This window comes from Streptomyces sp. H39-S7 (genome assembly GCF_027158205.1).
GTDB lineage: Bacteria > Actinomycetota > Actinomycetes > Streptomycetales > Streptomycetaceae > Actinacidiphila.
The window spans coordinates 37,123-119,937 of record NZ_JAPVLU010000028.1; the positions used below are offsets into that span (position 1 = coordinate 37,123).

74 protein-coding genes and 3 pseudogenes are annotated in these 82,815 nt (G+C 69.2%); 33 read left to right on the forward strand and 44 right to left on the reverse strand.

Going from position 1 to position 82,815, the window contains the following annotated elements; genetic code table 11:
- Positions 1-339: 339 nt before the first annotated feature.
- Both O3X23_RS43990 and O3X23_RS25670 read right to left on the reverse strand, forming a co-directional pair.
- Positions 340-1,731, reverse strand: a complete 1,392-nt coding sequence (locus O3X23_RS43990; protein WP_331283949.1) for an eCIS core domain-containing protein — start codon at positions 1,729-1,731, stop codon at positions 340-342.
- A gap of 603 nt (positions 1,732-2,334) precedes the next feature.
- The gene (locus O3X23_RS25670; RefSeq protein ID WP_269273911.1) at positions 2,335-2,619 is read right to left on the reverse strand and encodes a winged helix-turn-helix transcriptional regulator; all 285 of its coding nucleotides are present in this window, start codon (positions 2,617-2,619) and stop codon (positions 2,335-2,337) included.
- 103 nt (positions 2,620-2,722) lie between these two features.
- Between O3X23_RS25670 and O3X23_RS25675 the strand changes: the two genes are divergently transcribed.
- Positions 2,723-3,352 (forward strand): carboxymuconolactone decarboxylase family protein, encoded by a 630-nt coding sequence (locus O3X23_RS25675; RefSeq protein ID WP_269273912.1) that lies wholly within the window; start codon positions 2,723-2,725, stop codon positions 3,350-3,352.
- Positions 3,353-3,795: 443 nt separating this feature from the next.
- On the forward strand, positions 3,796-4,731 hold the full coding sequence (locus O3X23_RS25680) for a hypothetical protein (RefSeq protein ID WP_269273913.1): 936 nt from the start codon (positions 3,796-3,798) through the stop codon (positions 4,729-4,731).
- 652 nt (positions 4,732-5,383) lie between these two features.
- Here O3X23_RS25680 and O3X23_RS25685 read toward each other — a convergent pair.
- From O3X23_RS25685 to O3X23_RS25700, 4 genes are all read right to left on the reverse strand, one after another.
- The gene (locus O3X23_RS25685) at positions 5,384-5,779 is read right to left on the reverse strand and encodes a hypothetical protein (RefSeq protein WP_269273914.1); all 396 of its coding nucleotides are present in this window, start codon (positions 5,777-5,779) and stop codon (positions 5,384-5,386) included.
- 947 nt (positions 5,780-6,726) lie between these two features.
- Positions 6,727-9,354, reverse strand: a complete 2,628-nt coding sequence (gene ppdK, locus O3X23_RS25690; RefSeq protein ID WP_269273915.1) for a pyruvate, phosphate dikinase — start codon at positions 9,352-9,354, stop codon at positions 6,727-6,729.
- 38 nt (positions 9,355-9,392) lie between these two features.
- The gene (locus O3X23_RS25695) at positions 9,393-10,289 is read right to left on the reverse strand and encodes a universal stress protein (RefSeq protein ID WP_269273916.1); all 897 of its coding nucleotides are present in this window, start codon (positions 10,287-10,289) and stop codon (positions 9,393-9,395) included.
- Positions 10,290-10,475: 186 nt separating this feature from the next.
- Positions 10,476-12,044, reverse strand: a complete 1,569-nt coding sequence (locus O3X23_RS25700; protein ID WP_269273917.1) for an oleate hydratase — start codon at positions 12,042-12,044, stop codon at positions 10,476-10,478.
- 387 nt (positions 12,045-12,431) lie between these two features.
- Between O3X23_RS25700 and O3X23_RS25705 the strand changes: the two genes are divergently transcribed.
- Positions 12,432-13,151, forward strand: coding sequence for a CBS domain-containing protein (locus O3X23_RS25705; protein WP_269273918.1), 720 nt, complete (start codon positions 12,432-12,434; stop codon positions 13,149-13,151).
- Between the two features lie 48 nt (positions 13,152-13,199).
- Here the strand turns inward: O3X23_RS25705 and O3X23_RS25710 are convergent, their stop codons facing one another.
- The 8 genes from O3X23_RS25710 to O3X23_RS25740 all read right to left on the reverse strand — a co-directional run bounded on the left by O3X23_RS25710 (position 13,200) and on the right by O3X23_RS25740 (position 19,013).
- Complete coding sequence (locus O3X23_RS25710) at positions 13,200-13,766, reverse strand: Rv1733c family protein (RefSeq protein WP_269273919.1); 567 nt, start codon at positions 13,764-13,766, stop codon at positions 13,200-13,202.
- Between the two features lie 125 nt (positions 13,767-13,891).
- Complete coding sequence (locus tag O3X23_RS25715; protein ID WP_269273920.1) at positions 13,892-14,755, reverse strand: universal stress protein; 864 nt, start codon at positions 14,753-14,755, stop codon at positions 13,892-13,894.
- Positions 14,752-15,162, reverse strand: a complete 411-nt coding sequence (locus tag O3X23_RS25720; protein ID WP_269273921.1) for a universal stress protein — start codon at positions 15,160-15,162, stop codon at positions 14,752-14,754. Before O3X23_RS25720 ends, O3X23_RS25715 begins: the two co-directional genes overlap by 4 nt.
- Positions 15,163-15,822: 660 nt before the next feature.
- Positions 15,823-16,506, reverse strand: coding sequence for a CBS domain-containing protein (locus O3X23_RS25725; RefSeq protein WP_269273922.1), 684 nt, complete (start codon positions 16,504-16,506; stop codon positions 15,823-15,825).
- A gap of 65 nt (positions 16,507-16,571) precedes the next feature.
- Entirely contained in the window at positions 16,572-16,997 is a 426-nt protein-coding gene (locus O3X23_RS25730; RefSeq protein ID WP_269273923.1) for a cyclic nucleotide-binding domain-containing protein, read from the reverse strand.
- Positions 16,998-17,023: 26 nt separating this feature from the next.
- The gene (locus O3X23_RS44295; protein WP_443047971.1) at positions 17,024-17,653 is read right to left on the reverse strand and encodes a universal stress protein; all 630 of its coding nucleotides are present in this window, start codon (positions 17,651-17,653) and stop codon (positions 17,024-17,026) included.
- Positions 17,654-17,677: 24 nt separating this feature from the next.
- A complete protein-coding gene (locus tag O3X23_RS44300; RefSeq protein WP_443047973.1) occupies positions 17,678-18,199 on the reverse strand; it encodes an Rv1733c family protein in 522 nt (173 codons plus the stop codon).
- A gap of 94 nt (positions 18,200-18,293) precedes the next feature.
- Positions 18,294-19,013: a CBS domain-containing protein gene (locus tag O3X23_RS25740; RefSeq protein ID WP_269273925.1), complete on the reverse strand. Its 720-nt coding sequence runs from the start codon at positions 19,011-19,013 to the stop codon at positions 18,294-18,296.
- A 175-nt stretch (positions 19,014-19,188) separates the two neighbouring features.
- On the opposite strand from O3X23_RS25740, the gene O3X23_RS25745 reads away from it, so the two are divergent.
- Complete coding sequence (locus tag O3X23_RS25745; RefSeq protein WP_269273926.1) at positions 19,189-19,506, forward strand: hypothetical protein; 318 nt, start codon at positions 19,189-19,191, stop codon at positions 19,504-19,506.
- Here O3X23_RS25745 and gap read toward each other — a convergent pair.
- From gap to pflB, 6 genes are all read right to left on the reverse strand, one after another.
- The gene (gap, locus tag O3X23_RS25750) at positions 19,501-20,517 is read right to left on the reverse strand and encodes a type I glyceraldehyde-3-phosphate dehydrogenase (protein WP_269273927.1); all 1,017 of its coding nucleotides are present in this window, start codon (positions 20,515-20,517) and stop codon (positions 19,501-19,503) included. The genes O3X23_RS25745 and gap overlap by 6 nt on opposite strands.
- Positions 20,518-20,604: 87 nt before the next feature.
- Positions 20,605-21,216, reverse strand: a complete 612-nt coding sequence (locus tag O3X23_RS25755; protein WP_269273928.1) for a DoxX family membrane protein — start codon at positions 21,214-21,216, stop codon at positions 20,605-20,607.
- Between the two features lie 152 nt (positions 21,217-21,368).
- Complete coding sequence (locus O3X23_RS25760) at positions 21,369-21,560, reverse strand: hypothetical protein (protein ID WP_269273929.1); 192 nt, start codon at positions 21,558-21,560, stop codon at positions 21,369-21,371.
- A 204-nt stretch (positions 21,561-21,764) separates the two neighbouring features.
- On the reverse strand, positions 21,765-22,628 hold the full coding sequence (locus O3X23_RS25765) for a universal stress protein (protein WP_269273930.1): 864 nt from the start codon (positions 22,626-22,628) through the stop codon (positions 21,765-21,767).
- 59 nt (positions 22,629-22,687) lie between these two features.
- The gene (gene pflA, locus O3X23_RS25770; RefSeq protein ID WP_269273931.1) at positions 22,688-23,416 is read right to left on the reverse strand and encodes a pyruvate formate-lyase-activating protein; all 729 of its coding nucleotides are present in this window, start codon (positions 23,414-23,416) and stop codon (positions 22,688-22,690) included.
- A complete protein-coding gene (gene pflB / locus O3X23_RS25775) occupies positions 23,413-25,674 on the reverse strand; it encodes a formate C-acetyltransferase (protein WP_269273932.1) in 2,262 nt (753 codons plus the stop codon). Before pflB ends, pflA begins: the two co-directional genes overlap by 4 nt.
- A gap of 238 nt (positions 25,675-25,912) precedes the next feature.
- Between pflB and O3X23_RS25780 the strand changes: the two genes are divergently transcribed.
- From O3X23_RS25780 to adhE, 4 genes are all read left to right on the forward strand, one after another.
- On the forward strand, positions 25,913-28,609 hold the full coding sequence (locus tag O3X23_RS25780) for a bifunctional acetate--CoA ligase family protein/GNAT family N-acetyltransferase (protein WP_269273933.1): 2,697 nt from the start codon (positions 25,913-25,915) through the stop codon (positions 28,607-28,609).
- Between the two features lie 70 nt (positions 28,610-28,679).
- Positions 28,680-29,201 (forward strand): flavodoxin domain-containing protein, encoded by a 522-nt coding sequence (locus tag O3X23_RS25785; RefSeq protein WP_269273934.1) that lies wholly within the window; start codon positions 28,680-28,682, stop codon positions 29,199-29,201.
- A gap of 167 nt (positions 29,202-29,368) precedes the next feature.
- The gene (locus O3X23_RS25790; RefSeq protein WP_269273983.1) at positions 29,369-31,273 is read left to right on the forward strand and encodes a PAS domain S-box protein; all 1,905 of its coding nucleotides are present in this window, start codon (positions 29,369-29,371) and stop codon (positions 31,271-31,273) included.
- A 329-nt stretch (positions 31,274-31,602) separates the two neighbouring features.
- The gene (gene adhE, locus O3X23_RS25795) at positions 31,603-34,284 is read left to right on the forward strand and encodes a bifunctional acetaldehyde-CoA/alcohol dehydrogenase (RefSeq protein ID WP_269273935.1); all 2,682 of its coding nucleotides are present in this window, start codon (positions 31,603-31,605) and stop codon (positions 34,282-34,284) included.
- 48 nt (positions 34,285-34,332) lie between these two features.
- On the opposite strand, the gene O3X23_RS25800 is transcribed toward adhE, so the two are convergent.
- The 4 genes from O3X23_RS25800 to O3X23_RS25815 all read right to left on the reverse strand — a co-directional run bounded on the left by O3X23_RS25800 (position 34,333) and on the right by O3X23_RS25815 (position 37,448).
- A complete protein-coding gene (locus O3X23_RS25800; protein ID WP_269273936.1) occupies positions 34,333-35,733 on the reverse strand; it encodes a serine/threonine-protein kinase in 1,401 nt (466 codons plus the stop codon).
- A 113-nt stretch (positions 35,734-35,846) separates the two neighbouring features.
- A complete protein-coding gene (locus O3X23_RS25805) occupies positions 35,847-36,413 on the reverse strand; it encodes a hypothetical protein (RefSeq protein ID WP_269273937.1) in 567 nt (188 codons plus the stop codon).
- Positions 36,374-37,117, reverse strand: coding sequence for a helix-turn-helix domain-containing protein (locus O3X23_RS25810; protein WP_269273938.1), 744 nt, complete (start codon positions 37,115-37,117; stop codon positions 36,374-36,376). Before O3X23_RS25810 ends, O3X23_RS25805 begins: the two co-directional genes overlap by 40 nt.
- Positions 37,118-37,127: 10 nt before the next feature.
- Complete coding sequence (locus O3X23_RS25815) at positions 37,128-37,448, reverse strand: hypothetical protein (RefSeq protein WP_269273939.1); 321 nt, start codon at positions 37,446-37,448, stop codon at positions 37,128-37,130.
- Positions 37,449-38,240: 792 nt separating this feature from the next.
- Between O3X23_RS25815 and O3X23_RS25820 the strand changes: the two are divergent.
- Positions 38,241-38,570, forward strand: a pseudogene (locus O3X23_RS25820) (hypothetical protein); the annotation flags it as partial.
- Between the two features lie 258 nt (positions 38,571-38,828).
- Entirely contained in the window at positions 38,829-39,995 is a 1,167-nt protein-coding gene (locus tag O3X23_RS25825; RefSeq protein WP_269273940.1) for a lactate 2-monooxygenase, read from the forward strand.
- Between the two features lie 108 nt (positions 39,996-40,103).
- On the opposite strand, the gene O3X23_RS25830 is transcribed toward O3X23_RS25825, so the two are convergent.
- The gene (locus O3X23_RS25830) at positions 40,104-42,635 is read right to left on the reverse strand and encodes a DUF7617 domain-containing protein (protein WP_269273941.1); all 2,532 of its coding nucleotides are present in this window, start codon (positions 42,633-42,635) and stop codon (positions 40,104-40,106) included.
- Positions 42,636-43,282: 647 nt separating this feature from the next.
- On the opposite strand from O3X23_RS25830, the gene O3X23_RS25835 reads away from it, so the two are divergent.
- Together O3X23_RS25835 and O3X23_RS25840 are read left to right on the forward strand one after the other, a co-directional pair.
- Positions 43,283-45,115, forward strand: coding sequence for an adenylyl cyclase (locus O3X23_RS25835; RefSeq protein ID WP_269273942.1), 1,833 nt, complete (start codon positions 43,283-43,285; stop codon positions 45,113-45,115).
- Between the two features lie 234 nt (positions 45,116-45,349).
- Positions 45,350-46,696 (forward strand): NAD(P)/FAD-dependent oxidoreductase, encoded by a 1,347-nt coding sequence (locus O3X23_RS25840; protein WP_269273943.1) that lies wholly within the window; start codon positions 45,350-45,352, stop codon positions 46,694-46,696.
- 156 nt (positions 46,697-46,852) lie between these two features.
- Here the strand turns inward: O3X23_RS25840 and O3X23_RS25845 are convergent, their stop codons facing one another.
- Both O3X23_RS25845 and O3X23_RS25850 read right to left on the reverse strand, forming a co-directional pair.
- Entirely contained in the window at positions 46,853-47,614 is a 762-nt protein-coding gene (locus O3X23_RS25845; RefSeq protein ID WP_269273944.1) for an isocitrate lyase/PEP mutase family protein, read from the reverse strand.
- Positions 47,615-47,906: 292 nt separating this feature from the next.
- Positions 47,907-48,389, reverse strand: a complete 483-nt coding sequence (locus O3X23_RS25850; RefSeq protein ID WP_269273945.1) for a hypothetical protein — start codon at positions 48,387-48,389, stop codon at positions 47,907-47,909.
- Positions 48,390-48,726: 337 nt separating this feature from the next.
- On the opposite strand from O3X23_RS25850, the gene O3X23_RS25855 reads away from it, so the two are divergent.
- A complete protein-coding gene (locus tag O3X23_RS25855; RefSeq protein ID WP_269273946.1) occupies positions 48,727-49,464 on the forward strand; it encodes a VOC family protein in 738 nt (245 codons plus the stop codon).
- A gap of 224 nt (positions 49,465-49,688) precedes the next feature.
- On the opposite strand, the gene O3X23_RS25865 is transcribed toward O3X23_RS25855, so the two are convergent.
- Both O3X23_RS25865 and O3X23_RS25870 read right to left on the reverse strand, forming a co-directional pair.
- Complete coding sequence (locus O3X23_RS25865; RefSeq protein WP_269273947.1) at positions 49,689-50,225, reverse strand: DUF6193 family natural product biosynthesis protein; 537 nt, start codon at positions 50,223-50,225, stop codon at positions 49,689-49,691.
- Positions 50,226-50,362: 137 nt separating this feature from the next.
- A complete protein-coding gene (locus O3X23_RS25870) occupies positions 50,363-50,836 on the reverse strand; it encodes a MarR family winged helix-turn-helix transcriptional regulator (RefSeq protein ID WP_269273948.1) in 474 nt (157 codons plus the stop codon).
- Positions 50,837-50,921: 85 nt separating this feature from the next.
- Between O3X23_RS25870 and yczE the strand changes: the two genes are divergently transcribed.
- Both yczE and O3X23_RS25880 read left to right on the forward strand, forming a co-directional pair.
- Positions 50,922-51,533: a membrane protein YczE gene (yczE, locus tag O3X23_RS25875; protein ID WP_269273949.1), complete on the forward strand. Its 612-nt coding sequence runs from the start codon at positions 50,922-50,924 to the stop codon at positions 51,531-51,533.
- Between the two features lie 13 nt (positions 51,534-51,546).
- On the forward strand, positions 51,547-52,122 hold the full coding sequence (locus O3X23_RS25880) for an NADPH-dependent FMN reductase (protein WP_269273950.1): 576 nt from the start codon (positions 51,547-51,549) through the stop codon (positions 52,120-52,122).
- 41 nt (positions 52,123-52,163) lie between these two features.
- Here the strand turns inward: O3X23_RS25880 and O3X23_RS25885 are convergent, their stop codons facing one another.
- On the reverse strand, positions 52,164-52,691 hold the full coding sequence (locus O3X23_RS25885) for a hypothetical protein (protein WP_269273951.1): 528 nt from the start codon (positions 52,689-52,691) through the stop codon (positions 52,164-52,166).
- Positions 52,692-52,922: 231 nt separating this feature from the next.
- Between O3X23_RS25885 and O3X23_RS25890 the strand changes: the two genes are divergently transcribed.
- The 3 genes from O3X23_RS25890 to O3X23_RS25900 are packed head-to-tail and all read left to right on the forward strand — an operon-like array spanning position 52,923 to position 56,837.
- Positions 52,923-53,792, forward strand: coding sequence for an ABC transporter ATP-binding protein (locus O3X23_RS25890; RefSeq protein WP_269273952.1), 870 nt, complete (start codon positions 52,923-52,925; stop codon positions 53,790-53,792).
- Complete coding sequence (locus O3X23_RS25895) at positions 53,789-54,766, forward strand: ABC transporter substrate-binding protein (protein WP_269273953.1); 978 nt, start codon at positions 53,789-53,791, stop codon at positions 54,764-54,766. The genes O3X23_RS25890 and O3X23_RS25895 overlap by 4 nt, the downstream gene beginning before the upstream one ends.
- A gap of 4 nt (positions 54,767-54,770) precedes the next feature.
- Positions 54,771-56,837, forward strand: coding sequence for an iron ABC transporter permease (locus O3X23_RS25900; protein ID WP_269273954.1), 2,067 nt, complete (start codon positions 54,771-54,773; stop codon positions 56,835-56,837).
- Between the two features lie 178 nt (positions 56,838-57,015).
- Here O3X23_RS25900 and O3X23_RS25905 read toward each other — a convergent pair whose 3' ends face one another.
- A complete protein-coding gene (locus O3X23_RS25905; RefSeq protein WP_269273955.1) occupies positions 57,016-57,621 on the reverse strand; it encodes a TetR/AcrR family transcriptional regulator in 606 nt (201 codons plus the stop codon).
- An 85-nt stretch (positions 57,622-57,706) separates the two neighbouring features.
- On the opposite strand from O3X23_RS25905, the gene O3X23_RS25910 reads away from it, so the two are divergent.
- Both O3X23_RS25910 and O3X23_RS25915 read left to right on the forward strand, forming a co-directional pair.
- Entirely contained in the window at positions 57,707-58,642 is a 936-nt protein-coding gene (locus tag O3X23_RS25910) for an aldo/keto reductase (protein ID WP_269273956.1), read from the forward strand.
- Between the two features lie 36 nt (positions 58,643-58,678).
- Positions 58,679-58,993, forward strand: coding sequence for a DUF2316 family protein (locus O3X23_RS25915; protein ID WP_269273957.1), 315 nt, complete (start codon positions 58,679-58,681; stop codon positions 58,991-58,993).
- Between the two features lie 266 nt (positions 58,994-59,259).
- On the opposite strand, the gene O3X23_RS25920 is transcribed toward O3X23_RS25915, so the two are convergent.
- From O3X23_RS25920 to O3X23_RS25935, 4 genes are all read right to left on the reverse strand, one after another.
- A complete protein-coding gene (locus O3X23_RS25920; RefSeq protein WP_269273958.1) occupies positions 59,260-60,054 on the reverse strand; it encodes an alpha/beta fold hydrolase in 795 nt (264 codons plus the stop codon).
- 317 nt (positions 60,055-60,371) lie between these two features.
- Positions 60,372-60,860 (reverse strand): hypothetical protein, encoded by a 489-nt coding sequence (locus O3X23_RS25925; protein ID WP_269273959.1) that lies wholly within the window; start codon positions 60,858-60,860, stop codon positions 60,372-60,374.
- Positions 60,861-61,070: 210 nt separating this feature from the next.
- Positions 61,071-62,090: a helix-turn-helix domain-containing protein gene (locus tag O3X23_RS25930; RefSeq protein ID WP_269273960.1), complete on the reverse strand. Its 1,020-nt coding sequence runs from the start codon at positions 62,088-62,090 to the stop codon at positions 61,071-61,073.
- Positions 62,091-62,429: 339 nt separating this feature from the next.
- Complete coding sequence (locus O3X23_RS25935; RefSeq protein ID WP_269273961.1) at positions 62,430-63,038, reverse strand: TetR/AcrR family transcriptional regulator; 609 nt, start codon at positions 63,036-63,038, stop codon at positions 62,430-62,432.
- Between the two features lie 149 nt (positions 63,039-63,187).
- Between O3X23_RS25935 and O3X23_RS25940 the strand changes: the two genes are divergently transcribed.
- From O3X23_RS25940 to O3X23_RS25950, 3 genes are all read left to right on the forward strand, one after another.
- The gene (locus tag O3X23_RS25940; RefSeq protein WP_269273962.1) at positions 63,188-63,430 is read left to right on the forward strand and encodes a hypothetical protein; all 243 of its coding nucleotides are present in this window, start codon (positions 63,188-63,190) and stop codon (positions 63,428-63,430) included.
- Complete coding sequence (locus tag O3X23_RS25945) at positions 63,427-63,774, forward strand: VOC family protein (RefSeq protein ID WP_269273963.1); 348 nt, start codon at positions 63,427-63,429, stop codon at positions 63,772-63,774. Before O3X23_RS25940 ends, O3X23_RS25945 begins: the two co-directional genes overlap by 4 nt.
- Positions 63,775-64,127: 353 nt before the next feature.
- Entirely contained in the window at positions 64,128-64,703 is a 576-nt protein-coding gene (locus O3X23_RS25950; protein ID WP_269273964.1) for a dihydrofolate reductase family protein, read from the forward strand.
- A 466-nt stretch (positions 64,704-65,169) separates the two neighbouring features.
- Here O3X23_RS25950 and mihF read toward each other — a convergent pair whose 3' ends face one another.
- Positions 65,170-65,484, reverse strand: coding sequence for an integration host factor, actinobacterial type (gene mihF, locus O3X23_RS25955; RefSeq protein ID WP_269273984.1), 315 nt, complete (start codon positions 65,482-65,484; stop codon positions 65,170-65,172).
- Positions 65,485-65,520: 36 nt separating this feature from the next.
- Positions 65,521-66,105 (reverse strand): annotated as a pseudogene (locus tag O3X23_RS25960) (TetR/AcrR family transcriptional regulator); the annotation flags it as partial.
- Between the two features lie 162 nt (positions 66,106-66,267).
- On the opposite strand from O3X23_RS25960, the gene O3X23_RS25965 reads away from it, so the two are divergent.
- A complete protein-coding gene (locus O3X23_RS25965; protein ID WP_269273965.1) occupies positions 66,268-67,230 on the forward strand; it encodes a zinc-binding dehydrogenase in 963 nt (320 codons plus the stop codon).
- Positions 67,231-67,873: 643 nt separating this feature from the next.
- Positions 67,874-67,987, forward strand: coding sequence for a hypothetical protein (locus O3X23_RS25970; protein ID WP_269273985.1), 114 nt, complete (start codon positions 67,874-67,876; stop codon positions 67,985-67,987).
- 177 nt (positions 67,988-68,164) lie between these two features.
- Here O3X23_RS25970 and O3X23_RS25975 read toward each other — a convergent pair whose 3' ends face one another.
- Positions 68,165-68,947 carry a TetR/AcrR family transcriptional regulator gene (locus O3X23_RS25975; protein ID WP_269273966.1) on the reverse strand — a complete coding sequence of 261 codons (783 nt, stop codon included), beginning with the start codon at positions 68,945-68,947 and terminating at the stop codon, positions 68,165-68,167.
- A gap of 88 nt (positions 68,948-69,035) precedes the next feature.
- Between O3X23_RS25975 and O3X23_RS25980 the strand changes: the two are divergent.
- From O3X23_RS25980 to O3X23_RS26000, 5 genes and pseudogenes are all read left to right on the forward strand, one after another.
- Positions 69,036-69,993 (forward strand): annotated as a pseudogene (locus O3X23_RS25980) (alpha/beta fold hydrolase).
- Positions 69,994-70,214: 221 nt separating this feature from the next.
- Positions 70,215-70,478 carry a hypothetical protein gene (locus O3X23_RS25985; RefSeq protein ID WP_269273967.1) on the forward strand — a complete coding sequence of 88 codons (264 nt, stop codon included), beginning with the start codon at positions 70,215-70,217 and terminating at the stop codon, positions 70,476-70,478.
- A 2-nt stretch (positions 70,479-70,480) separates the two neighbouring features.
- On the forward strand, positions 70,481-70,855 hold the full coding sequence (locus tag O3X23_RS25990) for a fic family toxin-antitoxin system, toxin component (protein WP_269273986.1): 375 nt from the start codon (positions 70,481-70,483) through the stop codon (positions 70,853-70,855).
- Positions 70,855-71,526 (forward strand): adenylate kinase family protein, encoded by a 672-nt coding sequence (locus tag O3X23_RS25995; RefSeq protein ID WP_269273968.1) that lies wholly within the window; start codon positions 70,855-70,857, stop codon positions 71,524-71,526. The genes O3X23_RS25990 and O3X23_RS25995 overlap by 1 nt, the downstream gene beginning before the upstream one ends.
- Before the next feature lie 335 nt (positions 71,527-71,861).
- On the forward strand, positions 71,862-72,302 hold the full coding sequence (locus O3X23_RS26000; protein WP_269273969.1) for a VOC family protein: 441 nt from the start codon (positions 71,862-71,864) through the stop codon (positions 72,300-72,302).
- 341 nt (positions 72,303-72,643) lie between these two features.
- Here the strand turns inward: O3X23_RS26000 and O3X23_RS26005 are convergent, their stop codons facing one another.
- The 3 genes from O3X23_RS26005 to O3X23_RS26015 all read right to left on the reverse strand — a co-directional run bounded on the left by O3X23_RS26005 (position 72,644) and on the right by O3X23_RS26015 (position 76,084).
- Positions 72,644-73,312 (reverse strand): class I SAM-dependent DNA methyltransferase, encoded by a 669-nt coding sequence (locus O3X23_RS26005; protein WP_269273970.1) that lies wholly within the window; start codon positions 73,310-73,312, stop codon positions 72,644-72,646.
- A 187-nt stretch (positions 73,313-73,499) separates the two neighbouring features.
- On the reverse strand, positions 73,500-74,948 hold the full coding sequence (locus tag O3X23_RS26010) for a WGR domain-containing protein (RefSeq protein WP_269273971.1): 1,449 nt from the start codon (positions 74,946-74,948) through the stop codon (positions 73,500-73,502).
- A 374-nt stretch (positions 74,949-75,322) separates the two neighbouring features.
- Positions 75,323-76,084 carry a hypothetical protein gene (locus O3X23_RS26015; RefSeq protein WP_269273972.1) on the reverse strand — a complete coding sequence of 254 codons (762 nt, stop codon included), beginning with the start codon at positions 76,082-76,084 and terminating at the stop codon, positions 75,323-75,325.
- Between the two features lie 610 nt (positions 76,085-76,694).
- On the opposite strand from O3X23_RS26015, the gene gyrB reads away from it, so the two are divergent.
- Positions 76,695-78,728 (forward strand): DNA topoisomerase (ATP-hydrolyzing) subunit B, encoded by a 2,034-nt coding sequence (gene gyrB, locus O3X23_RS26020; RefSeq protein ID WP_269273973.1) that lies wholly within the window; start codon positions 76,695-76,697, stop codon positions 78,726-78,728.
- Positions 78,729-78,804: 76 nt separating this feature from the next.
- Here gyrB and O3X23_RS26025 read toward each other — a convergent pair whose 3' ends face one another.
- Positions 78,805-79,449, reverse strand: coding sequence for a dihydrofolate reductase family protein (locus tag O3X23_RS26025; RefSeq protein ID WP_269273974.1), 645 nt, complete (start codon positions 79,447-79,449; stop codon positions 78,805-78,807).
- Positions 79,450-79,686: 237 nt separating this feature from the next.
- Between O3X23_RS26025 and O3X23_RS44305 the strand changes: the two genes are divergently transcribed.
- Complete coding sequence (locus O3X23_RS44305) at positions 79,687-79,812, forward strand: hypothetical protein (protein ID WP_443047975.1); 126 nt, start codon at positions 79,687-79,689, stop codon at positions 79,810-79,812.
- Positions 79,809-80,651 carry an alpha/beta fold hydrolase gene (locus tag O3X23_RS26035; RefSeq protein WP_269273975.1) on the forward strand — a complete coding sequence of 281 codons (843 nt, stop codon included), beginning with the start codon at positions 79,809-79,811 and terminating at the stop codon, positions 80,649-80,651. The genes O3X23_RS44305 and O3X23_RS26035 overlap by 4 nt, the downstream gene beginning before the upstream one ends.
- Before the next feature lie 326 nt (positions 80,652-80,977).
- Here O3X23_RS26035 and O3X23_RS26040 read toward each other — a convergent pair whose 3' ends face one another.
- Together O3X23_RS26040 and O3X23_RS26045 are read right to left on the reverse strand one after the other, a co-directional pair.
- Positions 80,978-81,418, reverse strand: coding sequence for a hypothetical protein (locus O3X23_RS26040; RefSeq protein WP_269273976.1), 441 nt, complete (start codon positions 81,416-81,418; stop codon positions 80,978-80,980).
- 528 nt (positions 81,419-81,946) lie between these two features.
- Positions 81,947-82,705 (reverse strand): hypothetical protein, encoded by a 759-nt coding sequence (locus tag O3X23_RS26045; protein ID WP_269273977.1) that lies wholly within the window; start codon positions 82,703-82,705, stop codon positions 81,947-81,949.
- Between the last annotated feature and the right edge of the window lie 110 nt (positions 82,706-82,815).

The following is an 82,815-nucleotide window of genomic DNA, read 5'->3' on the forward strand; positions in this document are numbered from 1 at the left end:
CCGTGGACCACCACCACGAACGTCATCACCAACCAGGCCGGACAGACGCCACCCGGCTTTGCTTGTCATCGGACGGTCGGCTACCCGTGGACGGCGCGGGACTGCCGGACGAGGGCCGGCAGCCGCCCGTCCGTACCGCGCTGTCGTCCCCGGCCCACGATGGTGGGTCTCCTTGCTGGTCTCGCCCCTGCGGACGGGTTGCGAGCCCTGCAGGGTCATGTATCTCAGCGAGAGGGCAGGCGGGGGAAGCGACAGGCCGGAACGTCCCAGATATTCGGCATCTGGCCGTAGCAGTACGTGAACAGGGCCGGAACGGATACCTACGTACAAGCCGCCCTGTCAGGAGGCGTTTGCGCCGCGCCGGTCGGAAGCCTGCCCGCGTGTGCGGTCGACGATGTCCACCACGACAAGCGGCGCCTTGGGGTTGGCGACCCAGCCGTCCTCGCTGCCGCTGCCCTTGGAGAGATACTTCGCCGCGATGTACACCACCACCAGGGCCTTCTGGAAGCTGTAGCCTTCGGCCACCCCCGGGTTCGTGGTGAATTCCGGCAGCTGGCGGCCGTGCCCCACCTGGGCTTGACGGCTCGCACGGTCCGGCGCCGTGACGCTGGCGTCTGCGGTCCTTCCCCCAGCGCTCCCGTTGCTCACCATTCTGGCGGCGTTGGAGGGAGTTGTGCCGCGCCAAAGGTAGACCCCGTGCTCGGATTCCTCCGCCGCCAGGCTTGCCACGGTCGCATGGTCCGTAGGAGGGGTCAGCGCCGTCTTCACCGTGTCGAAGTTGTCGTCGTCCGAGTCGTAGTTGTCGCTGTCCGGGTCACGGTCCGTCTTCGTGGTCGCGTAGCGGGCGCGCTGTACGGATGTATCCGATCCGGTCGACGTGTTCGTCTCTCCTGACCCTGCCCGCTGCACCGCGGGGACGGGCTGGGACATCACGCGAGAGGCGTTGGCCTCGGCCGCCTTCTCGAAGCGGTCGCTCGGGTCGCTGACCTTGAGGCCATCGCTCCCGACGGTTCCGTCGACCGGGCCGGAGCGCTGCTGGATCACATGCGTGAGTTCATGGGCCAGCGTGTGATCATCGCCGCCGTTCCTGCCCACGACGACATGGTTGCCCGAGGTCCAGGCCCTGGCACCGAGCTCGGTGGTCGACCGCTGGGCCACCGCGTCGGTGTGCACTCTGACCTCCGAGAAGTCGGTTCCCAGTCGGGCTTCCATCTCCATACGTTTCGAGGTCTCGAGCGGGCTGCCGGCCGAGCGCAGAACCTCGTCGGCAGCGGAGCGCTGTACCGACTGATGGCCGCAGGCTTCGCCGTGCTGGTGCTCGTCCTCGGCTCGCTGGGCTGTCAGCAACCGCACCACGGCGGCATTGCCCGCACTGCGCTGCAAGGCCGTCAGTGCGGCGGGAGACCGTTCGGCGGACAAGCCGACCGCCGGTGTCGTCCGCGAGGACGCCGGCTTCAGCGGGGCCCGTGCCGCACGCTGATGGGGTTTGGGCGCCGTGTCGTCGTAGTGCATCAGCGAGGACCTCTCCCTGGGTTGCGGAGACTCCATCAGGATTGGCCACCATGTGAAACCGTCTGGCGTGGAATGTGCACCACGGGGCAGCCGGCATGCCCTAACGGGCACGCGGCGAGGGGCAGTGCCGCGCACCCGTTCGAGCAATGGGTCCTCTCGCTCCACGACGCGCCCGGCGCCGTCGACCTGTACGTGCACTTCCTCCGCACCCTGTTCCACCTCCACACCTAATGCTGGTGCGGTACGGAGTTCACACCCGGCTGATGGGGTGATGCCATCTCGGAGTGCTACGACGAGGGCTTTTCGACACTCATGGTGAGGGTTCCCTGTTGCGACGCAAGCGGTCATCACGCCGGCGCCCGCCGCAGCCGTACGAAGCCTTGATCCCCGCAGAACGCGCAGAAGGGTTCGCTGGCCGGCTGCCGCGCGGAGACCAGGTACGCCAGGACGATCACTCTCGACCAGCTCAGCAACGGTTCGCAGATCTGCGTACTGAGCGACGCCGGGCACATCGCGGTGGCGACCTACCGCGGTCGGTCGCGGCAGGTCGATCCGAGCCAGTACATCACCCTCGACCTCACCGTCTGGCGCAACGCCCAAGAACCCCAGAAGACGGGGTGAGCCGTCCGCCTCGGTCCCGAGAGGCCCACCGACTCACCCTCGCCCGCCACGCATCGGAGTGGGCGCGCGGGTGAGGCTACCGTTCGTCGTACTGTCGTCCCTCGGGCCGGGCCTCGGAGATCGCCCGGGAGCACGGCATAGCCGGCCTGCGGGTCTTCGCCGCGTGGAAGGTCCCACCGAGGCCGTCCGTGGATTCCCTGGTCACGGCTGTTGGTCCGCCGCCGTGGGGCGCCAGTCGGCGGCCCACGCGTCGAGCTGGGCGAGGCGATCGAACAGCGTCCTGCCCTGACCGGTCAGCAAGTAGCCCTCGCCGGCGTGCTCGACGAGGCCGGCTTCTCCCAGCTCACGAAGCCGATCCGCCAGGACACTCGAGGAGACACCGCCGCATCGCTGCTGGAGCTGGCGGAACGTCGGCGCCGAGGTGTCTCCCAGCTCCCACAGCACTCGCAGCGCCCAGCGCCGGCCCAGGAGGTCAAGGAGCGCCATGATCGGGCGCCCGGTGTGGGAACCGCGGACCCGTCGGCCCGGAAGAGGTGTTGGTCGCGTCATCTGCTTCCCTTTCCGAAGCGTCAAGGATACCGTGCCGTACATGCCTCTGAAATCGAAGCAACCTCGCATGGAACCGCTCTCGCCGCCGTACGACGAGGAAGCCGGCGCGGCTCTGGACCTTCTGGGACCTTCGCCCATCCAGTTGTTCCGTGTGTGGGCACGCCGGCCCGAGCTCGCCCGCTCCATCGCAAACTGGGGAAGCTTCTACTTCTCCCGGCGCTCCGCTCTCACCTTGCGCCAGCGCGAACTGGTCATCGACCGGACGACCGCGCTCTGCGGCGCCCGCTACGAGTGGGCCGTGCACGTCACGAGCTTCGCCGACAAGGCGGGACTCGACGCCGCGCAGTTGGACTCCCTCGCGACCGGAAAGCCCGCGGACGCCTGCTGGGACGCAACCGACCGCGCTGTGCTGGAAGCGGTCGACGAGCTCCCCGGGACCTTCGACCTCACCGACGAGACCTGGGCAAGCCTGACAGCCGTCGCCAACGAGGACGTAGCGCTCGAGCTGACTTTGCTCTGCGGCTGGTACCACGCGATCTCGTTCGCTGTCAGGGCGCTGCGTCTGCCTCCGGAGCCCGGCACCGAGTCCATCGCCGCATTGATAGGGGCGGCAGCGGACGGCACCGAGCCCGGCAAACAAGCGCCCGCGACGGCAAGCACCGCCCTGTGACAGCGCAAGGCACCTGATGGGCCGCTACTGCACCGCCATCGAAACCCACTCGCCCCTCCCCCGCCGACGATCATGCCGGCACGCTCATGCCGCCAGGACCGCTCCATCCGAGCACCGACGACACCCGCCCTCGACGAACACCTGACGGCACGCGTCCGACCCCACAGCGGCGGTGTGTCTGCAAGATCCACCCAAGGGCGCGTGGGCCCGGATACTGAGGACTATTGACCCTCTTGAGGCCCTGATCGACAGTTTCATTAGATGATGCTGCAATGAAGAGCGATGGGGCCCCTCCGCCTGGACGCCGCCGGATTGAGGTTCGAAGCGGAGGTGGGTCATCGCGAGGCATACCGCGGCCCCACGTTCCGGCTGGGCCGCTGCGGGAGCTCAAGCGTCTCGTCTACGAGGCCTACGTGACTGCTGGCGAACCGACCCTCGATGAGATGACCGAGGCGATCTTGGCGACCGACCCGGAGGACGCCTTGGTGAAAGGAGCGCCCTCCCGGGACACGATTCGGCGCATCATCGGCTCTCCTGACCTTCCCGCTAAACAGGCCGACGTCGTGTCGCTCATTGCAGTCCTGACACGACGTGTTGCCGAGGATGATTCTGCCGCTGCAAAACGTGCGGCGCAATTGTGGACGACCGTGCGGCTTCAGGAACCATTGGGCCTGGACATCGCGGATCTCAATCCACTCGATTTAGAGGTCCATCGTTCCATCGAGATTCCCGGCACCACCCGGCTGCCGCCGCTGCCGGCATATGTCGCACGGAAGCACGATTCATTACTTCTTCGAGTAGTCGAGGAGGCTATGGCAGGGAGTAGCCGTATGGTGATGTTGGTCGGCGGATCCTCCACAGGTAAGACGCGGGCCTGCTGGGAGGCGGTACAGCGACTCCCTGAAAGTTGGCGCTTATGGCATCCCATCGACCCCGGCCGACCGGAGGCTGCGTTGGAGGAGTTGAGAAATGTCGGCCCGCACACCGTGGTCTGGTTGAATGAGTCGCAGTACTACCTGATGCCCGAAAGGGAACCGTTGGGGGAACTGATCGCAGCCGGCCTGAGGACGCTGCTGGGTGACCCCAGCCGCGGCCCGGTCCTGGTGCTGGGAACCATCTGGCCCGAATATTACGAGCGATTGATGGAAGAACCGCGGCCGCATGGCCCAGATCCGCATGCCCAGGCTCGAAAGCTGCTGAGTCGAAATAGCAGTCCCACCCAGCTTCAACGCGGAGGAACTACGGGACATCAATTTGTCCCATGCCGATCCGCGAATAGCCTTCGCATTGAAACATGCCCAGGATGGCATGCTCACCCAATACCTTGCTGGCGCCCCCGAGCTTCTGAGCCGCTTTCTGCGTGCCACGCCTGGTCCTAGAGCTCTCACAATGGCGGCCATGGACGCACGGCGCATGGGGCACGGGATCTCGCTTCCGTTGCCCTTTCTGGCTGCAGCGGCCGAGGCATATTTTACCGACACCGAGTGGGAGATGCTGCCCGAGAACTGGCTGGAGCGGGCCCTCATAACGGTGACGACCCCCGTCCGCGGTGCTCATGGCGCTCTTACTGCGGTCGCGCGCCCCCGCGGACGAACCCTGTCGCCCCAGCCGGCAGTCGGCATGTACCGACTCGCCGATTACCTTGAGCAACACGCGCGTACCGTGCGGAAAGCGGCGCCAGTACCGTCTCTCTTTTGGGAGGCGGCCGTCCAGCACTGCCTTCCAGCATTCAGCGTCACGCTCGGGGCCAGCGCACTCCGGGAGGGCCTGCCAGATATCGCACTGCGACTGTACGAGAAGGCGGACAGTGCGTTTGGGCACCACAGCGCAGCGACGATGCTGAGATTGCGCGGCGAAGACAGAGATGCGTTGGAGCAATACGGTCGCGCCGTAGAAGCCGGAAGTACACGCGCCTTCGACGAAGCTATCCAATGGCTTTCTCGGCACGGACGGACAGACGATGCATTGCAGCTTTGCAGTCACGCAGCCGCCGCCGGAATCGCCTACGCCTATGGATCTGCCGGCCTTCTCCTACTCGAATGCGATCGCGCGGATCAGGCGCTTGGATTTTTTGAGCGAGCTGTTGATTCTGGCGACAGCGCCAGTATGTTCTGGGCAGCCGAATGGCTGGGAAGAAACGGTCGAGTGGACGATGCACTGCCTTGGTATCGTCGAGCGGCTGACGCCGGCAAGCTGCACGCTCTCGGAGGAGCGGCGGAAATGCTGCGGAAGGTCGGGCGCGTGGATGAAGCCCTTGCGTGGTATCGGCGCGCGATAGACGCAGGCAGCCCGTCCCTCCTTCTCCAGGTCATGGGAATGTTGAGCGAACGTAACCGCGTTGACGAGGCGCTCCTCTGGTGTCAGCGTGCGGTCGATACCGGCTATATCGAAGGCTACCGACAGGCCATACAAATCCTTGTCTCGCACGGTCGAATGGAGGAGGCAAGGCTGTGGTCGCAACATGCCGCCGCGTCTGAGGTAGACCGTGGAAGGTAGTAACCGGCGTTTTCCAACTCACTCGTGCAGACCAGGTACTCGACCCCTACCGACGTGCTTGCCAGACCACTTGTTGCGCTCAGCAACTCGGCGCTCGCGCGTTCCTGAGCGGCGGCGTCGCCGGAATTTCCCGGGCCGTCGCCACGTGGCTCCTGGACCAGATGTCTGTGTAACGCCTCAAGGCGGCCGAGTGCGGTGCCCCGAAGAATCCTCTCCGGGGCACGCACTCGTCTTTCCCGAGCGCGGTTCCTCCCATCCAACCCCGTCCCGTAAGGCGCATGATTCGGTCCATCGCAGCCTGTGCGACTCCGGCGGCGATGACGGGGGCTCGCGATGTACCGGATCTTGGCTGAGCGGCGTGCGTCGGAGCGAACAGGGAACTGTTGCTCCGTCAAAGCTCCCGCGGAGCTTTGACGGAGGCACGGCGTTGACATCCGCCGCGCTGTCGCAACTGGACCCGTCGGACGGTTCCTGCGTCGGCCCAGGGCGCCGATCGTGCCGCCGGCGCGGGAGTTGTGGGGTGCTTGGAGGTGCCGCCACCCCTCGTCGCCGGGGGCCGGCAGGGACCCGCCACGGCGCAGTGTCCCACGCGTGGTCCGCCGTACGGAGCAGCCTTCGGCGCCGGCTGATCGAATACCCCGATACCGCCCTGGCTCCGAGCCCGAACCGAGCTGGCCTTTGGGGGCCGAGCACGAGCGAGTGCTCGCCATGCCACCGGAACGTCGGAGAAGCTGCCAGGGGGCCGGGGCGGCGCCCGGCGCCACGCCGGCACGCGCCGCCAGGACCGGGACCGCGTTCGAGTGCCCCATGGCCGGCTCGACCACGAGGTGTATCCGTTGTGCGGGGAGGCTCGGCCTCGGCCGAGCCTCCCCGCGTCGTCAGCCGAGCGCGGCGCGGCCCGCTTCCAGGCGGGCAATCGGGATTCGGAAGGGCGAACACGACACGTAGTCGAGGCCTGCCTCGTGGAAAAAGTGCACCGAGTCCGGGTCTCCACCGTGCTCGCCGCAGACGCCGACTTTCAGGCCGGGCCGGGCAGCGCGGCCCTCGGCGACGGCGATCCGCACCAGGCGGCCCACTCCGTCGCGGTCGAGGGTCTCGAACGGTGAGGTTGGGAAGATACCCCTGTCAAGGTAGGTGGAGAAGAAGGCCGCCTCGACGTCATCGCGGGAGAAGCCCCAGGTGGTCTGGGTCAGGTCGTTGGTGCCGAAGGAGAAGAACTCTGCCGCCTCCGCGATCCGGCCGGCCGTGAGCGCCGCGCGCGGCAGCTCGATCATGGTGCCGATGGGACAGTTCACATCGGCACCGGTCTCCTCGGACACTGCGGCCAGCACCTGTTCCACCTCATCACGGACGATCCGCAGTTCCTCCACCGTGGCCGTGAGCGGGACCATGATCTCCGCCCGCGGATCACCGCCGGCGCTCCTGCGCTCAGCAACCGCCTCGCCGATGGCCCGTACCTGCATGGCGACCAGGCCCGGCACCACCAGGCCCAGACGCACCCCGCGCAGGCCCAACATCGGGTTCTCCTCGTGGGTCCGCTCGACCGCCTCCAGCAGCCGCACGTCCCGGGCGTCCGGAGTGCCGCCGACCGCCTCGATGCGGGCGATGCGCACGGCGAGTTCGGTACGGTCGGGCAGGAACTCGTGCAGCGGCGGGTCGAGCAGCCGGATGGTGACGGGCAGGCCGTCCATGGCCGCAAGAATTCCGGTGAAGTCCGCACGCTGAAGCGGCAACAGCGCCGCCAGGGCGCTTTCACGCTCGGAGTCCGTGCGGGCCAGGATCATCGCCTCGACCAGCGGGCGCCGTTCGCCGAGGAACATGTGCTCGGTGCGGCACAGCCCGATGCCCTGGGCGCCGAACCGGCGGGCGCGGGCGGCGTCTTCGGGGGTGTCGGCGTTGGCCCGCACCTCCAGGCGGCGTACGGAGTCGGCATGCCGTATGACGCGGTCCACCGCCTCCGTCGGGCCGGCCGGGTACTCCCCGGATTCGAAGTACTGCATGACGGCGGAGTCGACGAGCGGCAGCGCGCCCAGATGCACGGTGCCCGCGGTGCCGTCCACCGACAGAACCGTGCCTTCGGCGACCACGGTGCCGTCGCGGGTGGTGAAGTGCCGGGCCTCGGGGTCGACCGTGAGTTCTTCGGCACCGCAGACACACGTCTTGCCCATGCCCCGGGCCACCACGGCCGCGTGGCTGGTCTTGCCGCCCCGGCCGGTCAGCACCGCTTGGGCGGCGACCATGCCGGGCAGGTCGTCGGGCGTGGTCTCACGCCGTACGAGAACGACCGGTTCCCCCGCGGCAGCCCGCCGGACCGCCTCGGCGGAGGTGAAAACCGCAGCCCCGACGGCGGCGCCGGGCGAGGCGGGAATGCCATGGGCGAGCGGGGTTCCGGCCGTGTCGTCGAAGCGCGGGAACATCAGCCGGGCCAGTTGTTGCCCGGTCACCCGGCTCAGCGCCTCGCCCGGGCTGATCGCCCCGTCATCGGTCAGCTGGACGGCGATGCGGAAGGCCGCCTCGGCGGTGCGCTTGCCGACGCGGGTCTGCAGCATCCACAGCCTGCCGCGCTCGATGGTGAATTCGATGTCGCACAGGTCCCGGTAATGCTCCTCCAGGATCCTCATGTAGTCGCGCAGTTGCATGAAGGACTGCGGGTCGAGCTCTTCCAGATGTTCCAGGGGCAGGGCGTTGCGCACACCTGCGACGACATCCTCGCCCTGGGCGTCCGGCAGGTAGTCGCCGTAGGTGCCCGGGCGGCCGGTGGCCGGGTCGCGGGTGAACGCGACGCCGCTTCCGGAGTCGGCGCCGAGGTTGCCGTAGACCATGGCCTGGACGGTGACGGCGGTGCCGGGACCGTCGGGGATGTGCTCGCGGCGGCGGTACAGGCGGGCACGTTCGCCGTTCCAGGACTGGAAGACCGCGTGGATGGCGCGCCGTAGTTGCTCGGTGGGCTCCTGCGGGAACTCCTCGCCGGTGGCGTCGCGGACGATGGCCTTGAAATCATCGGTGAGCAGGCGAACGTCGTCCGGATCGGGGCGGAGGGCGAGCGCGGCTGCGAACAGGTCACCGTCGATGCCCATCACAGTGCTGCCGAACATCTGGATGAGGCGGCGGTAGGAGTCCCACGCGAAGTGCTCACGTCCCGAGTTCTTGGCCAGGCCGTGCACGGAGTCGTCGTTCAGGCCGATGTCCAGGACGGTCTCCATCATGCCCGGCATGGAGAACCGGCCTCCCGAGCGCACCGAGAGCAGCAGCGGGTCGTCCGGGTCGCCCAGCCGGCGGCCCATCCGCGTCTCCAGCGCCGCGAGATGACCGGTGACCTCCGCACCGAGGCCGTCGGGCTCCGCCCCATCGGCCAGGAACGCCCGGCATGCCTCGGTGGTGATGGTAAAGCCGGGTGGCACGGGCAGACCGATGCGGGTCATCTCGGCCAGGTTGGCGCCCTTACCGCCCAGGAGGTCCGCCATCTCCCGGCGGCCCTCGGCGAATCCGTACACGAACTTCGGCATGACGGGCCTTCCCTTCGTCGCAACGGTCGGGTGAGTGCTCAGTCGTGCGGAACGACCGCGACGGGCGCGGCGGCGTGGTGCAGCACGGCATGGGTGATGGGGCCGATGTGGGCGCCGAAGGGCACCCTCCGGTCACGGCGGCCCACGACCACCAGGGACGCATCGGCAGCCGCGTCGACCAGATGGCCGGCGACCGGGCCGACCGCCGCGTGCGCGGTCACGTCGACAGCGGGGAACTTCTCACGCCAGGGCAGCAGGGCCTCGGTCAGCGCGCCTGTCTCCCGCTCGGCCAGTTCCGCGCTGAGCCGGGGGTCGATGGCGGCCCCGTACCCGTAGTACGGCGGCAGGCTCCAGCCGTGGATGACGCGCAGGCCCGTCGCGCGGCGCTGGGCTGCGTCGAAGGCGAACTCGATGACGGCGTCGCTGGGCCGTGCCAGGTCGAGGCCGAGCAGGACGTCCCGGTAGGGGGATTGCGTGGAAGGGCGTCTGGACGCATCCAGGAGATGCTCGTCCTCCTCCCGCTCGCCCATCCGGACGAAGACCACCGGCCGCGTCGCCCGGGCCAGAACGGCAAGGGCCACCGAGCCGACCAGGAAGCCGCCGATCCCGCTCAGCCCGCGCGAGCCCAGTGCCAGCAGTTCTGCCTCCCCTGCGGCGGCCAGCAGGGCCTCGACCGGCGACTTGTCGACCTGGTCCGCTTCGATCGTCAGCTCGGGGTGCCGCCCCAGCAGTTCCTCCCTCGCCGTGCGCGGCAGTCGCTCCGCCCAGTGGCGCCGCGGCTCGCCCCCGACCGGAGCGTAGGCGTACGGCTGCCAGTCCCAGGCGTGCACCAGGCGCAGCGTCACCCCGCGGAGCCCGGCCTCACGGGCCGCCCACTCCGCTGCGGCCAAGCTCTCCGGTGAGCCGTCCAAACCTGCGACAACGTTGCGTGACATGCTGCCTGCCTCCCTCAGTTGATCCTGGTTCCATGCTCCCGGGCCGCCGTGAGCCGGAGGAGGGGCCGCAGGACCCTCAAGGGGGCCGACCGGCCCCTGCACGTGGGTGGTGCGCTCAGATGTCGAGGGTGTGCCCCGGCGCGGCCGGGACAAGGGACCACGACAACCCCCCGACCCCACTCGGCCCTATGCGCGGTGCATTGTCTCCAGCGCGCGCACCAGTACCCTCGGATCGTGCGCGCCCTTGTAGACCGGCGGCGGCGCCTTGTCTAGGTGCAGGAGCTGGGCGACAGCGGTCCACGCGGTCCGTACGGAGTACTCGACGGTGAAGACCACGTCGTCGGGGACCTCCGCGAACTGGCCGATGAAGGCCAGGTTGGTGGAGCCCTTGGGTACCACCTGCGGGCGGTCGCCGTGCTCCCGTACCAGAAACTGGCTGGTGATGTACGGCATCAGACAGGGAATGACGGTAGAGGCCGCAGCGATGCGCTCCGCGTTCTCGTCGAACTTCAGATGGTGCAGCACCTCGCGGAGGATCTCCTGCCCGGTGCAATCGGTCATGGGTTTGCCGATGTGGTTGCCGGCGCGGTCCGGAAAGAGCCCGTAACCCCACCAGACGGTGATGTCCGCCGGCTGGTCGGCATAGACGGGTTGGTGGTTGAGCACGATGGTCAGCAGCCAGTTCGAGGCCGGGAAGGTCATCAGGCCGCCCCGGCCCGCCTCACGTCCGCCAAGGGCCTCCATCAGCTCCGCGAAGAGCGGATCCTTGCAGGTGACGGTGAAGGACTCCCAGGTGGAGTCCTTCACGCTCCGGTCGAAGACGTGCGGATTGCCGAAGTCCTCGCGCCCGCGTGCCAGCCACTGCCACAACCGCCACGCCCCGGATGATCCGGAGGTATCCGGCACAGGTGCCGCCGTGTCGGATCCCAGGCTGGAGTTGGCGGTCATGGATCCGTTGGTGACGAACACCAGGTCCTCCGGACCGACTTCCCTCCGTTCCCTGTGACCATCGCGGGTGTAGAGGATCCGCTCGACGGTGGTCCCCTCTCCCTGCGCGAACGTCAGGTCGGTGACCCGATGGCCGGTATGAACAGTGACGCCCTGGTCCGCCAGCCAGGTCTGCAACGGGCGCACGATGGAGTCGTACTGGTTGTAGCGGGTCCGAAAAATCCCCGACATGGTGTCGAACTCGGGGAACAGGTGAACGAACCGATTGAGGTAGCGACGGAACTCGATCGCGCTGTGCCACGGTTCGAAGGCGAAGGTCGTGCACCACATGAACCAGAAATTGGTGGTGAAGAACCCCTCGCTGAAGCAGTCCGAGATCCGCTTGCGATCCAGGAGACGCTCGGGCGTGGCCAGACACTTGACGAGATCGAGGCGATCGCGCTCACGGAAGCCCATCGACCGCACGTCGACGATCTTCCGGTCCGCGTCGACAAGGCGGGATACGTCGTCCCAAGGAAAGGCGTCATGGCAGTCGAAGGTGTCCTGGGTCACCGACTTCGACGGATCGTCGAGCGAAGGAATCGTTGACAGCAAGTCGTAGGTACAGCGGAACTGCGCTTCGAACATCCGCCCGCCGCGCATCGTGTACCCGGCCTCGGCCGTACCCGCGGCATCCAGGCTGCCACCCGTCTGCTCCTGCTCCTCGAACACATGGATGTCGCGCCCGGCGAAGCCGCCGTCGCGGATGAGGAACGCGGCGGCGGAGAGGGCGGCTATGCCGCTTCCCACGAGATACGCCTTGGCCATCACAAGCTCCTTGTCAGGGGAGATCCGGCCGTGTCATCGGGCCCGACCACCTGGTGCTGGGCGCCATGGGCGCCTCGTCCGATTCCGTGGTCGCCACTCTGATCGGCGGTCGGCACCACGAACAGGGCCCATTGGCCGCCCCAACCCCGTCCGACCGGCCCCAACCGGGCGGGTGCGCCCCGGCCAGCCACTCGCGACGTGCGCCGAACCGCCGTGCGGCCGAACAGCCCCTACCGATCGGGCCGGAAGGTCCCCTTGTCTGCCCCGAACAGCCCCAGCGGGCAATCCGCGGACCGGCGGATCGTGGAAGCAGTATCCGAGGGGAGGAACGGCGATGACCGACACCGAGAACGCCGCCCGCTCCGATAGCAGCCGGAGGAGACCGCGATGAGGCACCGGAAGATCGGCAACGTGATGACGAGCGATGTCGTTCGGGCGGTGTACGCAACACCGTTCAAGGATGTCGCGTTGCTGCTCGCGCACCACGACATCAGTGGTCTGCCGGTGGTGGACGAGGACGACAAGGTCATCGGGGTCGTCACCGAGACCGATTTGATGTTCCGCCAGGCCAAGCGGGACAACGTCGGATGTCAGCGGCTCATCGGGCTGACCCGCGGGGCTCACCGGGCCGCCGCCAAGGCGCGCGCACGTACCGCAGGAGAGCTGATGTCAACCCCGCCGGTCACTGCCCACGCCGAAGATTCCATCGCCTTCGCTGCCCGCACCATGGCCCAGCACCGCGTGGAGCGATTGCCCGTCCTGGACGAGGAGAACCGTCTGGTCGGCATCGTCTCCCGACGCGACGTACTCCAGGTGTTCCTCCGCCCGGACTCGGATATCCGCCGTGAGGTGATCGACGAGATCTTGGTCCGCACTTTGTGGCGCAGCCCGCAAACCATCGGCGTCAAGGTGACCGACGGTGTCGTCACCCTGGAGGGCCGTTTGGAGCGGCAGAGCGAAGTCACCATCGCCGTACAGCTGATCAACAGGATCGACGGCGTTGTCGGTGTCGTGAACCACCTGACCTTCCGCCTCGACGACTCCCACCTCCGTCCGCTCGAATCGGGCGTTCATGGTGTGACCGACGAGTTGCTCCGCAAAGGGTGAGGTGGTCGAGACGCCCGCTCCGGGCGACCTTCCCGGCCGGCGAAGCGGCTACGGCGTACGGCGGCCCCACTGAGGGGCGACCACGACCCACTCGCTCTCCCACTCCGCCGCACGGTGCCGGTCCAGCCGTACCCGGACCGCCCAACGGCCACCCAGCACGAGCAGGCCGGCGCCGGTCGCGGCCAGTGCCCCGAACCCGATGCCCTGGGCCGCGGCCACCCCGGGAGAGGACGGAGGATTCCGGAGTGCACCGTGCTCGTCGAGCCAGACGGTCGTACGGGTGCCGGACCGGGTATCAGGCTCCACCAGAGCCCTGCCCGTGCGCAAGGCGCCGTCGGACGCCGTCCAGCGCACTGTCGCGCGCACCTGACCGTTTTCCTTGTAGGGGGTTGCTGTCGAAGGGGCGTCCTTCGTCAGTACAGCCGTGGTGCGGTGCCAGTCCCGGCTCTCCCGCAACATGGCTGCCTGGACGCCCACCGCGGTGGCCGCGCCTACCGCCGGGGCGCCGGCCACCAGCAGCACGCCCGCCACGAGAACCAGCCACGCCTCTGCCACGTCCGAGCCTCGCCTGAGCGGATTGCGCCGCCAGCGCCAGAGCCTCATCTCGCTCGACATCGGTTGCCCCCTTTCCGAAGGTACAAAGGCCCGAGCACGTTCGACGCCGTGATGTCACCGCTCAGGAGTGTCCGGGCGGTCCTCAACTCGGCCATCGCGAGAGGCAACCCTGTCGGCGTCGCGCCTCACACATGGGGAACCGTGATCACCGGGCAGTGTGCCCGGTGCAGCAGTCCGTGGACGACGGAGCCGAGTCGCATGCCGGTATAGCCGCCGCGGCCACGGCGGCCCACGATCGCGGCCAGGGCGTGTTCGGCGGCCCTGGCGAGCTCCTCCACCGGATGGCCGATCAACACCTCGTGCTTGAGCACGACGTCCGGGTACCGCTGCGAGAAGCCGGCCGTCATCTCGGACAGCATCCGCAGCTGAGCGTGCACCGCATCCTCCTGTCCACGGCGTGTGAAGATCGGCGGCTGCTGCCACACCGAGATGGCGCGCAGAACGGCGCCTCTGAGATCGGCCTCTTCCACGGCGAACGCCAACGCCGACTTCGAGGACTCGCTACCGTCGATGCCCACGACCAGGTACGTCGGCTGCTGTGTGACGTGCTCGGCATCTCCCACGACGACGACCGGACACTCGGCCTGCGCGGATACGGGGACGACCAGGGACCCTGCCGCGAAGAACTCCGCGGTACGGCTCAGATGACGGGAGCCCAGCACGATCATGCGGGCCTGCCGGGACATGCGGCCGATCACCTGCGCCGGCAACCCGTCGACCAGATCCACGGCGGGTTCGGCCTCCGGATAGCGCTCACGACTCCAAGCGGCAGACCCCTCGAGGGCTTCCGCGGCGGCCTGGCGCAGCGCGATGTGGCCGGGAGTGCCGTCGACGTGTTGGGTATCGTGCTGCGGGGGCAGGACGGCGACGAGCCGTAGTCCGAGCCGCCGTCGTCGGGCCTCATCCACCGCCCAGGCCAGAGGAAGGTGCCCATCCCTGGCCGGGTCGATGCCGACGATGATGTCGTGTCGTTCCCCGACGCCGGTCATGACGCGCCCTCTTGCTCACGAGCGCGCCGTGGAATGAGCTGGACCGGACAGGGGCCGCGGCTGCCGACGGCGATCGTCCCGTGCGGCCCGGCGGAGCGGTGCAGCAGGCTCGGGGCGGGTGCGCTGCGGCTGAGCTCCGTGCTGACGTCGAGGCCAGGGTGCTGTTCCAGAACCGCCGCGAACTTCTCGTCCAGCAGCGCGCGGCCCGCCGTGCGGACCTGCTCGATACTTTCCGCCGAGGTGTAGAGCTTTTGGCCGTCCATTTCAGCGGCGTACAGCATGTGCAGTCCGCGCTCGCGGCGCGTGGCCTCGGACGCCGCCCACAGCGCCGCGTCACGCGCTGACTCCGAACCGTCGACGCCGACGATGACGGAGCCGGGTTCCGAGCCGCTCGAGGTGCTTTCCATGGTTCCTCCTCATCGAGAGCCCGCGAAGAGTCCTGCTCCCACGCCGGCACCGAGGACTTTCCACAACGAGGGCCCCTCAGGACCCCGAGCGGGGCCACAGGTCCCGTTTCACGGCCTGCGGTGCCTGGATTTCCGCGACAGGTCCGCCCAGGCCTGATTTTGGTCTTTTGTCATCATTCTCAACGATGTCGCGTAGCTGCTCGCGCAGCAAGGCAGGGGCCATCTGCATGGGCTCCCCCACTCCCACGGAACGCGGGCCGATCGGCCCTGCCGGGGGCCATAGGCCCCTTGCTCCGCTTCCGTAGGCCAGGGTCAGGCTTGGGACAGACGCATCATCGCCACTCCGCCGGCCACCGCGGATGCGTGCTCACAGGAGGTTCCGCCATGACACGCCATGTGACCGTGGGCATCGACGGGTCACCCGAAAGCCGGACAGCGGCCACGTGGGGTGACCGGGAGGCGTTCTTGCCCCCGGAGACCCCGGTGGAATGGGCTGTTCTCGTTCGGCCATAGTCGCTCCCCCGATCCCTTGCAGGGATTGTGGCCCGTGGGGCCGGGGCAGCTGCAGGGGCCCAATGGACCTCGGCCCGCCGGCGCTGTCGCAGCGGGCGCGTGGTGCAGGCGAACTTTGGGCCGGATCGCGCTCCTGGGACGAGCCGCTCAGAACTGCGGTCCCACGGTCGGCGGTTCGCTGTGCTTGGTGTGGCCGGTGAGGCGGATTTCGACGTTCACCACGCCCGCGACCGACCGCACCAAACGAGCAGCGACAGGGATGAGCGACGTGTCAGGGATCGTCCCGGTGAGGGTGACCACGCCCTCGTCCACAGCAACCTCGACCGTCGGCCGCTGATCCCGGAAGAAGTGGCCGACGATCTCCCTGCGCACCTCGCCGGCTATGTCCTCGTCCTCGCGCAGGTACACCTTCAGCAGGTCGGAGCGGCTGACGATGCCCGTCAGTTTGCCCACTTCGTCCACCACCGGCAGCCGTTTGATGTTGCGGCGGACCATCACCCGGGATGCCTCCGCGAGAGTGGCGCGAGAGTGAATGGTCACCGCAGGGGTCGTCATGAGTTCCCCCGCCGTACCGGCCCCGGCCTTCACCAGGTCGTCCAGACGGCGCAGCTGCTCGAGACGGGAGGGGTCGTGGTCCTTGAACTCCTCCTTGGCCAGTAGATCGGCCTCGGAGACGACACCGATGACCCTGGCCTCGCCCTCGAGTACCGGCAGCGCACTGACGTGCCACTGTTCCAGCGTCCTGACGATTTCCTTGAACGGCGTGGTGCGACTCACCGCGACCACCGTCTGGGTCATGACATCGCTGACGATGCGCGGAGTGTCGTTCATGATGGGCTCCTTCTGATCGGTCATGGATGGATCGCGCTGCCGTGCGCTCTCTGTCTGTCCCGTTGTCAAAGCCGCACCGCGCTGTGGGGCCCGTACAGGTCGAGGAGCCTGCTGCGGGAGACCGTGAGCCGGTGGGCGATCACTTCCGCACAAGCCAGGGCCAGTTGCCGGCCGAGCACCGGATCCTCCGTGCACAGGGCCCGCACGCGCTCGGCGTCGAACTCCCTCGCGCGCACCAGACTCAGGGCCTCGGCGCCGAAGTGCCACCGATGGGGAGCGAAGAGCCAGGACCAGCCCAGCAGGTCCCCCGCACCCAGTGTCTCAACGATGGGAGCCCGGCGGCCGGGCACATGCGTGTCCAGATGGACTGCACCGGTGCGGATGATCCAGAAATGATCGGCTCGGCCGCCTTCCTCGAAGATCCGCGTCCCCGCGGGGAACGAGACTTCCCGTGACAGAGCCCACAGCCTGTCGCGGTTTTCGGCGGACATACCGTTGAGGGGTCCTCGAGTGCGGTTCATGACCGGGTCTCCCATTTCTCGCGCTGAGGCGGTGGAGTGTTCGCGGGTGGTATGACTGCCGCCGGGGCGCCTCCACTACCAGCGTCGGACGACGAGGGCCGTGCGGAAAGGGGCCATGCGGCCCTCTCCGCAAGGACGGCCGGGCCATCCCCGGTTTCGGCCCCCGGGCTCGGTCCGGCGTCGATCGGCACCGTGACCACGGGACACGGTGACCGGCGGACGCAGTCGCGGGTGACCGGGCCCAGCGCCGGCAGCAGGCGCGAGGCAGGCACGCGGTGCCCCAGGGTCAGCAGCAGGGCGTGCTGCGCCTGCGCGAGTAGCACGGGGCCCGGCCGACCCTCCACAAGCACGAGTCCCACTTCGACCTCGGGTCTGGGTCCCAGCGCCTTCCGCACCGACGCTCGCAGGACTTCGCGTGCCCGCGCCCGATCCCGCGTCGGATCGTGACCGGCCGGCTGCGGAGCGTACGGAGCGAGATAGGCATCGCTCCGCTCCCAGGCATATACGGCTACGAGCTCCGCCCCTCGGGCTACCGCCTCGGCGGCGGCCCACCGCAGTGCCGCACACGAGGCGTCGCTGCCATCGACACCGACGACGATGCGGTCATGGACCGGTGATCTGGACATACCCCGCCTCCCTCACGCGGCGCGTCATGCCGGGTGTCGTCCCCATACAGGTCCGACCTGCGACCATTCCTGCTCCCATTCCGCCAAGCGGCACCGGTGCGCACTACGGCGGATCAAACCTCGCGCGATGACCAAGAGCGCACCGGCGACCACTCCCCCTGCGGTCGCCGCGATCACGGTCAGCGATGCCACTTGGCCGCCGGTCATGGGAGCGGAGACCTGTTGTCCGGAACGACCCAGCCACACCGTGGTGGTCGAGCTGCGAGGGCGGCCGGCCGACACCTCGGCCGTTCCGGTCGCCACCGCCCCGTCCGGCATGCTCCAGCGGACGTTCACAGGGAACCGGTCACCGCTACCGCCGGCCCCCGGCACGGCCGCGGGCGCGTCCTCCAGTAGCACGGCGGACGTGGTGTGACGCGACCCCTGCTGGTCTCTGACCGCCTCCGTAGCGATCCCGCGGACCACGGCACCGGTAGTGATCACGGCCGTCGGCACTCCGAAGAGCAGGAGCGCGGCCGTCACCAGGTTCACCCATCCTTCGATCATGTCCGAGCGACGGCGCAGCGGACTGGACCGCCAACGCCAGCACCACCGGGCCCTCTTCACGGTCCCGTCGCCTCCCTGCCTCCACCGCGGTTCCTCACAGCTTCCGGATCCAGTCGTCGGCCACTCCGTGCAACGCCGGTTCGGCGACCTTCAGGTGGGAGTCGTCAAGCCGGTACGTGAGCTTGCCGACCACGGCGACCACCCCGTCGATCAGCGGGGTGAGGCGCAGCGCGATGTCGATCTCACTGCGGCGTTCCATCTGCCCCTCCAGCGTCACCACCCCGCCGTATACGGTGACGGCGATGGTCTGCGGGACGACCCACAGGGTGCGGACCAGCACCTCGTCGATCACATCACGGCGGATATCACTGTCCGGCCGCAGGAAGACCTGCAACAGGTCACGGCGGGTGACGATGCCGATCAGGCGGTCCTGGTCGTCGACGACGGGCAACCGCTCCACCTTGTGCTCCATCATCGTGCGGGCGGCCTCAGCAATGGAGTCCTCGGCGTGCACGGTGACCGCCGGCTGGGACATCAGCTGTCCGGCGGTCCGGGCGCGGGCCTTGCTCTGCTCCCGGCGGTGGGTACGGGAGAGCCGGTTCCACCACGAAGCGGTGTCAGCGACACTCGCGACCTGGCGCATCATCAGGTCGGTCTCGCTGATGACGCCGATGACCTTGTCGTCGCTGTCGACGACGGGAAGTCCGCTGATGCCGTGCCGGGACAGCCGCTCCGCCACCACTTTGAACGGCGTACCGTAGACGGCCTTGACGACACTGGCCGACATCACGTCCGTGATCCGGTTGTGCTTCATCACTGATTCCCCATTTCGATGTGAACGCCCTTCTGTGACACCAGCGTCCGCCCGCGCGGGCAGCCCTCCCAGAGGCCGCCCGGCCCTGTGCGATGGGCCATACGGTCCACTCGTCAGCGGGCGCCTTGTTGCAGTTGATCCAGCCTGGCCGGCTCACATCGATGACGAGATCCCGGTGCCAGGCGTGTGGGCCGAACGGTCCCTGGCCACGAGCGGAGACCTCGGCCGGCCAGGACACGCCCGCCTGCTGCCTCCGGAGCCGTTCACCGGCGCCGATGTGGTGCTGCTGGTGGAGTCGGCTTACGGCGACCGCAGGCACAACGGTGAAACGGCGCGGGAGGAGTTCGCAGCCGTCATCGCGCGCACACTGTCGCGCGGCGGCACCGTCGTCATTCCCGCTTTCGCGATCGATCGCACCGAGATCGTCCTCCACGAGCTCGCGATCTGCGCCGGGACGGAATCCTGCCTCCTTCCTGTTCCCTGCCCCTCATAGGCGGGCCGCGACGTAGTGGGTCAGGTCGAGCAGCCGGTTGCTGTAGCCCCACTCGTTGTCGTACCAGCCGAAGACCTTCACCAGTTCACCGTGAGCCTGGGTGAGGGCGACGTCCACGATGCAGGAAGCCGGGTCCCCGATCACGTCACGGGAGACGATCGGCGCGGTGCTCACCCGGATGATGCCGTTGAGCTGGCCCTCCGCCGCCTCGGTGAAGGCTGCGTTGATCTCCTCCACGGTGGCCGGCCTGCGGAGCAGCAGCGTCAGATCGGTGAGCGAGCCGTCCTCGACGGGGACGCGCACGGCGATGCCGTCGAGTGCTCCGGCCAGTTCCGGGAGGACGAGGCCCACGGCGCGCGCGGCGCCGGTGCTCGTCGGAATGATGCTCACGGCCGCCGACCTGGCCCGGCGCAGGTCCTTGTGCGGGCCGTCCAGGAGCGCCTGGTCGTTGGTGTAGCCGTGGATGGTGGTCATCAGACCCTTGTCGATGCCGAAGGTGTCGTGCAGGACCTTCACCATCGGCACGACGCAGTTGGTGGTGCAGGAGGCGTTGGAGACGATGTGGTGCTTGCCGGGGTCGTAGTCGGTCTCGTTGATGCCCATGACGACGGTCACGTCCACGCTCTTGGCCGGGGAGGAGATGAGCACCTTGCGGGCTCCGGCCTTCAGGTGCAGGGCCGCGTCGTCGCGGGTACGGAAGCGGCCGGTGGACTCGATCACGATGTCCACCCCGTGCTCCGCCCAGGCGAGTGCGGCCGGGTCAGGCTGGGCGGTCACCGCGATGCGGTGGCCGTCCACGGTGATGGACTCGGCGTCGTGGCTGATCGGGCGACCGAGACGCCCATACGTCGAGTCGTACTCCAGAAGGTGCGCCAGGGTCGCGACGGGTGCGACGTCGTTGATCGCCACCACCTCGACGGGCGTGACGTCCTGAGTTGATCGGGAGAGAACGCTGCGCAGGTAGTTCCGGCCGATGCGGCCGAATCCGTTGATGCCTACCCGTACGGTCATGTCCATTCCTTTCACATGAGGCGCGATGGTCCGTGGGCACCGCCGGTTGTTGCGGTGCCCACGCGGTGTCCGAGGTCGGATCGGAGATCAGAGCAGCCACCGGTTCCCTTGGACAAAGGGCACCTTGGCCCAGATGCGTCCCAGTCCCCAGGTGTTGCCGGCGTAGGCGACGGCGAGAGCGATCATCACCAGCGCGTAGAGGACGTGGTAGTCGACGATCGGGTTGCTCGACATGCTCAGCGTTCCGTCCGACAGATGGCGGGCCGGCGGCCATTCGGCGGCCCACATCAGGGCCATCATCGCGGTGCCCGCCGCTGCTGCCAGCCGCAGCGCGATGCCACTGATCAGGGCGATCCCGACGCCGAGGAGGCCGAGCATGAACAGCCAGTCCGCCCAGCCGGCACCGGCCCAGTCGTGGAAGGTGGACTCCAGCGGCCCTGCCGACACTCCGCTGAGGAAGCCCTTCGTGGGCGATCCGCCGTTGATCCACGCCTTGCCCGATCCGGTCGCGTAGCGCCAGCCGAAGGCCTTGTCGAGGAAGGCCCACAAGAAGACGAATCCGGTGACGACACGGACGACGGCGAAGACCTTTGCCGACACCGGCGTCATGACGGCACCGTGCTCGGGCGCCGTCTCTGCCGCGCGGTGGGCGGGGATCTGCATGCTGGTGGTCATCCGCGGTTCCTGCTGTACGGCCATGACGGCCCCCTTGTCTGCGAGAGGTACTGCCGGTTGCTTGTGGCTTCAATGTCCACCCGCGCGCCGGCATCTCGCAGTGGTCCTACGGGCCCTACCAGAGGGCCGAACGGCACTGCTTCAAGGGTGGGTTGGCGCTCGACCGGAGCTCCGCGTCAGCGATGTCCGTGATGCAGTCGGTGGTATCCGCCCTGGGGGTAGCGGCGGATCCGAGCCGCCGCCCAAAGACTGAGCACCTTGTCGAAGAGTTTCTCCGAAACGACTGTCATAACAGCGGTCGCAGCCACCGCGGCCAGCAACATCAGGATGAAGAGTGTCCAGAAATCGGTCGTCAGAGTCGTATGCACGATAGCCATCTCCTCGTAGGCGGGTGCCGTTCGCAGCCGCCCTTCCGCCAGCATCGGCCGCTCGGCACCGGCTGCGCGCGAGGCCGAACGTCCCGCGGTGGGACCGTTCGACTCTCACGGACTCCTCCGTAGGACCGCGGTCCCGTGGAGGGAGCCTCCTCGCTGCCGAGCTGCCGAGCTACCGAGCTACCGAGCTACCGGCATTCAATCGCGTGATCCGCTGGCCTCCTCCACCGGAACGAGGATGACCGGGCAGCAGGCATGGTGCAGTAAGGCCGTGGTGACCGGGCCGAGTTGAGGGCCCAGCCGACCCCGGCGCCGGTGCGCGGCCACCACGATGACAGCGGCGTTGCCCGTTGCCTCCAGCAGGACATGCGCCGCCCCGGAGCGAACTGCGCGGGTCTGTACCGGGACCTCGGGATACTGATCTCGCAACGATGTCACGACGTGTTCGGGCACAGCGGTCTCGTTCTGTGAGCGACGGTTGATATCGTCCTGAACACGCCGGGTGGGCACTGGTTCCAGACCGACAGGTGCCAGATGACGATAGGTCCAGGCGTGCAGGACGCGCAGGGGGGATCCGCGACGGGCGGCCTCCGCGAAGGCGTAGGCCGCCGCGTCGGTGTCGTTGTCGCTTTCGATGCCCAGCAGCACTTCACCGCCGGGGCCGGGGCCGGCCGATCGCGAACCCTGGTCTCCCCGCACGACGAGGAGCGGGCTCAGCGTGCGTGCGGCCAAGCGCAGACTCACGGACCCGAGCACCAGGCCCGCGAAGCCGGGCAACCCGCGAGAGCCGACTACGGTCAGAGCAGCATCACGGCCCCTGCGCAGCAACACCTCGGTCGCATCCCCGACCATCGGTACGGTACTGACCGGCAGGCCAGGTTGCCGCTGGCGCACCCGTGCTGCGGCGGACTTCAGGATCGGCCCGGCCTCATCGAGGTCGGAGACCGCGAACACGATCTCCAGGTCCGTTCCCTGCCTCACCGCCTCTGCCGCGGCCTCGTCCAGGGCTCGTACGGCGACGACAGAGCCGTCGACGCCGACGACCACGTGTCGAGCAGTCATGGTTCTCTCCTCCTTGGATTTCGCGAGTTCGGTGGTTCGCCGCCCCGCTCCCTGCTGCGCTAGAACGCGTGCACGCCGTGGTCCCGGAACTGGCCTCGCACACGGTCCATCAGGTCGGGCGACGGCGTTGGGGTGTCACGCAGCGGGAAGGGGATGTCGAGGGCTTCGTACTTGGCGGCGCCCAGCTTGTGGAAGGGCAGGACGTCGACGCACTCGACATTGCCCAGGCCCGCGATGAAGGCCGCCAGGCCGTCGATGGCGGCTTCGTCGTCGGTCCGGCCGGGGACCAGGACGTAGCGGATGCGGACCGGCACCCCTAGCCGGCTCAACCTGTTGGCGAACGTCAGGGTCGGCGCGAGGCCTGCGCCTGTCAGGCTGCGGTAGGCAGCGATGTCGAAGGCTTTGATGTCCAGCAGGACCAGACTCGTGTCGGCGAGCAGCTCATCCGTGGCTCGGCTACCGAGGAACCCCGAGGTGTCCAGGGCGGTGTGCAGGCCGAGTTCCTTGCAGCGGCGGAACACCTCTGCGGTGAAGAGTGGCTGCAGGAGCGGCTCGCCGCCGGTGATCGTCACTCCTCCGCCGGCCGCGGCGATGAAGGTCCGGTACTTCTCGATCTCGGCCATTACCGCGTCGACGGTCAACTCCTGGCCGTCCCTCATGTACCAGGTGTCCGGGTTGGCGCAGTACAGGCAGCGCAGTGGGCAGCCGCTGAGGAAGAGCGCGAAGCGGGTCCCGGGGCCGTCCACGCCGGTGGACAGGTCCCAGGAGTGGACGCGGCCGGTGTTCACAGCCGGCCGTGGAAGGTGCGGCTGATCACGTCGAGCTGTTGCTCGCGGGTGAGCCGGACGAAGTTGACCGCGTAGCCGGAGACCCGGATGGTCAGTGCCGGGTAATTGTCCGGGTGCTCCATGGCGTCCTCCAGGGTGGCCCGGTCCAGGACGTTGATGTTCAGGTGGAAGCCTCCGGCAGCCATATAGCCGTCCAGGATTCCGACCAGGTTCGCCGCACGTTCGTCCGGGTGGTGGCCGAGGCCTTCGGGCGTGATCGTCGAGGTCAGGGAGATCCCGTCGCGGGCTTGGTCGTAGGGGATCTTGGCGACGGACAGCGCGGAGACGGCCATGCCGTGGCGGTCGCGGCCGTTCATCGGGTTGGCTCCGGGTGCGAAGGGCTGCCCGACCCGGCGGCCGTCGGGGGTGTTGCCGGTGTGCTTGCCGTAGACCACGTTGGACGTGATCGTCAGCACCGACTGGGTGTGCTCCGCGTCCCGGTAGGCCGGGTGTTCGCGGACCTTGGCCATGAACCGGCGTACCAGGTCGACCGCTATCGCATCGGCGCGGTCGTCGTTGTTCCCGAAGGCGGGGTATTCGCCCTCGACCGCGTAGTCGACCGCCAGACCGGTGTCGTCCCGGATCACCTTCACCCGGGCGTGCTTCACCGCGGACAGACTGTCCGCGGCCACCGAGAGACCGGCGATTCCGCAGGCCAGGGTGCGGTGGACGGGGTGATCGTGCAGGGCCATCTCCAGCCGCTCGTAGGCGTACTTGTCGTGCATGTAGTGGATGACGTTGAGGGCGTTGACGTAGGTCGCGGCCAGCCAGTCCAGAACGTGGTCATAGGCGGTGTTCAGCTCCTCGTAGTCCAGGTGGTCGCCGGCCAGCGGGCTCGTGGCGGGAGCGATCTGTTCTCCGGTCATCTCGTCGCGGCCGCCGTTGATCGCGTAGAGCAGGGCCTTCGCGAGGTTGACCCGGGCGCCGAAGAACTGCATCTGCCGGCCCACCGCCATCGCCGAGACGCAGCAGGCGATCGCGGTGTCGTCCCCGGTCCGGGGGCGCAGCAGGTCGTCCGATTCGTATTGCAGGGCGCTGGTGTCGATGGAGACCTGCGCGCAGAAGTTCTTGAAGCCTTCGGGCAGGCGGGGCGACCACAGCACGGTGAGGTTCGGCTCCGGAGCGGACCCGAGGTTGTACAGGGTCTGCAGGAACCGGAAGGAGGTGCGGGTGACCAGCGTGCGGTCGTCCTGTCCGATGCCGCCCAGGGACTCGGTGACCCAGGTGGGATCGCCGGAGAAGAGTTCGTCGTACTCCGGTGTGCGCAGGAAGCGCACGATCCGCAGCTTGATCACGAAGTCGTCGATCAGTTCCTGGGCGCGGGTCTCGTCGATGCGCCCTTCCGCGAGGTCGCGGGCGAGGTAGACGTCGAGGAACGTCGAGGTCCGGCCGAGCGACATCGCCGCGCCGTTCTGTTCCTTCACCGCGGCCAGGAAGCCCAGGTACAGCCACTGTACGGCTTCGTGCGCGGTGGCGGCCGGGCGGGAGACATCGCAGCCGTACGAGCCGGCCATCTCCTCCAACTCGGCCAGGGCGCGGATCTGTTCGGCGAGCTCCTCGCGGTCGCGGATCACGTCGGCGGAGGACGGTTCTGTGTCCAGCTGTGCCCGCTCGGCGCACTTCGCCTCGATGAGAAGAGCCGTGCCGTAGAGAGCGACCCGGCGGTAGTCGCCGATGATCCGGCCCCGGCCGTAGGCGTCCGGCAGCCCGGTGATGATGCCGGCCTTGCGGGCCTGACGCATCTCCTGGGTGTAGGCGTCGAAGACGCCCTGGTTGTGTGTCTTGCGGTAGGTGCCGAAGACCCGGGTGACGAACGGGTCGGGCTCGTATCCGTAGGCGCGCAGTCCGTTCTCCACCATCCGCAGCCCGCCGTTGGGCATGATCGCCCGCTTGAGCGGCGCGTCCGTCTGCAGACCGACGATGAGCTCACGGTCCTTGTCGATCCACCCGGGACCGTGCGCGGTGATGGTCGACGGCGTGGCGGCGTCGACGTCCAGGACGCCCTTGCGGCGTTCCTCGGTTTGCAGCTCGGACACGATGTCCCACACGGCATGGGTGCGTTCCGTCGGGCCCGTGAGGAAGGCCGCGTCGCCCTCGTACGGCGTGTAGTTGTCCTGGATGAAGGCGCGCACATCGACCTTCCGTTGCCAGCAGAGGCCGGCGAAGCCCCGCCATGGATCGGTGGAAGGCCGGGTGCCCGTCCGAGTGGCCTGCGTCATGGCTTGTCGCCTCTTCCGTATCCGGTGACCGCAACTCTGTCCGTCACAGAACCGTCGCATCGGCACGGTGGATCGGGCGAGGGGCGGTTCGGCCCTGGTGCGGGACGTTCGGCCCCAGCGCGGGCCGGGTGGAGAACAGGGCCGAACGGTCCCGGCCGGGCCCGGTCAGCCCCTGTGGCCCGCCCCCGGTAGGGACGGATCGTGGAGCCAGGAACGTCCCAGGGGAGAGAGGCACGCCATGACGCACACCGCGCACCGCACCGAGAAGATCCATGCTCTGCTCACCGACGGCAGGACGGTCGAGATCCGTCCCGCAGGTCCCGAGGACCGTGACCAGGTTCTGCGGCTGTACGAGGGGATGTCGGCGCAGAACATGCGGCTGCGGTTCTTCGGCATGAGCCGGCTGTCGGGGCCGCAGGCCACCGACCGGGCCTGCTCCGGCCCCCGGCCCGGTCACTGCGCGCTGATCGCCACCTGCGACGACCGGATCGTGGGGATCGCCGAGTACGAGACCGGTCCCGACCCTGGCTCCGCCGAGATCGCCCTTTCGGTCGCCGACGCCTTCCATCATTGCGGGGCAGGGACGCTGCTCCTGGAGCATCTCGTGCATGCTGCCCGCAAGGACGGCATCACCTCCTTCACCGCAGACGCCCTGTCGGAAAATCACCTGGTCCTGAAGGTCTTCGCCGACCTGGGCCTGAACACCGCCCGCCGCTTCGCCGGTACCGAGGTGCACTGCACGATCCAACTCGACCCGGACGAGCACTATCTCGCGGCGGTCGACGAGCGTGGCCGGACCGCGGACACCGCGAGCCTGCAACCGCTGCTGCGACCGCGCTCCATCGCCGTGGTCGGTGCCGGAACCAGGGCCGGATCGGTCGGACGGGCCGTCCTCAAGAACATTCGTGACGCCGGATATCCCGGACGGCTCTTCGCGGTCAACCCCCACGCCCATGCCGTCCTGCGTATTCCCTGCTATCCGACGGTGACCGCTCTCCCCCACCCCCCGGACCTCGCGGTGCTCGCCGTACCCGCGCCCGTCGTACCGGAGATCGCCGAGCAGTGCGGAAAGCTCGGTGTGCGCGCGCTGGTCGTGCTCACCTCCAACCTGGACGGCCACCAGTCGGCCGGTCTGCTCAGCGCCTGCCGCCGCTACGGCATGCGGTTGGTCGGCCCGAACTGCCTGGGCATCGCCAACACCGAGGACGACGTCCGGCTCGACGCCACCTTCGCCGCCGACCGGCCCCGGCCCGGATGCGCCGGAGTGGCCGTACAGTCCGGCGGTGTCGGAATCGCCCTGCTCAGCGGATTGGCCCGGCTCGGGATCGGGGTCTCCAGCTTCGTCTCGCTCGGCGACAAGTACGACGTCAGCGCCAACGACTTGTTGCAGTGGTGGGAAGGGGACGATCGCACCGACCTGGCCCTGCTGCACGTGGAATCGTTCGGAAACCCCCGCGCCTTCTCACGAACCGCCCGCAGGGTCGCCCGCACCATGCCGGTCCTGACCGTGGACGCGGGCCGGTCCGCGGCGGGCCGGCGCGCCGCCGCCTCGCACACCGCGGCGGCCGCGACCCCCACGATGACGCGGCAGGCCCTGTTCCGGCAGGCCGGGATCACCGCCACCCGCACCATCGGTGAACTCCTCGACACCGGGGCCCTCCTGAACAGCCAGCCCCTTCCCGCCGGCGGCCGGGTGGCCATCGTGTCCAACGCGGGCGGCGCGGCCGTGCTCGCCGCCGACGCCTGCGCGGAAGCGGGACTGACCGTCCCCGAACTGCCCGCAGATCTGATCGCCGAACTGCTCCGGCTGCTTCCCGAAGGAGCATCCGCCACCAATCCCGTGGATGCCACCGCTGCCGTGGGGGAACAGCAACTGGGCGCCTGCATCGACCGGATCGCCGCGCACGGCGCGGTCGACGCGGTCCTCGTCGCCCTGGTGCCCACCGCGCCGGCCGCGGCGACCGGCGACGATCCGACCCGGGCACTGACCCACGCCGTCCCGGGTCGTCGCTCCCGAACCGTCGCCGCGGTCCTCCTCGACCAGGACGAACGAATCCGACTGCTGGAGACATCGGCCGGTGGCAGGATCCCCGCCTACGCCGACCCGCAGGCGGCCGCCGGAGCCCTGGCGTACGCGGCCGAACGCGCCCGGTGGCTGGCCCGGCCGGCAGGGTCCGTCCCTGAGCTTTCCGGAACCGACCCGGAAGCCGCCCGCGCGCTGGTCGGCGACTTCCTCACCGAGCACCCCGAAGGCGGCTGGCTCGACCCGCGCGGCTGCGCGGAACTGCTCGACTGCTACGGCATACCGCACCTGCCGAATGCCTGGGCCCGGAACGAACAGGAAGCGGTTGACGCGGCGGACCGCCTGAGCGGCCCCGGTCGACGCGTCGCCCTCAAGGCCTACTGGCCCGGCCAGGTCCACAAGAGCGACCAGGGCGCGGTCCTGCTGGATCTGGAGGGAGAGCCTGCGGTGCGGGCCGCCCACCGTGATTTCACCGCCCGCTTCGGCGACACCATGACCGGCGTCGTCGTCCAGCCCATGGCCGAACGCGGCATCGAACTGGTCACCGGAGTGGTGCAGGACGAGGTCTTCGGCCCGTTGGTGCTGTTCGGTCTCGGGGGTACCGCCACCGACCTGCTCGCCGACCACGCCGCGCGGCTCGCGCCGCTCACCGACCGCGATACACACGAACTGATCACCGCTCTGCGCTGCGCCCCACTGCTGTTCGGGTACCGCGGCGGCGGGCCGGTCGACCTGGAAGGGATCGAACAGCTGCTGCACCGGCTGTCGAAGATGGCAGGCGACCTGCCGCAACTCGCCGAGGCCGACCTCAACCCCGTCCTCGCCCGGCCGGACGCCGTCTCCGCGCTCGATGTCCGTATCCGTCTCCTCCCCCAGCAGACACACGACCCGTATCTGCGCCGGCTCCGCTGAGGGAACAGCCGGCCCGCACCACCCGACAGCACCGCTCACCACACGGTGCACCACCCGAGGAGGAACCCCGATGACCCCAACGAAGCCCCAGCGCACACTCGTCGCCTACAGCAGCAAGAACGGCTCCACCGCCGAGATCGCCCGGTGGATCGGCGAGGCGCTGCGCGAACAGCACATCGATGCCGAGGTCGCGCCCGTCTCCGATGTCCCCAGCGTCGCGGCGTACGATGCCGTGATCCTCGGAGCCGGCCTGTACGCGGGCCGCTGGCCGGGAGAAGCGGTCCGGTTCGTCCGCCGCCACCGCCAGGCGCTGATCGAGCAGGAGGTCTGGCTGTTCAGCAGCGGACCGCTCGACGGTTCTGCAACTGAGCGCGCCATCCCGGCTGTGCCTGCGGTCGCCCGCATCGCTGCCAAGCTGGGCGCCCGCGGGCACGTCACCATCGGTGGACAGCTCACCGACGGGGCCCGTGGATTCATCGCCCGCGGGCTCCGGAAGCAAGGCAAGGGCGGCGACTTCCGCGACCGCGAACAAATCCGGGCGTGGGCCCGGGACATCGCATCCGAATTGACCGCCGTCGGCAACCACCTCTGACCCGATCGGCGCACCGGTCCGACGACATATCTCGGCATAGGCCCCCGGCAAGTGAACAAATTCTGACTGCCAGAGACCAGATTCAGTCCCTGCCCATGATTGCGGAGGAAGAGGGCTATCATCCGATAAATCCTGTCCTGCTCGGACGGGCAATAAAAGGGGCCGGAATGCCGACGTCTGTCCATGGTGGGAGCCCGGCCGAGGTGATGTTCCGGGCCCTGCTGGAATCCGCACCCGACGCCATGGTCATCATCGATGACGCCGGAACCATCCGACTGGTCAATGCTCAGACCGAGTCGATGTTCGGCTATTCCCGGCGGGAGCTCCTCGGACACCCGGTCGAGATCCTCGTGCCTGAAAGATTCCACGGCAATCACCCCAAGCACCGCCACGGATATGCCGCTAACCAACAAGTACGCCCCATGGGGGCCGGACTCGAGCTGTACGGCCGACGCAAGAACGGCCGCGAATTCCCCGTGGAGATCAGCCTCAGCCCGCTCCAGACGACCGACGGACTGCTCGTGTCGGCTGCCGTCCGGGATGTCAGCGAACGCAAGGCCGCCGAGGAGCGCATCAACGAACTCGCCGTGCTCGTCGAGTCCTCGCAGGACGCGATCCTCGCCAAGACCCTCGACGGCACGATCACCTATTGGAACGCCGCGGCCCATCGTCTCTACGGGTATGCGGCGGAGGACGCGATCGGGCAGTCCATTGCGATGCTCGCTCCTGCCGAGAGCAAGGATGAGATCGCATGCCTTCTGGAACGGCTCAGCAGAGGCGAGCGCGTCGAGCACTTCGAGATGTTCCGGGTCACCCAGTCCGGGCGCCTGCTCGATGTCGACATCACCCTCTGGCCGATCAAGGGACGTGACGGCGCGACCGTCGGCTCCTGCTCGATCGTGCGGGATATCGCGGACCGTAAGCGGGCCGAGGAAGAACTCACCGAGCTCTACCGGCAGCAGCGTCATATCGCGTTGACGCTGCAGCACAGCCTGATGGGCTCTCCCCCGGAGCTCCCCGAAATGCAGGTGGCGAGCCGCTACTTCCCGGCAACACAAGGTGCGGGGGTCGGCGGTGACTGGTTCGACATCATTCCGCTCGGCGGCGGTCAGGTCGGTGTACTCATAGGTGATGTCATGGGACGCGGCCTGGAGGCCGCCGCCGTGATGGGACAACTGCGCTCGGCTGCACGTGCGTTGGCCAAAACCGGCATCACGCCGCGACAACTGATGAAAGCGCTGGACGCGTTCGTCGCCGACCTGCCCGACCAGCTGGTCACCTGCTGCTATCTGGCGGTGGATCCGGACGCCGGCGAAGTGACGATCTGCTCAGCCGGGCATCTGCCCGTCCTGCTCGTGCATCCCGACACCTCCGTCGAGCACCTGCCGGCACCCGTCTGTGTCCCGCTCGGAGTCGGCGGCGTTCCCTACCAGCAGGCCTGCGTTCCTGTCGTGGCCGGGTCCACCCTGGTGCTCTACACCGACGGACTCGTGGAGACCCCTCGATCCGACATCGACGTCCAACTCAAACTCCTCGCAGTAGAGCTCCAGAGCGCGTTCCTGTCCGGGGTGTGCCTGGAAGAAGTTTCGGACAGGGTGCTGGCGGCGCTCAGGCCGGACGCGGACGGGCATGCGGACGATGTAACGCTGCTCCTGGCCCGAATCCCGGCGTCGCCGGTCGCCGCGGCCTCGATGAAGGTACCCGCCGACCCTGCCTCCGTCTCCGCCGGCCGCCACTTCGTGATCACCACGCTGCGCAGCTGGGGTTGCGATGAAGTGACGGAATCAGCCTGCTTGCTGACATCCGAGGTCCTCACCAATGCGATCAGCCACAGCCACGCCCGAGGAACGCTGGGCCTGCGACTGCACCGCACCGCGCGGGAGATGACCGTCGAAGTCACCGACAGCAGCACCCATATCCCCCACCTCCGGCACGCCGAACCGGGCGACGAGTCGGGACGAGGACTTCTGCTCGTCGACGCCCTGGCCACCGACTGGGGCGCCCGCCCCATGGAGGACGGTAAGACCGTATGGTTCACGCTGCCCCTGAAGCAGCCCGAACCTCGGAGTTAATGGGCCCCACGCCACGCGACGACCTCCGCAACCTGGCCGGGGAACCGACGCGAACAGCGGCAGGGTGAGTCGAACGGGCACGGCCCGGCGCGCTTCGGAAGGCCGACAGCGCCGCGCCTGTTGCAGCGGATGAAACGGCGGATCGGCGGCGCCGGAGGAGACGATAGGAGGTTGCTCCATCGGCCCCAGATGGTGACCTTCAACCCTGTGGCGAGGGCCGAATGGCCACCTGTGCGGCGTGCCCCGTCGGCGCAAGCTGAGAGCACTACTGCAGCCCGGGATCGCGAACAGCGCGGTCCGTCGCCATCTCTGCTCCGAGGAGCGGTTCCATGACCAGGTCGAAGCCGATCGCAGGCGCTCACCTTGCCGATGCCCCCCACGACGCGAAGGCGTCGACGACCGGACTCCCCGAGGCCGAGCCCGCTGTGAACAGGCTGGTTGACGCAGCACTCCGGGCGTTGGAGGAGTACGCGGACTTCACCCAGGAGCAGGTCGACCTCATCGTCAGGAAGGCGTCCCTGGCGGCCCTGGCGGAGCACACCGGTCTGGCCGCGCTGGCGGTTGAGGAGACGGGCCGGGGGGTCTTCGAGGACAAGGCCGTCAAGAACGTCTTCGCCTGTGAGAACGTCACCCACGCGATGGCGGGGATGAAGACTGTCGGGGTGGTGAGCCGCGACGAGATCACCGGCATTATCGAGATCGCCGAGCCCATCGGTGTCGTCGCCGGGATCACACCGGTGACCAATCCGACGTCGACGACCATCTTCAAGGCCCTGATGGCCCTCAAGACCCGCAACCCGATCGTGTTCGCCTTCCACCCCGCCGCGCAGCGCTGCTCCGCGGCGGCGGCCCGCATCGTGCGGGACGCTGCCGTCAGGGCCGGGGCGCCGGCGGATTGCGTGCAGTGGATCGAGGAGCCGTCGATGCGGGCGACGGCGGCGCTGATGCACCATCCCGGAGTGGCGACGATCCTGGCGACCGGCGGCAACGCGATGGTGAAGGCCGCCTATTCGTGCGGCAAGCCGGCACTGGGCGTGGGGGCGGGCAACGTCCCCGCGTACATCGAGAGGAGCGCGGACCTCAAGCGCGCGGTGAACGACATCGTGCTGTCCAAATCCTTCGACAACGGCATGATCTGCGCGTCCGAACAGGCCGTGATCCTCGACCACGAGGTGTATGAGGCGGCGCTGGAGGAATTCCGGACCCTGAAGGCCTACGTCGCGAGCCCGCAGGAGAAGGCGGCGCTGGAGCAGTACATCTTCGGAGTCGGTACGGCTCACGACCGCGACTGCGCGGGTGCGGCATTGAATGCCGACGTGGTCGGACGTTCCTCGCACGACATCGCGCGGGCGGCGGGTTTCAGCGTTCCGCCGGACACTTCGGTCATCCTGGTCCCGGTCGCCTCCGTCGGTGCGGACGAACCGCTCACGCGTGAGAAGCTCTGCCCGGTACTGGCCGTGCTGCGTGCCGACAACCGTTCCGAAGGGATACGGCTTGCCGCGCGCATGGTGGAATTCCACGGACTCGGCCACAGTGCCGCCGTCCACACCGAGGACGCCGCGTTCGCGGAGGAGTTCGGGCGCGCGGTGAAAGCCTGCCGGGTGATCTGGAACGCCCCCAGCTCGCAGGGCGGCATCGGCGACGTCTACAACGCCTTCCTGCCCTCACTCACCCTGGGCTGCGGGAGCTACGGCCACAATTCCGTCTCCGGAAACGTCACAGCCTCCAACCTGCTGAACATCAAGCGGATCGGGCGGCGCAACACCAACCTGCAGTGGTTCAAGGTCCCCTCGAAGATATTCTTCGAGCGCAACTCCATCACGTATCTGGCTGACATGCGGGGCGCTCGCAAGGTCGTCATTGTCACCGATCGGACCATGGTGGACATCGGTCACCTCCAGCGTGTCCGCGGCATCCTCGACCGGCGCGCGACGCCCTGCGAGATCCGGGTCATCGACTACGTCGAGCCCAACCCCAGCATCGACACCGTCACCAAGGGGGCCGAGCTGATGCACGCCTTCCAGCCGGACACCATCATCGCGCTGGGCGGCGGATCACCGATGGACGCGGCCAAGGTCATGTGGCTGATGTACGAACACCCTGACATCGACTTCGCGGATCTGAAGGAGAAGTTCTTCGACATCCGCAAGCGCGCGTTCACCTTCCCCGACCTCGGCGAGAAGGCCCAGTTGGTGTGCATCCCGACGACGTCCGGGACCGGCAGCGAGGTGACCCCCTTCGCGGTGATCACCGACACCGCCACCGGCCAGAAGTACCCGCTGGCGGACTACGCCCTCACCCCCAGCATCGCCATCTGCGATCCGGCGCTCACCACCCACTTGCCGAAGGCAGTCACGGCCGACACCGGATTCGACGCCCTGACGCACTGCATCGAGGCCTACGTCTCGGTCTACGCCAACGACTTCACCGACGGGCTCGCCCTGCAAGGAATCCGGCTGATCTTCGACCATCTGGAGCGGGCCGTCACCGATGGCCCGCACGACCTGGTCGCCCGGGAGAAGATGCACAACGCCGGCACCATCGCCGGCATGGCCTTCGGTTCGGCCTTCCTCGGTGTCGTCCACGCGATGGCCCACACCCTGGGCGGGACCTTCGACGTCGCGCACGGACGCACGAACGCCCTGCTGCTGCCGCACGCCATCCGCTACAACGGGAGCGCACCGGTGAAGGTCACCTCATGGCCCAAGTACCGGAACTACATTGCCCCCGAGCGCTACCAGGCCATCGCCCGAACCCTCGGCCTGCCTGCTTCCACGCCGGAACAGGGAGTGGAGTCGCTCGCCGCTGCCGTCGAGCAGCTGCGTGACGCCGTCGGTATCCCGCCGTCCTTCAAGGCCGCGGGCGTGGACGAGAAAGCGTTCCTGGAAGCCCTGCCCAAGCAGGCGATGAATGCCTACGAGGACCAATGCGCACCCGCCAACCCCCGCATGCCGATGCTCGCCGACATGCGGCAGCTCATGCGCCAGGCGTACTACGGCTCCCCCACCTGACGCGGTCACAGGGACAGGCGAGACGGCTGCCCCACGGGGAGGACCCGCTCATCGGGCGGCGCGGCTGCCCGGGACCCTCCACCACAACAGCCAGGCGCCTGTGCCGTAGAGCACCAGGTTGATCACCATCTCGCGCGGGACGTCGCTCAAGCCGGTTTCGGTCGCGCCGCCGAACAGCGCGGGCACGACAACGTGCTTGACGACGGAGTACAGGGCCAGATCGAACGCGACGAAGACCAGCCAGCCCACCGCCGGGTGCCAGCGGGGCCGGGGCACCGCGTTGATCAGCGAGAACACGGCGGTGATGGCCAAAACCGTGGGCAGCAGCCGCGAGGGCACCGTATCGAGATAGTTCCACGGCAAGGTGGAGCCGATGATCCACAGCAGCGCCATGCAACCGATGAAACGCAGCACCACCGCCGCGACGGGGCCGGCCTGCGCGCGGGCTCCGGTGCCGGCCGGAGCCCCGGCGGCGGTTGTCGGCTGGACGGGCAGACCCGAGCCGGCGGGCTGGAAGAACGGCACCGCCGCCAGACCGTCGACTGACGGGGCGTGCGACGGCTGCGGCGGGAGCCACGCCCCGGCGGGCGGCGGCGTCACCCGGGCCGTCGGGGTCGGCACGGCCGTTCCTGTGCGGGCCAACTCCTCCAGGGCGGACAGCGCCGGCTCGGCGGTCGGCCGCCGGGCCGGGTCCTTCGTCAGCAGCGCGGCCAGCAGCGGCGCGAGCGCACCCGCGCGTACCACCGGGCGCGGCTCCTTGGTGACGACAGCGATGACGAGTGCACCGAAGGTGTCCCCGTGGAACGCCGGTGCCCCCTCGACAGCACTGTAGAGCGTCGCGCCCAGCGACCACAGGTCACCGGCCGGTGCCGGCGGCGCGCCCTCCAGTTGCTCGGGGGCCATGAAGGACGGGGTGCCGATGACCGTGCCGGTACGGGTCAGGGCCGTGGTCGCGTCGGCCAGGTGCGCGATCCCGAAATCGGTGATGATCACCCGGTCGCCCATCAGCAGGACGTTGTCCGGCTTGAGGTCGCGGTGGACGATGCCTGCCTTGTGGGCCAGTTGGAGCGCCTTCACCAGTGCCGCGCCGATCTCGGCGACCCGCCGGACCGGCAGCGCGCCCCCCTGGGCGATCAGTGCTCCCAGCGACATCCCGGTGACGAGTTCCATCACGATCACGGGCGCGCCCTCGTGCTCGACCACGTCGTGCACGGTGATGATCCCGGGATGGTTCAGACGCGCGGCGGCGCGCGCCTCGCGCGCCACGCGGTGCAGGAGGTGCTCGCGTTCACCGCTGGTCAAACCCGGCGGGAGCAGCACCTCCTTGACCGCCACGTCCCGCTCGAGAGCCTGGTCCCACCCCCGCCACACCCGGCCCATACCGCCTTGGCCGATCAGCTCGACAAGCTGGTACCGGCTCCCGATCAGTGCCCCGCTCACTGCTTCCACGGAAAGTCACCCTAACGGCATGTCCCCCTGCGCGACGACGTTTTCGATCACTGGTGCCGACCCCGCGGGAACTGGTGCCCGCAACGCAGACGGTGTGCCTTTCTCTGTGGGGGTCAGCCGATGCGGAAGGAGATCTCAGGGAGAGGGATGTCGGAAAGGTTCAGCCGGAGCCCGGTCAGGGTCAGGTAGGTCTGCGAGTCGGTCAAGGCGGAGGTGGCGGACGGCGCCAGGGTCTTCCCGCGCGTGCTCACCAGCAGGTACCAACCCCCGCGCTTATAGCTGCGGGAGGCGTCGGGGCGGTCGCCGCTCGGGTTCAGCTTCCAGCCCTGGCGCTCCAGGTCGGCGCAGATCGCGTTCATCTCCGACAGTACGGCGGTCCTCTCACGGACGGCCATCCAGCCCGTCGTGTTCAAGTTGGCGCCGGCCGCGACGGTCGGGCGGCCCCGCGCCGGGTCGATGCCCGCCGCGCTGACCGCGGACCGGATCACCTCGTCCACCGCGTCCCGTGTCAGGGGCGGTGACGTCGACTCCGCTGTGGGCGCCGCCATGGATCGGGACGGCGTGGGCGCGCCCAGGTGGATGCGCCCCTCGTCGTCCATCCGGACGTGATCCGGCAGGACCACGGCGGCCAGACTCGCGATCAGGATCGCGGCCGACGCGCAGCGGGCGTCATCATCCACCCTTGCGTGCCGGCTCCGATGTCATCCTTCCCCCAGTGCAGCGCACTGTCCGGAAATCTGACGCTCGCCACCGCATCAAGGCCGTGGCCTTCGCGCTGACGCTGACGCTGCTCGTGTTGCTGCCGTTCGCGGTCCTTCCGCGCCCGGGCGTCGGCGCGGTCCCACGCCGCCCCCCAGTCGCTGACAGCGTCCTGCGGCAGGTCGACGGCTCGGGCGAACGCCATAACCTCCTGCTTCGTGGGCAGTCGGTCGCCGGCGAGCACGCGCTCGAGCGTGGTGTGCGGGAGCATGCCCGGCCCTACCTTCGCTTCAAGGGCACGTGCCGACGGATAGCCAAAGAACATCTGCAACTTGCGCATGCCATCGACCAGCGACGCGAAATCGCTCACCAGCAGGGCCTCGGGCACGTGCTTGGGGCGACTCTTACCCTTCGCCTCCGCGCGGGCGTTCATCCACAGGACGCGGGCCCGGCGGCGCAGCGACCCGCGACCGTTCACGTCGACGACGCGCAGCACCACCTCCACGTCGTGCGGAAGCGTCTGGCCATTGAGCAGCCGCCGTACCCGATCGTGCTTGAGGCCGGCCGCCTGGGCGAGCTGTTCCGTGCTCAGATTGGACGATTCCTGCACACTGCGCAGAAACTCGCCCAGCTTGCCGCGCTCGGGGCGGACGGTGTAGTCGATCTCTCCTCGGATGCGACCCATGACAACCCGCTCAGTTGCTCTGCGGGATGACCACACGGGGCACCCTGCGGTTGACGACCGCCACGGAGACCGCACCGGCCGCCGCGAGCAGCGCGATGACGACCCCCACTGTCACATGGGCCAAGCCCAGCACGACAGCAGCGATGATCACGACGACGATGACGACCGCTTCGGGACCGTTCAGGGGGCGGCGCCTGCCCTTGTCGCCCGCGTCCGGGGCGGGGAAGGAAGTGGTCGTCGGCAGCGGATCGCTGGCGGTGACGCTACGGTGCTCCGCGAGGTACTCGGCCGCGAGGGCCGCACGGGCCCTGCTCTTTCGGGACTTTGCCATGGGACTTCGCTTTCGGGGTCGGACGCCTGACAGCGCCATCTGGGCCCGGCCGCTACTGGCAGCAGCGGCCGGTCGAGCTCCAGCTCTACGGACCGATTGCCGCCGGTCCGCGTGCGCTGTCAACTCTTCCAGTAGGCGCCGATTCAGACCAACGTCGAAGCAGGTTTTTCGGCATAACTGCCCCGGCATCGCCCTGGCTCCAGGGTGCCGTTGTCTCCCGGGTACGTGCAGGTCATCGCAGAGAGGGCCAGTGGCTACCTTCGATTCGAAGGTGTCTGGAGCTGGCAAACCTCCCTAGCTGAAGCCCGTTTCCGCATTCCAGCCCCAGCTGGAGTTGCGCTCCGCGTAGCTACGCAAGCACTGTGGACACGTACCGGGGTCGAGGCTCCAGCTCGTGCACCGGGACCTCGGGCGGATCACGGTGTTGCCGCACCGCCGCCCACAGGGCGGACCATGCGAAGGCTATGGTCCGCCCCAAGTCTTCTTCCTCAGCTACGCCGCCCGTCTCCGCGCAGCGCCGAACGCGCGCGAGACTTCGGCTCGCGGTAAACGCCACCGCTGTTCAACCTCGGGTAACGGCGGCAGCCACGGCCGACGCGTAGTTCAGATGAGACGAGCGAGTGCTCGCCGTCGACGTCATGCAGGTTGATGGTCACGGGCGCGGGTGGCAGACAACGAGCCGGAGCCGGTGGCCTTCATGCGCCCGACCCCAGCTGCGGCGCTGCCCGCCGAGAACGCCACTGCCTCCGCCCACTGCAGGCATCGTCCCGAAAGGATCAGTAGCACCGGCCCCTGGTCCTGGAGGGGCCGGCACTCTGGCCCGCCCGCGTCGCGGAACTCCAGGTCCCGCATACGGCCGCCGTGTGGCTCACCACGGACGACGCCGTGGTACGCGCCCGTGTCCATGCAGCGGGCCGCTACGAAGCAGCTGCGTACGAGGAACGGCACTTGATGGACAAGTTCCTGACCCGCACGGAGCGCTACCAGGTACTCATGATCGATGCCATCGACAGGTTGGGCATGGATCGCATCTACGCGGGTGGCGGACGGTCCGTTGCAGAGCTGGCTGACACGGTCGACTTCGCAGAGATGATGAAACAGTCTCAAACGGGAGCCTCCTGACGAACCATCCGTCATTAGGAGTGCCCCACGCGGACCGGGCGTAGCTTCCCGTGTCGGTGACGGTGGGCCCTCGACGGAGGTACCGGTCTTGGAAGACGTCCGTCTCGGCGGCCGGGCCGGCACCAACCCGGGGCGGCCGTCCATCCCCGCGCCGGGACGGCCGGGACCAGGAGGTGTCGGACACCTTCCCTCCGCACGGCGGGCAGAGGATGCGAGGATCGCTTGCGGATCAACTGTCGAGGTGAAGGGATACGAGGCATGGGTCAGTCGTTCGGCTCCTACCAGAACGAGATCTACCTCAACGGACTGGGCGGGGTGGTGCCACGCTTCCCGATGAGTTTCGCGGAGCTGGAGGAGCGTGCGGAGAAGGCCCTGCCTCCCTCCGTCTGGTCGTACGTCGCAGGCGGTGCGGGCGACGAGCGCACCCAGCGGGCCAACGTGGCCGCCTTCGACCGCTGGGGGCTGGTCCCCCGGATGCTCGTCAGCCCCACGCAGCGGGACACGTCCGTCGAGCTGTTCGGGACACGACTGCCCTCACCGGTGTTCATGGCGCCGGTCGGCGTCATCGGCCTGTGCGCCCAGGACGGGCACGGCGACCTGGCCACCGCACGGGCCGCCGCACGCACCGGCGTACCGATGATCGCCTCCACACTCTCCGTCGACCCGCTGGAGCAGGTCGCCGCGGAGTTCGCAGACACCCCCGGCTTCTTCCAGCTCTACACCCCCACCGACCGGGAACTCGCCGCGAGCCTCGTCCACCGGGCCGAGCAGGCCGGCTACCGCGGCATCGTGGTCACGCTGGACACCTGGGTCACCGGCTGGCGTCCCCGCGACCTGTCCACCGCCAACTTTCCGCAGTTGCGCGGCCACTGCCTGGCCAACTACACCACCGATCCTGCCTTCCGCGCCCGGCTGGAGCGCACGCCGGAGGAGGATCCGCAGGCCGCGGTCCTGCTCTGGACCCAGCTCTTCGGCGCTCCCCTCACATGGAGCGACCTGCCCTGGCTCCGCTCGCTGACCGACCTGCCACTGATCGTCAAGGGCATCTGCCACCCCGAGGACGCGCGGCGGGTCAAGGACGCGGGCGTGGACGGCATCTACTGCTCCAACCACGGCGGGCGGCAGGCCAACGGCGGCTTGCCCGCTCTCGACGCGCTCCCCGCCGTCGTCGAAGCCGCGGACGGTCTGCCGGTCCTGTTCGACTCCGGCATCCGCAGCGGCGCCGACGTGGTCAAGGCCATCGCTCTGGGGGCCACCGCGGTCGGCGTCGGCCGCCCCTACGCCTACGGCCTCGCCCTCGGCGGAACCGACGGCATCGTCCACGTGCTCCGGTCGCTCCTCGCCGAAGCCGACCTGATCATGGCGGTCGACGGCTACCCCTCTCTCGCCTCCCTCACCCCGGACGCACTGCGACCGGTCGCCTGACGGCGCTGCCGCCACCGCCCCGGCCCGGCGAGGACGTGGCCGGGCAGGACCGATGTCCTGCCCGGCCGGCGAGACCGCGGGTGGTGCGCCCCTCGGCAGGGCCTGGGGTCAGACCACGGAGCCCCGGATCAGGATGCACAGCAGCGAGCAGGCGACAGCCGAAGAGGGCGCGCTCGTCGTCGCGGGTGTGTGGGGCGGGGCGTTGACGGCGGAGAAGGTGGCCGACGCCGTGTTCTTCAGCGGCAGCGCCAGCAGGAAGGAACTGCAGTAGATCTGGCGGGTGGCCCCCACCGGCAGGGCGAACGTTCCTGCGGCGGTACGACAGGCTGGGGTCGTGCTGTCGTTGACGCTCACCCCGGCCACCGGTACGGGGCCGGTGTTGGTGACGGTGATCCTCCAGTACGCCGTACCGAGCAGTTGCAGCAGACCCACGGGGCTCTGCTTGGCCCAGGGGCCCGCGCCGGCCGGCCCACAGGCGTGCGCGCTCGCGACGGTGCAGATCTCCTTGTTCACCGTCACCGCGGGCGTGCACTGCGCGCCGGGCGCGACCGCCAGGTCGACAGCGTTGGAGGTGAATGATCCGGTGCTGTCGGTCCCCGTCGCGGTGTCCGTCACCTGGGTGGTTCCACAGTCCGCCGTGACCACCGTGCGCACGCAGATCTGCGGCGCGTCGCCCTGGTAGCTCGCGACGAGAGCGGGGTGGTTGTCGGCGGTGAAGTCGCCGGCATCGGTGAGGACCAGTTGGACGGTGATGGTGATGCTGGGATGCGCGGTGGCGGAGATGCCCGTCAGATCAACGGTTCCTGTTGGCGTCAGGGCGGGGTTGGCAATGACGGTCCCGTCCAGGTCGGTCACCGAGACGGCCGAGGCCGCGAGGTTGACGTGCGCGAGATCGATGCCCTCCAGGCGCGCGGCAGTGTATCCCTGGACGTGGCCCGGTGCCCCGTCACAGTAGAAGGCGGAAGGTTTCAGGGGGACGGCGGCGCCGCTGTGCACGCACGGGCTGGTTCCCGTGGCGGGGTCCAGGGAGAAGAGCACGCCCGCGTCGCCGAGGGCGATCAAGCAGCGGGTGGTGGCGTCATAGGTGTACCCGTAGTCCCGCGTCGCGCCGCCGTTGACGTTCGCGTGCGTGGCGACGGCCGGGAATCCTGCGCACGGCTGGGCGCTGGTCCAGCTATAACACAGGGTCGCGCCGGCGATCGGCCCGCCCCAGACGGGGAAGTAGCTGCGGGTGTCGTCCGCGGTGACGACCACCTCGGGGTTGAAGACCAAGACGCCGCCACCGGTCGTGGCAAGTCCGGTGGCGGGGGGCGCCAGCGGTGCGCCGGTCAGATCGAAGCAGGTGGTCAGCGGGGAGGCACCACTACTGATGGCGCTGCACACGCCGTTGGCGTCGCCGGAGGTGTTGTAGGAGGTGAACGCGTTGTACGTGTAGTGGTTCGCGGTGGGTGCGGCCGGGTGCGCGCCTTGCCATCCGGTGCAGGCCGCGCTCTGGGCCGGGTCGAAGCAGCCCAGCTCGGGAGGTCCGGCGGTGGTGGACCCGCTCGCCTGCGGGGCGGACGACGCGAAGACCTTGCCGTCGGCGGTCGTCATGCCCCCGAGGTACAGCGAACCTGTGGCCCCGGGCAGGTCGTGGTTGGGCCGGACGACCGGCGCGAAGGGCTGTCCGGCGCACGGGGTGCGCGAGGCGATGCCGAGGCAGAGCACCTGTCCGGTGCTCGCGACGCCGTACAGGTTGCCGCTTTCGGCGACGAGCCCAGCCATGCCGTTGGCGCTCGACGGCGATCCGCCGACGGCACGCAGCGCGAAGAAGCCGCAGTTGGCGCGGGTGGCGAGGTCCAGGCAGCCGACGCCGAGGTCGGTGGCGGTCACTGCCGGGTAGTACACGATGCCGGGGCGGCCGGGGTCGAGGACGTACTGCGGGGTCAGGGTGCTGCCGATGTTGCCGGTGCCACCGGTGCCGAGGGGGCCCGGGGTGGTGTTGAGCGGCCGGGGCCACGGGCCGCCCGTGCAGGGCTGCCCGGTCGACAGGTTGCTGCACACCACCTGGGGTGCGGTCAGGGCGGCATGGTGATAGATGTTCCACGCCTCGACGTCGCCGGCAGCGGTGCGGTGCAGGACCGGGGTGAAGCCGTCTCCGCCCGTCGACTGCACGGTGGGCTGAACGGGCGGCAGCAGATTGGCGGCCAGGCTCGTTCCGCCGGCTCGGGCGGCGGGGTTCGTCGCGCGCACGGCACGGGTCGCCGCACCCTGGTCGGTCCCGGTGAACGTCGTCCCGTCGGTGGACCAGGCGGGAGTCCAGCCCGGCGGGACCGTGAGCGACCCGGGCACGTAGGTCTGAGCGGTGCCCGCTGCGGTGAGGGGATCAGTGATGACCGCCGGTGCCGGCCCGCCGGTGGCGGCATTGCCGTAGCTGACCGCCCAGTTCACGGTGTCGCCATGGTTCACCGGGAGCTGGGCGGGCGCGGTGACGTTCTGGGCGGTCTTCACCAGCGTGGAGGCGGCGGCCTCGCTTGCCGGTACCTGGGCCGCGGCCGGGACGATGCCGCCCGCGGCAGTGAGAACGAAGGCGGTCAGCAAGGCGGCCGCCCCGGTGCGGAGCGGCCGACGAGATGCGCGTGCGTTGAGGTGACGGAACATAGGCTTCCCCTATCTCTGTCAACGGGCGCACACGCGCTGATGCGCGGTCCGCCCTGCGCACACCGTAGGGGGAGCCAGGTGACAGCGTCCTAATTCCGACAATCCTTACAATCCATGACAGAAGGATGGTGACAGTTGCCGGATTCAGCCCTATCCGTTGCCGTTCGCGCGGCCGAATTGAGCATTTCGTGCAGTGTCTGGGCGGCCGTCCCCAGAGCCGAACGCCGTGTCGTCGTTCCCGGTTGGACCATTCGGTCAGGCCCTCCATCACCGGGTCCGCGATCGTGGAATTCGTCTGCTGCGAGAACTCAGCGCCGTAGACCTCGGCCAGGCGCGCGCCATAGTCCAGGTGATCGGTGATCTCGCCATGCAGGGCGAATTCGAGAACCCGCTTCGCCACCTACCGCAGCAGCCGGCCCTCACTTGTGGGCCGAGAGAGCCCGAAGTTCAACTACTTCTCCGGGCCGCCCGGTCGGCCGGGGGTGCCGAATCGTCGTCGCGGGCCGACCGCCAACTCCCGCAACTCAGGCCGCTGCCGCGCCTATTGACGCTGCATACCCACGGTGATTCACTTCCAGCCTGAGAGCGCTCTCCCGCGGCTGAGGGACCAGCCGCGGCCGCCCCATCCACCACGTCCAGGGAGAGCTGTGTCTGTCATTCCCACTCGCCGTACCGTGCTGCGCGGCGCTGCCGTCGCCGCTGCGATACCGCTGGCCGGCGGCATCTCCGCCGGATCGGCATTCGCGTCGTCGTCCGCGTCCGCCTCGTCGTCGCACGAGTCCGGAAACGTTTACGGTCACGGCGCCGCAGCACTCGGTCCGAACGTCCTGGTCTTCGACCCGTCCATGGGCGACGCCGCGATCCAGGCCAAGGTCGACGCCGTGTTCGCCCTCCAGGAGTCCAACCAGTTCGGCAGCGAGCGCTTCGCCCTGGCCTTCCGGCCGGGCACGTACAACGTCGACATCAACGTCGGCTTCTACACCCACGTCCTCGGTCTCGGCGCCGCCCCCGGCGACGTGGTGATCAACGGTCATGTCACCGTCGACGCCCAGTGGTTCGAGGGCAACGGAACACAGAACTTCTGGCGCGCCGCGGAGAACCTGACCATCGTGCCGCCGGACGGCCTCAACCGCTGGGCCGTCGCCCAGGCGTGCCCGCTGCGCCGGGTCCACATCAAGGGCAACACCACCCTGTGGCCGAGCCCGCCCGGCAACCGGTGGTCCAGCGGCGGCTACCTGGCCGACAGCGTGGTGGACGGCTATGTCGAGTCCGGCTCGCAGCAGCAGTGGCTGTCGCGCAACGACACCATCGGCAGCTGGACCGGCGCCAACTGGAACATGGTCTTCGTCGGTGTCCAGGGCGCCCCCGCCCAGTCCTTCCCGACGCCGCCCCACACCACCATCGACCGCACCCCGGTCGTCCGCGAGAAGCCGTTCCTGACCGTGGACCGGCACGGCTCCTACCAGGTCTTCGTGCCCGCGCTGCGACGTAACTCCACCGGCACTACCTGGGCGAACGGACCGGCCGCGGGCCGCACCGTCGCACTGTCCCGCTTCTTCGTGGCCCGGCCCGGCGACTCCGCCGCCCAGATCAACCGCGCCCTGGCACACGGGCAGCACCTGCTGTTCGCCCCCGGCATCTACAACCTCTCCTCGACCATCCGGGTCACCCGCCCCGGCACGGTCGTGCTGGGCCTGGGTTACACGACGCTGCGCTCGACGCACGGCAACACACTGATCGAGGTCGCCGACGTGAGCGGTGTCACCGTCGCAGGCGTGCTCGTCGAAGCGGCCTCGGCGCACACCCCGGTGCTGCTGCGGGTCGGCCAGGGGCGCAGCCGGCGCCGCCACGACGCCGACCCCACCGCGCTCTTCGACGTCTTCGCCCGGATCGGCGGCGCCATCGCCGGCGGGGCCGGCGTCAGCGTGCAGATCGACAGCAACGACGTCGTCTGCGACCACCTGTGGCTGTGGCGCGCCGACCACGGCCTGGACGACACGGTCGGCTGGGCGGTCAACCCCGCCGACACCGGCCTCGTGGTCAACGGCGACCACGTCACCACGTACGGGCTGTTCGTGGAGCACTACCAGAAGTACGAAGTGCTGTGGAACGGCGACCACGGCCGCACGTACTTCTTCCAGAACGAGCACCCGTACGACGTTCCCACACAGAGCGCCTGGGTGCACGGCTCCACCAAGGGCTACGCCGCCTACAAGGTCGCCGACCGGGTCAGGGAGCACCACGCCTGGGGTCTGGGCAGCTACTGCTTCTTCAACCTCAACGCGGACATCTACACCGACCGCGCCTACGAGATCCCCGACACGCCCGGTGTCGTCTTCACCGACCTGATGACCGTCTGCCTCAACGGCGCGGGCGGCGGAGGCATCGTGCACTGCATCAACGATGCCGGCGACCCCGTCCAGAACGGCTTCGGGACCTACAACATGAAGGCGTACAGCAACGGCGAGAGCGCCGTCTGACGCCCTTCATCGCACCACCGAAAGCCGCGGGCGGGCCCCTCGAAGGGGCCCGCCCGCACGGCCGGCGTGATGGACCTTGTTGTGTCGTCTTCCCGGGGGGCGGGTAGGAACGCTGCCAGTGCGCCACCAGGCAACACCTTCCAGCGACGCGGGGACGAATCAGTGAACTCGACCGGCAAGGACAGTCGTCGTTGGGGTGGAGGCGGCAACCGAAACGAGCGGCATGCGGTTGTCGTGGGCGGGAGCCTTGCGGGGCTCCTCGCAGCGCACGTGCTCGCCGGGTACGCCGACCGGGTGACCGTCGTGGAGCGCGACAGGTTACCGCAGGGCGTGAAGCCTCGGCCAGGGGTGGCGCAGGGCCGGCATCCGCATGTCCTGCTGGAGGGCGGACAGTCGGCCCTGGAGTCGCTGCTGCCGGGCTTCCTCGTGGAGTTGGAGGCGGCGGGGGCGCCGCGGGTGGGTATGCCCTCGGACCTGGTGCTGTGGCAGGACGGGCACTGGTTCAGGCGGCTGCCCTCGACCACGCACATCTACACCGGGTCCCGCGCACAGCTGGAAGAGCTGGTGCGCCGTCGCGTCCTCACCAATCCAGTGATCAACGTGCTCGAGGCAACCGATGTCATCGGGCTCCTCGGCGACGCCTCACGGGTGCGGGGTGTACTGCTGCGGGACCGCGCCGGTGACGCCCGCGGGGAGCACCGTGCCCTTGAAGCCGACCTGGTCGTCGACGCGTCGGGCAGCGGCACGAAGGCCCCAGACTGGCTCACGGCGATCGGGGCCAAGGCCCCGTACGAGGAGACCATCGACACGGGGCTTGCCTACGCATCGCGCCTCTACCGCGGCCCCAGCGGGATCCTCGACGGCGACACGGCCGGCTACTACGTCTATCCCAGCCCGGCCCAGATCCACGCCGGCGGTGCGCTGCCGCTGGAGGACGGCAGCCATCTGGTCATCGTCTCGGGGCTGCGCGGCGACGAACCACCCACGGCCGACGACGCGTTCGTGACCTACGTCAAGAGGCTGCCGCATCCGCCCCTGCACCGGTGGCTGGACGAGGCTCAACCGCTCTCCCAGGCGTTCGGATACCGACAGACCGCGAACATCCGCCGCCGCTACGACCTGCCCGGCCGCCACCCGGCCGGGTTCCTCGCCACTGGCGACGCCCTGTGCACTTTCAACCCGGTCTATGGGCAGGGCATGGCGGTCGCCGCGATGAGCGCGCTCGCCCTGCGCGACGCACTGGCCCATCCGCGCCGCACTCCTACGACGCGCCGCGTGCAGCGGGCACTGCTCGCCGCGTCCCGGCAGGCGTGGGACATCTCCGCCGGTGCCGACCGCAAGATGCCCGGCGCAACCGGCACGGCAGTCGACGCCAGGCCCGCAGACCGCGCCGCCGACTGGTACCTGCAACGCGTCCAGGCACGCTACCCCGCAGACCCCGTCGTGGGACACGCCTTCCGCTCCGTACTGACCCTCTCCGCTCCCATCACCGCCCTGTTCGCCCCGCCCGTGGCCCGAGCCGTGCTCTTCCGGCCGCCCCCGACGACCCCTGCCGGGCCGCCGGAAACACCGGAAGAATGATGGCCGACCATCCAAGGCCCAGCAAGAGAAACGGTGGTCGCCCGTCGCCTTTGGGCAGCGCCGACCTCGCCGGCTAGGGCGAAACCACCCGGACACCGTCACTGAAGCTGCGGGCGCCCCTCCCCCGGGGCGCCCGCAGTCCGTTCGATCACCTCGTCAGGGTGCCCACGGTCCGAGCATGCCCTTCATCGCATCCGCCATCGCGAACTGCAGCAGCGGACCGTAGGTGATCCGGCCGACGCCCAGTCGGCGAAAACGCTCCAGGTCGTGCTTGACGGGATGGGCGGTGGAGTTCACGGGAACGGCGACGGCGCCGGTCACCGCCGCGAGCAGCTCGTCGTTGTCCTGGATACCTACCGGGTAGACACTGTCGGCGCCGGCCTGCTCCAGCGCCCGCAGGCGCTCGATCGCCTCCTCGAGGACACCGGCAGCATCCTTCGCGTGCAGGAACAGGTCGGTGCGCCCGTTGACCCACAGCGGGATCCCCGCGTCGTCAGCCGCCGCCCGCACACCGGCGATGTAACGCGCGTGCTCCTGCGTGCTGCGCACGCGCCCGCCGTCCGAGTGGACGGTGTCCTCAAGGTTCAGACCCACACCGCCGACCTCGATGAGTCCGGCGACGAGATCCGCGGGCTCCTGCCCGTACCCGGCCTCCAGATCCACCGACACCGGCACATCGACCGCCGCGATGATCGGCCTGACCGCGGCCAGCACCTCCTCAAAACTCTGCCCCTCATGGTCATCCGCCCCCCGGGAGTCGGCGAGCGGATGACTACCGATCGTCAGCGCGAGGAATCCGGCGTCGGCTGCCGTCCGTGCGGACCACACATCCCAAACGGTCGGCAACACCAGGGGCCGGTACTGGGCGTGCAATTGCTTCAGGCGCTGAGCGCGCTCAACAGTGGTAGGAAAGTCCATACCCAGCACGCTACTCCCCGACCACCCCGAACCACGTGCCAGCAGGGCGCCGCCCGGCGACGGGACGGTGCGGCCCGGTTCCCCCACCGATCCGGCGGCGTAGGGCAGCCATCCTCTTGCGTTTTGGTGGTCGGCCCCGGAGGTCCTTCGGGGGCTGATCGTGCTGCCAGTGCGGCGGAGGATGCTTCGTGGTGATCGGTGGTGTGCCGGTCGAGCGTGGCCGGCAGAGCAGTCGGTCCTCGAGGGGAGACCGGGGGGACCGGGCGCCCGATGTTCGACTCAGGCGCCGTCTTCAGGCGTGCCCGGGGACGGAGACGCGAAGATCGAGGAGCTGTTGCGTATGCACGGGCACGTGGTCTTCGGCGAGGCCATCGATGAGGCTTGCCAGCGGAATCGGCTGGTCGAGCACGAGTGCGTCATTGGACAGGAGGAAAGACGGCACCGGAACCAAGGCGGCTTTCTCGCCGAGCTGATCGGCGATGTCGCACAGGACGGTGGCCTGGCGCCGGACATGATCCATCAGGTCCACCCGACCTGAGTGCTCGGTGATGATCCGGTCAAGGTTCCAGGTGTCGAGGGAGATCCGGTTGTCGAAGGTGGGCCGCGAGCCGGCGACGATGCCCAGAGCAACCGCTGCGATCGAGGCGTCGATGCTGAGGAGATGGGCCAGAATCTGGTCGGCGTTCCATCCTCCGTCGTCCGCGTCGCCGAGGTCGGGGATGGCCGCCGCGTCGAGCAACCTGTCGTAGGCGCTGCGAAGTTCTGTCGTGTCCATAGCGTGCTTCCTTCATTCGGGGCGTGTCGAACTCGAATCCCGCTCTTCCTTCACCGTCATCATCGGATGCAACCCCAGAGTTGCACGATGACCGTCTAGGTGCAACCCAAAGGTTGCACCTAGACGGTCATCGTTGGTCGGTGATGATGGAGCGGGGCTGACTGAGGGCTGCAAGGCTGCCGGCCGGTCGGATGCAGGCGGGCGGGCGGAGTCGGGTGTCGCCTTCGTTCATGGTGACTCACACAGTCTCGACAAGGGCGACCCAAGTCAGCACCTGATCGAGCACATGTCTGATCGCAGCGGCCTGGGCTGGGCGGCAACGTCTAGGATCTATGACATGGCAACACGACTCGTGCAGATCAACATGAAGGCCCAGGACGACTCCGCGCTCGGCCGGTTCTGGGCGGAGGCACTCGGGTGGGGTATCGACAGCGAGGGCCCCGGCGTGACCAACCTCGAACCCGTGGGCTTCGCCTACCCCGACCCCGTGGCCGTCTGCATCGACATCATCGCCCGCCCGGAACCCAAGACGGTGAAGAACCGGGTGCACCTCGATCTGGCCACCACCTCGACCGCCCATCAGGCGGAGTTGGTCGCGCGCCTGAAGGATCTCGGCGCGAAGCCTGCCGACGTGGGTCAGGGCGACGTCCCCTGGACGGTCATGGCCGACCCGGAGGGCAACGAGTTCTGCGTCCTGGAGCCCCGGGAGATCTACCGGGACACCGGGCCGATCGCCGTAGTGGTGGTCGACTGCACCGACCCCCGAGCAATGGCCCGGTTCTGGGGCGAGGCGATGGACTGGACGCTGCACGAGGTCACCGACGACCACGCGACCATGCGCTCCGCCAAAGGCGTCGGCCCCTACCTGGAGTTCCTCCGCACCCCCGACACCAAGAGCGGGTGGAACCGCGTCCACCTCGATGTCCGCCCCTACCCCGATGACGACCTGGCCGCAGAGGCAGCCCGACTGCGCGCTCTAGGCGCCACTGACCCGCGGTTCGACCAGTCCGCAATCTCCTGGACGGTACTGGCCGACCCGGAGGGCAACGAGTTCTGCCTCCTCACCCCTCGCTGACCTTGAGCAACGGCCCATGGCCATGCGAGCCCGGGGATATACCCCTGCGCGTGCGGGTGGCAGGTAGGCGGCCTTGATCGACGGGGAGTCGGCGGCGGTGGCCACCGCTCCGGGCGCCCGGCACATCTCGCGGCGGATGCGCTTGCGGAACTGGTCACGGATCTGTCCGATGCCGTCGGCGGCGGCCCACCGGGCCATGAACCCTCGACCCATGCGCCTCGGTGTTACAGGGAATCAGATCTTTCAAGATCATTTGCAGTGCCGGTGACCGCCGGCCCGCATTCGGGAGGAAGGTGGGCGACGACCAAGGCGACCGCGTCGCGCGGGTCGTCAGCCTCTCCGATGTCTGCCGGTCCGTGAGGCGAGCGAGTCGTCCACCAGGTGACGCGGTATTTCCCGTTCACGGGGGTAATCACTGGAACGTCGTGGGTGTAGGGGAATCCGGTGCAGCGGCTGAAGTTCAGCGACATGTGGCTGCGAAAGGGGAACAATGCTCGCAGATGCGGCTCGGCGTAGGCGGCCTCGATAAGGTCGTGTTCGACGTGTGGCGCAGTGGTCTGACGGTAGATTGCCCACTTTGTCTCAACCGCGGTGCCGCGCTCGTGAGCCTCGGCGAGCGGGCCATAGTGGACGAACGGGCAGGCGGATCGCAGATCTTCCAAGTTGGCGCCGGACTGCCAGGCTCCGGTCGCCGTGGCAGCCTCGTTCAAACTGGTTGTCGTGCCCTTGGCCATCCCGACGCCGCGTTCCCAGAAGCTCATGATGAAGCAGCGTTCCCGTATGCCCAGGTGAGCGCTCGTCGGTATTCCGAGCCGGCGGGTGCGAACCATGGCCGGCTCGGCGGCCTGGGCCGTCAGCGACAGCCGCGGCCCCGATCAGCTCAAGGGGCCGCCGTACATCATTGCCCGCCGGCCGTGTGTGTGAGCCGATGCACGACGCGTTCTCCGATCCCGGCGAACGCATCGATCTGGTCGGAGTCCAGCAGATCGATGAAGTTTCTGCGCACGGACTGAACGTGCAACGGCGCTGCTTCGCCCAGCGTCCGCAGCCCGTCCTCGGTCAACGCCACGATCGCTCCGCGGCCGTCGGTGTCGCACTCCTCGCGCACCACCAGACCCCGCTTCTCCATCCGCGCCAGATGGTGGGAGAGGCGGCTGCGTGACCAGAGCATGTGGTCGGCGAGGTCGCTGATCCGCCGCCGATACCGGGGGCTGCTGCCGAGGGAGGACAGCACGTCGTAGTCGGGCTCCGACAGGCCGCTGTCCTGCCCCAGGTCGCGGGCGAGCTGGGCGTTGAGCAGGAGAAACATCCTGCGGTATGCCTGCCATGCACGCTGTTCGCGGTCGGTCAGCCAGCGGGGTTCCTCGGTCATGACCCCAGCCTACCCGCATATGATTGACACGTCACCTACTCCCCCTTACGGTTATAAGTGACACGTCAACCACTTGGGAGGTGCCGTGCCCCGGCTGGTCAAACTGCTCTCGGGTCTCACCCTGTTCGGCTTCAGCATCGCGCTGATGGTCGCCGCCGGCCTGGGCGTCCCCGCCTGGGACGTTCTGCACCAGGGCCTTTCACGCAGCACCGGCCTGTCGTTCGGTTGGGTGGTCAACGGGATCGGCGCCCTGGTTCTGCTGGCCTGGATTCCCCTGCGGGTCCGCCCCGGCATCGGCACGCTCTGCAACATCCTGCTCGTCGGCATGGTCGCCGACACCGCATTGCGCATCCTGCCCCAGTTCGCCGGCCCAGCCCTGCGCCTGTGCGTACTGCTCGCCGCAATCGCCCTCAATGCCCTCGCCACCGGCCTCTACATCGGTGCCGGTCTCGGCCCGGGACCCCGCGACGGGGTGATGACGGGACTCGCCGCGCACGGCATCTCGCTGCGCGCCGCCCGCACCGCGATCGAGGTCTTCGTCCTCGTCGTCGGCTGGCTGCTCGGCGGCACGGTGGGCATCGGCACGCTGGTGTACGCCGCCGTCATCGGCCCCCTGGCCCAACCCGCCATCCGTCACTTCACCCGCACCACCCTCCCGGGAACGACGCCGGCCCCTGCCACCCGTCCGACCCCATAAGGAATGGACCACCATGACTCGCCTGCACATCATCTCCTTCAGCACCCGCCTCACCTCCTCCGGCCGCCCCCTCGCCCACTGGATCACCGAACTCGCAGCCGCACACGGCGCGTTCGAGCCCACCCTGATCGACCTGCGCGAGGTCGCCCTGCCGTTCCTGGACGAACCCGGGCTTCCGTCCGACGGCCACTACGTGCACCAGCACGCCAAGGACTGGAGCGCCGTCATCGACGCCGCCGATGCCTTCGTCTTCGTCATGCCGATGTACAACGGCGGCTTCACGGCTCCCCTGAAGAACGCCATCGACACCCTCTACCACGAGTGGCAGGACAAACCCGTGGGACTCATCAGCTACAGCACGGGATCGTCCGGCGGCGCCCCGGCCCTCGAGATGATCCGGCCGGTCCTCGCCCGCGTGGGCCTTCGCCCCACCGCGCCCACCCTCTCGATCCCGGCCATCGAGAACCACCTCGACGAAGCCGGACACCTGCGAGCCACCGCCGGCCTCACCGACCAGGCGCGGGCGGTCCTGGCCGGAGTGGCGCAATCGGCCGCCGCCCTCCCGGAACAGGCGCATGCCGTCGCCTGAGACACGACCGCGCGAGCCGGCTCTCCGACCTGTGGCGGGGCTCACCGGATCGGACGCGTCGTGTGACGTCGGCGGTAGTACGCGAAGGTGACGGCACCGAGCAGCGGTCCCCAGGCGACCAGGGGGAGATAGAGGAATCCGGCGACGGTGCTGCCAAGGGCAGTCATGCCGGGGTGGGGGATCGCCCACCACAGCGCGAACGGAGTCCATATGACGGTGAGTGCGACGGCACCGAGGCCGGCCGGGACGACGGCTGCCAGCGGGTGGACTCGTCGCCCGGCGAGAAACGGTACCCAGCGCGGGAGGACCTCTCCCCACAGCCGGACCAGGCCGAGCGTGAGCAGCGCGAGTGCCTCGGTGGCCACGCTCAGGCCGGCCACGTAGGCCGCGCCCCACCCGGTGACGCCCAACGCCTGGTATCCGGCCTCGGTGTATCCGCCCAGGTAGCCGGCCGCCAGCAGGAGGCGCCAGATCCCGGCGGGGAGGGCGGTCAGTGCGGCGACGTGTGCGGCCCGCACCGCCCAGCGGGGCGCCGGCGACACAGCGGAGTGGGGTCGAGTGGTGGTCATGCGCACCATCCTTTCGGCGCACCGCTCCCACCACATCGCTCCCAGGATGGGCTTCCAAGTCATCCTCGGAACGAGATCCGTTGGACCGCCCCACCCTCCAGGGGGATGACTCTCATCCCCCATCGACTGCGGGATGAAAAGAACACGCACGGATCATCGCTGTGGCGCGACGCCTCGGACCAGGTGAATCCGCGTGATGGCGTGAAGTAAGGGTAGGCTACCCTCACTCTCGTGAGTTCCGGTGATGAAACAAACAAGGCCCCCCGTGCACGCGGCGACGAGCTGTCCGCCAGAGACGTGACGGTGGCGTACGGCGGAACGGACGTGGTCCACGATGCGGCGATCACGCTCCGGCCCGGCGAGGTCACCGCATTGGTGGGCCCCAACGGCAGCGGTAAATCGACGCTTTTGCGCGCCCTGGCGCGCCTTCAGCGTCCCCGTACCGCCGCCCTGACCCTCGGCACCGGGGCCGACGCGGCCGACGCCCTCGCACTGTCCGCCCGTGAGTTCTCCCGCCGGGTCGCTCTGCTGACTCAGGGGCGCCCCACGCCGAGCGGACTGACCGTACGAGACATTGTGGAGTTCGGGCGCTACCCCCACCGGGGGCGCTGGTCCAAGGCCGACCCCGGTGGACCGGCCGCCGTCGGGCTCGCGCTGGCCATGACCGATCTGGTCGACCTCGCTGACCGCGGAGCCGAACAACTCTCAGGAGGCCAGCTCCAGCGGGTGTGGTTGGCAGGCTGCCTCGCCCAGGAGACAGGCGTGCTGCTGCTGGACGAACCCACCACCTACCTCGACCTGCGCTATCAGGTCGAGCTGCTCGACGTCATCCGGGATCTGGCGGACGACCACGGCATCGCCGTCGGCGTCGTCCTGCACGACCTGGACCAGGCGGCGGCGGTGGCCGACCGGATCACCCTGCTGCGGGCCGGCCGCATCATCGCCGACGGACGTCCCGAGGACGTCCTCACCGCCACGAGACTCACCGACACCTACGGCATCCGCATCGATGTCGACACCGACCCCCTGACTGGCCGGCTGCGCACCCGCGCCATCGGCCGCCACCATGCACGAACCGGAAGGCTCAGCACCACCTCATGAGACGCCATCTCCTCGCCCTGACGGCCACTTCCACTGCGGCGCTTGCCCTGGCCGCCTGCGGTACGACCGAGTCCGCCTCCACGACCGCACCGGAGAAGGCGACGCAGCAGATCACCCTGACCGACGCGACCGGCGCCAAGATCACCCTCGCCGGGCCCGCCCAGAAGGTCGTCGCCACCGAGTGGAACGTCGTCGAGAGCCTGGTGACTCTCGGCGTGAACCCTGTCGGCGTCGCCGACGTCAAGGGGTACAAGGCCTGGGACACGGCCGCTCCGCTGAAGAACGCCCCCAAGGACATCGGCACCCGCGGCGAGCCCAGCATGGACACCATCGCCGCACTGTCCCCCGATCTGATCGTGGCCACGAACGACCTGCCGGTCGCCGCCGTCAAGCAACTGCGCAAGATCGCGCCGGTCCTCGAGCTCAACGCCGCCGACGCCGCCGACCAGATCGGGCGGATGAAGCAGAACCTCGACCTGATCGCCCGGGCCACGGGCACCGCCGCCGCGGCCACACAGGCGAACAAGGAGTTCGACGCCAAGGTCGCCGAGGGCAGGAAGCAGCTCGCCGACGCCGGGCTTGCGGGACGGCCCGTCGCCTTCGCAGACGCATACGTCGTCTCCAACCAGGTCTCCGTCCGCCCGTACACCAGCGGCTCGCTGATCGGCGCGGTCAACAACGCGATCGGCCTGAAGAACGCCTGGAAGGTCACCGGCGACAAGAGCTACGGCCTGGGCACCACCGACGTCGAGGGCCTGTCCGGCCTCGGGGACGTGGAGTTCGCCTACATCGGCAACGCGAGCGAGCCCTCCGACCCCTTCACCAAGGACCTCGCCAAGAACGCCGCGTGGACGACGCTGCCCTTCGTCCAGCAGGGCAACGTGCACCGGCTGCCCGACGGCATCTGGATGTTCGGCGGCCCGAAGTCCCTGCAGGCCTACATCGACGCCGTCATCGGCGCCCTGAAGAAGTAGCACCATGACCCTCACCGCAACTGCCCCCGCCACCGGCCCACGGGCCATCACCTCCAGGACGGGCGCGGTCGCGGTGACGGCCGCGCTGGTGGTCCTGGTTGCCGCGCTCGCGCTCGTCGACATCACCCAGGGCACCTCCGCCGTCGGCGCGGCCGAGATCTGGAAAGCCGTCACCGGCAGCGCCGACGCCGGTGACGCCTCGGTGGTGATCGCCTCCCGGCTGCCCCGGGCGGCGGCCGGGCTCCTGGTCGGTGCGGCGCTCGGCGTTGCCGGCGCCGTGCTCCAGGCCGTCAGCCGCAACGTGCTGGCGGCGCCCGACACCCTGGCGGTCAACGCGGGCTCGTACCTGGCACTCGGTGTGCTCACCGTCACCGGCACCACCCTGCCGCTCCTTGCATCCTCGGGGGTCGCCTTCGCCGGAGCGCTCGCGGCGGCGGCCGTCGTCCTGTCCCTGTCCGGCCCGGGCACGGGGACCGTACGGCTGGTCCTGGCCGGCAGCGCCCTGTCCCTCGGCCTGTCCTCCATCACCGAAGCCCTGCTCCTGCTGTATCCCGAGCGGACCAACGGTCTCTACCAATGGAGCCAGGGCAGCATCAGCCAGAACGGGTTCGCCGGAGTCCTGCAGATGGCACCCGTCATCGCGGCCGGACTCGCCGGACTCCTGCTGGTAGCCCGCCGGGTCGATGCGCTGGCACTGGGCGACGAGGCGGCCCGCGGTCTCGGCGTTTCCGTGCGCAGCACGCGCACCACTGTCGTGGTGTGCGCCTCGCTGCTCTCCGCGGCGGCGGTCACTCTCGCCGGGCCGATCGGCTTCGTCGGCCTCTGCGCGCCGACCCTGGTCCGCCCGCTCGCCCGCCGCATGCGGTCCTTCGTCCGCATCCGGGCGACCCTGTCCGTGGCCGGGCTGGCGGGAGCGGCCCTGGTGCTCGGCTCGGACGTCCTGATCCGCGCGGCGGTGAGCGCCCAGTCCGCGGTGGCGGTGCCCACCGGTGTCGTCACCAGTGTTCTCGGCGCGGTGTTCCTGATCGCCATGGCCCTGCGCGTACGGGACACCACCAGCGCCACCGGTCCGGAGCGACTGCGCATCCCCAGTACGGCGGTCTTCGTTCTCACGGTGGGGCTGCTCGTTGCCGTCGTGGTCGGGACCGTTGTGGGCGCGGTGCTGCTGGGCGACACCAAACTGCTGCTGGGCGACGTGGCCAACTGGGCGCAGGGCCGGGCCGGGCGATCCGTGTCGTTCGTCCTCGACACCCGGGTGCCGCGGGTACTGGCAGCGCTCCTCGCCGGAGCAGCTCTGGCCCTTTCCGGCACCCTCGTGCAGGCCGTCACCCGCAATCCGCTCGCCGAGCCGGGCATCCTCGGCGTCACGGGCGGAGCGGCTCTCGGCGCCGTACTGCTCGTCACGAAGGTGCCCCTCGCGAGCTCCTGGAACATCGCCGCAGCCGCGCTCGCGGGAGCGGCGATCACCGCCGTCGTCGTGTTCGGCCTCGCGGCCCGCGGCGGGTTCGGACAGAACCGGCTGATCCTGGTGGGTGTCGGCGTCTCCGCCGCGACCACCGCGCTCATCAGCCTGTTCATCGTCCTCACCGACCCGTTCAACGCCACCAAGGCGCTCACCTGGCTGTCCGGCTCCACCTACGGACGCACCCTGCACGATGCGCTGCCCGTCGCAGCTGCCCTGGTCCTCGGGACCGTGGTCGCGGTACTGCGGCGCACCGAACTCGACCTGATCGCACTGGACGACGACACTCCCCGACTCCTCGGTCTGCGCCCGTCATCCGTCCGGCTGGGCCTGCTGGTCGTCAGCGTCCTGCTGAGCGCCACGGCCGTCGCCGCCGTCGGCACGATCGGGTTCGTCGGCCTGGTCGCCCCGCACGCCGCCCGCGCCCTGGTGGGCCGACGCCACGCCCGCGTGGTCCCGGTGGCCGTCCTGCTGGGCGCGCTCCTGGTCTGCACGGCCGACCTCCTCGGCCGCACCGTCATCGCCCCGGCCCAACTGGGCGCGGGCCTGGTCACCGCCGTGATCGGCACGCCGTACTTCCTGTACCTGCTGATCCGGGCCCGGCGTTGAGCTCCGGAGTGTTTACCCCGGGCGGCCCGTGGACGCGCGAAGCCGATCCGCTGTTGCCCGAGTCGGTCTGGGCAAGCATCAAGCCCCGGTGGGCAGCAGCTGCACCCCACACCTGCCGGCAGGGGTTCGGCGGGAGTGGGGTGCGACCGCCTGCGAGGGGGCGTGACCGGGGCGAACGTCAGGCCCGCGGCCGCAGGGCATCCACCACAAGGTCCAGTAGCCGACCCGTCAGCTCCGGGCTGTTGCCGGCCGTCGTGGACAAGAACACGCCGAGGAGCATCATCGTGACCTCGTCCGGCTCGACGTCCGCCCGCAGTGAGCCGGCCCGCGCCCCGGCGCCGAGGATCACCGCGATTGCCGCGGTGAGCCGTTCCCGGGTAGCCGGCGTCGCGATGGCGCCCGAGGCCCACCCTGCGCGCAGGGTGTCGGAGATGCCGCGTTTGGCCGCGAAGAACGCCCCATAGCGGTCCATCCACGCACGCAGCGCCGCCTCGGGCGGGAGCGTGGAGAGCAGAGCGGGAGCACTGGCGACGACAGCGTCGAGTTCGGCGGCATAGATCGCCTCGACGAGGGCTTCGCGGGTGGGGAAGTGACGGTAGAGCGTGCCGATCCCGACGCCGGCCTCGCGGGCGATGGCGTCGAGGGGAGCCTTGCCGCCGGTCGCGGTGAAGGCGTCGCGGGCGACCTCGAGCAGCCGCTCCCGATTGCGCCGGGCATCTGCGCGGGCCGGACGCTCAGCGGCTCTCGCTGACTCATCGGGGGCTGGCGAATCCGAAACGGCCAAAGCGGAGGACCTCCGGTTAATGTTACGGTCACTGATAACGGAGTCTCTCCGTTTACCTTCATCGTCTCATGAGAGCGGGACTGCCATGCCGTCCACCGTTCGATCTCCCGAGCTCACCACCACCGGAGCGGCGCGAGCCGGCGGGCCCGGTGTGCTCGCGGGCCGCACCGTCTCCCGCGTCGGCTACGGCGCCATGCAGCTACAGCGCTTGGATCGCGAGGGTGCGATCGCGCTGCTGCGCCGTGCCGTCGAGCTCGGTATCGATCACGTCGACACCGCCCACTTCTACGGCAACGGCTTCGTCAACGAGGTGATCGCCGCCGCGCTCCGCCCCGAGGACGACGTCTTGGTCGTCAGCAAGGTCGGCGCCGAACCAGCTCCGGGCGGTCCCATCCCACTGCGCCTCGCCCAGCGGCCCGAGCAGCTGCGGGCCGGCGTCGAGGACAACCTCAAGAGCCTCGGACTCCAACAGATCCCCCTCGTCAACCTGCGCCGCGCCGACCACGGCCCCGGCCTGCGACCCGAAGGCGACCAGATCGTCGACCTCGACGACCAGCTCGCCGTCATGGCCGACCTGCGGGACGAGGGGAAGATCGGCGCCATCGGGCTCAGCAGCGTCCCCCTCGACGGACTGCGCCGCGCCCTCCCCCTGGGCATCGCCTGCGTGCAGAACGCCTACAGCCTGGTGGCGCGCGACGACGAGGACATACTGCGGCTCTGCCTCGCCGAGGACATCGCCTGGGTGCCGTACTTCCCGCTCGGCGGCGCCTACGCGGGCCTGCCGAAGGTCACCGACGAGCCCGCCGTCGCCACCGCCGCGCAGGCGCTGGGTGTCGCCCCCGCCCAGATCGGCCTGGCCTGGCTGCTCCAGCACACCCCGAACACGCTCCTCATCCCCGGCACCGCCGACCCTGAGCACCTGCGGGCGAACACCGACGCGGGCGCGATCACCCTCGATGAGGCGACTCTCGCCGCACTCGACGCCGTCCCCACGCGCTCCGGCGACATCGAACTCGGATAGCCCCGGTCAGCCCGTCCTACCGCAAGGAGGACACCCTTGACGCTGAACGCCACCGAACGGCACCGCACGGGCGAGGAGTTCGCCCACAATCTCGCACTGACCGGGCTCGCGCCCCACGATGTCGCCGCCGATCTGGCCTTCACGCCCGAGCGGCTGCGGCGCACGCTCGACCTCGACCCCGCGTCCGACCCCGTCGACGTGTGGCAGCTGCGCGACTATCTCCAGCAGGCCGTCCTGGACGCCGGAGGCACACCTGTCCCCTACACCGTGCTGACCCGGCACTCGCGCATCAAGGCCCGCGTGTGGTTCCGTCTGCGCGAAGCTCCGCGTCACGACTTCACGGCGCCCTGACACCCCCATACGGCCACCCCGCCGCCGGGCCGGGCTCCGCCCACAAGTCCCCGGTACCCGCGCCCTTCCAAAGGGCTCTGGTTCGCCCTGCTCGCCGTGCACGAGCCGGACAGCAGGCAGACCACGCACCTGGCGGCCCACCCAAACGCAACCGTCACCCGCTGACCGCATGCCCGGCCAAGCGGGTGGCGGGGTATGCGGGGAGCACTTCAACGCCTGCGCGAGCAGGTAGTTCGGGTCGGGCCCATCCCCGCGCGGGCAGGATCTCAGCCCCGTTTGTCCCGCGCGGACAAGAACGCGGCCACGGCCGCCGCGAACCGGGGATCGCGCACCACCGTGAGGTGGTCGCCGGGCAGCACGGACAGTTCCGCCCCGGCGACGGCGTCCGCGAGTACTTCAGGCCGCACCGCCAACGGGTCCTCGGACCCGGCGAGGACCAGGAACGGCACCCGGATGTCCGCCAGCGGCATCGGCCCCCGGAACGCCGCCGTGAGCTGCGCGACCAGCGCCTGCCGGTCGGCCCCCACCGCGTCCGCGAGCAGCCGGAACCCGGCGGCCTGGGCCGGTGCGTCCGCCGGGTCCTCGGCGTTCAGCGCCGCTGTCACCAGTTCCGTCGGTATCGCCCGCCGATCGAGTCCCCCGACCTCCACGACGCCCGCGCCGACTCCGCCGGTGACCAGCCGGGTGACGCGCCGATCGGCGGCGGTCGCCAGCAGCGCGACCACGGCCCCCATCGAGTAGCCCGCCAGGTGGACCTCGCCCACCCCGAGGACGTCGATCAACTCAGTCACGTCACGGGCCATCCGAACCTCTCCGTACCGGGCCGGGTCGTGCGGCCGGTCCGACGCGCCGTGGCCCCGGGCGTCAAGCGCCACGACGTGGCGTCCGTGACCGAGCAGCGCGGCGACTACCCCGGGATCCTCCCAGTTGCTCCGGGCGTGCACCGCGAACCCGTGCAGCAGGAGAACGGGCGGCAGTTCGCCGACCTCGCCCCAGGAGTAGTAACGCAAGGTCAAATCGTCGGAAGTGCGGAACTCGCCTATCCGCGGATCGGTGGTCATGCCGGAACGATACGGGCGACGGCGCGCTGTACGCCCGGGCCCTGTGCTCCTGCACAGCACCCAGGACCCGTCGTTGGGAACCTGCCCAGGAGCACCCCTATCCCATCGGTCCGGCCTGACATCAACCGCCCAGCTGGGGTTTTCACGCAGAAGAACCTCACCGGCGTGACCTCACCGAGGACCGTGCGCAGAACGCTCCGGCTGTACGGTCGGAGCGAAGCCGGAAGCCGCACCGATCGTGATCGGTGCGGCTTCCCACTTCACCTACCCCACTCGGATCAATCTGCTGTTGCCCACGCCGGGGTTGGCTCGTCGATTCAGCAGGCGAACCAGTCGTACCATCCTCCGTTCCCATTGAATCTCTTGCAGTAGTCAACGCCGTTCCCGCCCCGGACAATGATCGTGGGCACGCTGTCCTTGAGGCCCACGCCCCACGAGTTCAGCTGGTAGCCGCCCAGTGCTGTCCACGGGATGTAGGCACTGCCAGGGGCCGTCTGCCATGTGTGCCAGATCTGGCGGTCGGTCCCGAGCCCGAAGACCTCCCACCGCCCGTCCCACCACTCGATGATGGTGTACTGCGACCCACAGACCAGGAGAGGGTCGAGCGGCCCGTCGAGGTTGATACGACACCCGTCGCTCTCACGGGGACCGTCGGCCGGGCGGTACCAGGCGCTCTTCACACCGAGGGCACTGACAGCCTGCGTAGCGGTGCCCTGCGTACTCGCGGCGTGGACCGGTGCCGCAACAACCAGCAGCCCGGCCAGGGCAACTAAGATCGTGACAAACGCGCTCAGCTTGCGCTTCAAGTGATCCTCCCAATGGTGGCGAAGGCGGCTGTGGCCGCTCAGTGGCTTGTACTTCCGCGATCTGCTTTGGCACGACGGCACTTGAGAGCTACTGGTCACCTCGCGGAAGCTTCAGGAGAGCAGGGCCGCCCACTGGGTTCACTGTGCCGCGTCTCGTGTCCTTGAGTCGTTGGCACAGAGCGCAGAGAGGCTTGGCAAGCGGCGCACGGGTCAGGTGCGAGGTCCGTGACATTCCTGGTGTCTGAGGTCCCTGGGCGGCACGCCGTAGGCGGCGCGGAAGGCGCGACTGAAGTCTGCGGGGTGGCGGAATCCCCACCGGGTGGAGATATCGCCAATCGTGTGATGTCCCAGCCGCAGGTTGAGAAGGTCGGCCTTGCACCGTTCGAGGCGGCGTCGCCGGATCATCGCGCTGACCGTTTCGGGCTGGCCCTGGAACAGCTGGTGCAGGGTACGTACGGATATACGGTGGTGGGTGGCAATGGTGGCCGGCCGCAGATCTTGATCACCAAGGTTGTGCTCGATGAACGCGTCGATGCGTGCGCGCAGTTCATGCTCACGGGTTTCCACAGGCAGGGTGTGCTGCGCGTCGATGTGGCTCGCGAGGAACGTGACGGCCAGATCGAATCCGATGCGGCCCAGCCGATGCCGTTCCGCCGAGCCGGCCGCGGCGGAGTTCTCCCGGAAGCCGGACAGGAATTGGCCAAGGAGCGCCCCTGTCGGGGTTCGCGTGCGGAGAGGGTTGCCCAGCAGGCGGTCCGCCGTACCGCCCGGCAGTGGCAGGGAAGCTCTGGGCATCCGCATCAGCGTCAGACGTTGCTGCCGACCATGGTCGAGGAAGTCGGCAGCCAGCGGGTGGGAAGTGTCGAACAGAGCCATGTCTCCGGCCGAGAGGCATGTGACGTTGCCGGACTGTTCCAGTCTGATGGGGCTGCCGTGGACCACGAACAGGTGGTAGTCCTCCGGGTCATGATGCCGGATGAGCGCAGGGCCGCGACGAGCCGACAGCGGCGAGAAGGTGAGAGCCACCACGGTGCTGGCCGATAGGTCGGACACGTCGGCTCGCCCTCGGAAGCAGTCGGCGTGATCGCTGGTCATCACGGTGGGCATGACGTCCTGGCGCATCCGATGCATCCACCACTCGAACCGTTCCCGCGCCGGCACGACCTCAGTGGACAGGGTCGTGACAGCTTCCTGCACCAGGGGCGCTTCTTCGGACGCAAGTTCAGACACCCGTTGATGGTCCCCCAGGCTCGGGGACAGTAAAAGGCGGCCGCCGGTCGGAGTGGGAACGCCCCTGACCGGTAAGCGTCACCGCCCCGAACCGGCAGAGGAAGTGCTGCCCACCAGTGAAAGTTCGGTGAGATCGATCATTCTCGGCGTAGGCGCGCTCGGCGCGGCACAGGCACGGGCCCACGAAAGTTCAGCGTGGCTCCGCCAGGGCGTGGCCGGAGGCGACCGCCGGGGGTACGGGCACCGGGCATCGGGCGAAGCGGCGCAAGGTCGATCCGCTCGTCCCTCTCCAGTCCGCGATGTCCAGCCGCGGCTACTGCAGCGCGCGAACGTGGTGCATCAGTCGAGGGCGCAGCTGCGGCCGGTCTGCAGGATCTCGTCGGAGAGCTCGGGCTCGACGTGCCGTACGGCGCGGGCGAGCATCAGCGTGCCGACCATTTCGCTGAGCAGGCGGGTGGCCTTGTCGCGGGCTTCGCCCGGGTCGAGTTCGTGCCCCTTTTCCTCCGCTTCGCGCAGAAACTCCGCGGCGAAGCCGGTGAGGTAACCCTCGACGCCTTCGGCGTACACCCTCTGCACGGCCTCGCCCTGCCGTCCGACGTCGGTGACCAGGGAGGCGGAGGGGCAGCCGCCGTCCGGGGCGTCACGGTGCGCGGTGGACAGGTACCCGGCCACGACCCGCTCCAGCGGAGAGCCGGCCTGGCCCGAACCGTCCTCGATCGTCCGCGCCAGGCCCCCGAGCGAGGCGGCGAAGGAGGCGCCGCACACCTCCACGACCAGGTCGTTCTTGGAGGCGAAGTGATTGTAGAAGCCGCCGTGGGTGAGTCCGGCCTCCTTCATCAACTCGGCGATGCCGACCGCGTCTACGCCCTGCGAGCGAAACATGCGGCCCGCCGCTTCGAGGATGTTGTGCCGGTTGCGGGCCTTGTCCTCCTTGGTGATCCGCGGCATGACCGTCCTCTCGCATCGCTCTCGACTTGACCTTTTTGATGATGCCTTTCATCATAACAACAGTTCCAATGACACTCGTCATTAATAATTCTCGGAAGGGAAGCGTCATGCGCGCCATCGCCTACGAACAGCACCGAGGAGCAGGGCAGGTGTTACGCCCGAGCGCACCGCCGGCCCCTGCCGCGCCCGCGGCCTGGCAGGCGCGGGTGCGGGTGCTCTCCCGGCCCCCGACGACGTGGCGGGAGCAGATGGCCTTCCGGGTGGGCCACGGAGATCGCCTCGCACCGAGCCACCCGCTGACCGAGGGCGGCCAGGACACCTACTACGCCGGTCACACCGAGCGCCCGACCACCCCGTCTTCATCGACAACTGAGCAAGGAAGACAGCCGTGAGCAGCAACATCCGAGCAATAGTCGCGAACGTCGAAGTAGAGAACCTCGAAGACGCGATCCCTCTCTACCAGGACCTGGCCGGGGACACGGAAGTCCGCCGCTTCCCGTACCGCGAACTGGAGGTGGCACTGGTAGGACCCTTCCTGCTCTGCTCCGGTCCGCTGGAGAAGTACGTCTCGCAGAACGCGACCGTCATCGTCGAATCCCTGACGCCCGTTCTCGACGCCCTCGGCAAGGCCGGCGCCGAGATCCTCGAGGCACCCAACGAAGTACCCAACGGCACCAGGATCGTCGCCCGCCACCCCGACGGCTCCGTCTTCGAGTACCTGCAGCCCCGCTCCTGAGAGGCTCGCGGTACGGTCGCTGCCCGACCTGTCGGCCCCACCACGACCTTCCTTGCGGTCCGGCAGTCGCCAGCGACAGGCACTGAGCGCGCCGGCCCGCGAAGTCGGCCGGCTCCTCAGCGAGGACGTCGCGGCAGCCTGCTTCACGACGGTAGACACATGGCGGGTGACCGCGTGCCAGTCCCCCACGGGCGCCGACGGCGTCGCCGAGGCGCTCGGCAAGGTCCGGGTGGGAAGCGCCGGATTCCCGGGTTCACGGGCGATGAGTTTCACCGCGAGGGTCAGTCGGTATATCGACAGACACGATCAGCCCCATGCGGCCCGGGGCCGTCTACCACCCCACGGAGGACCTCATGTCCGCTCCCTACACCTTCGACGTCTTTTCCAGTCTCGACGGCTTCGGCGCCGCCGGGGGCGACTGGAGCGGGTATTGGGGGAAGCAAGGAACCGAATTCCTCGACCACCGCCTGACCCAGTACGCCCCGGAGCAGCGGATGGTCCTCGGAGCCAACACCTATCGAGCCTTTGTGGGCATCCTGGCTTCCGGCACCGAGGAGTCCGTGCGCGACCCCTGGGTCACCCGGATGCTGCACCTGCCGACCACGGTGGTGTCGAGCAGTTTGAACGAGCCCCTGGACTGGCCGGACGCGACCGTCGCGCCGGGCGACGCCGTCGACGTCGTGGCCCGGCTGAAGAAGGAGTCCGCGGTGCCGTTGCGCTCACACGGCAGCCTGTCGATGAACCGGGCGCTGATGGCCGCAGGCCTGGTCGACCGCGTCCAGGTCACGGTCTTCCCAGTGATCACCGGGAGCACCGGATTGCACTCGATCTTCCACGGCGCGGCGGACTTCGACCTCGAGCTGATCGAGAGCCGAACGCTCGGCGGCCAGATCCAGGAACTTATCTACCGGCCGACCCTGCACTCGTGAGCCCTCGTCGCGAGCACCGCTCGAAAGTCATGGGCCAGGCCGCGCCGCGGAAACTCAGACCCGACCGGCGACCCGACGTGCTCAGGGAGTTGAAGGCCCGGCACACCTCAGCCGGGCGCGCCAACCCGGGGTGGCCCCCTGCCCCGCACCGCATCTACAAGCCGATGGTGCCTTCCGGCCGCCGGCCCGCGCCGGGCCGCAGGTGAGAGAGGTCATCCGGGCTCGAATCGTGCTTACTGCCGCCGAGGATTCGAGCAACGGCTTCATCGCATCCTGGCGCGCCAGCATGGGGCCATCCCCCGCGCGCGGGAAGCAGCGGGCCGTCGGCGAATACACCGAGCTGCACGCAGGGGCCATCCCCGCGGCCAGCCTCGCCAAAGCCGCGCAGTACACGTACTGGTCACGGCTGCGCACCAGGCCCAACGGGCAGTCATCGCCCTGGCCGGTTCCGGAACGGCACGCTCGGTCAGTCGGTGGGTGGGAAGAGCGCAAGGAGCCGTGCGCGCTGCGCGGAGCCGAGGCCCTGGACGCGGCGGCTCTCGGCGATTCCGAGGTCGGCGAGCAGTTGGCGAGCGCGGACGGCACCGATGCCGGGAAGTGATTCCAGGAGGCGGCGTACGCGGATCTTGCCGACCACCGCGTCCTTTCGGCTGAGCAGGTCCGTGAGCGGCAGGGTCCCTGCCTTGAGCTGGGCCATCAGGTCCCCGCGCTCCTTGCGGACGGCCTTCGCCTTCTCCAGCGCTTGGGCCCTCTGGGACGGGGTCAATGCGGGTAGATCCATCAGCTGTTCTCCTTGTTCGCGTGATGCTCGCGTGCGCGCTGCCGACTCCGGCGCGGCGCGGAACGCCTCGATCACGTAGGCGGCGAAGCGGCTGGAGGCCGTGAGCCGGGCTGGGCGGGGCGTGTGCTGGAGGCCCTGGTGGGCGGTGAGCATCAGAATCAGGTCATCGACGATGAAGCCAGGGCGCAGCGCGCCCGTCTCCTGGGCGCGGCGGGCCAGTTCGGTGACCGCGCGCGAGGTCCGCTCGCGGTCGGCGGCGAAGTCCATGGACTGAGGGAAGGCCGTCATGAAGGCGTCGGCGAATCCGCGGCTGTGGGCGTGCAGGTCGCAGATCCGCTTGATCAGGTCCTGGAATCCGTGCCACGGGTCCGCGTCCGCGAGGGCGTCGCGGACGGCGGCGTGACAGGCTCGGTGCTGCTCGGTGAAGGTCTGCTCGATCAGTTCCCGCTTGGTCGGAAAATGCCGGTACAGCGTGGCAGGGGCGAGGTCCGCGTGCCGGGCGACGGCGCGCATGGGGGCGTTCAGGCCCTCCTCGCCGAACACCGAGCGGGCGGCGTCCAGGATGCGGGCCCGGTTGTCGCGGGCGTCGCAGCGCACGGTCTGAGGCAAGTGGCCGGTCATCGTCTCTCACTTCAGCCGGGCGGACGGGCGCGTCCGTTACGGTCCGTTGGCGGTGCCGCCACCTCCGTCCGGCAATCCGTCGGCGGCCCCGATGGTAGGGCCGATGCGCTACCCACGGTTGCAGTACCAGCGTGTGTCCGTCCACCGACCCGAGGAGCAGAGATGAAGGCCGTCGTTGTCAGAACGTTCGGAGACCCTGAGGGACTGGAGGTCATCGACGTACCCGTGCCCGTGCCGGCTCCGGGCCAGGTGCGGATCGTCACCGAGGCGATCGGAGTGGGCGGGGTGGATGCCATGATCCGCCGGGGAGCGCTCGCCGCCTACGGCTTCCGAGCGGGCCATCTCCTCGGCAGTGAGGTCGCGGGACGCGTCACCGCGGTGGGAGAGGGCGTCGACGTGTCGTGGATCGGGCGGCGGGCATGGGCGTTCACCGGCCTGTCCGGTGGGTATGCCGAGCAGGCCGTCGCCGCGGTCGATGACGTGCTGCCACTTCCCCACAGCCTGACCGGCAGTGACGCGGTTGCTCTCGGTGGCTCCGGCGTGGTCGCCCACTTCGCCCTGGAACGGGCCCGTCTGGCAGTCGGGGAGACGGTGCTCGTGCGCGGAGCGGCGGGCAGCATCGGGATCACGGCGGTCCAGCTCGCAGCCAGGAACCGCGCGGGCGCGGTGGCGGTCACCACCTCATCGGCCGAGCGCGGTACCCGCCTGAAGGAACTGGGCGCCACGCACGTCCTGAACCGCTCCGGGGAGGGCGACAGAGACGCACCGGCGGGCTTCGACGTGGTGATCGACGTCGTGGGAGGCCCCCAGCTTCCCGTCTTCCTGGACAGGTTGAACGCCAACGGGCGGTACGTGGCCGTGGGCGTGGTCGGTGGGCAGCCGCCGGCAGACTTCGGTATGCGGCTGATGGATGCCTTCCGCAGATCGCTGTCCTTCGCCACCTTCAGCTCCGACACCGTGCCCGGCCCCGACCGGCAGGCGGTGCGGTCCTCCCAGTTCGCCGATGCCGCGCTCGGAGACCTGCGCACGATCGTGCACGAGGTGCTGCCGCTGGAGCAGGCGGCACTGGCCCACCACAAGATGGACGCGGGAGAGGTGTTCGGGAGGGTCGTGCTGGTGCCCTGAGCGGGACAGAGCCGGTGTCCGCCGCGCCGCCGGACACCGGACAACGGGGCCGCTCGGGCGCACAGAATCCTCCATCGCATCGTCGGGAGCCCGCCCCACGACGCTCCGTGGGATGTCCGACGTACCGCCGGCGCCGCGCTCCTGAACGGCGCAACGGATGTCGAACAGCCCAGCCTCGGACCGCCGGCGCCCGACCGGTCGTCCTCCGGATCACTGCCAGATCGCCTGAGACCCATCCGACACCCATTGATGGACAGGTCACCCTCACCCGTCGGCGGCTGGCCGTCTTGTACGCCGGCGGCTACAGATGCACCATTTCGGCCCGCATGGCTGGAGTCCCTCCACACCGCGTTGGGCAGTCACCGTCGGTGACGATGTTTCGTTTCGGAGATTGCGCGGGGGACAGCTCCCATGGGCACGTTGCGCCGTACGGAACATACCGGACGCCGCGCAGTGGTTCGCGTCTGCGCACGCGCAACCGCCGTGATCAAGTACCGGGCTCCAGCAGCGTCCCGCCGACGCTGGCGGGCCCGCGCGGCATCCGTGTCAACGCGATCATGCCGGGACCGTCGGACACCGACGGCACCAGGGCCATGGGCTATGTCGGGTCGGATCAGGAGACACAGGCGATCGCCGCAACCCCCTGGGCCGCACGGGCAACCCCGACGACTACGGCCCGCTTGTCGCCTTCCTGGCTTCCGACGACGCGCGCTGGATCACCGGGAATGCCATCCTCGCTTCCGGAGACATGCGCTGACGCCCCACTACTTCTCCCCTGACGGTAGTCCCGAGGGCGCCTTGGACCACGCCTGCGGCCATGACCTCGATATGCCGGATATCTGACGCACCGCCACGCGGCAGCGGGCCGGAGTCGACCCCGAAGGACTTCCAGCTCCGAGTACTTAGTGGTCGGCGCTGGAAATCCTTTGAGGCATCAGGAGGCTGCGGTCGACCCCGGACTGGCCGCGGGTGGCTCTGCCTCCGCGCGACCGCGCACGGAGGTCGCTCCGATGGCGTCGGGCTGAAGGAGCCCGGTGAGTACGCGGATGAGGATGCGGACCAAGAGCGATTCCGGTGAATCCTCGGCCTCGGGCGGCTGCCCGGTCAGGGCGGTGGCGAGGTGGGGGTGGTGGCCCGCCATGGCGACCTGGGTGAGATATTCCGTCTGGGCCTGCTGCCACTGCGGGATGGTCTGCCCAGCGAGACGCTGGATCACCTCGGCGCGAGTCAGAGTGGAGACGACGGCATTGAGGATCGCGATGGCCTCCAGCTTGGTCCGGGGACTGACGTCGAGGTCGGCCAGTGCGGCCAGGGCGTGCTCCAGGTAGGTGACCGCGTGCGGTCCCACCGGGGTCCTCGTCGCGGTCGCGTCGAGCAGCCATGGGTGCGCGAGGTAGACGCTCCTGCTCTGCCGGGCCAGGGCGAGCAGGTCGTCGAGCCAGTGTCCGGAGCCGAGCGCGGCGTAGGAGATCTCGCCGTTGACCTGGTCGATCATCAGTTCCAGCAGTTCGTCGCGGGTGGCCACATAGCGGTAGAGGGATGCCGGCCCGGCCCCGAGGGCGACCGCCACGGCCCGCATGGTGACGGCGGGCAGGCCGTCTGCGTCGCCCAGGGCGATCCCGGCGGCGGCGATGCGGTCGCGGTCGAACGTGGGCGTCGGGCCGCGTCCGGCGCGTTCGGGGCGCAGCCAGATGCTGTGGGCGGACGGCTCGGTCATGGCCCCTCCTGTTCTGCGAACGGCGTATGCAGTACCTTAGGCCATATGAACTGCGAACATGGATCGCAGTAAATGGGAGAGAGCCGACATGCCCCAGATGCAGCCGCAGCAGGAGTGGACGCCGACCCGGTACGCGCACAACGGCGACGTGCAGGTGGCCTTCGACCAACTGAAGGGCTCTGAGGGCGAACCGTTGCTGCTCATCATGGGCTTGGCCACCGCCCGGTTCTGGTGGCCGGCCGGGCTGTGCCAGGCCTTCGGCGACGCCGGGTTCGCCGTGGCCCGCTACGACCAGCGCGACGCCGGCCAGTCGACCCGGATGCCGGACACCGCCACCACCAACCCCTTCAAAGCGCTGTTCGCCAAGCGCGGGGACGCCTACACCTCCGAGGACATGACCGACGACGCCATCGCTGTGCTGGACGAACTCGCCTGGGAGAAAGCCCATGTCTTCGGCCACTCCCTCGGCGGCGCAATCGCGCAGCGGATCGCGCTGCGACACCCCGACCGGGTGCTCAGCGTCACCTCCTCGGCGGCCCTGCCCAGCGACGTCTCCGGCCTGGGGGTCCTGCGCTACCTGCGGTTCGGCCTGCTCGCCAAGCTCGCCCGGACCAAGTTCCCCGAGGGCCGCGAGGGCGACATCGAGGCCGCCCTCACCGTCTGGCGCGGCATCGCATCCCCCGGCTACCCCTTCGACGAGGCCGCGGCCCGCGCCTGGGTCGAGGCCGACGTGGACAGCGGCCCGCGCGACAACAAGGCACAGAGCCGCCAGATCGGCGCCCAGTGGCACGGACCCAGGCTCAAGGACCTGCGCAGGCCCACCCTGGTCCTGCACGGCGAGCAGGACCCGATCCATCCTGCGTGTCAGCGCGGGCCGCGCCACCGCCCGGGCCATCGACGGCGCCCGCCTGGTGACCTACCCGGGCGTCGGCCACGACCTCCCCGCAGCCCTGTGGACCGACATCGCCCGCCAGGTCAGCGACATGGCGGTCCGTCAGCTGCGGCCAGGCAGTGCGGGCGTGCTCGGACAGCCGCTGGGCGAGTGACAGCCCGGTGCACTCCGGCGTCGTGGGCACGGTGGCCATCCTCGAGACGGAGGACGCCGTCCGGCCGGCCGGCGGTCTCGGAGTCCCCGATGGTCCGTAGCCTGCCGCCCAGCCACGTCTTCGGGCATAGCGCCGGAGGATCAGCCGCAGTCCCCCGGGTGAGGGACGGCTTGGCCTGTCAGCCCTTCACACACCTGCTACCACCCTGCTACCTTCAGGGGGTGAGCAGTGACAAGAAGCAGACTCAGCTGCGGTTGGAGCCCACCGTGCTTGCCGCGGGCAAGAACGCCGCGGCCGCCCGTGGCCTGGATTTCAACCGCTACATCGAGCGCCTCATCGCCGAGGACACCAGCGGCGCCCGCGCGGCCGGCATGGCCGCCGCCCAGCGGCTGATCGACACCCACGGTGACTTCCTCGACAACCTGGAAGCCGACCTCGACGCACAGCACACGCCGGCCCCGAGCACCCGGGACGCTGCTGCGTGAGCATGGCGTTGCACGTCGACCTGTCCTGGATCCTGGAAGCCGCCGAACGTGCCGGTCACCGCGATCCCACCCCGGACGACCTCGGAGTGCCGATCGCGGCAGTCGCCCGCCACCGCGCGGAACTCCTTGAGCAACCCGTCTACGGCGGCCCCTACGCCCGCGCCGCCGCTCTGGTGCATACCCTCGGCCGGTGCCGTTGGCTGGAGCGCTCCAACCTCACGGTCGCCTGCACCGTCGCCACGATGTATCTGAACGCCAGCGGCGTCCCCGTCGACCCCACCCGTGAGCAGCTCACCGCGCTGGCGCGCGAACTGTACGACCCACGCTCGACCGCAGCCGGCGTCGCCCAGCAGCTGCGCAGCTGGGGGGTGAGCTGATGCGTGTCGTCATCTTGCAACCGCCGGCGTGGCTGTGGGAGACGCCCGGCAATTCGCTGGCTCAGGCCCTGGCAGTGCCACATATCAGCTTCGGCGATCTCGTGCGCGCTCACGTCCGCCAGCGCACCGAGCTGGGCATCCGGTTCATGGAGAGCATGAACTCCGGCGAGCTACCCCCGGACGAGCTCCTGGCCGCGACCGTCCGCGACCACCTGCGCCGGGAGGCCCCTGCAGGCTTCCTGATCGACCACCACCCTCTCAACACCACCCAAGCACGGGCCCTGGACGAACTGCTTCACGAACTCAGCTCGCCCCTCGACGCCGTGGTGCACCTTCACCTTCCCGAACAGGAGGTGGAGCGCCACGTCCGGCGCCAGGCCTCCCGTCGCGTCTGCTCCAACGACACGGCCCACCCCTGCGAGCCAGCAGCGGACCATCTTGCCGCCGAGCGCGTCTGCAACGTCTGCGGCGGCGATCTCTACCAGCGTCAGGACGACCAGGAGAGCACCGTCCGCGATCGGTTCAGCAGGCACGAAGCGATGGTAGAGCCCATTACCCGGCACTATGCCGAGCAAGAGCTTCTCGTCACGGTCGACGCTGTCGGCACGCCCGAGGAGATAGCCGGTCGAGCGCTCACCGCCCTACGGCAGCACAACCGCGGGCATCGCTGACCGCTGAGACGCCCTTGTCGACTACGGCGGCCATCGGTGGGGCAGCCGACGCCGCCGCTGCCTGCCTTTCCTGGCCGCGGTCAGCGCGGCCCCCGCTCGCGCCGGCGCCGCACGGCGGGCTCTGGACGGGTGCGGTGAGGGCGAGCGGCACGAGAAACTCCGCCCACCAAGGGAGACCCGTGGCGTCCGGCTCGCGAGCCTGCTGGGCGGCGCTGAGGCGCGATCCAGATTTTTCTCAGTTCGGCGGCCCGAGGATGTCGAGAACGGGCCACCAGCTCCGTCCCAGGGACATCAGCGGCCACTACCGGCCGCACACGGAAGAAGGAGAAACCAGCATGGCTGTTCAGCGGATGGACAACGTCGGCATCGTCGTCGAGGACATGGATGCCGCCATCGCGTTCTTCGTGGAACTCGGTCTGGAGCTGGAGGGCAGGGCACAGGTCGAGGGCCTGTTCGCCGACCAGTGCACCGGACTCGACGGCGTCCGCTGTGACATCGCGATGGTCCGGACCCCGGACGGTCACAGCCGACTCGAGCTGGCGAAGTACCACAACCCCGCGGTGATCAGCGACGGGCCGCGCAACCGGCCGCACAACATTCTCGGCACGCACCGCGTCATGTTCGCCGTCGACGACATCAAGGACACCGTCGCCCGCCTGCGCCCACACGGCGCCGAACTCATCGGCCAGATCGCCCGGTTCGAGGACAGCTACCTGCTGTGCTACCTCCGCGGCCCGGAAGGCATCATCGTCGGACTGGCCGAGCAACTGGGCTGAGAAGGACGAACCCAGCCATGCGGCCCGCACGCGATCATCGAGGTTCCGAACCGCCCGAACAGCCAGGCACTGCCGACGACCGTGCATGTGCACCGGGATAAGCCTGGAGAGCCACGGTCCGGGGCCCGCCTTCGTCACCACGTCGCAGGTCTGGCTTGACCAGGTCCTCCTGGGCCCGTGGGGGCACGGCGCGGTGGCCTCGATCTGCGCGGAGCTGAGGGAAGGACCGAGGGTGGTGGATCGCCTACCGGACGGAAACCCTCCCCGGCGGGACGCCGGGCCGGTGAGCCCGGGCAGGTAGGGGTGTGGGTGCCTGGCTCCCCCACCCGGGAGTCTGCTCCTCAGGCGGGGCGCTTCGCCATGACGACCAGACCCGGCCCGCTCTGCTCATCCGCGGGCAGCCGCAGTTCGGCGACCGGGCGCAGTCCTGCCTGCTCGATCAGGTCCACGAGCTGCTCCGGCTGCCACTGGTGCGTCGTCCAACGAACGGGTACTCCCCCGTAAGCCTCGGTGCGTACCGCGTCCTGGTCCCCGACGTGGGTGGCGGTGATGAAGTGCCCGCCGGGCTTGAGGGCGTGCGTGACATGGGCCAGGACCTGCGGGAGGACGGCGCGGGGGAGGTTGAACAGCGACCACCACCCCAGCACGCCGCCCAGGGACGCTTGATCGAGGTCGAGCTCGGTGGCAGAGGCGACACGGAAGCGGCATTGCGGATGCAGGCGACGCGCGTTGTCGATCATGCGGGGAGACAGGTCCACTCCGGATACGTCGAGTCCACGCTCGGCAAGGTACGCGGTCACCGTGCCGGGGCCGCAGCCGACGTCGAGGACGGGCCCGAGCTCGCCCACAGTATCGGCGAAGGCGTCGATCGACGCCTTGAGCCAGGGCTGACGCCGGATATCGCCCATACCCGTCGTCACCACCAGGTGGGCGTAGTTGTCCGCCACCCGGTCATAAGACGCGCGAACCACGTCAAGATCATCCGGGCGGTCCATACGAGGTGAGCGCATCAACCCACCCTAGAACAGTGGCCAGGGGGGTGAGTTGCCCTGGGTGAGCCAAGCTCAGCGCGCAACGCCACCGCACGCGCCCTCGACCATGTGGCATACCCGGCGCCGCACGAGGCCGCGGCACGCAGGTCGACGCGGACAGCCCGGCCTGGAAGGGGAGCAGGAGGCCGGGGCACCGTCCGCAGGCTTACACCAGTTGCTTGATCTCGCCGCGCACCCGGTAGAAACCACCCGACGAGGTGTGCAGCGCGTCCACCACATAGCGGGCGCCGACCTGCCGTATGGAGCGCGGGAACTGGACGTGCCACGTCGGCTCATAGCCGTCCGAGACGACATGGACCCGCAGCCGCCCGGCAACCTGTACGCACTCCACGACGATCCCGGCCCCCGGCGCGGGCACCGCGCTCACCGTCGCCAGGGTCGCGGACGGGGTGTAAGTCGGCAGCGCGGCTGCTTCTTTGACATCCCTGGCCACCGGCACCGTGCCGGTCTGCGCCGCCGCGATCGCCGCCGCGCTGGCGTCGATGCAGGCCAGCGAGCCGTCCGTAGTCACGATGTACAGCTTCTCGTCCCGGTACTGCATCGACAGCGCTGAGCCCCCGCCCGTGCCCAGCTTCCACAGCCGGGTGCCGTCGGCGTCGAAACAGTAGACCGAGGAGGCGGAATCGCCCGCGAAGACGTACTGGCCGCCCTGGGACGTGGCGCAGGAGTACACCGCGGTGTCACAGGCGTACGTCGCCTCGATCCGGCCCGTCCCCTTCGACAGCCGCTCCACCACGCGCCGCCCCGTGCCCGCGTACACAGCGGTGTCCTCCTGCCACCCGAACAGCACGTTCCCCGTGGTCCGGGTGTGCCACAACTCCCCGCTGCCGTCGGCCGCGTAGGCCGTCACCCCGTGGTTGTGCCCGTGGAAGACCGCACGGTCGTCCGCCCGCACCATCCACGCGCTCGAACCCCCCGACCTGCGCGACCACTGGAACTCGTCCTCGTGGTCGATGACGGTCAGACCGCCGTCGCGGTCGGCGACGTTCAGCACGCCCTCGTGGATGTCCAGCCAGAAGATGTCCACGTCGTCGGCGATCTCATAGGCGGCGAAGGGCACCTTCGACGACAGGTCGTACACCTTGCCGTCGTCGCACCCCGCATAGATCCAGAAGTCGTCCGCCACCAGGCACTTGACCCCGTCCGGCAGGGAGAACCGGGCCAGTACCTCGCCGTCGTGGCCCAGGGTGTAGACATCGCCGCGCTGGTTGCCCACCCAGCAGCGGTCCTCGTCGATATGGATCCCGAAGGCTGAATCGCCCGTGCGGAACCGCCACAGCACCGGCGCCGTCGCCCGCGCCGTGGAGGGTGCCGAGGTCACCTCGCGTCGTGTCACCGCACGCGCGGCGCGCTGCCCGGGCACTGCGGGCGCGTATCCCTTCCGGATCTTCTCACCTATCTTCTTCGCCGCTGCGGCCTTCGCCTTCTCCGCCGTGGGGAACGTCGAGACCTGAAGCTGTCCGCCTGCGCCGATCCGCCCATATCGCACGGAAACCGTTGTGCCATTGACGGTCACCTCGTAGAACTTGTGCGCCCCGCCATCGTCCTGCGACAGCTCCAAATACGTCGTCACTTCCGCCTGCGCAGCCGCCATGGCACACCCCTCCCACGAACCGGCCAGTGCGGCCGATCTTCAGTGATCTCAACGTAGTCGCCGTCACTGACAATCGGTCACACCGAGCTGTGACCGCAGGTCGGGCGCCGGAGAGCGGCGTCGTTCCCCGCGACGTCGCCGCCGACCGACTCCGATGACCGAGGCCGGCCCCTCGCGTCCGCGGCCCGAGTCCCCGGGACCGTCGGGCCCCTGTGTCGCGTCGAGAGAAGGTGTCCGGCAACACCCGTCGGGTCTGCGTGCCTGGTCATCTGTGCCAGCCACCTTGGGCCCGGTAGAGAATTGCGGGCTGCGTCGGGGATCTTGTGATGCGGTCCGCTCCGACGCACCGGCTTCCACCAAGGTCGTTCGGTGGATCAGCAGCGGTGGTCGGCCCAGTGCGGGTCACCCCAGCGGTCAGGACCGGTGACCCCGAGCAGCCGTATCCGGTGGAGCAGTTCTTCGGATGCGCCAATGGCACGTAGCCGGGCGGGAGCATGGCGGAGCAGCCAGACCGTCAGCTCGGCCCGCATCTGCTCCCCGTTCTCCCAAGCTTCCCACGGCAGTTCGTCATTGAGCAGGTCGCACTCCCACCGCGTCGCCGCTTCGACCAGGTGCTGGTCCGCCGCGGGCCCGGTCATTGCTTCCCAGGTGCGCAGCCACGGGCTCAGTGCGCCCGATGCCTCGGCGCCCAGGATGAGGACCTCGTACGCGGGTATGGCGGGTTCCGGGTCGGTGAGCGTGTACGTCCACCAGGCGTGCAGGAATTCCTCGACTGCCGCGGCCTGCTCAGGGGGCCATTGCTGCCAGCGGCCGAGTATGAATGAGCGCCCGACCGTCTCCATACCGAAGGTGGACTCGATCAGGCCACTGACGAGGGCCGTGGCGAACTGGGGCAGAATCCTGCGCAGGACGGATGCCTGGTCGCTCCAGTCGGTGGCCTGCCAGGTGCGCCGTAGGAGATCGGGGTCCAGCTCGGTGTCTGCCACCTTGAGCTGGGCAACATCTTCGGCGCTGCCCCAGTGGCAGTCGCAGTTGATCTCGTCGGGGTGGGCGGTCATACCCCGGAAGGTGGCTGCCAGGCCGTCGAGTGCGGCGTCGAGGCGAAGTCGGGCGTGGGACTGGTCGAGGGTCAGCATGAACGTTCGCCTTCGAGGACTCCGGGAGGTCGCACCGCCCGAAGATCACTAACTTACCGGGGCAGACCGCGGCCCGCCACCAACATCACAGCATCTCGATCGCTGCAGCCGCGCACAGCCGTCGCATCTGGGGCGGGACCTTCGGATAGTCCCTGGTAGCGCGGGAACGTCTTCGAGCACGACCGGTTTGTACACCCCGCGTCGGACCCGGACGGCACCCTCCGCCGGGCAGGTTTCGACGGGAAGCCGGGGCTGGTGGCCTGACGTAGCGCAACTGATGACCGCGGAGGGTGACGCCGAAAATAGTGCCTGGGTCTCTGCGCGGAAAGGCGCCAAGAAGTGCCCTGAGCGCCCATCTGTCGCATTTTCAGGGACTCAAGGCAGGGGGGATTGTCTTAGGTGGATTACGGGCCGCACGGTGGCGCATGGTTGCCCTCTCGCCCTCGGGTGAGGGGCATCTCCGATATTCTGGACAACGTCCCGGCGGTCAACGGGCCCGAGGCTGGTGAGCCTCTGGGCCTTGTTTGGGCTGCCTGTCTCCACCAGCCGTCCGACTGCTCCCGCACCGTGGTGCCGGAGCGCGGTCTGCCATGCCCGAAAGAGAGCATCCGTGACCACTTACGCCACTCGCACCACCATCGGTTCCCCCGGATCCCTGCAGTCCGGCCATGTGGGGGCGGCGGCGTACGACGCCAACACGATCACCGTTCTCGACGGCCTGGACGCCGTACGCAAGCGGCCCGGGATGTACATCGGCTCCACGGGAGAGCGGGGGCTGCACCACCTGGTGCAGGAGCTCGTGGACAACTCCGTGGACGAAGCACTGGCGGGGGTGGCCGACCGGATCGACGTGACGATCCTGGCCGACGGTGGCCTGCGGGTGGTCGACAACGGCCGCGGCATCCCGGTCGGAATGCACCCGGAGCAGCAGCGGCCGGCCATCGAGGTCGTGCTGACCGTGCTGCACGCGGGCGGGAAGTTCGGGGATGGCGGGTATGCGGTCTCCGGCGGCCTGCACGGCGTGGGCCTGTCGGTGGTCAACGCGCTGTCGACCCGGCTGTCGGCGGAGATCTGGACCGACGGCTACCGGTGGACGCAGGACTACCGGCACGGTGCTCCCGCCGCCCAACTGGCCCGGCACGAGGCCACTTCGCGTACGGGCACCTCGTTGACGTTCTGGGCAGACGGCGACATCTTCGAGACCACTGAATACTCGTTCGAGACGCTCGCCAGGCGTTTTCAGGAGATGGCTTTTCTCAACCGCGGGCTGACCCTGACCCTGGCCGACGAACGGCCCTCCGCGCGCGCGACGGCCGCGGCCGACAACGTCGACTCGGACCCGGCAGCGAAGACGGTCACCTACCGGTACGACGGCGGCATCACCGACTTCGTCGCCTACCTCAATTCTCGCAAGGGCGAGCCGGTCCATCCCTCGGTCATCACCATCGCGGCCGAGGGCACGGAACGGCTGCTGTCGGTTGAGGTCGCCCTGCAGTGGAATGGCCAGTACGCCGACAGTGTCTACTCCTACGCCAATGCGATCCACACCCATGAGGGCGGCACCCACGAGGAGGGCTTCCGCGCGGCCCTGACCACCGTGGTCAACCGCCACGCGCGGGAGAAGAAGCTGCTGCGGGAGAAGGACGCGAACCTCTCCGGCGAGGACATCCGCGAGGGCTTGACCGCGATCATCTCGGTCAAGCTCGGCGAGCCGCAGTTCGAGGGCCAGACCAAATCCAAGCTCGGCAACTCCGAGGCGCGCACCTTCGTGCAGAAGGTCGTCCACGAGCATCTGGCCGACTGGTTCGACCGTAACCCGAACGAGGCTGCGGACATCGTGCGCAAGGCCATCCAGGCAACCACGGCCCGGGTCGCTGCCCGCAAGGCGCGCGACCTGACCCGCCGAAAGGGCCTGTTGGAAACGGCGGCGCTGCCGGGCAAGCTGTCGGACTGCCAGTCGAACGACCCGGCGATGTCGGAGATCTTCATCGTCGAAGGAGATTCCGCCGGCGGTTCGGCCAAATCCGGCCGCAACCCGCAGTACCAGGCGATCCTCCCGATCCGCGGCAAGATCCTCAACGTGGAGAAGGCCCGGATCGACAAGGTCCTGCACAACCAGGAGATTCAGGCGATCATCTCCGCGTTCGGCACCGGCGTGCACGAGGACTTCACCATCGCCAAACTCCGCTATCACAAGATCATCTTGATGGCGGACGCCGATGTCGACGGCCAGCACATCAACACCCTGCTGCTGACCTTCCTGTTCCGCTTCATGCGACCACTGATCGAGGAGGGCCACGTCTACCTCTCCCGCCCCCCGCTGTACAAGATCAAGTGGAGCCGGGACCACATCGAATACGCCCACTCCGACCGCGGACGCGACCTGCTCCTGGAACGGGGCCGGCAGGACGGCCGCCGGATCAGGGACGACTCCATCCAGCGCTTCAAGGGCCTGGGCGAGATGAACGCCGAGGAACTGCGCGTCACCACCATGGACCCGGACCATCGGGTCCTGGGCCAGATCACCCTCGATGACGCAGCCGTCGCCGACGACCTCTTCTCGGTCCTGATGGGCGAGGACGTCGAAGCCCGCCGCCACTTCATCCAGCGCAACGCCAAGGACGTCCGCTTCCTCGACATCTGACCCTGCGCTGCTCCCGTACGGGGTCGACGGGGTCGTGCTGGACCGCAGCGGCGGCGGACGCACTTGGCGCGGGAGGCTAGTCGTCGCCCGCGGCAGCCTGATCGAGTGCGCTCATGTCCCCCGTCCCCGGCGTGCCGTCGGCGAGCCCGTAGCGCAGGTAGACGGTGCCCTTCGGGCTGGCGACCGGCGGTTCGAGGAGCGTGACGTTCGTGGGCACCGCACCGCCGTCGAACACCTTCTTCCCGCCGCCGAGCACGATGGGGTGTACCCACAGGTCAAGTCGGTCGAAGAGCTGCTCGCGCAGAAGCGTCTGCACCAGGTTCAGGCTCCCGACGACCCTCACGTGCTCGTGCCGATCGCGGATCTCGCGCACCGCGCCGGCCAGATCCGGGCCGAGCTGCGTGGACCCCGCCCACGAGAGGTCGGGCTTGCCGCGGGAGGCCACGTACTTCGGGACGCTGTTGAAGAGCGTGGCGAACTCGGTCTCCGCGCCGTCCTTCTGGTTCGGCCAGTAGGCGGCGAAGATGTCATACGTCCGCCGGCCGAGCAGGAGGGCGTCAGTGCCCTCGTACGCGGCATCGACCTGCGCCCCGGAGACCTCGTCCAGCAACGGCACCTGCCAGCCGCCGAACGGGAATCCCTCCGGGTCCTCGTCGGGGCCGCCGGGCGCCTGCCCGACGAGGTCGAGGGTTGAGAACAGTTCGATGTGGATGAGGCCCATGCCTTGCTCCCGATGAATCGGTTGTACCGGTCGAAAGGCAGACCGGTGCGCGCCCGAAGACTCATCGCTGCGACGGCGCCCGCTTTCGCGCTCGTCGCCACCCGCTCGCACATCGTGACCCGGACCCGTCTCCACGGCACCGCCACCGCGCGGGCCCGGTCCGGCTTTGCCCCAGACTCACCCACACGCTTCCAGCGTGAGCGATGAGTTTGGGCGCAGGATCGGGTCTGCTCCTACATGACTCGAATCATCGCTGACCTCTCGGTCTGGCTCGACGGCTTCGTGGCCGGGCCCGACCCCGGCCCCGACAACGACCTCGACCGCTCCGTACCTGCCCTGCGACGTCCTGCGGTGATCCGATGACAACCGTCAACGCCAAGGGAATCACCTTGGGCATCGAGTCGTTCGGTGACGATCACGCACCACTGGTCCTGCTCGCGGGCGGGACGACGATGCTCTCCTGGCCCGACGCGCTGTGCGAGCGCCTCGCTGCCGGCGGGCGCCGCGTGGTGCGCTACGACCTGCGCGACAGCGGGGAGTCGACGACGGCGGACCCGCTGGCGCCCGCCTACACCCTGCGCGACCTCGCCGCCGACGCGGCCGCTCTTGCCGAAGCGCTCGGCGGCGGGCCCGCGCACCTCGCGGGGATCGGCGTCGGCGGGATGGTCGCCCAGGTGGCCGTGCTCGACCATCCGGCCGCGTTCTCGGCGCTCACCCTGGCCGGCACCCGCGCGGTTGCGCCCGGCCCGCCCGACGATGGCCTCCCCGACCATGACCGGGCGACGATGAGCCGGCTGTTCACCCGTCCGATGCCCGACTGGACCGACCGCGAGGCGGTCGCGGAGTTCGCCGCCGCCGGCGCGGAGATCCTCGGCAACGACCCCGCCGCCGCGCGCACGATCGCCGCGCGCATCTGGGACCGCACGCCCGGCACCGCGCCCCCGGTCCAGATGGCCAACCAGATGGGCATGGTGTTCTCCAAGCTCGACTGCACACCCCGCTGGCGCGAGCGGCTGCCCGAGATCGAGGTCCCCACGCTCGTCGTCCACGGCCACCGCGACCCCTTCTTCCCCGTCGGCAACGGCGAGGCGATCGCGCGCGAGATCCCCGGGGCGCAGTTGCTCGTCCTCAAGGAGACCGCCACTGCGATCCCCGATGCGGCGGCCGGCGAGGTAGCCCAGGCGATGCTCACGCTCGGGTAGAGGGCGGTAGGTGCAGCGCGGCTTCGGCATCCGCGCAGCAGCCGGGAGCGGGAAGCGGAAACTCGACACGGCCGCGCCCGCGATATCTCCTGCGATCACTCCAACGAGTGACCACCTGAACGCCGATGATCAAGACCGAGGTGGTTGAGAACGAAGCTCAGCATCACATACGGGGACACCACACCGGCGTGCGGTGCCGGGGCCCGCGACGCGGTGGAGGCAGCCGAGCGCTTCGGCGCGCCCGACGGCCCGCACCGCCCGGCAACTGGCCGACGCGTTGCGGCCGGCGGGTCAGCTCGACGTACGGATCCGCCGGTGATCCCCGGTCAGCGGCGGCCTGCGGTCAGGATGACGAGGAACTGGCCGCCCCCCGCCTCCACGTCAGCGGTCACCGGCACCCCCGGCACCAGCCGGGAGAACCGGTCCACCAGCCAATCGGCCGCCTCCTGGGCGTCCCGCTTGGTAGGACAACGGCCCACCATCTCGCGGCCGCCCTTGCGCTCCAGCCGCTGGGCAACAGCGATCAGCGGCGCGGGCTCGACCACGTACAGACGCTCCGGCCAGGCGACAACCACCTTGACCGCGCCCTTACGGGAGTTGCACCCACGGTGCGCAAGCCGCTCGACCACCTTGGCCTTCCGGTCGGCGGTCCGGCTGTCGACGCTGGGCCCCCGCGGATCGTTCACCGACTCGTCGGGGTCGACCGGTTCGTCACACACCCAGCAGCGCCAACCATCGCGCTCCGCCACATCATCAAGAAGACTCACCCCAGCAAAGTAGCCTGCCCAGCCACCACCGCGCGCACCAGGGCCCAGCAAAGTGATAGCTCCGTGGTCGGCCATTGAAGAGTTGTGTGGCTGGAGAATTCGAGGTGCCGACAGGTAGGGGGTTCGGCCGCCGGTGAACGGCGGACCTCCGGCAGGCCCCTGCACATAATCTCCGGCCCTGGTTGATCGCCGCTCGGTCGACGTGGGAGGGGTCCGGCTGACCTATCAGGTGTCGGGCCCGCCGGACGTTGCCCTGCTTGTCCTGCTGCACGCTTTGGGCGAGAACGCCTGCCGTTGGGCGACGATCCCGCCCGCGGCGATGGTCGCCCCGCGGCCTCCGTACGGCGGTCTTGCGCGATCCCGGGCGCGCGGACACCGCGCCGACGGGTACACCGCCGCCCTTGCCGGCGCGCCCATCGAAGGCGCGGGGGCCCACGTGCTCAACGCGCTCCGGCGGGCATCCACGCGCCGCCGGCATGAGGGTGCCTGCATCACCGGCCGAAGGGCCGAAGCAGCGGCTGGTCGCGGTCATGGAAGGGGTGATGCCCGCCGGAGCGCTCCCCTCAGCCCCACCAGCGCGGCGACGGTTCCGGCGCCAATGGGAACAGACGGCCAGTACGCGATGCCTTTCCCGAACACCGCGCACACGATGAGTACGAGGATCGCCGCCATTCCGACCAGGAACCCGAACCCCGCAGGCCCCAGCCGCTGCTGCCGCTCCAGCCGTACGCGGCCGCCGAGACCGGCCAGGAACGCGACGACGTTCAGAGTGAGGGCGATCAGATACCCCATGATCAACGGGTACAGCACGACCAGCGGAATGTCCCATCCCCCCGGATGCCATCCAAGCCACATGGTCCGTCCGTCGATCTCCACGACCCGCCCGTGCCACAGGCCCGCCGCGACCCGCTGTCCCTCCTCAAGGCCCTTCGCGGAATCATCCGGGACGCCGTCCACCGTCTTCGTCTCGTCACCGACGCGCAGCTCGATCGTGTGCTTGGTGGTGACGATCCAGACGCCGTTACTGCCGTCCTGGCCTCCGCCGTTGCTGCCACGTGTCGTGTGGGACGTCAGCTTCGTGATGGTGGCCTCGGCCATCTGCAGCGACCCGTTCGACCGCGCGTGCGCGACGCCCGTTTCCTCGTAGGTGCGCATGGCGAGCAGCAGGATCAGGGCAGCCATGACCATGCGGAACACCCAGCGCAGCGCATGGCCTCGCACGGTCCTGGGCCGCCTCGTGCCCGGTCCCGTCTGCGATGTCGTGTCCCCGGTCTGCTCCTGCGTCATCGGGCCCCCCTCGCCTTCCGATCGGGGACGGACCAAAGGCGTCCCACCGGTTGACACGCCGCACATCTGACCATGGTTGCGGTCGAGCGTGCGGCCGGGTGCGCGGCGCC

What these genes read in the sequence shown, in the direction of transcription:
- O3X23_RS25670 (WP_269273911.1), bottom strand. Translation starts at nt 2,619, where the DNA reads ATGGCGCTCCTTGACCTCCTGGGCCGGCGCTGGGCGCTGCGAGTGCTG.
- O3X23_RS25675 (WP_269273912.1), top strand. Translation starts at nt 2,723, where the DNA reads ATGCCTCTGAAATCGAAGCAACCTCGCATGGAACCGCTCTCGCCGCCG.
- O3X23_RS25680 (WP_269273913.1), top strand. Translation starts at nt 3,796, where the DNA reads ATGACCGAGGCGATCTTGGCGACCGACCCGGAGGACGCCTTGGTGAAA.
- ppdK (WP_269273915.1), bottom strand. Translation starts at nt 9,354, where the DNA reads ATGCCGAAGTTCGTGTACGGATTCGCCGAGGGCCGCCGGGAGATGGCG.
- O3X23_RS25695 (WP_269273916.1), bottom strand. Translation starts at nt 10,289, where the DNA reads ATGTCACGCAACGTTGTCGCAGGTTTGGACGGCTCACCGGAGAGCTTG.
- O3X23_RS25700 (WP_269273917.1), bottom strand. Translation starts at nt 12,044, where the DNA reads ATGGCCAAGGCGTATCTCGTGGGAAGCGGCATAGCCGCCCTCTCCGCC.
- O3X23_RS25705 (WP_269273918.1), top strand. Translation starts at nt 12,432, where the DNA reads ATGAGGCACCGGAAGATCGGCAACGTGATGACGAGCGATGTCGTTCGG.
- O3X23_RS25710 (WP_269273919.1), bottom strand. Translation starts at nt 13,766, where the DNA reads ATGTCGAGCGAGATGAGGCTCTGGCGCTGGCGGCGCAATCCGCTCAGG.
- O3X23_RS25715 (WP_269273920.1), bottom strand. Translation starts at nt 14,755, where the DNA reads ATGACCGGCGTCGGGGAACGACACGACATCATCGTCGGCATCGACCCG.
- O3X23_RS25720 (WP_269273921.1), bottom strand. Translation starts at nt 15,162, where the DNA reads ATGGAAAGCACCTCGAGCGGCTCGGAACCCGGCTCCGTCATCGTCGGC.
- O3X23_RS25725 (WP_269273922.1), bottom strand. Translation starts at nt 16,506, where the DNA reads ATGAACGACACTCCGCGCATCGTCAGCGATGTCATGACCCAGACGGTG.
- O3X23_RS25730 (WP_269273923.1), bottom strand. Translation starts at nt 16,997, where the DNA reads ATGTCCGCCGAAAACCGCGACAGGCTGTGGGCTCTGTCACGGGAAGTC.
- O3X23_RS44295 (WP_443047971.1), bottom strand. Translation starts at nt 17,653, where the DNA reads ATGTCCAGATCACCGGTCCATGACCGCATCGTCGTCGGTGTCGATGGC.
- O3X23_RS44300 (WP_443047973.1), bottom strand. Translation starts at nt 18,199, where the DNA reads ATGATCGAAGGATGGGTGAACCTGGTGACGGCCGCGCTCCTGCTCTTC.
- O3X23_RS25740 (WP_269273925.1), bottom strand. Translation starts at nt 19,013, where the DNA reads ATGAAGCACAACCGGATCACGGACGTGATGTCGGCCAGTGTCGTCAAG.
- gap (WP_269273927.1), bottom strand. Translation starts at nt 20,517, where the DNA reads ATGACCGTACGGGTAGGCATCAACGGATTCGGCCGCATCGGCCGGAAC.
- O3X23_RS25755 (WP_269273928.1), bottom strand. Translation starts at nt 21,216, where the DNA reads ATGGCCGTACAGCAGGAACCGCGGATGACCACCAGCATGCAGATCCCC.
- O3X23_RS25765 (WP_269273930.1), bottom strand. Translation starts at nt 22,628, where the DNA reads ATGACTGCTCGACACGTGGTCGTCGGCGTCGACGGCTCTGTCGTCGCC.
- pflB (WP_269273932.1), bottom strand. Translation starts at nt 25,674, where the DNA reads ATGACGCAGGCCACTCGGACGGGCACCCGGCCTTCCACCGATCCATGG.
- O3X23_RS25780 (WP_269273933.1), top strand. Translation starts at nt 25,913, where the DNA reads ATGACGCACACCGCGCACCGCACCGAGAAGATCCATGCTCTGCTCACC.
- O3X23_RS25785 (WP_269273934.1), top strand. Translation starts at nt 28,680, where the DNA reads ATGACCCCAACGAAGCCCCAGCGCACACTCGTCGCCTACAGCAGCAAG.
- O3X23_RS25790 (WP_269273983.1), top strand. Translation starts at nt 29,369, where the DNA reads ATGCCGACGTCTGTCCATGGTGGGAGCCCGGCCGAGGTGATGTTCCGG.
- adhE (WP_269273935.1), top strand. Translation starts at nt 31,603, where the DNA reads ATGACCAGGTCGAAGCCGATCGCAGGCGCTCACCTTGCCGATGCCCCC.
- O3X23_RS25810 (WP_269273938.1), bottom strand. Translation starts at nt 37,117, where the DNA reads ATGGGTCGCATCCGAGGAGAGATCGACTACACCGTCCGCCCCGAGCGC.
- O3X23_RS25815 (WP_269273939.1), bottom strand. Translation starts at nt 37,448, where the DNA reads ATGGCAAAGTCCCGAAAGAGCAGGGCCCGTGCGGCCCTCGCGGCCGAG.
- O3X23_RS25825 (WP_269273940.1), top strand. Translation starts at nt 38,829, where the DNA reads ATGGGTCAGTCGTTCGGCTCCTACCAGAACGAGATCTACCTCAACGGA.
- O3X23_RS25830 (WP_269273941.1), bottom strand. Translation starts at nt 42,635, where the DNA reads ATGTTCCGTCACCTCAACGCACGCGCATCTCGTCGGCCGCTCCGCACC.
- O3X23_RS25845 (WP_269273944.1), bottom strand. Translation starts at nt 47,614, where the DNA reads ATGGACTTTCCTACCACTGTTGAGCGCGCTCAGCGCCTGAAGCAATTG.
- O3X23_RS25850 (WP_269273945.1), bottom strand. Translation starts at nt 48,389, where the DNA reads ATGGACACGACAGAACTTCGCAGCGCCTACGACAGGTTGCTCGACGCG.
- O3X23_RS25855 (WP_269273946.1), top strand. Translation starts at nt 48,727, where the DNA reads ATGGCAACACGACTCGTGCAGATCAACATGAAGGCCCAGGACGACTCC.
- O3X23_RS25865 (WP_269273947.1), bottom strand. Translation starts at nt 50,225, where the DNA reads ATGAGCTTCTGGGAACGCGGCGTCGGGATGGCCAAGGGCACGACAACC.
- O3X23_RS25870 (WP_269273948.1), bottom strand. Translation starts at nt 50,836, where the DNA reads ATGACCGAGGAACCCCGCTGGCTGACCGACCGCGAACAGCGTGCATGG.
- O3X23_RS25880 (WP_269273950.1), top strand. Translation starts at nt 51,547, where the DNA reads ATGACTCGCCTGCACATCATCTCCTTCAGCACCCGCCTCACCTCCTCC.
- O3X23_RS25885 (WP_269273951.1), bottom strand. Translation starts at nt 52,691, where the DNA reads ATGACCACCACTCGACCCCACTCCGCTGTGTCGCCGGCGCCCCGCTGG.
- O3X23_RS25895 (WP_269273953.1), top strand. Translation starts at nt 53,789, where the DNA reads ATGAGACGCCATCTCCTCGCCCTGACGGCCACTTCCACTGCGGCGCTT.
- O3X23_RS25900 (WP_269273954.1), top strand. Translation starts at nt 54,771, where the DNA reads ATGACCCTCACCGCAACTGCCCCCGCCACCGGCCCACGGGCCATCACC.
- O3X23_RS25910 (WP_269273956.1), top strand. Translation starts at nt 57,707, where the DNA reads ATGCCGTCCACCGTTCGATCTCCCGAGCTCACCACCACCGGAGCGGCG.
- O3X23_RS25920 (WP_269273958.1), bottom strand. Translation starts at nt 60,054, where the DNA reads ATGACCACCGATCCGCGGATAGGCGAGTTCCGCACTTCCGACGATTTG.
- O3X23_RS25935 (WP_269273961.1), bottom strand. Translation starts at nt 63,038, where the DNA reads ATGCCGCGGATCACCAAGGAGGACAAGGCCCGCAACCGGCACAACATC.
- O3X23_RS25950 (WP_269273964.1), top strand. Translation starts at nt 64,128, where the DNA reads ATGTCCGCTCCCTACACCTTCGACGTCTTTTCCAGTCTCGACGGCTTC.
- mihF (WP_269273984.1), bottom strand. Translation starts at nt 65,484, where the DNA reads ATGGATCTACCCGCATTGACCCCGTCCCAGAGGGCCCAAGCGCTGGAG.
- O3X23_RS25965 (WP_269273965.1), top strand. Translation starts at nt 66,268, where the DNA reads ATGAAGGCCGTCGTTGTCAGAACGTTCGGAGACCCTGAGGGACTGGAG.
- O3X23_RS25975 (WP_269273966.1), bottom strand. Translation starts at nt 68,947, where the DNA reads ATGACCGAGCCGTCCGCCCACAGCATCTGGCTGCGCCCCGAACGCGCC.
- O3X23_RS25990 (WP_269273986.1), top strand. Translation starts at nt 70,481, where the DNA reads ATGGCGTTGCACGTCGACCTGTCCTGGATCCTGGAAGCCGCCGAACGT.
- O3X23_RS25995 (WP_269273968.1), top strand. Translation starts at nt 70,855, where the DNA reads ATGCGTGTCGTCATCTTGCAACCGCCGGCGTGGCTGTGGGAGACGCCC.
- O3X23_RS26000 (WP_269273969.1), top strand. Translation starts at nt 71,862, where the DNA reads ATGGCTGTTCAGCGGATGGACAACGTCGGCATCGTCGTCGAGGACATG.
- O3X23_RS26005 (WP_269273970.1), bottom strand. Translation starts at nt 73,312, where the DNA reads ATGCGCTCACCTCGTATGGACCGCCCGGATGATCTTGACGTGGTTCGC.
- O3X23_RS26010 (WP_269273971.1), bottom strand. Translation starts at nt 74,948, where the DNA reads ATGGCGGCTGCGCAGGCGGAAGTGACGACGTATTTGGAGCTGTCGCAG.
- O3X23_RS26015 (WP_269273972.1), bottom strand. Translation starts at nt 76,084, where the DNA reads ATGCTGACCCTCGACCAGTCCCACGCCCGACTTCGCCTCGACGCCGCA.
- O3X23_RS26025 (WP_269273974.1), bottom strand. Translation starts at nt 79,449, where the DNA reads ATGGGCCTCATCCACATCGAACTGTTCTCAACCCTCGACCTCGTCGGG.
- O3X23_RS44305 (WP_443047975.1), top strand. Translation starts at nt 79,687, where the DNA reads ATGACTCGAATCATCGCTGACCTCTCGGTCTGGCTCGACGGCTTCGTG.
- O3X23_RS26035 (WP_269273975.1), top strand. Translation starts at nt 79,809, where the DNA reads ATGACAACCGTCAACGCCAAGGGAATCACCTTGGGCATCGAGTCGTTC.
- O3X23_RS26045 (WP_269273977.1), bottom strand. Translation starts at nt 82,705, where the DNA reads ATGACGCAGGAGCAGACCGGGGACACGACATCGCAGACGGGACCGGGC.